The organism is Maribacter caenipelagi, from assembly GCF_004364175.1.
GTDB classification, from domain to species: Bacteria; Bacteroidota; Bacteroidia; order Flavobacteriales; family Flavobacteriaceae; genus Maribacter; species Maribacter caenipelagi.
Window position 1 is genome coordinate 1 of the sequence record NZ_SNZW01000020.1, and the last position, 115,343, is coordinate 115,343.

Consider the following 115,343-nt stretch of genomic DNA (forward strand, 5'->3'; position numbering starts at 1 on the left):
GTTTGCGCCGATGGTACTGCTATACCAAGTGGGAGAGTAGGTAGCCGCCTTTTTCGAAAGCCCTTTACAGAAATGTAAGGGGCTTTTTTTATACCATAAAGCCAACTAAACTATACCGAATGATCCCGTTATAAAAGGGTATGGCAACATTACTACTACTACTACTACTACTACTACTACTACTACTACTACTAGTTAATTTAAATAGCTAAGGCTGTTTTTAGGATAGTTGATATTCTGCCAATTTTTAGAACAACTTAATTATTGAGGTAGGACTTTCTACGTAAATGAAAATTGATAAGATTGAATACATTGCAAATCTGTTCATCCTCAAAACATTAATACATAATTAGTCTTGAATAAAAGTATATTATTTCATCTATTGAAATGGGTCAACAAAACTAAACTAGAACTAATAATTTGTAATTTTACTTGGTTCTTGTTAAATAAAAAAAGCCCGAACTACATAAGTAATTGGGCTTTATAATAATAACTAAAGAGTATTCTATACTCTCGGCAAATCACCTTCACCTTTAAGAGGTAATGCAGTTTCGCCCATTAAGTATTTATCTACATGATGAGCGGCTTGTCTACCTTCAGATATAGCCCAAACAATAAGAGATTGGCCTCTTCTTTGGTCGCCTGCAGCAAATACACCTGCTACATTAGTTTTATAGTCATTTTCAGATGCTTTAATATTTGTTCTAGCATCCATTTCTAAGCCTAATTGGCTAGCTACTGTATTTTCAGAACCTGTGAAGCCTAAGGCTAATAGCGCTAATTCACATTTCCATTCTTTTTCTGAGCCCGGAACTTCTTTAAGTTGGGGGCGTTGTCCAGGAGTTTTAATCCATTCTACTTCCGAAGTAATTAACCCTTTTAAATTCCCATCTGAATCACCTAGGAATTTCTTAGTAGATATACTAAAGAAACGTTCTGCTCCCTCTTTATGAGAAGAACTAGTTCTTAGTCTCATTGGCCAAAAAGGCCAAGGCTGACCTTCTGGTCTTTCAGTAGTTGACATTGGCATAATCTCAAAATTTGAAACTGATGTTGCGCCATGGCGAAAAGAAGTACCTATACAGTCTGAACCTGTATCACCACCACCAATTACCACTACATCTTTACCGGTAGCTTTAATTTCTTCGCCTAATTCTGTAATACCGTCTACACGTCTGTTATTTTGACTTAGAAAGTCCATTGCTTGAACCACACCTTTTAAATCAGAGCCTTCAATTGGTAAATTTCTTCTAATAGTTGCTCCGCCTGTTAATACGATTGCATCATATTCTTCTTTAAGAGTATCCGCTTTAATATCTACACCTATATGAACTCCGCATTTGAAAATTATTCCTTCTTCTTTTAGAACATCTAAACGCCTGTCGATTACGTTTTTCTCCATTTTAAAATCTGGAATACCATAACGCAATAATCCGCCAGGTTTTTCGTCACGTTCAAATACAGTAACATCATGTCCTGCTCTATTTAATTGCTGGGCAGTCGCAAGACCTGCAGGACCTGAGCCTACTACTGCAACTTTCTTACCTGTTTTATTTAAAGGTGGCTTTGCGGTAATCCATCCTTTCTTAAAAGCAGTTTCAACAATATTTTTCTCGATATTTTCAATTGTCACAGGGTCTTCATTGATACCAAGTACACAAGCTTCTTCGCATGGTGCTGGGCATAATCTACCTGTAAATTCAGGAAAATTGTTTGTTGAATGTAAAATCTCACTCGCTTTTTCCCATTTAGCACGGTAAACCGCATCGTTGAAATCAGGTATCAAATTACCTAATGGGCATCCACTATGGCAAAACGGTATACCGCAATCCATACAACGAGCGCCTTGCTCTTTCATTTCCTTTTCAGGCAATGGTATTGTAAATTCCTTATAATCTTTTAAACGTTCCTCAACCGGTTCGTATGCTTCAATTTTTCTATCGAATTCCAAAAATCCTGTAATCTTTCCCATATTCCGATCTTAAATAGTTTGTAAATTTTCTTCCTCTAATCTGATTAAAGCTTGTCTGTATTCTTCAGGTAAGACCTTAACGAATTTAGGTAAATACGATTCCCAGTTTTCTAAAATACGTTGTGCTAATGGACTTGATGTAGAGTTATAGTGGCTTTCAATTAAATCTTTTAATTGCTTAATATCATTGGTCTCTGTAACTTCTAACAAATTAAGACCTTCAGCGCTGCATCGCTTTTTAAATGTTTTGTTGTTATCTAAAACAAATGCAATACCGCCACTCATACCTGCGCCAAAGTTTCTTCCAACTTCACCTAGAATTACGGCAACACCACCAGTCATATATTCACAACCATGATCCCCAATGCCTTCAACAACTGCCTTAGCTCCTGAGTTACGAACACAAAAACGCTCACCTGCTTTTCCGTTAATATATGCTCTACCAGCGGTTGCTCCATATAGCGTTACATTTCCGGTAATTACATTGTCTTCAGGTATTATAGTAGATTTTTCTGGTACTTTAATAACTAGTTTGGCACCTGAAAGTCCTTTTCCTAGATAATCATTAGTGTTTCCATTAACAATCATAGTAAGTCCTCTTGTTGCAAATGCACCAAAACTTTGTCCTGCAGATCCCGTGAAATTAAGACGAAGTGTGTTTATCGGTAATCCTTCTGCACCATAAGTCTTTGAAATCTCATTACTAATAATTGCACCAACTGCACGATCAGTATTACAAATAGGATAATCTAAAGTTAATTTCTCTTTTCTGAATAAAGAAGGGTTAGCTTTTGCTATAATATCAAACTCTATAGACTTATCTATATCGTGTTTTTGTTTTTCTGTATTATAGAATTTAGTTCCTTTAGGTACATCTACTTGGTGTAGTATTGGGGTTAAATCTATACCAGCTGATTTATAATGGTCAATTGCTTTTTTACGATCTAGTTTTTGCACCTGACCTACCATGTCATTTATACTCTTAAAGCCTAATTGCGCCATAATTTCACGTAGCTCTTGCGCTACAAAATACATGTAGTTAACAACATGTTCTGGCTTACCTTTAAATTTCTTTCTTAATTCAGGATTTTGAGTTGCGATACCTACCGGGCAGGTATTCAAATGGCATACTCGCATCATTATACAACCAGATGCTACTAATGGTGCAGTAGCGAAACCGAATTCTTCGGCACCTAATAGGCAAGCTATGGCAACATCCCTACCAGTTTTTAACTGTCCGTCACATTCAAGAACAATTCTATTTCTTAAATCATTTAAAACAAGTGTTTGTTGTGCTTCGGCAATACCTAGCTCCCATGGTAAACCACAATGTTTTAAAGAAGTTAAAGGAGAAGCCCCGGTACCACCATCAAAACCAGATACCAATACAACATCAGCTTTTGCTTTGGCAACACCTGCTGCAACAGTACCTACACCAACTTCTGAAACTAATTTTACGTTAATTCTAGCTTTTCTATTCGCAGATTTTAAATCATAAATAAGTTGAGATAAATCTTCGATAGAATAGATATCGTGATGTGGTGGTGGCGAAATTAATCCTACATAAGGCGTAGAATTTCTTGTTTTGGCAATTTCAGGATTTACTTTCGGTCCTGGTAATTGACCACCTTCACCAGGCTTGGCACCTTGTGCCATTTTTATTTGAATTTCTTTAGCGTTGGTCAAGTAGTTCGAAGTAACACCAAACCTACCAGAGGCAACTTGTTTAATGGCACTGTTTCTCCAGTCGCCGGTAGAATTCTTATAGAATCTATTTACATCTTCTCCACCTTCGCCAGAGTTACTTTTACCACCAATACGGTTCATGGCAATTGCTAAATTTTCATGAGCTTCTTTACTGATGGACCCATAAGACATTGCACCGGTTTTAAACCTTTTTACAATTTCTGTCCATGGTTCAACATCTTCTAAAGGAATTGGGTCATAATTAGAGAATTCAAAAAGACCTCTAATGGTCATTAGGTTTTTAGATTGCTCATTAACCATACTCGAGTATTCCTTATAGGTATCTGGCTCATTATTACGAACAGACTTTTGAAGTTTTGCTATAGATAATGGATTGAACATGTGTTTCTCGCCATCTCTTCTCCATCTATATTCTCCGCCAATTTCTAATTCTAAATTAGCATCAATATGTTTTTTGCTGAATGTCTTATGATGACGTAAAGCAATCTCTTTTTCTATTTGGTAAAGACCAATACCTTGAATACGTGTTGGGGTGTTCGGGAAGTATTTTTCAACGACCTTAGTATTGATGCCGATACATTCAAATAGTTGTGAACCACGGTAAGAGTTCAATGTTGAAATACCGATTTTATTCATCACTTTTAAGATGCCTTTTCCGACAGCCTTATTGTAATTTTTAATTGCATCGTCAAATGATATTTCTGTAATATCATGTTCTTCTATTTGTTCTGCAATAATTTCGTTAACTAAGTATGGATTAATAGCACTTGCACCGAAGCCAAATAATAAAGCGAAATGATGTACTTCGCGGGGCTCTGCAGATTCTATTATAACACTAAGCTTAGAACGTTTGCCAAGCTTCTGTAAGCCGCTATTTACAAATGAACAGGCTAAAAGCGCTGGGATAGGAGCCATCTCTTCAGTAACATTTCTGTCTGAAAGTATAATGATGTTTGCTCCTTCATCTACTGATTTAGATGCTTGATTTAACAGTGATTGTAAAGCATCTTCCAATCCGTTATGCCCTTGTTTGATGGAGTATAACATTGGAATAGAAACTACTTTGTAATCTGGACTTACATCGTAATTTTTGATTTTATCCAAATCCTCTTTAGAAATCACGGGATTTTGAATTTTAAGTTTTCTACAGTGTAATTCTGAAAACTCAAATATATTGTGGTCACTACCTAAAGTTAAGCTGATATCTGTAATCAGCTCTTCACGAATACCATCTAAAGGTGGGTTCGTTACTTGGGCGAATAATTGTTTAAAATAATTATAAATTAACTGAGGGCGTTGAGATAAAACAGCGATTGGCGTATCTGAGCCCATAGAGCCAATTGGTTCTTTACCTGCTTTTGCCATAGGTAGTACTATGGTGTTAATGTCTTCTAAGGTATAGCCAAAAACAGATTTTCTTTTCTCTAAAGATTCTTCACCTAAAAATAAGGGACAATCATTATATGGAATATCTTTTAAATGAACTAGGTTGTCATTAAGCCATTTCTTGTATGGGAATTTTTGAGCGATGTTTTCTTTAATTTCTTCATCGTTTATAATTCTACCTTCTTCCATGTTCACCAAGAACATCTTACCTGGCTGTAATCTTCCATGAAAATCTACATTTTCTGGAGTGATGTCAACAACACCAGTTTCTGAAGACATAACCACATAGTCATCTTTTGTTACCGTATATCGTGAAGGTCTTAGTCCATTTCTATCTAAAACAGCACCAATAAAGTTACCATCTGTGAAAGGGATAGATGCTGGTCCGTCCCAAGGCTCCATCATACAAGAGTGATACTCGTAAAATGCTCGTTTAGCTTCAGACATTTCTGCATTTTTTTCCCATGCTTCAGGTACTAAGATCATCATTACCTCTGGTAAAGACCTACCTGTCATTAATAATAGTTCAACAACCATATCCATGGTAGCAGAATCAGATTTTCCTGGTAAAATTATTGGGAGAACATTTTTTATTTCATCACCGAACATATCGCTCTTCAATAATTCTTCTCTAGAGAACATGCGAGTAACATTACCTCTTAGGGTATTTATTTCACCATTATGACACATGTATCTAAAAGGTTGTGCCAGATCCCATGTAGGAAAAGTGTTTGTTGAGAAACGCTGGTGTACCAATGCTAACCTAGTTACCACTCTAGAATCCATCAGGTCTGAATAATACAAGCTAATATCTAAAGGCATTAGTAAACCTTTGAAAATAATTATTTTGGTAGATAAGCTAGGTACATAAAAGAACTTGCTTTCAGATAATTTAGAACGTATGATTGTATGTTCAGTTACTTTTCTTGCAATAAAAAGTTTCAGATTGAAATTGAAGAAATCTTGATCTTCATTCTCTTTTGCTACGAATATTTGCTTTACAAAAGGTTCGGTTTCAGCGGCGATTCTACCAGGTATTGATCTATTTACCGGTACATCTCTCCATCCTAATAATTTTAAACCTTGTTTTTTAATGTTTTCTTCAAAAACCGAGATGCAGAAATCGCGTTGATTTTCTTTACGAGGAAAAAAGATATTACCAACTGCATAGTCACCAACCTTTGGTAACTCAAAACTACAAGCAGCCTGAAAAAAATCATGAGGTATATCTATTAAGATACCGGCTCCATCTCCTGTTTTACCATCGGCACTTACGGCGCCCCTATGTTCTAAACGTTCAAGTATCTCTAACGCTTTATGTATAATATCGTTAGATTTTTTTCCTTTAAGACTGCATATAAAACCAGCCCCACAGTTATCATGTTCAAATTCCGGTAGATATAATCCTTGCTTCTTCAGTGTCATCCTTTGTGGTATTTCTTCAAAAATATCAATTTAATTGAATTATATTCAACGATTAGAACTAATTCAAGTAAAAAATTCAACGAAATAAATAAAAGCTTAAAAAATCGATAATTATGGATTTTTAAAACCTTGAATTTATCAGATTGATAAATTTAAGTTAATATTACGTAAATACAGGGATGCTTAAGGGGGTAAATTGTAGTTTTTGTAACTTTCTAACAATTGAGTCTAACTTTATTGAGAGGGTAACAATGTTAAAGTTGACTATAAATGAAAACACCCCTATAAATTACAGGGGTGTATTTTGGAAAAGATATATTTTTACTTTAAAATACTTCTAGAAATCACGATTTTTTGTATTTCAGAGGTGCCCTCGTATATCTGTGTTATTTTAGCATCTCGCATTAATCTTTCTACGTGGTAGTCTTTTACAAATCCGTTTCCACCATGAATTTGCACGGCTTCAACGGTAGTTTCCATAGCAACTTTAGACGCATATAATTTAGCCATTGCACCAGAAAGATCATAATCATTTCCATTATCTTTATCTATTGCAGATTGATATACCAGTAATCGTGCAGCTTGAATTTCGGTATGCATATCGGCAAGTTTAAATGCAATAGCCTGGTGGTTGCTAATTTCGGTGCCAAATGCCTTACGTTCTTTAGAATATTTCAAAGCTAGTTCGTAAGCACCTGCAGCAATACCTAATGCTTGCGCGGCAATACCTATGCGGCCACCTGCCAAGGTTTTCATAGCGAATTTAAAGCCGAAACCATCTTCGCCGATTCTATTTTCTTTAGGTACTTTTACATCGTTAAATATTAAAGAATGAGTGTCGCTACCTCTAATACCTAATTTATTTTCTTTAGGACCTATCTCAAATCCTGGAGCACCTTTCTCTATGATCAACGCATTTATGCCTCTGTGTTTTTTGTCTTTGTCGGTTTGTGCGATTACTATATAGGTACTTGCAGTACCGCCATTCGTAATCCAGTTTTTAGTACCATTAACAATATAGTGGTCGCCCATGTCGATAGCAGTAGTCTTTTGAGATGTAGCATCACTACCGGCTTCTGGTTCAGAAAGGCAAAATGCACCTATATGTTCTCCTGTTGTAAGCTTTGTAAGGTATTTTTCTTTTTGAGCTTCAGAGCCAAATTTCTCTAATCCCCAACATACTAAAGAATTGTTTACGGACATTACAACAGAAGTCGAAGCGTCTATTTTAGAAATTTCTTCCATGGCTATTACATAGGATAGTGTATCTAGACCGCTACCGCCATACTTTGGGTCTACCATCATTCCTAAAAAACCAAGTTCCCCTAGTTTTTTAATTTCCTCGGTAGGAAATCTTTGGGCATCATCACGTTCAATTACTTCGGCTAATAGTTCAGTTTGAGCAAAATCGCGTGCAGCTTCTTGTATAAGTTTTTGTTCTTCATTCAATGAAAAATCCATCTAATTGTATATAAAGGTTAACGTATCAAAGATAAAGATATCGCAGTTAAATATTACACTTCTACATCTCCTTTTGACCGATTTTGTAACAATAGTAAGGTCGTAATATAGGAACAGTTCATATTTAACATTATGTTATGCGTTAAAATGTAGTCACTAAAAACTTGTTAAATTTATAATAGTATCGATTTAAGTATTTGGAAGTCAAATAACTTCGGTATTATTGTCAATTCATTAGGAATTCACAGACAATTTTAAATATATTTGGAAGATATATTTTTTAGAATTAGAACCTATATTTACAACTAATTAACTAGTTACTTAAAAAAACCAACGAAAATGGAAACCATCATTGTTATTGTTTTTTTGGCCGGATACCTTGCCATTACTTTAGAACACAATCTTAAAATAGATAAATTAATTCCAGCATTAGCTATGATGGCTATACTTTGGGCGCTAATTGCTCTTGGAATAGATGGCTATGAAAACTGGTTTGATTCTGCTCATCAAAGTCTTGTGGAAGGATTTGATAAATTTGGGCATTTGGATAGAATGCACATGATGGAGGAATCTCTTTTGCATCATTTAGGAAAAACTGCGGAAATCTTATTTTTCTTATTAGGAGCAATGACCATTGTAGAAATAATTGATTATTTCGATGGTTTTGCAACTATAAAAGGCTTTATTAAAACAAAACAGAAGGGAAAATTACTTTGGCTATTTTCAATATTAGCATTCATATTATCAGCTATAATTGATAACCTAACTGCTACTATCGTTTTAATTACTATTCTACAGAAGGTTATTAAAGATAGAGAGACAAAATTGTGGTTTGCTGGTATGATAGTTATTACTGCAAACGCCGGTGGTGCTTGGTCTCCTATTGGTGATGTGACTACCACAATGTTATGGATTGCTAATAGAGTAAGTGCTGGCCAATTAGTTCTTCACGTGCTTTTACCTTCATTGGTTTGTATGATTGTACCAGTTGTCATTGCAAGTAGGTTTAAAGTGTTTAAAGGTTTAATTGATGGTGAATTAGATGAAGAAAAATCAAAGTCTAAGTATAGTGGAGTAATGTTGTATTTAGGTCTTGGTGCTATTTTGTTCGTTCCTATTTTTAAAACAGTTACACATTTACCACCATATGTAGGTATGATGTTATCATTGGCTGTTGTAGCGACTTTCGCTGAAATATATAGTAATAAGAAATTTAGTATTTCTTCTGTAGATCAAGAAGGTCAAGATAGTGAAGGTCACCACAGTCCTGTTCACCATTCTTTATCTAAAATAGAATTGCCAAGTATATTGTTCTTCTTAGGAATTTTATTGGCAGTTGCTGCTATGGAGTCATTAGGAATACTTTTTAATGCTGCAGGTGCACTTAATGAAGCAATACCTAATACTGATATTGTGGTTCTATTGTTTGGTTTAGGTTCTGCGGTTATTGATAACGTGCCATTGGTTGCTGCAAGTATGGGTATGTTTAGCGAACCTCTAGATAGTCCTTTATGGCATTTTATCGCTTATTCTGCAGGTACAGGGGGTAGTATGTTAATAATTGGTTCTGCTGCAGGTGTTGTAGCAATGGGTATGGAAAAAATTGATTTTTTCTGGTATCTTAAAAAAATTGCATGGTTGGCATTTGCAGGTTTTATTAGTGGAGCTATCGTTTTTATCTTGTTGAGAGATTTTGTCCTTCATGGATAATTTAATTCGCAATTCATCGTTATAAGAGCAAATTCAATACTTAAAGAATACTATGTTATTATTCCAGGATTTGGCTCAAGAAGCGAGCGAAGAATTATTGTCTGAAGAGAAAACTCTTTCGGTTATAGATTTAATATTTAATGGTGGTACGGGTAGTGTCATCATAATATCGGTATTATTCATAATGTTGGGCGTAGCTCTATACATCTATTTTGAACGTTTACTTGCTGTAAATGCGGCATCTAAAATAGATAAGAACTTTATGAATCAAATACGAGATTATGTTACTACCGGTAAATTAGATGCGGCAAAGCTTTTATGTGCCCAGACAGATTCACCAGTAGCTAGGTTGACCGAGAAAGGTGTTTCTCGTATAGGTAAGCCATTAGACGATATAAATACCGCAATAGAAAATGCTGGTACCCTTGAAGTTTATAAACTTGAAAAGAATGTAAGTATTCTTGCAACAGTAGCAGGTGCTGCCCCTATGATTGGTTTCTTGGGTACGGTTATCGGTATGATTCTTGCTTTTCATGAAATGGCCAGTAGTGGTGGTCAAGCAGAAATGGGTTCATTGGCATCTGGTATTTATACAGCAATGACAACTACGGTTGCAGGTCTAATCGTAGGTATTATTGCTTATGTTGGGTATAATCATTTAGTGAACAGAACTGATAAGGTGGTTCATAAAATGGAGGCTAACGCTGTAGAATTCTTAGATTTATTAAACGAACCTCTTTAATTTTATACTATGAAATTAAAAGGAAGAAATAAAGTCAGTCCAGACTTTAGCATGTCTTCAATGACAGATATTGTATTCTTGTTATTGGTGTTTTTCATGCTAACCGCAAATTCGCCGAACGCTTTAGATTTACTACTTCCAAAAGCGAAAGGGAAATCTACAAATACTCAAAATGTATCTGTAAGTATAGATAAGAATCTTCAATACTTCGTTAATGATGAACGCATTAATGGCGAGTATATAGAGATAGAGTTGAAAAAAGCTTTAGCAGGTCAAGATAGTCCTACTATCATACTTAGAGCAGAAGAAAGTGTTGCGATTAAAGAAGCTGTAAATGTTATGGATATCGCGAATAGAAATAATTACAAGGTTATTTTGGCAGTACGCCCCAACTAAATGGCATTTTTAGATACGAAACATAAAAAGAAATCATTGACACTTACCACATTGTTGTTAAGTGCACTGCTATTGGTTTTATTTTATATCGGTCTAAACTATATGGATCCCCCAGAAGAGAACGGAATCTCTGTCAATTTTGGGACGATGGAATTTGGTAGCGGAAAAGTACAGCCAAAAGAAAAAATACGATCAGAACCTTTAGATACTCCTCCTGTTGAGCCGACCATACAAGAAGTTGCTGAAACTGTTGAGAACCCAGTAGAACATGTCGAGGAAGCTGCAGCCGAGAAAGAATCGCCAGCTGAAAAGTTATTGACTCAAGATAACGAAGAGGCTATAAAGATTAATCAGGCAAAAGAAGCTAAAAGAAAGGTTGATGAAGCAGCTGCGGATGCAAAAAGAAAAGCAGAGGCTGCAGAGAATAAGAAAAAGGCCGAAGCAGCAAAAATTGCGAAGCAAAAGAAAGATGCCGAAGACAAAGCACGCCAAGAGCAAGAAGCAAAAAAGAAAGCTTTAGATGCTTTGATGGGTGGTCTAAACAAATCTGACGGCACAGCATCTGGTAGTGAGGGTGATGATAATAAAGCAGGAGATAAAGGTCAGCCAAACGGTGATCCTTATGCTACAAGTTATTATGGAGCTCCAGGTAGCGGAAGTGGAACTGGTGGCTATGGATTAAATGGTCGGTCATTAGTGAACAAAGGGCAGGTACAGCAAGAATGTAACGAGTCTGGTAGGGTAGTGGTCAAGATTATTGTAGATCGCAATGGTAAAGTAATTAGTGCAGAGCCAGGTGTAAGAGGTACGACCAACAATAATCCATGCTTGTTAGAGCCGGCCAAAAAAACCGCGTTTATGCATAAATGGAATTTAGATAGCAATGCCCCAAATCAACAAGTTGGTTTTGTAGTTGTTAACTTTAAGCTTGGCGAGTGACCTATAAAGAAACATTAGATTGGATGTTTGCGCAACTTCCAATGTATCAGAATAAAGGTAAAAGTGCCTTTAATTCAAAACTTGATGGCATTACGTTATTTGCCCATCATTTAAACAATCCTCACACACAGTTTAAGAGTATTCATGTAGCTGGTACTAATGGTAAAGGGTCAAGTAGTCATCTATTGGCTTCGATTCTTCAGGAAGCAGGCTATAAAGTGGGTTTGTATACTTCTCCTCATTTAAAAGATTTTAGAGAACGTATTCGCATTAATGGGAATAAGATAACCAAGCGTTGGGTAGTAGATTTTATTCATAAGAATCAATCGTATTTTTCTGAAAACAAGCTATCGTTTTTTGAAATGACTGTCGGTATGGCATTTTCATATTTTGCTCAAGAAGAAGTAGATATAGCTATTATAGAAGTTGGGTTGGGCGGTAGGCTCGATTCTACAAATATTATTAAACCAGAAGTAAGTTTGATAACCAACATTGGTTTGGATCATGTAGATATGCTAGGAGATACTCTTGCTAAAATTGCAAGAGAAAAAGCGGGAATTATAAAATCAGTAGTTCCTGTCGTTATAAGTGAGTATAATAAGGAAACAGCACCAGTTTTTAATTCCGTCGCAAAAGATAATAATGCTAAAATAATATTTGCGGAAAATGTGGATTATCCTGATTATGAAATAGGCTTGTTAGGTTCTTATCAGCAGAAAAATATAAAAGGGGTATTAGCAACTATAAATACCTTATCTGATTTTGTAGTGACCGAAAGCAATATAGTTGAAGGATTGATACATGTCGTTGAAAATACAAAACTAATGGGGCGGTGGCAGCAAATTGGTGTAGAACCTACTATAATTTGTGATACTGCTCATAATAAAGAAGGTATTTCGCTGGTGATGGAGCAAGTAAAAAAACAGAGCTATGAAGAATTACATATCGTAATCGGCTTTGTAAAAGATAAGGAGGTTAGTAAAATTTTGTCTTTTTTTCCAAAAAATGCTACATATTACTATTGTAAACCAAAAAATTTCAGGGGTCTTGATGAAAAAGATTTAGGAAGCCTATTTTCAGAAGCAGGTTTTCAAGGAGATGTTTATAAGTCTGTAAATAAGGCTTTTAAAGCTGCAAAAAAACGTGCTAAAAAGAATGATTTCATTTATGTTGGTGGCAGTAATTTTGTGGTTGCAGAAGTTCTTTAATTTTTTATTCATTTTTCTTTTGTGGAATGTAAAAGTATTATATATTTGCACTCCTTTTGGGGCTCTTAGCTCAGTTGGTTCAGAGCACCTGCCTTACAAGCAGGGGGTCACTGGTTCGAATCCAGTAGGGCCCACAGGTTAGAAGGCTTTCATGAAAATGGAAGCCTTTTTTTATTTTTATACCTTTCGTAACATAGAATTTCTTCGGTTTTTTTTTACACTTCATTGAACACTTCTACAATCTAAATTTCATTTTCCTGTATTCTCTATTTATTTATAATATTCAAAATTTTAGATTTCTTACTTAGTCTTTTATTGATATTAGTAACTGACTTAATTATATTATTATTGGTATTTACAGAAGGGTAATTATTGAGCCTTTTACGTTTAAAAGCTCAGATATCTTTATTGATGTGTAGGGGTATTTAAGGTGCCGAATGTTGCTTTAATATACAAAAGTGATAACAATCTCAAAATAAGCTATTCTTTTATCGTACTTCTTGATCATTTACCAATGGTGGTTGTTATTTAGTGCCTTCTAGTTGTTGGGTTCGCAATGAAAATGGGAGCTCGATCATGATTTGTAGAATTATGATATCAGGCACTAATTATTGCTGATTACGTAATATACACAAGATTAATTGTGTTAAATCACAATAAAATAGCCTTCAAATCATCAAAGTAATTTTTTTTAACAATATAATAACATATATTTGGTAAACCAGTTTGACCAACCAATTTGGTAAACCAGTTAAAAAAATAAAATTATCAAACAAGTAATAACTAAAAAATCTAAAATGAAACCTTAAGAGAATGGCATAAAAAAAAGGACGGGTGCTCGCCCATCCTTTAAATTAAAAATTACTTCATTTTGAAGGGAAGTAAAGAACAAACATGTAATTATTGCTAAATACACATTTTCCTGTAAAAATAGGAATTTTCATTGATTTAAGATGAAAATATGAGTATTGGTAAATTGAAGATCATGATGCGAAAAATGTAATCGCATTTTAAGTAGATCAAAAAGATGGCATAGGCCAATTCAATAGAACTAACTTAATTTAACACAGATGAATTTTAAATTGAAAATTTTTATGGTTGCAATGTTGCTTGTCAACATTCAATTATTTGCACAAGATACCTACGACCTGTCAGGTACTGTAGCAGATGCAAACAATGTGCCGATACCTGGTGCGAATATTGTTGTGGCAAATACAACAAGAGGTACTCAAAGTGATTTTGATGGAAATTTCATCATTCAAGTAACAAGTGGTGATATTTTACGCTTTTCATATATAGGGTATACTACCGAAACAGTTGCAATTGTATCGCAAAAAACTGTAAGCGTCATTTTAAAAGAAGATGCTAGTCAGCTTGATGAGGTTGTAGTAGTTGGTTATGGTACGCAAAAGAAGTCTACCATTACAGGTTCTATTTCAAAAGTAACGAATGAAACTTTAGATCAAATAGCCGTATCAAGAGTCGATGACGCTTTAATAGGTCAAGTATCTGGTGTGAACATTCAAGCAACAAACGCTGAAGCAGGTGGGGCGCCAACCATTACTATTAGAGGTATTGGTTCTGTAACTGCTGATTCTGGTCCTGCATTAGTAATTGATGGAGTCGTTGTAAGCTCAGAGTTCCTTGGTAATCTTGATATGAACGATGTAGAGTCTTTTGAAGTATTAAAAGATGCTGCTTCTGCTGCTATTTATGGTAGTGAAGGTTCTAACGGTGTAATTTTAATAACTACTAAAAGTGGTAAAGCAGGAAAAACAAAATTCAGTTATCAAACCTATACAGGTCTAAAAGGCGCACATGGAAGTGATGATTACAGAAAGAGTGTGTCTGAATGGGCTAAAATAGAACAAGCAGCTACAGGTACTCTTTCAAATGAAACACAATATGCGCAATTGTTAGTGCAGGCTACTGGTGTTGATAGAGATTGGCAAGATGTTTTCTTTGATGGCGGTGCCATTACTAGTCATTCTTTATCTGCAAGAGGTGGTTCTGAAGATACTAAGTTTAGTACCTCGTTAAGATACCTTCATGATGAAGGTGTTGTTATTACCGATGACTATAAATTGTTCTCTGCTAATATGAAGGTAGATTCTAAAATTGGTGAAAGAGCAAGATTTGGTATTAGAGCTACACCTTCTTATACAAAACAAAGAAGATTGCCTACATCTATACATAATCCTACACGTCAATCACCTTGGTTACCAATTTATCATACAGAAGAATCACTTCAGTTTATTGATAGAGAAACGGGTAATGGTCAATACGCAGATGTGGGTGTAGGAGATTATTTCTACGAAAACCATTTAGTAGAATTAGATGTTAATGGTGATGGAAACGATAGTAGACCTCGTACTTCAGGTGATTCAAATCCATACGCACAGTATGTTGAAAGAGAACATTATGAATTCAACACGAAATTATTCGGTTCTACATACTTGAGCTATGAGCTTTTAGACGGGCTTACTGCTAAAGCATCTTTAGGTGTTACATTAGAGCAACGAAAAAGAACAAGGTATGATGGTGTATTGCATCATGCAAGTGGTGCTGCGAGATCTGCATACTATTTATCGAATAGATTCAGAACTAGAATTATTTCTGATAATACTTTAAATTATAATAAAACATTTGGTGATGATCACGATTTAAACTTGTTAGTAGGTGCAACAATTCAGAAAAGAAAATCTGAGGAAAGCATAACAGAAGGTAGTGGATTTTCAAATGACTTATTAAAGAATTTTCAAGGAGCTACAGTAGTTGATCTTCCATCAGAAATCAATACAGAGCTGAAGAAGTTGGGTTACTTTGCAAGAGTTAATTATGCTTATAAAGGTAAATACTTAGTAAATGCCTCTATTAGACGAGATGGTAGTTCTGTATTCGGTATAGATTCTAAATGGGGTAACTTCCCTGCTGTATCTGTAGGTTGGAATGTTGCCAAAGAAAATTTCTTATTGAATAGTGACGCTGTAAATACTTTAAAATTTAGAGCTAGTTATGGTCTTACTGGGGCAGAGAATTTTAATGTGGGTGATGATATTGTAAATGCATGGCCTTATTTAGCATTATTACAGAATTCGAATGCAATTGATGACGGTAGTATTGCAGCTGGTGTTTCGCCACTTAATATTGCCAATACTTTATTACAATGGGAAGCTTCTAAAGAATTTACTGTTGGTTTAGATTATGGCTTTTTCAATAATAGAATATCTGGCTCTGTCGATTATTATCAAAGAACGAGTGATGAATTACTATTGAACAATCCTGTTTCATATATATCTGGATTTAATAGTGGTATTGTTAATTTAGGTGAAGTGCAAAACACAGGTGTTGAACTTGAGTTGAGAACTAGAAATGTTTCAAATGAAAATTTCTCTTGGAATTCAACTTTTATAGCTTCTACCAATAAAAATGAGTTATTAAGCTTTGGGGATTCTAACAACGCACTTATTGAGGATACGTACGGTAGAAATTCTCAATGGATCAATAGAATTGGTGAGCCAATATCTTCTTTCTGGGGTTATGTGGTTGATGAAGAGGCCTTTGATGAAACTTCTTTTAGAACAACATATGTTGACAGTCCTTGGAACAGAATCAATGGGCAATCTGATGATACCATCGTTAAAGATTTAAATGGTGATGGTTTAATAACTGAAGAAGACAAAACTATATTGGGTAGTCCTTATCCAGATTTAGTATACAGTTTTACCAATGAATTCAAATTTGGAAACGTTGATTTTTCATTTATGGTACAGGGTAGTTTAGGTGCTCAGGTAAATAATATCGGTGATCAATATTTCTACAATTGGTTTGGTAATAGAACAAGAAGTGGAGGAGAGTTAGAAGCAGTGGCTAATGGTCTTGTATCTGATGTTTCGTTCATTCAAGAAAAGGTATTGACAAGTGATGTAATTGCAAGTGCAGATTATTTCTCTTTACGTAATATAAATCTTGGTTATAATTTTTCAAATGATCTAACAGATCGTATTGGGGTAAGTGGATTAAGAGTTTATGCTACTGCACAGAATTTACTTTATATAACTGCAGATGATTACCATGGTTTTAATCCAGAACATATAGATGGTAGCAACCCAAGAGCTTACGGATCACAAAGAGCGGGTACGCCAATCTTTAGAACGGTAACATTTGGTCTTAACGTTGACTTTTAATCTTAAAAAAAACAAACGATGAAACATATAAAATATATAATTTTTGCCGTAACAGTGTCCGTTTTTGTTTCCTGTGATACTGAGGAATTTTTAAATCCATTGCCAGATACGGCAGTTGCGGTAGACGGGTTCTTTCAATCGGATGCAGACGTATTGTCTGGAGTGTACGGAATTTACGATGCCCTTCAAGGAGTTAATAGTAATACAGAATCTAATATTGGAGATTTCAATAGAGGTGTACAATTTGAGCATCTTTTAACAGAGCATAGAACAGATAATACAAGAAATGCTACGCTTGAGGGATCTAAAGCGGATTTTCACAGGTATGTTGTTAATGCTAATAATGTAGAATCAGAAGATTATTATGCTTCTATGTATGAAGTAATATTCAGAGCTAATAATATCTTAGATTTTGTTGATGTAGCAGATGAAGCTAATCAGGCAAAATATGCAGCTGAAGCTAAATTTTTAAGAGCATATGCTTACTTTAAGTTAGTAAGAATGTTTGGTGCAGTGCCATTAGTGACTTCTGTAGTAGGACCTACAGATAACGAAGCACTATTTACTAGAATACCAGAAGCACAGGTTTATGATCAAATAATAGCAGATTTACATGAGGCGGTAAGTGTTTTAGATAATTCATCTAAATCAAGAGCATCTAAAGCTGCGGCACAAGGTATTTTGGCAAAAGTATACTTGTCGTTGGCTTCTCCGAATTATGCTGCAGCACAGCAATTATGTGAATCTATCGTTAATAGTGGTGGATTTAGTTTGGAAAGTGACTTCCATGATGTTTTTTATGATGAATTGAACAACGAAATTATTTTTGCAATTCAATATATACCAGGTAATAGTGCAGAAAGTCAAAGTTTTTCATCTGAATTTACATCTTCGATACGTGCAGGGTCAGAAGACGGTCAAAATATTGTTAATGATAATTTAAGATTAGACTTCGTTGCCTTTGGAGGAAATAGAACGGAGACTTCCATTACCGATTTGAATGGTTCTCTTTTAGATGATAGAAATGAGGTAGCCAAGTTTTTTCCTGACGGATTTGATTCATCGGCGGAACCTGCTTACGGACCTAATGCCCGTAACGCCGGTAACGATTACATAGCTTTACGATATGCAGATGTACTTTTAATGCATGTTGAAGCAATAATGGCAGGTGGGGCGTCTACTACAAGTTCTGCTGCATTATCATCTTTTCAAGCGGTTAGAGATAGAGCTGGGTTAACAGCAACTGTTTCTACGATTACTAAAGAAGATCTTTTAGTGGAAAGAAGAGTAGAATTGGCATTTGAGAATCAACGTTGGTTTGATCTTCTTAGGTTCGGTGTAGCTGAGTCTGTGTTAACTGCTCATTCTGCCGAGATGGGATATGTGTTTGATGCTAGAAAATTATTATTGCCTATACCGGCAAGAGAAATAAATATAAGTGGCGGACTATTAACACAAAACCCGGGATACTAAATTTTAAAAACTTTTAAACTATGAAAATTAAACAAAATATTTTCCGAAAAACAACCTTGTTACTCTTTAGTGTAGTGGCTACAAGTTCTTTCGTTGGTTGTGTTGGTTCTGATACTTTTAGAGATGATTTACCAGGTTCTAACTCTAAGGTAGATACTATATTTCCAGAAGCTAATTTTGACTATACGGCAGATCAAGAAGATTTTACTATAATTAATTTTACAGATCTTTCTACTGAAGCTGCTTCATATTTATGGGATTTCGGTGGTGGAGAAACTTCTACAGATCGTGATCCTACATTTCAGTTTTCTGGTGAAGGTACATTTCCTGTGACATTAGTTTCTAGTGATGGCAATGGTGAAACTTCTACGATTACTATAGATGTTGTAGTGGTAGATGAATTGATTGCTGCATTTCAATGTCCTGATTTCCTATGTAGTCCAAGAACTCCTTGGGCTGGAGTAGACAGAGGAACTACAAGTTCTTATTCAGCAAGTTCTTCACCAACTCCACCAGAAGGTAATGGTGCTGCTAAGTTAAGTAGTAGTTCTAATTTTCTTGATCAAAGTATTCTTGTGGTTGCCGGAGCGACATATGAAGTAACGTTTTGGTATGTTAGTAAAACGACCGGTACTTCTGCGGGTACGCTTCTAATTGAAGATGCCGATACAGGAGATGATTTTCTTAATCAAGAAATTCCATTAACTGATCAAGCTTCGTCTTACGTGCAAACATCATTCTCATTTACAACCGGTGATGAGACGGAGAGCATGAGGTTTAATATTGAATATGCAGGTACTGAATGTAGATTTTCTAAAATTAGTATCGATAGGCTTAATTAATCAAAACTCTTGAAATAGTAATTTAAAAATGTAATTACACTTTTGATAGTTTCATTTTTAAATTACTCTTCAAGATAATCATGTATATGCTTTGAAGCTAAAGGTGTTATTACCATGCTCTTTAAGGCAGAAACTAACAAAAAATATAAAAACATAAATTATGAGTTTAATAAAAAAAGGAATAAGTGCCCTGTTGATTACGGGTCTTATCATGTCATGTGATGATGATGACTATACTCCAATTGAACCAGTCGCTTCTTCTGGTGGTTCTATAGAAAGTTTATTTTCAAGTTTCGAAGTATCATCAAGTGGAGATGGTACTATTGTTACCGTAACACCATTAACAGTAGGCGTAGATTCATATGTTATTGATTTCGGTGACGGGTCTACTCCTCTAACTGCACTGCAAGGAGAATCTGCTACGTATGATTATTCTAACGTTGAAGCATCTGCAGACTATACCATAACTGTTACCACAAAGGCAGTTGGTCAGACAGATTTAACAAAATCGGAAGATATTACAGTAGAGCATACAGTACCATCTATTGACAACGCTCCGTCTTCACCAGATTTTAAAAGATATAATTTGTTGAATATATTTACCGATGCAGGTTCTGTGGGTTCGGCAGGTACTGGTGGTAAAGCAGTTGTATTGGAATCAGGAAACAACTTAATTGAGTTTTCTAGATTGCATAGTAATATCGGAGAATTTGCCTTGAGCGGTGAAGTTGTTGCGGCAGATGCTTTCTATAGTGGTGTAGGTTCTAATGATATTCATTTTGATGTGTATTCTGAGTTTGCAACTGGTATTGATAAATTGAAAATAACTTTGGTAGATAGTACAAACTCTACAAGTCATGTTATGGATGATATAGAATTAATCGATGGTGAATGGACTAGCCTTGATTTTGATTTGGCTACTGATTTTTCATCGCCTGTTTCTCAATTCGAAACAATACTTTTTGAACTAGGTTCTAGCGGTACTGCAAATGATCATGCAACAATTACTGTTGATAATATATATATGACAAGAATGACTGGATCAACCATTTTGAATGGTGATTTTGAAAATGGGCAAGATTTCTGGAAATGGTCAACATTTACAGATGGAGAAACAAACCCATTTGGTTCAAGTTCTGATGGTTCTAATCAAGATTATGATGGTGTAGACACCGGTAGTAAGACAAGAGGAGCAAAATGGTCTTCAAGTCAATCTGGAGGAGACTTAAGAACTTCTAGTTCTAGATATGCGTACCAAGAACTTAATTTAGTACCTGGTGCTGATTATGTGTTAGAGTATCAATATGCAATTAAAGATGATAGTGGTACAGATCCCATAGGGGGAAGAAAAATAGTTGGTCTTATTTTAGATGGTCAATATGAAGATGGCGCAGATGCTGTTGACAACATTGGAGATAATTTAGGGTTTAATGAAGGCTATGTAGCAGAAGGTAAATTCTCAGATACAACAGACGGTGCTGGTACATTAGTACAAATTCCTTTTACTGCAAATGATAGTGGTGAGGTAGCTATAATGTTCTATGCTGTAACTCCTAAAGATGCGTATATAGATAATGTGAAGGTTCGTTCACTGAATCCATAATATATAATTCATGCAAAACAGCCGAAAAGGAATATTGGTATTTATAGTATTACTATTTCTGTCTGTAAACGCTACTTCTCAACATCAGAAAAGTGGCGTTTCAGAATCGGATGTAAAACTTAAAAAATCCAAGAAGAAAAAGAGAGTTAAGCTGCCAGAAATTGATTTAAGTAACTGGAAAGTGACTATACCGGAGGGAAGTGGAAAAGGAGGGGCGATTAGTGTAGAGCCACCTGAAATTTCGAATTATGCTACAAATAAGATTTTAAAACCTTATATGTATAATGATTCTGCAAAAGGGGCGCTAACATTTTACGCTTATCCTACATCGGCTACTACGGCCAATACCAAATATTCTAGGTCAGAACTTAGAGAACAAATGGAGCCTGGTGATGATAATGTCAATTGGACATTTAAGCAAGGTGGTATTTTAAAAGCAAAACTTTCAGTTGATGAGGTTTCTCGAGATAAGAATGGGAAATATCATAAAGTAATCATTTTACAAATACATGGAAGGTTGACCAATGATCAACGAGATTTAATAGGTCAAAGAGACAATAATGCACCGCCGGTATTAAAAATATATTGGCAGGATGGTAAAATTAGAGTCAAAACAAAAAAACTAAAATTTGCCGATGTAAATGCTTTAGGCATTTTACATGAAGAAGCTTGGACAGATGATGAAGGATATAATTTTAAAGAAGAGGTAGGCTTTGGTAAGTTTCAAATTGAAGTAAAAGTGACAGATGGTAAAATGGTGATTTCCTTGAATAAAGCTGAATTTGCCGTTTATGATGATTTTAATATGAAACGCTGGGGAGTTTTTGAAAATTACTTTAAGGCAGGTAATTATTTTCAAAGTAGAGATGAGGGTTCATTTTCCAAAGTCAGTTTTTATGAACTAGAAGTGGAGCATTAATATTAATTACATGATTTTAAGTAATATTTTACGGTTTTATAAATTAACCAAAGCAAATTATTTTTTTGCAATAGTTTTGGCAATGAACATTTCGAGCTGCAGTAATAATGCTGAAGCGGTCGAAGAAGAGATAGCAAAAGAAGAAGTATTAGAAGAGGAAAATGAAGAAGTTTCTGAGACAGAAGAGGAAGCAGAAGTTGTTGTTGAGGAGGAAATGGTAGAGGGAGTTGATTTCTTTTTACCAAATATAGATTTGAGTAATTGGAAAGTAACATTGCCCATCGGTAGTCCTGATGAGGTTGAGCCGCCAGAAATTATAGATTATGCTTCAGATGAAAGGTTGATACCTTATATGTACAATGATTCTACAGATGGCTCTTTGGTGTTCTATACATCTCCAGGTTCTTCAACGGCTAATTCATCTTACTCAAGAACAGAATTAAGAGAACAAATAGTTCCTGGTAGTAACAGTAATAACTGGACATTTGCCGAAGGTGGCCGAATGAAGGGTAAATTATCTGTTCCAGAAATTACGACTGATTCAGGTGGTGAATTTCACAGAACCTTAATTATGCAAATACATGGCAGATTAACAAATGAACAACGAGACCTAATCGGGGAAGATGATAATAATGCCCCTCCAATGTTAAAAATATATTGGCAGAAAGGTAAAGTAAGGGTGCTGACTAAAAAGCTTGTAAATCTTAGTGCTACAGACGAAGAAATTTTACATACCGACGCTTGGGAAGATAATGAAAGCCATACTTTTTCAGAAGATATTGAAACAAGCATATTTACTTTAGAAATTATTGTTTCTGATGGAAGAATGGAGATTGTTTTAAATGAAACCGAATCTGTTGTATATGAAGATATCCATATAGAGAAATGGGGAGTTTTTGAAAACTATTTCAAAGCGGGTAATTATTTGCAAACATTAGATGCTGGTGCATCTGCTAAAGTTAAATATTACGAATTAGAAGTTACGCATTAGAGATATGCCCATAATATAGTTAGTATAAATAAGAAAGTTGTTTGAGTTAAATTTGTTGAAAAGAATTTGCCGGCCTTTTTAAAGGCTGGTAAATTTTATAAACAGTTGCTGTAGTGCAGAGCGTAAATATTGTTGAAAATAAAACTTCTTACTTTAGTAGATTAGAATTATAGTTTTATGCGAACGATTTTTTAAACGATTTTCCTTTAAAGCAAGATATATATGAAATTAGAAATCCTCACAAGGACAGAAAATCAGGAAATACAAAATGAGATTATAGTTCAGCTTAGAGATTTAATGAATAATAAAAATCTTGAACCTGGTGATAAATTACCATCAGAAAGAATGCTGTCAGATAAATTCGGAGTTAGTCGAAGCAATGTTCGAGAAGCAATTCAAAAATTAGAATTTTACGGAATTTTAGTTTCAAAGCCTCAAAGTGGAACTTTTGTAGCAGATATAGGTCAGATTGCCATGAACGGAATGGTAAATGATATTCTTCGCCTAGAAGAACCTGATTTTAAATCTTTGGTAGAAACTAGAATTCTTTTAGAGCTCAAAACCGTAAGGCTCGCTGCAAGAAGAAGATCTGATGAAGATTTAAAACAATTGAAAAGTGCCTTAGATGCTTATAGAGCTAAAGTTGAAAAGGGAGAAGATGCTGTACAAGAAGATTTACTCTTTCATTTGGCAATAGCTAAAGCATGCGGAAATAGTACAATGAATACCTTTATGTTGATTATTACCCCAGAAATTCTAACAAATTTTGAGAAGTACCATGTATGCGATAAGAATATGGCGTTTAAGGGTATAGAAGAACATCAAGATATTTTTGATGCTATTAAGGAGCAGAATCCGCAATTGGCAAAAGAAAAAATGAAAGTACACTTTAAGAATCTATACCAATTTTGTTATAATATTTAATTTAAGTTCAGTTTAGAGATTGCTTTTTAATTCAATTAAAAAAATCATGTTTCATAACTATTAAGTACTAATACTTTGCTTTCCAATCATTTTATATGATTTTAATAATAAACCCGAAGAATCAATAAAATGGAGAATTCTACTAAATTATCAATTTGGAAAAAAATATTGGCTTTAGTACTGGCATTTGGTCCTGGTATTTTTGCTATTGGCTATACTATAGGTACTGGTAGTGTAACGTCAATGATTGTGGCAGGTAGCACATATGGTATGCAGCTTTTATGGGTGCTACTTTTAAGTTGTGTTTTTTCAGGTTTGTTAATGTATGCATATGGTAATTTCGCTTTAGTAACGGGCGAAACTGCACTTTATGCTTTTAAGAAACATTTGAAATGGGGAAAGCTTATAGCTATTCTTATTATTCTTGGTATTTCTTTTGGCCAGTGGAATTCATTAATGGGTATTTTAGGGATTTCAGCCAATATCATTTATGAGATATTTCTAATTTACTTCCCAAATTTGGAGGCTTTCAAATATGAGTCCGTTTTAGTAATAGCAATAACTGTTATTGTTGTGTTCTATGGATTGTTAATGGTAGGTAAATATGCTTTTTTTGAAAAAATATTAGTCATTTTTGTAACCATAATGGGGCTTTCCTTTATAATTTCCTTATTTATAGTGTATCCGTTGCCTGTGGAAGTTGTAAAAGGTTTGATACCGACAATACCGAAAGTTGAAGGCGGTCAGATGATGGTTGCTGCTTTTGTAGGTACTACAATGGCTGCAGCAACTTTTCTATCGCGTCCACTTTTTGTAAAGGGAAAAGGTTGGACAATAAAGAATCGTTCACAGCAAAAGAAAGATGCAATTATTGCAGCTACATTGGTGTTTTTTATTAGTGCATCTGTAATGGCGGTAGCATGTGGAGCTCTTTTTCATCAAGGGCAACCGGTAACCAAAGTCTTGGATATGGTGAATACATTAGAGCCTGTTGCAGGTAAATTTGCCCTTACACTTTTCTTTTTTGGTACGTTAAGTGCGGGCTTATCATCAATTTTTCCTTGTTTATTGATAGCGCCTATTCTGTTAGCAGATTTTCAATCTGGGGAGTTGGATACTAACTCAAAACAATTTAGAATAATTACGGCAATAGCTTCTTTATTCGCGCTGATTGTTCCTGTATACGGAGCCAATCCTATTCAAATGCAAATACTATCTCAAGTATTTAATGTATTCGTTTTGCCTTTGGTCATATTAGGTATTATTCTTCTAATAAATAACAAGAATTTAATGACCAAGTACAAGGCAGGAATTTGGCTTAATTTAGGACTCTTTGCGGCACTTTTCTTTTCTTGTGTAATTTCTTATAATGGGGTCGTAGCCTTATTGGATTATTTCTAGATTAAAACAATTTTCTAGTATCCCTCTTAATTGAAATAGGATAAGTAGTATCTTTGTCGCCTTGTTTAAAGTTTTAAAGGGATATTAGCTCAGTTGGTTTAGAGCGCTGCCTTGACAGGGCAGAGGTCACCGGTTCGAATCCAGTATATCCCACAAATAAATTTTTAAATTAAATCTAGTACACGTTCTAGAGCCATACCTCTTGATCCCTTTATAAGTATAGATGATTTTGATGGTAAGCTATTTTCTTTTAAATAAGCTTTTAAATCATGAAAGCTCCTCAGCTTAATAAAATGGTTATTAGTTAGGTAAAAATTCTCTCCAACCAATATTACTTGTTCAAAATTTAAGCTCTTTGCTAAATCTGAAATACTTTGATGTTCTTCTTTTGCAGACTCTCCTAATTCGAACATGTCGCCTAGAATCAAAATTTTTCTGTCTTTTTCTAACGAATTAAAATTTTCTAATGCAACCTTCATACTAGATGGGTTGGCGTTATAAGCATCGAGTATAATATAGTGTCCGTTTGTATTTATTATTTGAGATCTATTGTTGTCTGGAGTGTATTCTTCAAGTGCCTCTTTTATCTCATGCATCTCAACATTAAAGTATTTCGCCATGATAATTGCCGCGCAGCAATTCGAAAAATTATAGGCTCCAATTAAATTGGTTTCTATATTGATGTCTTCTACAAGTAGGTTTACAAATGGTTGGGCATCTAACAATTGAATAGTATAGTATTTGGGATCTTCAGAACTAAAGCCAAATCTTTTGGTATATGTATTTAGCTTATTTTTTTGAATAGGATCATCGGCATTTAGGAAAATCGATTTGTTGTTCGAGGTTAGGTAATCATATAATTCACTTTTTCCTTTTATAACTCCTTCAACTCCTCCAAAGCCTTCTAGGTGTGCTTTTCCAAAATTGGTGATATAACCAAAATCTGGCTCTGCAATTTTACATAAAAACTCAATTTCCTTTAAGTGGTTCGCACCCATTTCAACGATTGCAATTTCAGTGTCAGGTTGAATGGTTAATAAGGTTAGGGGCACACCTATATGATTGTTGAGATTACCTTTGGTGGCAATGGTTTTATAGGCTTTACTGAGTACGGCATTAATTAATTCCTTGGTTGTTGTTTTGCCGTTGCTGCCAGTAAGGCTTATAACTTGTGCTTTACATTGTTTTCTATGAAAATTTGCTAATAGCTGTAATGATTTTAAAACATCATTTACGAGTATTGTTCTGTCATCAACATAAAATTCTTCTTCATCAATAACTACCATACTAGCTCCTTTTTCCAAAGCTTTTTGAGCATAGGTGTTACCATTAAAGTTATCTCCTTTTAATGCAAAGAAAATATCGTTTTCTTTGATTTTTCTAGTATCGGTACTGATGGAAGGGTTTGCTAAGAAAGCAGAATGTAGATCTTGAATATTCATAAAATCGAAGATAAAAAAAAAGCCCCTTAAGAAAGGAGCTTTTTTTAGTTCGTAAAGAGAAAAATTATTTAGCTTTTTTTCCTCTAACTGTTTTGTTTTTTGTTTTTGATTTAGAACCAACTCTAGACATTGCACATCTAAAGCCAATATAATCTGTAGACATATATTGTGGTAAGTATCTTCTTTGAGCTGGATCTAACCAATATGCTCTATCTCTCCAAGAACCACCTTTATATACTCTTACTTCATCATTGATTAATGTAGTTCTGTTGTTTGAAACATCATAACCTTTAACAAGATTTCCTAATGAATCTCTTTCAACAGAATGCTTAGGAGAATTATACATTTTCTTGTTTGGGTCTTCTTCTTCGCCGTCATTAAATCTATCGTAAAATCTTGAAGAACCAGAATCACCATCTCTATAACCCCTGTTATCACTAGAAGAGAAATTTGTTCTTAAATATGTTTCTTCTTCATCAACAGGTACCATTTTAATTTCACCTGGTAAATTTACAGCAACAACTTTTCCGTTTGGTAAGGTGTCATAAACAATTGAATCTCTTAAGATGTTAACTTTTCCATCTTCACCTATAGCGCTTTTCATGTATATGTTACCTCTATAATAGTTGAAATCACTTACTTCATCATCAACTATTGGTCTGTAAACATCAGCTGTCCACTCGGCAACGTTACCGGCCATATCGTAAAGACCTAAATCATTCGGCTTGTAAGACATTACTTGAGCAGTAATATCGGCACCATCATCAGACCAACCTGCGATTCCACCATAATCACCTTTACCTTGCTTAAAGTTGGCTAATTGATCACCTCTACCTACACGTTGTCCGTTACGAGTATAATCACCTTCCCAAGGGTATTTTTTTCTACCTCTGTAATTATTGTATTCTCTTTGTCCAACTTGAGCCTGAGCAGCATATTCCCATTCAGTTTCAGTAGGTAATCTATATTCTGGCATAATAATACCGCTACTTCTCTTTGCGAAAGTAGATGTACTATCTTTTTTCATTTTTCCTTGTAGCGAATCAATTTGTCCGTTATAAACAGATTCTGGTCTGTTTAGGTAAGCTTCAGTACTAAAAGTACCTTGAACTTCTCCCGTTGCCGCTTGGTATTTTGCATCTTCAGATAAGTAACCTTCTCTTTCTAACATTACTTCGTTCACACGATCAGTTCTCCATTCTGCAAATTGTGTAGCCTGAATCCAGTTTACACCTACCACAGGGTATTCTGCGTATGCTGGGTGTCTCAGATAATTATTTGTCATTGTTTCATTGAAGCCTAATCTATTTCTCCATACCAAAGTATCTGGTAATGCACCTACATAAATGTTAGTGTATTTAGGATTTTCTGGCGGATAAACACTTTTTAGGTAATCAAGGTATTCTAGGTACATTACATTGGTTACCTCAGTTTCATCCATGTAAAAAGATTGTACATGTTGTGCTGTTGGAGTGTTATTCCAATCATGCATCACATCATCTTGTACTTTACCTTTCGTAAATGTACCACCTTCAACAAATACTAATCCAGGAGCGGTTTCTTGCTCTTTGAAATCGGTATTATACTGAAAACCGCCTTCCTTGGCATTTATCTTCCAACCTGTAGCTCTAGACGTATTTTTTCCAGATGAGGATTTAGAACAGCTACTTACTGTAAAACCTCCTACTAATACCGTGCATGAGAGTACAACTTTTATTAAATGTTTTTTCATAATTAGGACTTGAGTTCAATTTTCACATACTATAGTAGTTTGGTTCCTATAGATATATGATTCTGTAATTGCTTTTAATTTGTTTGTCACTTTCGCTCAATAGAACGGTGTTTTTATGAGATTATTTTACAATTGAAAATAATTTTAAAAATCTCATGACGAACTGTCAATAAAATTAGGCTCGCTTTAATAGGTAAACGCTTAAAACAACTAATTAGTATGGTTTTGAATATTTCTTTTTTAAAGAATATATGGTAGATAAAAATTGTACTTAACTATGATGTAATATGACTAGTGATGTATTCAAAAAATAAAATCTGCTAAAAAACTTAATATTCATGCAAGATAACGGGAAAATGTGCGTTTACATGTAAAATATTAGAGTGTGAAATAGGGTATTCACTATATTTCACCTTTAAAAATTTAAAGAACTATTCTAAGATGAGAAAAATTTCAATAATTTTCTTTGTATTGATTGTCGGTAAGGTTTTGGCTCAAGACAACCAACGCGTGATTACTACGGCAGTACCATTTTTGACTATAGCCGCAGATGCAAGATCTGCTGGTATGGGTGATATGGGTGTTGCAACTTCAACAGATGCTTTTTCTCAACAATGGAATCCTGCTAAGTTCGCTTTTGCAGAACGTAAAATGGGTATAGGGGTTAGTTATACTCCTTATTTAGAAAGTATTATTACTGATATTTCGTTATTGAACGCTAGTTTTTATAATAAACTAGATGACCAAAGTGCTTTTGCGGTTAGTTTAAGATATTTTACATTAGGTGAGATAGAGCTAAGGCAATTTGCAAATGATCCAGGTACAATTGCGAAACCAAACGAATTGGCGTTAGATGGTTCGTATTCTTTAAAGCTAAGTCCAACCTTCTCAATGGCAGTAGGAGGAAGATATATAAGGTCTAATTTAAAATTACCACAGAACGGAACTGAAGATTCTCAAGCTGCAGGTTCATTTGCAGTAGACGTTGCTGGTTATTATAGGTCTAGAGAAATAGCTTATAATAATTTTGATGGTAGATGGAGAGCTGGTTTCAATCTTTCTAATATTGGAGGTAAAATTCAATACGATGAAGGTGGACAAGAAAACTTTTTACCAAGTAAATTGAGTTTTGGTGGTGGCTTTGATTTTATTTTGGATCAAGACAATGTTATAGGTATTACGACTGAATTTACCAAATTACTAGTGCCAACACCTCAAGATTATGATGGCGATGGTGATGTTGATGCTGCAGATAACGATATTTACCAAAATGAAAGTGGTTTTAGCGGTATATTTAATTCGTTCTCTGATGCACCAGATGGTTTTAGTGAAGAGTTAAAAGAGTTTACATGGGCATTAGGTGCAGAGTATACATACCAAGATGCCTTTATGATTAGAACGGGTTATTTCAATGAAAGTGAAGAAAAAGGGTCTAGAAAGTTTTTTACGCTTGGTGCAGGTTTTAAATTTAAAGCGGCGCAAGTTGATTTGTCTTATTTATTCTCAACCTCGCAAGTCAGAAATCCATTAGAAAACACACTTCGTTTTTCTCTTACCTTCAATTTAGGTGAAGAGTTTTATAATGATTAATCCTTATTGGGATTTAAATAGGAAACCTGCTTTTTGCAGGTTTTTTTTATGCGTTAATTTTTATTCTTCTTTATTATTGGCGTCAAGTATATATTTGTAGATTGAAATTTAAAATTTAAAAATGATCAACCAAAAAAAGATAAGCTTTGAAGTAACGATTTACGATTCGTTCATCGAACTTAAAAATGATGATCAAAAGCTATTGTCGGTAGCTGTAAAAGCCAGGCAAAGGGCTTACGCTCCTTATTCAAGTTTTAATGTTGGAGCTTCTGTTTTATTGGAAAATGGCGAGATAATAGAAGGTAATAATCAAGAAAATGCGTCATATCCATCTGGGTTATGTGCAGAACGGGTGGCTGTTTTTTATGCTGGTGCAAAATATCCAGGTGTGAAAATAAAAGCAATTGCCATAACGGCGGCATCTTTAAATCATGAAGTAAATGAGCCAGCGGCTCCCTGCGGTAATTGTAGACAGGCGATTTCTGAATATGAATTTAGACAGAAAGAACCAATAAGAATTCTATTAATGGGTGAAACAGGTAGTGTTATAGAATGTAATTCTTTGGCAGATTTATTACCACTTGGCTTTAATAGTAGCTTTTTGAATTAAGAAAATTTGTAAAAAGTATTGTAAATAAACACGTTATAGACTTTATTTGTTAAGCATATAATTTCTGAATGGATTTGCTTCTATTATTTTTATCGATTCATTTATATGTGTATTTTTGCTCTTCTGAGATACCTAGGTCATTCTGCCTCTGTTATCAATAAAGAATTTTAAACCTTTTAGTTAAAATTGATGAAAAAAATCACCAAGGAAACGTATTTAAAGTGGTATGCGGACATGCTATTTTGGAGAAAATTTGAGGATAAATTAGCTGCTGTATACATTCAGCAAAAGGTAAGAGGGTTTTTACACTTGTATAATGGGCAAGAAGCTGTTTTGGCTGGTGCACTTCATGCAATGGATCTAACCAAAGACCGTATGATAACCGCTTACAGAAATCACGTTCAGCCAATTGGTATGGGTGTAGATCCTAAAATGGTTATGGCTGAGCTTTATGGTAAAGTAACAGGTACTTCTAAAGGTATGGGTGGTTCTATGCATATCTTTTCTAAAGAACATCGTTTTCATGGCGGTCATGGTATCGTTGGAGGTCAAATTCCATTAGGAGCAGGTATGGCTTTTGGCGATAAGTATGCAGGTAGAGATAACGTTACTTTATGTTATATGGGTGATGGTGCCGTAAGACAAGGTTCTTTGCATGAAACCTTCAACTTGGCTATGTTATGGCAGTTACCTGTTGTCTTTATTTGTGAAAATAATGGCTATGCTATGGGAACTTCTGTGGCAAGAACATCTTTTTCTACAGAAATATGGAAGTTAGGTTTAGGTTACGAAATGCCATGTGGACCAGTTGATGGTATGAATCCTGTAACTGTTGCTCAAGAAATGAGTAAGGCGATAGAAAGAGCACGTAGTGGTGGCGGACCAACTTTTCTTGAAATGAAGACCTACAGATATAGAGGTCATTCAATGTCAGATGCTCAGCATTACAGAACTAAAGATGAAGTCGAAGAATACAAAAAGATAGATCCAATTACTCAGGTGTTGGATATTATCAAAGAAAATAATTACGCAACTGACGCTGAAATCAAAGATATTGACAAGAATGTCAAGGTTATGGTTAAGGAATGTGAAAAGTTCGCAGAAGAATCAGATTATCCACCTATAAACCAATTGTATGATATGGTTTACGAACAAGAGGATTTTCCATTTGTTGAACATAAATTTTAATTAGATGGCTATAGTAGTAAATATGCCCCGTTTAAGCGATACCATGGAAGAGGGTACCGTAGCTAAATGGTTGAAAAGCGTTGGAGATAAAATTGAAGAAGGAGATATATTAGCCGAAATCGAAACAGATAAGGCAACGATGGAATTCGAATCATTTAATGAGGGAACTCTATTGCATATTGGTATTCAGGAAGGTGATACTGCGCCCGTAGATAGTTTATTAGCTATTATCGGTGATGATGGTGAAGATGTTTCTGCATTAATAAGTGGTGGCAGTGCGACAGCTTCAACAGAAGAGTCTTCTGAAGAGGAAACTACTGATGATGCTTCAAAAGATGAAGAAGCGCAAGGTGGTGGTGAAATTCCGGAGGGAGTTGAAATTGTAAAAATGCCTCGTTTAAGTGATACCATGGAAGAAGGTACTGTGGCAACATGGCTAAAGAAGGTTGGTGATGATGTTGAGGAAGGTGATATATTGGCAGAGATCGAAACCGATAAAGCTACTATGGAATTTGAGTCTTTCTATAATGGTAAGTTATTATATATAGGTATACAAGAAGGTGAATCTTCTCCTGTAGATGCTGTCTTAGCAGTTATTGGTCCAGAAGGCACCGATGTAGATGCTGTTTTAAGTAGCGGATCTGGTAGTAGTAAAAAAAGTGGGGCAACAGAGGAGAAAAAAGAAGCGCCAAAGTCTTCAGATTCATCTGATAAGAAAGAGGTTTCTAAGCCAGTTGCTGATGGAGCAAGAATTTTTGCATCTCCTCTAGCTAAGAAAATAGCTGCAGATAAGGGTGTAGATTTAGCTAATGTTTCTGGTTCTGGTGATAATGGTAGAATTATTAAAAAGGATATAGAGAATTATACGCCAAGTACAACTGCTACGCCAGTTGCTGCTTCAAGTGTAAATGTAGAAAACGCAATTGCATCTCCTCCGGTTTCTATGGCATTGCCATCTGGTGAAGAAGGTACTGAAGAAGTTAAGAATTCTAATATGCGTAAGGCAATTGCCAAAGCATTAGGTAATTCTAAATTCAACGCACCACATTTCTATTTGACTATTGAAGTTGATATGGATAATGCTAAAGCGTCTCGTGCTCAAATCAATAGTTTGCCAGATACTAAAGTGTCATTTAATGATATGGTTTTAAAGGCTTGTGCAATGGCACTTAGAAAGCATCCCCAAGTAAATACTTCATGGAGTGCAGAAGCTACAAAATATCATAAGCATATTCATATGGGTGTTGCTGTTGCTGTAGATGAAGGTTTAGTGGTGCCAGTTGTAAAACATGCAGATTTATTAGGTTTAACACAAATAGGTAGTGCTGTTAAAGATTTAGCAGGTAAGGCACGTAATAAGAAAATTGCCCCATCAGAGATGGAAGGCAGTACGTTTACGGTATCTAATTTAGGAATGTTCGGTATACTAGAGTTTACTAGTATAATCAATCAGCCAAATTCTGCTATACTTTCAGTTGGTGCTATTGTTGAAAAGCCAGTTGTTAAAAACGGAGAAATAGTTGTAGGTAATACAATGAAGTTAACACTTGCTTGTGATCACAGAACAGTTGATGGTGCTGTAGGGGCTCAGTTCCTTCAAACATTAAGATATTTTGTAGAGAATCCTGTTACTATGTTAGCATAATAAATAGATTTTAAAATAGAATTGCTAAAGCATCCTTTCATCGGGATGCTTTTTTTTATCTTTATATTTTAAATGTGATGAATTTATGAAACATATATGCATAGTGCTTTTTAGCTTTTTGATGTTAAGTTGCGGTAGTACAAAAGTTGATCAGTCAACGGTATTGAATCCAACGAATCCCAAAGGGCTTAAAGGTTCTGTTTTGTTAGAAACTAAAGCTACTACGACAAATGATAATTTAGAAGGAGTAGAATCAACAATTTTTACAAAAACAACATCCAAGGATATTGAAGCAACCATGGTTTTTTTGACATCAGACGAATTGCAAGGTAGAGATACTGGTGGTGAAGGAATTTCTAAAGCTGCAGATTTTATTCAAAAGATGTTCGAAGAGAACAACATTCAACCATATTTTACTTCGTATAGAGATACTTTACAAAACTATAGTGACGGAGTTGCATATAATGTAGTCGGTTTTTTACCGGGTACTGATGAAAAATTAAAAAATGAATTTGTTTTAATTGGAGCGCATTATGATCATATTGGGTTGATTAGTGGAAACACAGATGATTCAATAGCCAACGGAGCGAATGACAATGCATCAGGTACCACAACTGTTTTAGAGATTGCTAAACACTTTGGTAAGATGAAAGGGAACAAACGAAGTGTAATATTTGCCTTGTTCACTGCAGAGGAAAAAGGATTAGTGGGGTCTAAGCATTTAGCCAAAAAATTAAAGGCAGAAAATATTGATTTGTATGCTATGTTGAATTTTGAAATGGTTGGGGTGCCAATGGTCAATAAGGACCATAGTCTTTATCTAACAGGGTATGAACTCTCTAATTTAGCAGAAGTTAGTAATGGTTATGCACATAAAAATTTAGTAGGATTTCTGCCGAAGGCAAAAGAATTTAATTTATTTAGACGATCAGATAATGCTCCTTTTCATGATGAATTTAATGTGCCTTCGCAAACGTACAGTTCTTTTGATTTTACCAATTTTGGGGAATACCATAAAGTAGGAGATGAAGCATCATTGATGGATTATAATTTTATGGCAACAATTGTAAATGAATCAGTGCCGATGTTAGAGGGTATTATTAATACACCGGTAAAAGAAGTAAAGTATAATTAATGGAATACGTAATTGTAACAGGTACTAGTAGGGGAATAGGGTTTGAGCTAAGTAAATTATTGGCAGATGCCGGTTATAAGGTATTGGCGCTATCTAGAAATGAGCAACCGATTAAAAATCTTAATCATAAAAATATTGAAACATTTTCTTTTGATGTTTCGTCGGTAGAAGATAGAGATAGTTTGTCTAAATATTTAAGAGATAAAAAGGGTCAGGTTATAGCGCTTATAAATAATGCGGGCAAGTTAATTAATAAACCTTTTTTAGAATTGACTGAAGAAGAGTTTAAGGCGGTATATGAGGTGAATGTTTTTGGAGTTGCTGCTATGACTAGACTTATTATTCCATTTATGGATAAAGATGGTCATGTACTTACAATTAGCTCAATGGGCGGTATTCAGGGTAGTGCTAAATTCCCAGGTCTTTCGGCTTATAGTTCTAGTAAAGGTGCTGTTCTTACACTTACAGAATTATTGGCGGAGGAATTTAAGGAGACAGGTCCGGCATTTAATGCACTTGCTTTAGGTGCGGTGCAAACAGAAATGTTAGAAGAGGCATTTCCGGGTTATGAAGCACCTGTGAGTGCCAAAGAGATGGCAGAATATATAATGGACTTTGCTCTGAAGGGGCAAAAAATGTATAATGGTAAAATTTTACAGGTAAGTAGTAGTACACCATAAGAATGCAAGAAACATTAGCCAAATATCTTCCTGAATTAGCGGTTAGTCCATGCTATGCACTAATTAAAGATAGTCAGGTGCATTTAAAAATTGTGAATGAGCGTGTTACTAGGCATGGTGATTATAGAATGCGAAAAGATGGTAATCATCAGATTACGGTTAATGCGTCTTTAAATAAATATAGATTCTTAATTACTTTAATTCATGAAATTGCTCATTTAATAGCATTTGAGAAATATGGACGAAATATTAAACCTCATGGTTTAGAATGGAAAAAAACGTTTCAATACTTAATGCTGCCATTTATACGACCAGAAATTTTTCCTTCTCAACTTCTGCCGTTATTGGCAAGACATTTTAGAAATCCTAAGGCGAGTAGTAGTACTGATGCACAGCTATCTATTGCCTTAAAACAGTTCGATGAACAACAATCAGAAAAAACTTACGTTTACGAATTACCAATAGGGTGTGTTTTTCGCATCTATAATGGAAAACTATTTAAAAAAGGAAATAAACGAACCAAACGTTATGAATGCACAGAAATATCAACAGGAAGGATGTTTTTATTTCAACCAAATGCTGAAGTAGAATTAATAAAAAGCTGACATGAACAAAAATTATTATGCCGTTTTAATGGCCGGTGGAGTAGGATCTAGATTCTGGCCAATAAGTACAAGAGAAAATCCGAAGCAATTTCATGATATGTTGGGTACAGGTGATACCCTTATTCAAAAAACGTTTCAAAGATTAAACAAATTCGTGCCTACAGAGAATATTTTGATTCTTACGAATGAACGATATAATGATTTGGTATTAGAGCAATTGCCAATGGTGAAACAAGAACAGGTAGTTCTTGAACCTGCAATGAGAAATACAGCACCATGTATTTTATATGCTGCAATGAAAATTCAGAAGATGAATGAAAATGCGGTTATGATTGTTGCACCAAGCGATCATTGGATAGAAGATGAAGATGCTTTTGCAAAAGATGTTACGGCATGTTTTAAAAAGTGTGAAAGCGAAGATGTTTTATGTACGTTAGGTATAAAACCTTCTTTCCCTAATACAGGTTTTGGTTATATAGAATATAATAAGGCAGATAAAGCACCTATTAAAAAAGTAAATCAGTTTAGAGAGAAGCCAGACTATGAAACTGCTAAAGACTTTCTTGCACAAGGTAATTTTTTGTGGAATGCAGGTATATTTATGTGGAGCGCAAAAACAATTGTGAATGCATTTCAAAGTTTTCAGCCAAAACAATATGCTTTGTTTAGAGATGGCCTAGTTTGTTATAATACAGATGATGAAAAGAAATTTATTTCTGAAAACTATCCTAAAGCTGAAAATATATCTATCGATTACGCTATTTTAGAAAATTCTAAAGCAATTTATGTAAAAGAAGCTACTTTTGATTGGAATGATTTAGGTACTTGGGGGTCTTTGTACGACAAGCTAGATAAGGATGAAAATAAAAATGCCATAGTAAATGCTAAGGTATTGACTGAAGATGCCAATGGTAATATGATTAGGTCTAAAGCTGGTAAAATTGTAGTAGTTGACGGTCTTAATGATTATATTATTGTTGATAAAGATGAAGTACTTTTGATATATCCAAAGACCAAAGAACAAGATATTAAACAAGTTTTAAATAAGGTAAAGGATACCTTTGGTGATGAATTCGCTTAAATATGGAGAATAATCTTAATCAAGATAATATTACCCCTACGAGTAATGAGGGTGGTGGTAGTGAAGAAGTAAAAAAAGATTTTCAAGGTCTTTTAGGTAGCGTCAAAAAGTTTTTGTCTGAACTATTGGATATTAGAACCAATACAGATCAGCAGGCAACTAAAGAGGCTATAATTGCTGATATTCCTTTTAAAGGGCATACTTCTTGGATTTTGATTTGTTCCATTTTCATTGCGTCTATTGGTCTAAATGCCAATTCAACAGCGGTAGTTATTGGTGCCATGTTAATATCGCCGCTTATGGGACCTATTTTAGGTATAGGTATGTCTGTGGCAATAAATGATATTGATACCTTAAAAAGATCGTTGAAGAACTTTGCCGTCATGGTAGTTTTAAGTGTGATAACTGCGTACTTGTTCTATCGATTTTTTCCGCTTAGAGATGAATCATCAGAACTTTTGGCTAGAACTGAACCAGATATTAGAGATGTATTGATCGCTTTCTTTGGTGGTTTGGCTTTAGTTATTGCTCGTGCCAAAAAAGGGACGATAGCCAGTGTTATTTTTGGTGTTGCAATTGCAACTGCGTTAATGCCACCTTTGTGTACGGTAGGTTTTGGCTTAGCAATAGGTAATTGGAGTTATGCCTCAGGTGCGATGTACTTGTTTATTATCAATACTATATTCATTGCCCTCGCTACCTTTTTGGTTATTAAGTTATTAAAATTTCCTATGGTTCGCTATGTGAATTCGCAGCGAAGAAAATTGATAGGTAGACTGGCATCTTTATTAGCTATTCTTGTAATGATACCTGCGGGATTTACTTTTTACAGTGTTTTTAAAAAATCGTTATTCAATAGAGATGCCGAAACTTTTATTACAGAGAAAATAGTGCCTTACCAATTTGCGGGTGAAGGGAAGTTTTTGAAAGATTTTAGTGAGGTATATTATGATGATGACGGTAAGTCTAAAATAGAATTGGTTTTCATGGGTAATGACGGCATACCTGATAATGTGATTGCTACTTGGCGAGCCCAAATGGCGGAGTATAAACAGCTCAAAGGAACCGAGCTTGACGTTGTGCAGGGTTCTAAAAGTGACGAGGCAAATGAACTTAAGTATGTAAACGAGCTATATGAGTCGCAGAAAAGTATTTTAACTAGTAAAGATGAGAAAATTCAACTTCTGGAAAGTGAATTGATGCGTTTAAATCAAATTTCTTCAAATCAGATACCTTTTCAAGAAATTAGTCTTGAGGCAAAAACGAATTATGAAAATTTAGATAGAATAGGTTATGCTTATTTGATTTCAACAGATTTTGCTAAAACCGATAGTATTCCATTATTTGAGGTGACCTGGAAGAAGGAAGCAAAAAGGGCGGAAACTGTTAAAGATATGATTAAGCTACAAGATTGGTTGCGTCTAAGATTGAGTAATAAGGATATTCAGATTAAAGAAGTACCTAAAGAATAAGATTAATTTTGTTCTTGTATATACATTTGGCGTACTTTCTTGAAAAGGTCAGATGAGTAGACAAAATTGGTTACCGCTTCATTATCGGTTTTAAAGATTTCGTTTTTAGTACCTTCCCATTCTAGGAGTCCGTCTTTAAGAAAAATAATTTTTTCCCCAATTTGCATTACCGAGTTCATGTCATGAGTGTTTATTACGGTAGTAATATTATACTCTTCGGTAATTTCTTTAATAAGATCATCAATCAGAATAGCGGTTTTAGGATCTAAACCAGAATTCGGTTCGTCACAAAAAAGATATTTCGGATTCATAACTATTGCACGGGCAATAGCTACACGCTTTTGCATACCACCAGAAATTTCAGAAGGAAATTTATGATGCGCATCAATTAAGTTTACTCTTTTTAGAACCGCATCGACACGTTCTTTCATTTCAGATTTTGACTGTTTGGTAAACATTTCTAAAGGGAACATTACATTACCTTCGACCGTCATACTATCAAACAAGGCACTACCTTGAAAAACCATGCCCATCTCTTGTCTTAAGTCGCGTTTCTCTTCATCGGAAAGATCAGCATATAATTTTCCGTCATAAGCAATACCACCTTCTTCAGGTTCAAAAAGGCCTAATAAACATTTTAGAAAAACGGTTTTACCCGAGCCACTTTGTCCTATAATTAAATTGGTTTTGCCTTTCTCAAATGTGGTGGAAATACCTTTAAGGATATGAGCATCGCCAAAAGATTTATGTATGTCTCGTACGTCTATCATTATCCTAATAAAAGTTGGGTTAATATATAGTTGAGTATGATAATCACAACACTCGTCCAAACGAACGCTGTCGTGCTAGCCTTACCAACTTCTAAAGCTCCGCCACGCATATAAAATCCATGAAAAGAAGGTATTGTGGCAATTACAAATGCAAAAATCAATGTTTTTACAAATGCATATGCAATATGAAAAGGAACAAAATCTGTTTGTAATCCTGTAATAAAATCCTCACTAGTTAAAAATCCACCGAATACTCCGGCCATCCACCCACCGAATATTCCAACATACATTGAAATTGCAATTGCAAAAGGGTAAAAAAGCATTGCAATGATTTTAGGAAAAACTAAGTAATTTAATGAGTTTACCCCCATTACCTCTAAAGCATCTATTTGTTCGGTTACGCGCATAGTACCAATACTAGATGTAATATAAGATCCTACTTTGCCCGCCATTATAATAGATACGAAAGTTGGGGCGAATTCTAATATTACAGATTGGCGCGTAGCAAAACCAATTAGATTTCGCGGTATTAATGGATTGGTAAGATTAAGTGCTGTTTGAATTGCTACAACTGCACCGATAAAAAAGGAAATGAATATAATAATACCCAATGAGCTAAAAATTAACTCATCTATTTCCTTGAATATAAGTGACTTCATTATTCTCCATTTCGTTGGTTTTTTAAAAACCTCTCGGATCATAATTGCATAGCTTCCTACAGATGCTAAATAGTTCATTGATTGAAAATATATTTCTTACCGTAAAAATAACAATAAAGCACTTGATTTAACCTCCGTTTAATCTTTAAAGGTGTAAATTATTTACATTTGTGCTACAATCTTATTCTGTATGAAAATGAAAAAATATTTTGTGACTTCTTTATTTGTAAGCGCCTTGTTATTGGTTAACGGTTTAAACGCTCAAAAGAAAAATAAGGAAAATACAAATGACGACCTTTTACGGGTGAAGCCAAAATTAGTTGTTGGTATTGTAGTAGATCAAATGCGTTATGATTATATAACTCGTTTTTATGATCATTTTGGAAACGATGGATTTAAAAGGCTTGTAGAGCAAGGTTTCAATTGTAAGAATAATCATTTCAACTACGCTCCCACAAGTACAGGACCTGGGCATACCTCTGTATATACTGGTACAACGCCTGCAGTGCATGGTATAATCGGTAATAATTGGTACGATAAAGAAATTGATGCAAGCGTGTATTGTGCTAGTGATGATAGTTATACTTCTGTGGGTACTTCTTCAGATGCCGGTAAAATGTCTCCGCATCGAATGGGCGTTACCACGATAACCGACGAATTACGCTTGAATAGCCAAATGCAAGGCAAGACTATTGCCATTGCGTTAAAAGATAGAGGCGCGGTTTTACCTGGTGGGCATTCGGCTAACGCGGCTTATTGGTTTCATGGTGCAGATGAAGCTAAGTGGATAACAAGTTCTTATTACATGAATCAACTGCCAAAATGGGTTAATGATTTTAATTCATCAGGTACTGCACAATCTTATAAAAGAGAATGGAATACGCTAAAAGATATTAAGGAGTACAAAGAGAGTGGAACCGACAATAATCTGTTTGAAGGAAAGTTTGAAGGAGAAACAACAACATCTTTCCCTCATAATACTCCGGCACTATTAGATAAGATAAAAGAGTTTGATATTATTAAGGCGACACCATTTGGAAACTCGCTGACGGCAGATTTTGCTATTGAGGCTTTGAAACAAGAAAATTTAGGTAAGGATGATATAACAGATTTTTTGGCAGTTAGTTTTTCTAGTACAGATTATGTTGGCCATATGTACGGGGTTAATTCTAAAGAAGTTCAAGACACCTACTTAAGGTTGGATGCAGATTTAGAAAGATTTTTTAAAGCGTTAGATAAGAATGTTGGAGAAGGGCAATATACTTTGTTTTTAACTGCGGATCATGGAGCGGTTGAGGTGCCTACTTATTTAAAGAGTAAAAAAATACCATCAGGTTATGTAGATAGGGCTGCAAATGAAAAGAGACTGACCGAGTTTTTGCAGTATAAATATGGGACAGAAGATATCATTAAAAACTATTCTAATGATCAAATATTTCTTGATCATAAAATTGTAAAAAATCTGGATCTTAGTTTGGCAGAGGTGCAAGTTGAAATTGCTCAAGAAGTTTTGGGTTTTGATGCTATTGATAGAGTATACACCGCAAACCAAATGTGGAGTAATAATTACACATCGGGTATTCCTTATATTTTGCAGAATGGCTATAATCAAAAGAGATCCGGTGATGTATTGGTTGTGTTGAAACCAGGATTCATTTCTTATGGCACTACAGGTTCTACACATGGATCACCACAAATTTATGATACACATGCGCCATTATTGTTTTATGGGATGGGTATAAAGCCAGGATCAACAGTTAACAGAACAGAAATTCCTGATATTGCACCAACTATTTCTGCGTTGTTGGGTATATCTTATCCAAACGGAACAACTGGTAAACCTATAACAGAGGTTTTAAAATAATATGGATGATAGGCGTATAGGTATTTTTGATTCAGGTATTGGCGGTACATCTATTTGGGGCGAAATTCAAGAGCTTTTGCCTTTTGAAGATTGTATTTATTTGGCAGATAGTAAGAATGCACCTTATGGTGAAAAACCAAAAGAACAAATTCTAGAGCTGAGTATAAAAAACACCGAATTTTTATTAAACCAAGGTTGTAAAATAATAGTCGTTGCCTGTAATACGGCAACGACCAATGCAATAGATTATTTAAGGGCAAATTACAATGTTCCTTTTGTAGGTATTGAGCCGGCATTAAAACCTGCGGCTATAAATACCAAATCTAAAATTGTCGGTGTATTGGCGACTAAGGGTACTTTGTCGAGCAGTCTATTTCATAGTACCACAAAAAATCATGCTGCAGGTATTACAGTACTAGAACAGCGAGGTACCAGTTTGGTTGAAATGATTGAAAGTGGTAATCTAGAAAGCGAAGAATTATACCAATTACTTGAGGGTTATATAAAACCTATGCTTGAAAAAGGAATGGATTATCTTGTTTTAGGCTGTACCCATTACCCATATCTAATTCCGCTACTGAAAAAAATGCTACCAGAAAATGTAACTATAATTGACTCTGGTCAAGCGGTCGCTCGGCAGACAAAAACAGTTTTAGAGAAAAATGAGTTATTGAGCAGTTCCAACAATTCAGGTGTTCATCAATTTTATACAAATGGAGCTGTGGAAGTACTTGCTACGATTTTAGAATCGGCTAACGCAAAACATACAGTTTTTTTTAAAGACTTTTAAGTGTACTTTCCTTTTTAACGTAAGTTAAATAGGTGAACGATAATTTATGTTTTTCGTCAGTTGGGTGAAACTCTTGTTTTGTAAGCATCCAATAGTTCTCGTCAATTTCAGGGAAGTAGGTGTCGGCTTCTTTAAAAGTGCCATGCACTCTTGTAAGTTCAATTTTGTCAGATTTCTTTTCTCCTTGCTTGTAAATTTCTCCACCACCAATAATAAAAGCAATTTCATTTTCAACTAAATCTATAGCTTCATCAAGCGAATGAACAACTACACATTCATCATATGCTACCGAGTAGTTTTTATCTCTGGTAATGATAATATGAGTTCTGTTTGGTAACGGTTTTGGGAAACTTTCAAATGTTTTTCTTCCCATTATAATTTTATGTCCAGACGTTAATTTTTTAAATCTTTTAAAATCATCTGGCAAATGCCAAAGCAAATCGTTGTCTTTACCAAGTGCGTTATTTTCTGCCGCTGCAGCAATCAGTATAATTGTTCTCAAAGTAGTTTTTTTTTAGGTTCGGGTTCAATTGAGGCAGGTAATTCTACTTCCTGTTCAATTTCTTTTTCCATTTCGGCAATTCGTTTCTTTTGCTTCGCTACTAGTTTCTCTCTTTGAGCCCGTTCCCAATCGTTTCCCATGAATTTGTTGGTGATAAAGACATTGAAAATGTGTAGAACAAAAAGAAACCCCCAAAAGGTAATTGCCCATACGAACCAATTATATTCTTGTCCGTATTTTAATATTTTATTGATGAGTACCAAGAAAACACTGCCAACTAAAAACACTACAAAATGCGTATAAAGGCGTTTTTTTTGTTTCACTCTTTTTTGAGCATTCTCTAAAAGCTCATGCTGCTCTAAATCTAATTTGGAGGTATTTTTATTTCTAGAAAACATACTCTTCCTATCTTTGGTATAAAGATACAGGAAATGTGTTATACGCTATAATCAATGGATAAAATTAGAAAAGAGTTCCCGGTTTTAAGAAAAGGTATTTATGCAAACACGGCAGTTTACGGGTTGCTTTACGATTCGTTATTAGACTGGCGTCAAGAGCATGATTTAGATTTTTTGATAGATGGAAGTGAAATGCGAGAAAAGGCATTAAAAGTAATAGCTGATACTCGCTCTACAGTAGGTAGGTTCTTTAACTGTAAGCGAGAAAATGTTGCTTTAATTAGCAATTTTTCTTCTGGACTCAACGTATTGTTAGAGGGATTGGGTTTAAATAAAAAAGTACTTCTTATTGAAAATGATTACCCTTCACTTAACTGGAGTTTTGAGAATAGAGATTTTAAAATTGAATATCTAAAGATGTCTGTAAACCTAGAAGAGCAGATTCAAAAAATCGTATTAAATAAGAATATCGATGTGCTTGCATTAAGCCTTGTGCAATGGTTAGATGGTTTTTCTATTGATTTAGATTTCTTGAAAGATTTAAAGAATCAAAATCCGAATTTAATTATAATGGTAGATGGTACGCAATTTTGTGGTAGCACTAGCTTTGATTTTGAAAAATCGGGAATTGATGTTTTAGGCGCGAGTGCCTATAAGTGGTTATTGGCTGGGTATGGTAATGGATTTATGTTGTTTTCGGATCAAGTTAAAAATGAGTTTACCTTAAATAATATTGGCTTTAATGCTGCTGATGGTGATTTTGATAAAAAGAATACAATTAGGTTTGCTAAAAAATTCGAGCCTGGTCATTTATCATCATTGATTTTTGGAAGCTTGAAATTCTCAATTGAGTTTTTTGAGAGAATTGGTATAGATAAAATTACAGAGCACAACCGTAAGTTATCTGAGAAGGCTAAAACTGAATTTCAAAAACTAGGATTGTTATCTGATCAAGTTATAGGTAGAAAGAAGCATAGCACCATTTTTAATATCAAAGCGAACGAAGCTACTTTTCAAAAATTAAAAGACAACGATGTGTTTTGTGCGCAAAGAGGTGATGGAGTGCGTTTAAGTTTTCATTTCTATAATACCGAAGCAGAAATTGATTCCATTGTAAAAATCTTAAAAACAGTAAAGTAACCATTCACAATAAAGTAATTTTGTAGGATTTTATTTCGTTGTACATCTATAAAATCCATAAATAATAGGGATTTGATAAAAATCTCTTAAGTGTTGTAAATGAGTATTTTATTATACTAGTTTTGCTGTAAATATTAAATTAATAATCATGGCAATTGCAAAAAAATATTTAAAAACTAAACCAGTATGTAAGGTTACTTTTACAGTGCCAACAGACGACGCAAAAAAAGTAGCTGTTGTTGGCGATTTCAATAACTGGAACGCAAAAAAGAGCGCATTGAAGAAGCAAAAGAATGGTTCTTTCAAAGGTACTTTTGACCTTCCGAAAGAGAATTCATTTGAATTCAAATACATTGTTGATGGAGAATACGTAAACGATGGTGAGGCTGATCGTTACCAATGGAATGATTTCGCTGGTTCAGAGAATGCTGTTTTAGAGTTGTAAAAGTATGATAATGATATATCAGAAAGCCTGCTATTTTCAATAGTAGGCTTTTTGATATATTTAGAAGTGAAATCTAAGTTTTTTTAAAGACGCAGTTTTTATAAACATATGATGTTGATTCATATGAAGTAGTCATTATTAAGCCCGATTTTTTAGCAAGCCAAGTAATTATTTCATCATCATATTTTTGTGAAATTTCGGTATGTATAGTTTCCCATTGCTTAAAATGAACAGTTAACTCTAAATTTTCGATTTGAACAGTCTGTTCAATTTTTGAAACTAAGTAACTTTTGGCAGTACCGTTTTCTGGATTGTAGACCTCCCAATGTAAAAATTGATCTAAATCAAAATTCGCATTTAGTTCGGTATTAATTCTTGCGAGAACATTTTTATTAAATGCCGCGGTAACACCTTCTTTATCATTATAGGCATCTAAAATAGTCTGTGGATTTTTCTTTTGGTCAAATCCCATAAACAATAGATCTTCAGGCTGCATTAAGTCTTGAATTTTGCTCATGAAACCAACTGCCTGCTCATGCTCTAAGTTGCCAATGTTAGAACCTAAAAACAAGATTATTTTTCTGTTTTTGCGGTTGTTTATTTCTTTAAGAGCTTCAAAATAAGTTCCTTGAAAAGTTTGAACTTGAACCTTTGGCAGCTCTTTTTCAATAGAATTTTGTAGCTGATTTAATGCATTTTCGCTAATGTCAATAGGTACATACGTGAAGTCAATATTTTTATCGCTAAACTCTTTTAATAGTATTTTGGTTTTTTTACCATCGCCAGCGCCAAGTTCGATGAGGTCAAAAGCACCAAAACCGGTAAACAAATTGGTGATTTCCTCTTTATTGCTTTCCAGAATTTCATATTCAGAATCTGTAAGATAATAGGTAGGCATTGCCATAATATCTTGAAAAAGCCTATCGCCTTTTTTATCGTAAAAGTACATTGACGACAGGTGTTTAGGGCTATCGGTTAAACCTGTAATAACTTCTTTTTCAAATTCACTGATATCGGTGAGCGCTATTTTTGTGTATTGCATACGTAATGTGTCGTAATTACTTGGCTAACCTTATACCGGTAAACTGCCATTTTAAATCGGTTTGAAAAAAATTGCGATAAGTGTGTCTTGCATGTTTGTTAGGCGTTGCAATAGAACTGCCTCTAAGCACCTTTTGGTTCACCATGAATTTGCCGTTATATTCGCCTAAGGCACCATCAACCTTTTTATAATTGGGATAGGGTAGGTAGGCACTTTCTGTCCATTCCCAACGTTGTCCCCAGTTAAATTGGTTTTGTGCGGCTTCCCACTCAAATTCAGTAGGTAACCTGCAATCTTTAAACTGAGCAAAGGCAAATGCTTCAAAGTAAGAGATATGTGTAACAGGTGCGTCTAAATCAATTTCTGTTAATCCGTTAAGGCTATAATAATGCCACACACCGTCAATCTCATGCCAATATAATGGCGAGTTTGCTTGACTTTGCTTTACCCAATCCCAGCCAGCGGCATGCCAAAGGTCAAAACGTTTGTAACCGTCTGATTTTATAAAATCAAGATATTCGGCATTGGTAACTAGTTTATTCGATATTTGATAGTCATGCAGGTATACTTTATGTCTTTCTAATTCATTGTCAAAACAGAAGTCGGCAGAATTATGACCTATTTCATAAATTCCCTCGCTCATAGGTATCCAAACTTGGGCATCTTTATCAATGCTGTATTCTTTAAAAGAGTCTGAGTATTTTGGTAATAGCGGATTATTACCTAAAATATATTTTATGTCTGTTAGTAGTAACTCTTGATGCTGTTTTTCATGATGAATACCTATTTCAAGAACTTCTAATAATGTGCTATCATCATTAGATTCTAGTAAGTACTTCATTGCTTGAGTTACATAATGTCTGTATTCGAAAACCTTTTTTACTGAAGGTCTAGACAGATTACCGCGGTCGGCACGAACAACGCGTTTACCTACAGTTTCGTAATAGCTGTTAAAAACAAAAGAGAAATCCGCATTAAAAATTTGATAAGATTTGTCATAAGTTTTGAGGATAAATTCTTCAAAGAACCACGTTGTATGACCTAAATGCCATTTTGGAGGAGAGACATCAATGATAGGTTGTACCACATAATCTTCAATTTCTAGAGGTTTACAAATAACCTCAGTATGGGCTCTAGTTTCTAGGAAGAAATCTATGACCGTATCAGTACTGACCATGAAAACAATTTTTATTGTAAGTTAAATAAAAATGTTCAATTCGGTTTAATCCGATAAATTAAGAAATTGATACTATTAAAGCTTGAAGTTAATAGGAATGGAGTATGGAATTTTTTTTGGAGCACCATTTTGGCGACCGGGTTGAAGTTTTGGTAGCAAAGAAATAATTCTTCTAGCTTCATCTTCTAAAATAGGAGCAGGTCCCCTTGTTTTTATATTACCAACATTGCCCTCTTTATCAACATAGAACATAATACTTACTCTACCACTTATATTTTTTGCAACTGCTTCTTTTGGGTACATGAAGTGAGAGCCAATATGCTGTTGCATAAGTGAATTAAAGGTTCTCCTATCGGTTAAATCGTCTACTCTTGGTTGATTGGGAAATAAGGGCGTTTCTTCAATAATGCCACCTTTAAAGGTGCAATTGCTATCTAAAGGAATTTTGTTTAGTTGATTATTACTAGTTGAATAATCGTAATTCAAAAAGTATTTTGGTCTATAAGTAATGGGCTTTTTGTTATCGACTCTCAAAACATGCAATTCAGCAATTCTTTTATTGAGCTCTTTGGTGAATTTTTTATTCAGCTTTTTATCATTGATGAAAGTATAGATTCTTTCATCATTAATCTGATTTAAATCATTTAAATTAAAAGTGATACTTGTTTTTAATGTATCAATTTCTTGATTCCTTTTTTTGAATAAACTCTCAATAATATCAAGAACTTCATGTTCAATTTTAAGACTTAAGCAGTCATTCTTGTTAAGAGCATTCGCGCAGTCGTCAATAACTATTTCTTCTTGAGGTAAGTAAGTGGAATCGTCTTGAGAAAAACAATTCATTGAAATAAAAATAAAGATAATAAGTAAGGTGGATGCTTTTTTGGTCATAATTTATACAGCTACTATCCCTTTGATGTGAGGATGCGGATTATAATCCTCTAATGAAAAGTCTTCGAATTTAAAGTTGAAAATATCTTTTATATCAGGGTTTATTTTCATTTTTGGCAATGCTCTAGGTTCTCTACTTAATTGTAATTCAACCTGCTCCATATGGTTGTTGTAAATATGGGCATCACCGAAAGTATGAATAAAATCGCCAGCTTCGTAGCCACAAACTTGCGCCATCATCATTGTAAATAATGCGTAAGATGCGATATTGAACGGTACACCTAAGAATATATCTGCACTACGTTGGTATAACTGACAAGACAATTTACCGTCTGCAACATAAAATTGAAAGAATGCATGACAAGGTGGTAAAGCAGCTTTTCCATTTGCAACATTCTCAGAAAATGATTTAGAAGTATCTGGCAATACACTAGGGTTCCAAGCCGATACTAACATTCTTCTGCTATTAGGGTTGGTTTTTAATGAGTGTATTACTTCTATAATTTGATCAATTTCATCATCATTCCAATTACGCCATTGATGACCGTAAACGGGACCAAGATCTCCGTTTTCATCTGCCCACTCATTCCAAATACGAACACCGTTTTCTTGTAAATATTTAATATTGGTATCACCTTTTAAAAACCAAAGTAGTTCATAAACAATTGATTTTAAATGGAGTTTTTTTGTAGTAACCATAGGGAAACCTTCGCTGAGGTCAAATCTCATTTGATACCCAAAAACACTTTTAGTTCCCGTTCCTGTGCGGTCGCCTTTTTGGTTACCCTCTTTAAGAACATGTTTTAAAAGGTCGTGGTATTGTTTCATAGCAATAGAATTATATATAACGCCACAAAGATGTAAAGGCGGAATACAAAAATACTATTTAGATAAATTTTTGAGTAGAAATTAAAGTATGGGTTATAAAGATCTTATTAACTAAATTAAAGCTAAATTTCTGGCTTACCCTAAAATCATTCCAGCGATAGTTGCAGAAAGTAAGGAAGCTAATGAACCACCAAGAACTGCCTTCATTCCAAATTCAGATAACGTCTTTCTTTGTCCTGGAGCAAGTGATCCAATACCGCCAATTTGAATACCGATAGAGGCGAAATTTGCAAAACCACATAACATATAGGTAGCCATAATTACGGACTTGTTAAATTTTAAATGTGGTAATGTGCTCAGATCTTTAAGTTCTGCTAATTGTATATAACCTACAAATTCACTAGCTACTAATTTAATGCCAAGCAATTGCCCCATAAGCATAATATCTTCATTAGCTACGCCAATTAACCACATTAAAGGAGCGAATATAGTTCCTAAAATTGCTTCAAGGGAGAATTTAGAATACGAGGTATTTTCGGCTATCCAACCGTTTAAGTGGGTTAAATCGCCAGTCCACTCTAATATTCCATTGACCATCGCGATAATGGCTACGAAAACTAAAAGCATTGCACCGACATTTACAGCTAGTTTTAATCCTTCAGTGGTTCCGTTTGCTATGGCATCTAATACATTGGCACCAATTTTTTCAGAAGAGACGTGAACATCACTATTTACTTCTTCGGTCTGTGGATACAAAATTTTAGAAATTACAATTGCCCCAGGTGCAGCCATAACAGAGGCAGCCAATAAATGTTTGGCAAATACCAATTGTAGCAATTCATCTTCACCACCTAAAAACCCAATGTAGGCAGCTAAAACTGCACCTGCAACGGTAGCCATACCACCGATCATAACCAATAGAATCTCTGATTTGGTCATTTTTTCCAGATATGCTTTTATTAATAAGGGGGCTTCCGTCTGTCCAAGAAATATGTTTCCAGCAACAGAAAGACTTTCCGGGCCTGAAATACCTAGGGTTTTAGAAAGTGCCCAGGCAAGCCATTTTACTACTTTTTGTATTAATCCTAAATAAAATAATAAGGAGGTTAATGCAGAGAAAAATATGATAGTAGGTAGTACTTGAAAAGCAAAAATATATCCGAAAGTGCCGGTATCAACCACTAAACCTTCAAAAAGGAATTTACTACCCGCACGGGTAAACTCTAAAATACTGACAAAGATTTTTCCTATTTGTTCAAAAACTAATTGTACGAAAGGTATTTTGAGAACGCCAATGGCAATAATTAATTGAAGCGCCAGGCCTATACCAACAGTTTTCCAATTAATAGCTCTTCTGTTAGAACTGAATAAATAGGCTAAAAATATTAAGACCACCATTCCTAAAACTCCTCTTCCAAGACTGTTGAAAGAAAATCCTTCGTTGGTTTCCATACCCATAACACTAGCGGTGGCAACATCTTCAACCAAGATGGTGTCAGCTGTGCTTTGTAAGGGTTGAGTTACGTCTACGTCTTGAGCAATTGTAATTGAGGTAAGAATTAGTGCAAAAAATAGCAACCATTTGCCCTTTTTCATAAACTATAATTTAGTGTTTAGTTGCGTTTAGAGATTTCATCTCTCAATTTTGCCGCCTTTTCGTAGTCTTCGTTGGTGACTGCCTTTTTTAATTCTGCTTCCAATTCATCTATAGTAAGTTCGGTATACCCGTCGGATGCACCAGATTCTATTTCTATAGTTTCTCCTTCTTGCAAAATTTCATCGACCATAATGCTATCGTCATTATCTTTTTGATCTTTCTCTTTCGAAGAGAATTTCAAGAAAATACCAGCTTTGTCCAAAATAGTCTTATAGGTGAATATGGGAGCATTGAAACGCAATGCCAAGGCAATGGCATCACTAGTTCTTGCATCAATGATTTCTTCAATACCATCTCTTTCGCATATAATGCTAGAGTAAAATACACCATCAACCAATTTATGTATAATCACTTGTTTGATAACAATATCAAACCTGTCGGAAAAATTTTTAAAAAGGTCATGCGTAAGTGGTCTCGGTGGCTTTATTTCTTTCTCCAAGGCAATTGCTATGGATTGAGCTTCAAAAGCGCCAATGACTATAGGTAATTTTCTATCGCCTTCAACTTCATTCAAAATAAGAGCATATGCCCCGTTCTGAGTTTGGCTGTAAGAGATACCTTTTATTTTTAATCGTACTAGGCTCATAGGTTTTTAACTAAAAAAGGCTGTTCTAATACTTGGGGCTCCAACTATTCGAACAGCCCTTTAGGGGGCACAAAATAACAAAAATTTAGCCGTTTTGTGCTTTAAAATCCTTTAATTTTTCAATCAATTGAGGAACAACTTCAAAGGCGTCTCCAACAATACCATAATCTGCAGCTTTAAAGAAAGGCGCTTCAGGGTCATTATTGATAACAACTTTTGTTTTAGAAGCACTTACACCTGCTAAATGCTGTATTGCTCCAGAAATACCGATGGCAATGTATAGATTACTTGCTACAGGCTTTCCTGTTTGTCCAACATGTTCACCGTGAGGTCTCCAGCCAAGATCAGATACCGGTTTAGAACAAGCTGTTGCAGCACCTAAAATGTCTGCAAGTTCTTCGATCATTCCCCAGTTTTCTGGTCCTTTCATTCCTCTTCCGGCAGAAACAACAATATCAGCATCTGCTATGGTCGCCTTACCTACAACTTTATCGATTTCAACCGATTTAGTATCATTGGTAGCAGCATCCGCAGCGCCACTGATTTCTTCAACAGAAACTTCTGTTTTGTTTTCGTGAGCACCAAATGCGTTAATTGATACACCTACGATTTTAATATCTGTATCTATTTGAGTGTGTGCAAAACCTTTATTACTGAAAGCGGTTCTTTTCACCATAAAAGGCGAAGTGCTATCTGGCGCTTGAACTACATTAGGTGCGTAACCTGCAGATAATTTAGCAGATAATAACGGTGCTAAATACTTTGTATCTGTACTAGAGCTCAAAATAACAACTTTTGCATCTGTACTTTTAACAGCAGCAGCGATAGATGCTGCAAAACCACCAGCGTTAAATGTTTCTAATGAACTATCTTTAACGTTCAATACTTTAGAAACCCCATATTCGCCAAGAGAATCACCCTCGGTGGTATTGAAAGCTATTGCAGTAACGGTTGTGCCCATCATTTTGGCAACTGCAGAAGCATAAGAGGCAACCTCGAACGCATTCTTTTTAAATTTTCCTTGTTCTGATTCTGTATATACTAAAACTGACATCTTTTTTGTTTTTAATGATTACCTATTATATAGGTTATTAAATGACTTTGGCCTCATTATGTAAAAGATCAACTAATTGATCTACACTATCGGCAAGTTTAACTTGACCTTTTGGAGCCGGTTTGTCGAATTTTTTGTCTTCGGTAGCTTTAAGAGAATCAACCGGTTCGATAACAGAAAGACTTTTCTTTCTCGCCATCATAATACCACGCATATTAGGTATGCGAAGGTCGCTTTCTTCAACAAGACCTTTTTGACCACCTACTACTAAAGGTAGCGAGCTGCTTAATTTTTCTTTTCCACCATCGATTTCTCTAACAGCGGTAACATTGTTTCCGTCAATTTCAAGACTTATACAAGAATTGATGAAGTTCATATTGGTTAAAGAAGCCAATATACCTGGTACCATACCACCATTATAATCAATAGATTCTCTACCGCCGATTACTAAATCGTAACCTCCGTTCTTAACAACTCCTGCAAGTTGTTGAGCAACAGAAAAGCCGTCTGTAGGTTCTGCGTTGATTCTAAAAGCTTCATCTGCGCCAATGGCAAGTGCCTTTCGCATTGTAGGTTCAACAGTTGGGCCACCAACAGTAGCAATATGCACTGTGGCACCTTGTTTTTCTTTAAACCACATAGCTCTTGTTAAACCGAATTCATCATTCGGATTAATTACAAACTGTACACCGTTGGTGTCAAATTTGGTATCGCCATCTGTGAAATTTATCTTAGACGTAGTGTCTGGAACATTACTTATGCAAACTAATATCTTCATGTTTAAAAAACTTTATATCAATGGTGACGAAGATAGCTATTTAAATCCTAATTTACTATGCATGCATAGTAAATTTTATAACTTTTTTTAAATCTGGCATTCTATTTTTTGATATTATATTTCATATTTTTGCTTGCTTTCTAGCATATAACAAAGAATAATATTTACCATACATGAAAACACTACAATTTAGGCAAGCAATAGCCGAGGCCATGTCCGAAGAAATGAGGAAGGATGAATCTATCTATTTGATGGGTGAAGAGGTAGCGGAATATAATGGCGCATATAAAGCTTCCAAGGGTATGTTGGATGAGTTTGGTCCAAAGAGGGTTATTGATACTCCGATATCAGAACTTGGTTTTGCAGGTATAGGAGTTGGTTCTACTATGACCGGTAATAGACCTATTATAGAGTTCATGACTTTCAACTTTGCCTTGGTAGGTATAGATCAGATAATAAACAACGCAGCGAAGATCAGACAAATGTCCGGTGGGCAATTTCCTTGCCCAATAGTATTTAGAGGTCCTACTGCTTCAGCGGGTCAACTAGCGGCGACACACTCACAGGCTTTTGAGAGTTGGTACGCCAACTGTCCGGGGTTGAAAGTAGTTGTGCCATCTAACCCGGCAGATGCAAAGGGATTGTTGAAAGCTGCAATTCGTGATAATGACCCTGTTATTTTTATGGAGTCTGAACAAATGTATGGTGATAAGGGTGAAGTGCCGGAAGGCGACTACACTATTCCATTAGGTGTAGCAGATATTCGTAGAGAAGGTAAAGATGTAACTATTGTTTCTTTTGGTAAGATTATTAAAGAAGCTGATAAAGCTGCCGATGAATTAGAAAAAGAAGGTATTAGTTGTGAGATTATAGATCTGCGTACAGTAAAGCCTTTAGATTATGAAGCTATTTTAAAATCTGTTAAAAAGACAAACCGTTTGGTGGTTTTAGAAGAAGCTTGGCCGTTTGGTAACGTAGCAACAGAAATTACATATCATGTACAAGCGCATGCATTTGATTATTTAGATGCGCCGGTTGTAAAAATAAACACTGCAGATACACCAGCTCCTTATTCTCCAGTACTATTGGAAGAGTGGTTGCCTAATCATAAAGATGTTGTTGAAGCTGTTAAAAGAGTTTTATACAAATAAAAGATTTACTTTTGTAAAGTACTTTAGCTTCTCCGACCAAGTCTGGAGAAGCTTTTTTTATTCGTATGTTATTTGTGACAAAAAATTTTATTGAACGACGATTTTTAATGAAAGGGATAATTTTCACATTCTTTAGTCTATGTTTCTTCATAGCTCAAGGTCAAACCAAAATTGGTGGTATTGTCATTGATGAACAGGGTGAGCCTGTATCCTTTGCTAACGTATTCTTTAAAAATTCTACAGAAGGTACCATTACAAATGATGATGGGAGGTTTTACATAGAGTCTGAAAATGAATATTCTACCGTAATCATATCTTTTATTGGTTATACAGATTATGAACTTCAGTTAGATTCTAAAGTTGTCTATGATTTAACAATAACTATGGTTGAAGCTGCAGAGCAGTTGAACGAAGTGGTTTTGATAGCAGGCAAGCAATCTAAAAAGAATAATCCTGCTGTAGATATTCTTCGAAAAATTTGGTCTAAGAAACGCCAGAACGGTGTAAGGCAGTTTGATCAATATGCTTTTGATAAGTATGAAAAAGTAGAATTCGATTTAAATACTATTGATAGTGCGCTTATAAAAAGTAAGGTTTTTAAAGGGCTCGAATTTGTCTTTCAAGATCTAGATACTTCTCGTATTACTGGTAAAACATACTTGCCAATTTTCTTGAACGAAACTTTTTCTAAAGTGTATGGGGATAATAAAATCAAAGAAGAGAAAGAGGAAGTTTTAGGAAATAAAAATTCCGGATTCGAAAATAACCAAGCAATCATAGCATTTGTACAAGACTTGTATCAAGAATATGATGTTTATAATAATTACCTGAAATTTTTCGACAAAAGTTTCACTAGTCCGTTATCAAAAACTGGGGTAGATGTGTATAATTATGCACTTCGAGACAGTGCTTTTATCGATAATAAGTGGTGTTATAATATTGTATACTATCCGCGTCGTAAAAACGAATTGACCTTTAAAGGCGATTTCTGGGTAAATGATTCTACTTGGGCGGTAAAAAATATTAATCTTCAAGTTACCAAAAGTGCCAATATTAACTGGGTAAAAGAAATCTATATTGAGCAAGATTTTGAAGTAATGAACGATTCTGTATTTCTATTGAAACGAGATTATATGTTGAGTGATTTCAGTTTCAATAAAAAAGAAGAATCAAAAGGTTTGTATGGCAAGCGAACAAGTGTTTATGATAATTACGAGTTTAATAAGGTTAAACCGAGAGAGGTCTATAAAAAAGATAGAAATCCTTTAGATGTTACCCAAATTATTAAAGACGATGCGTTTTGGGAGCAGAATAGGCTAGAAAGTTTAAATAAAGATGAGCAAGGCATTTATAAGTTGCTCGATACGCTTAAAACAGTACCTAAATTTAAAACCTACTATAACTTTGTAAGTATATTGGGGTCGGGTTATGTAGAAGTAGATAAATGGAATTTAGATTTAGGCTCTGTTTATGATTTCTTCGGATATAATACTGCAGAAGGGGCGCGTGTTCGTATTGGGGCAAGAACCTACTATGGTCAAAATGACCTATGGCGAATAGAAGGATACACGGCGTACGGATTCAAAGATCATAAATTTAAGCACGGCTTGGCAGGTAAAATGCTGTTAGATAAAAATAGCAGATTAATCGTCTCTGGTGGTAATCGAAGAGATATTGAACAGCTCGGTGTTAGTCTAACGGCAACCAATGATGTTTTGGGTCGTAGTATTGCATCTTCTTCATTATTAACGGTAGGTGCAAATAATAGATTGACGAATATTAATCTTAGTGCGCTTAATTTTGAAATTGAACCGCTTACGAATTTAAAACTATCTGTCGGTGGTACTTTCAGAACCTTAAGTTCTGCTTTGCCTGGTGATTTTAGTTTAGATTATGTAAATCCAGAATCTCCAACAGGGGTTTCTTCAGAAATACGCCAATTTGATTTTAACGCGCTTGTACTATATACTCCTGGTAAAAAAACTATTGGTTTCGGGGTCGAGCGTAGAGATGTAAACGATACCTACAGTACTTTATTGTTAAACTACACCAAAGGAACAAAAGGAGTACTTAATAGTGATTTTGATTATAGTAAGCTTCAGTTTTCATATAGCCAGCCATGGCAGTTGGGTGGTTTTGGTAGGTTGTTGAGTACGGTAGAACTTGGTAAAACATTTGGTGAAGTTCCTTTAGGTCTTTTGAGTGTTGTGCCTGGTAACCAAACCTTTTTCTCTAATTATGGTACATTCCCAAATTTAGATTTTTACGAGTTTGTAACAGATACCTATGCAGCAGTACATTTGCAACATAATTTTAATGGTCGGTTTTTCTCTAGAATTCCGTTTCTAAGAAAATATAATTTAAGAGAAATAGTAGCTATTCGTGGAGTATGGGGAGATTTGTCTGATGAAAATATAGCCCTAAGTGCACCAGCGACACTTAATACACCATTACGTGCGCCATCAGAAAAAATATACTATGAGTATTCTTTCGGAATAGGTAATATCTTTAAGGTGTTCAGATTAGATTTCAATTTTAGAGGAAATTATTTAGAAAATCCCGATGCAAGAAAGTTCGGTGTAACCGGAACGTTTGGATTTGTCTTTTAATTCGATTAAATTTTACAATTATAACAAATAAGTTACGTTTCATAACAAACTATAAATTAAACAAATTTTAATATGGCAGCAGCAAAAGGCTTAACCTTTGATGTTTTAATAGAAATTCCGAAAGGAAGCAGAAACAAATACGAATACGATTTTGATTTACATAAAATTCGTTTTGATCGTATGTTGTTTTCTTCAATGATGTACCCTGGTGATTACGGATTCATACCTGAAACTTTAGCATTGGATAAAGATCCATTAGATGTTTTAGTAATGGGAACAGAACCAACATACCCAATGACGGTGATGGAAGTGAAGCCTATAGGCGTATTCCATATGACGGATGAGAAAGGACCGGATGAGAAAATTATTTGTGTACCAGTTTCAGATCCAATTTGGAGTAATAATAACGATATCAGCGACTTAAATCCGCATAGATTGAAAGAGATCGAGCATTTCTTTCAAGTATATAAAGATTTAGAAGAGAAAAAAGTAGATACAGGCGGGTGGAGTGATGCTGCTAAAGCAGTTGAAATTTACCACGAATGTGTTAAGAGGTATGATGAAAGTGAGCACAAAGCAAAGCGCACTTTTATGATATAAATAATATTTAATATCATTTAAGCCACTTTTTCTTAGAAAAAGTGGCTTTTTTTATTCTATTCTAATTTACTACATTAGTCGAACTAACAACTAACAATAGATTAAATGGAGTCAATGATGATTTACATGCCAATTTTTATGGCAGTATTAGGCCTAATTTACATGGGTATTAAAAGATCTTGGGTAATGAAACAACATGCCGGAGATGGAAAAATGAAAGAAATATCGGATCACATTTATGAAGGCGCCCTTGCCTTCTTAAGTGCAGAATATAGGCTTCTGTCTATATTCGTAGTCGTTGTAAGTATTCTGCTTGCAATAGTTTCTTTCGTAGTGCCAACAACACATTGGCTAATTGTAGTAGCATTCGTTTTTGGTGCGGTTTTTTCTGCCTACGCAGGTAATATAGGTATGAAAATCGCTACTAAAACCAATGTAAGAACTACTCAGGCAGCTCGTACCAGTTTACCTAATGCATTAAAAATCTCTTTTGGTGGTGGTACGGTAATGGGACTTGGTGTTGCTGGTTTAGCGGTTTTAGGGCTTACTATTTTCTTTATACTATTCTTTCAATTTTTTATGGGCGGTGTTTGGACATCGACTATGGATATGACTATAGTTTTAGAGACCCTTGCAGGTTTTTCTTTGGGTGCTGAGTCTATTGCATTATTTGCTCGTGTAGGTGGTGGTATTTATACTAAAGCTGCCGATGTAGGTGCTGACTTAGTAGGTAAGGTAGAAGCAGGTATACCTGAAGATGATCCTCGTAACCCAGCTACAATTGCTGATAATGTTGGTGACAACGTAGGTGATGTCGCAGGTATGGGTGCAGATTTATTTGGATCTTACGTAGCAACAGTGTTGGCGGCTATGGTTTTAGGTAACTACGTCATTAAAGATATGGGCGGTAATATTACTGATGCCTTCGGTGGTATCGGTCCTATACTATTGCCAATGGCAATTGCAGGTGCAGGTATTATTATATCTATTATCGGTACCATGCTGGTGAAAATAAAAAGTAACGATGCTAAAGAAGCTGAGGTAATGGGTGCTTTGAACATTGGAAACTGGACATCAATTGTTTTGGTTGCAATCTCATGTTTTGGACTAGTTACTTGGATGTTGCCTGAAACTATGAAAATGGAATTTTTCGGGGAAGGAATTTTGGAAATATCTTCTATGCGTGTATTCTATGCCACATTGGTTGGTTTAGTAGTAGGTGCGGTTATTTCTTCAGTTACAGAATATTATACAGGATTAGGGAAATCTCCGATCTTAAAAATTGTACAGCAATCTTCAACTGGCGCAGGAACAAATATTATTGCAGGTTTGGCTACGGGTATGATTTCTACATTCCCATCAGTATTATTGTTCGCAGGTGCTATTTGGGCATCTTATGCATTTGCAGGTTTCTACGGTGTTGCTTTGGCTGCCTCGGCAATGATGGCAACTACCGCTATGCAATTGGCGATTGATGCCTTCGGACCAATTTCTGATAATGCAGGTGGTATTGCCGAAATGAGTGAGCAAGAACCTATAGTAAGAGAAAGAACAGATATATTAGATTCAGTAGGTAATACTACAGCAGCTACAGGTAAAGGTTTTGCAATTGCGTCTGCAGCATTAACGTCTTTGGCATTGTTTGCTGCCTATGTAACTTTTACGGGTATTGACGGTATAAATATATTTAAAGCTCCGGTACTGGCAATGTTATTTGTTGGAGGTATGGTGCCGGTAGTATTCTCTGCATTGGCAATGAATGCTGTAGGTAAAGCAGCTATGGAAATGGTACAGGAAGTTAGACGTCAGTTTAAAGAGATACCTGGTATTATGGAAGGTACAGGCAAGCCAGAATATGATAAATGTGTTGCAATTTCTACAAAAGCTTCTTTGAAAGAAATGATGTTGCCTGGTTTATTGACTATCGGTTTTCCATTGGTAATTGCCTTCGTTCCTATGTTATTCGGAATGAACAAATTGGCAATCGCAGAAATGTTAGGTGGTTATATGGCCGGTGTTACTGTGTCTGGTGTTTTATGGGCAATATTTCAAAACAATGCTGGTGGCGCTTGGGATAATGCCAAGAAATCATTTGAAGCAGGAGTTGAAATTAATGGTGAAATGACGTATAAAGGTTCTGAAGCTCACAAGGCAGCTGTAACTGGTGATACTGTTGGTGATCCTTTTAAAGATACATCTGGACCTTCAATGAACATATTAATTAAACTGACGTGTTTGATCGGTTTGGTAATAGCCCCAATATTAGGTGGTCATGCAGAAGATGGTGTTGCGATAGTAAATGACACAAAAGAAGTTACTATAGAAATGAATGTTGAGAGTGCAGATTTAGCGGAAGCTATTGTTACCTATTCTACTACAGTGAATGGTGAATCTGTTACTGAAGAGAAGGTTTATAAAGGAACAAAAGCTGAGGTTGAGGCGCAGCTAAAAGAGTTTGAAAAAGCTACAGTTCAAAAGAACGGGACTGCATCCGAAATAACTATAGAAAAAGTAGAGATTAATAAATAAGCACAAAGTGTTTAACATATAAAAAACCATCAGCAAGTCTGATGGTTTTTTGTTTTTAGAACTATTGTAGTTTGAATGTAATCGGTATGGCAAACGAAACTTTTACGGCTGAACCTCTTTGTTTTCCAGGGGTTATTTTTGGTAATTTAGATAAAATTCTAACTGCTTCCTTTTCTAGTACATCATGTGGGCCTCTTTTTTGGATAGTTCCAATAGTACCATCGTTCTTGATGATGAATGTGGTATTCACTCTTCCTTGAATTCCCATTTCTTGAGCTAATTCTGGGTAACGAAAGTTTTTGCTAATATGCTTTTGCATCATGTCATTGAAGCAAGCTCTTTTATCTTTTTCATTCTCACAACCCGGGAAAACAGGAACTTATTCAATGGTAATCCAATTTACTTTTACCTCCTCGGGCTCTTCTACAACCTCAAATTCTGACGCGTCTACTATCTCAGTTTCAGTATTTGCTTCAATGGCAATAACTTCAGTTTCTTCGATAGGATTATCATTTTCTACTATTTCAATTTCTACTGGCAATGCAGGTGGTTTTGGTGGCGGTGTAACTTCCAATTCAAAAATAGGTGCATCTTCTTCAATGGTAGCATCAACTTTATTTAAACCTATGTCGTCATAATTAATTCTGTCAAATGATTTCCATTCTAAGGCGGTGTATACCATGCCTAATACTAATAGAAGTCCTACAACAAAGAACAATCCGCTCTTTTTGTTCAGGTCTTTCTGTGGATTCTTTTTTGGTCTCATAATTTTAAATTTTAGACTTGCATAAACAAGTAGGGTTATTAAATATTTTGCTTGTCTAAAACTATAGTAAACCTAAATGCTATGAAACGAGCAATGAGTTAACCCTACTTTCGGGTGAGTGAAAGAGACTTTTATTTGAAACAGACCTTTAGAATTATTACTTATAAGTAGTAAAATCAATAATTCTTAAATAAAAATTTTAAAGGTTGTTGAAAGATCGTAATTTTAACACCATGGGTATTTTTAAGAAAGATAAACTTCAAATCATCAACTTTCAGTCATATGGAAGCGCTACTCGCTTGTATGTAAGAGGTAGAGCTATTGAAGATGAAAATATCGATTTAGACCAAAAGGGTATTTTCAACTTAATGCAGAATACTTGGAAGCGATTTGAAACCGATGAAATTAAAAATGCCCCTATAAAAATCACCTTTTCCAATGGTGAAACAGTAGAAGGTGTTACTGATAATGACGGTTATTATTTAATAGACGAAAATATAGCCGGACTTCAGAAATTGGCAAATGATGAGGGTTGGGTTAAGTTTGAGTTGTCATTTACAAAAGCTAATTTAAAACGGGAGATAATTTTGCAGAACAGGTTTCCTGGAGAAATGTTGATACCTAGTGAGCATGCCAAATTCGGAGTTATTAGTGATATAGATGATACCATTTTACATACCGGTGTGGTGTCTTCCTTAAAATGGAAGGTGATAATAAACACCATGTTCAAAAGGGCAACAAAGCGTTCTCAATTAGAAGGTGCATCAGATTTTTATTCAAAACTTCATCAAGGAAAAACAGGTGACGAAGCAAATCCTATTTTCTATGTTAGTCATAGTCCGTGGAATTTATACAGATATCTTGAACTCTTTTTAAAGTCCAATAATTTTCCAAAAGGTCCGATATTGTTGCGTAGTATGGCGAGTTTTAAAATGAGAAAGAAGAGCGACGAAAAGCCACAGAAGCAAAAGGAAATCAGTAATTTATTAAAATCGTATCCAGATTTACCTTTTATTTTAATTGGTGATAGTGGTGAAAAAGATGGTGATATTTATCAAGAAATTTCTACACTTTTTCCGGGTAGAATAAAAGCTATTTATTTACGAAGTGTCAACCACTCAAAACGTATGGCTCGTATAGAAAATCTATTTGTAGATTTTAAAGATATCCCTTTCTTAATGGTTAATAAAACAGCCGAAGCTATTGATCACGCCAAAAAAAACGGATTCATTTAACCTTGGTGTTAATTGATGTTTTTAATAGCAATCCATCTGTTTTCATCAAAATCATTGAGTGCATTGACCAATTGAAAGCTTTCAAAATTTTGCAACTCATCTACCGAAATTGATTGCTCGATAGTACTATTTTTAGCCAAAAGCCTAGCTCTACATGTACCTGCTAGTAGTGGCGTAGAAGGTGTTACTATTTGCTTCCCATCAAATAAAAGTATATTTGAGTAAGATGCGTCAGTAACTAGTCCGTTCTTGATAATCAAAACATCATCGGCTTCTTCTCTTTGTTGAAACAGTGCGTTTAACTTTTTACGATTGTTCTTTTTTAAGGCGTAAGAGACGGTGTTGTCGGTTACTAATTTTAGAGATTTTGGTATACTACTTTCATATTCAGAAATAGAGTAGCGTGTGCCGTTTTGCTTGTAACCAATGCGCAACTTATATTTTAAGTTGTTGTCCAAATTGGTTAGATGAATGCCATCAAACAAGGTATAGGTTGGGTGGGTTTTATACTGTTGAATATAAGACCTATTGAATCTAGCTTCATGGAATTCTACATTCTTAATTTGGCTATTTTCAATACAAACAGATTCAAATAATGGGTACATATATTTTTTCTAAAAGTTCTTGATATTCTTCTTCCATCTCGCTAAGGTGGGTAATACCACCGCCACTTTTGTAAATAAGATTACCATCTATTTTTTCTATAAAACGAATGCTAACTGCACTGTCGATTTGTTGTCCGTCGAAAACTCCAAAAATTCCTGTATAAAAACCACGTGGCCCAATTTCAGCGGAAGAAATAATTTCTAAAGTCTTCTTTTTTGGTGCTCCGCTTATGGATCCTGCGGGTAATGTTTTTAATAGTAAAGAGGCGAATTCATTTTTCCAGTTCTCTGTTAATTCTCCTTGAATTTCGGTACTGGTCTGTAGTAGTTCTTGATCTCCTTTTTTTATTTTATCTACGAACCTAAATTTGTTGACCCTTACTTTTTTGGCAATCATAGAAAGGTCGTTTCGTATTAGATCTACGATAGTATTATGCTCATACAATTCCTTTTTATTCGATAATAATAATTCTTCGGCATTCGGCAAATTGCTATTGATAGTTCCCTTCATTGGGTACGAGAAAATTTTTCCGTTTTTGAGTTTAAGATAGCATTCTGGTGAAAAAACAACAAATTTATCCTTATATAGAAGCTTGTACGGCGCATGGGCTTTTTGATAAATCTCTTTTAAATTTACAGCTGTGTTAAGTGCAGTAGGGAAAGTGAGATTAAGCAAAAAGCTATTGCCATTATTCAATTCTTGCTTAACTGTGTTAAAGGCTTTTTTGTAAATTTCTTTAGAAACCAAGGTTGGTTTTAAATCAAAATCGAGACCTTCAAGATTAGTTTTAGCAAGATATTCATCATTACAGTTTCCGTTAATATTGAAGAAGATATTCTCGTTTGCAGCTTCTTCAAAAGTAAAAACCTGTTTTACCGATTTTTCAAAATCAATGATGAACAAAAACGGAATTCCATCTTGAAGAAAGCGAGTCGCTTTTTTTTCAAAATTCTCCATTGGTTTTGGGCTTTGCAAAAATGAACCTAAAATAAACCGTTAATTTGAGCGTCAATTTTATTGAGAATACTACCTAAATCTTCGGGGTTGTCAACAAAATCTAAATCGTCAACATCGATGATCAATAAGTTTCCTTTTTCGTACCCATGAACCCAAGCTTCGTATCGTTCGTTCAATCGGCTTAAATAATCAATTGAAATCGTGTTTTCATATTCCCTACCTCTCTTGTGAATTTGCTTCACCAAATTGGGGATCGAGCTTCGTAAGTAAATTAAAAGATCTGGTGGGTCAACTAAAGTCTCCATCAGTTCAAACAAACTAGAATAGTTTTGAAAATCTCTATTGGTCATAAGACCCATGGCGTGTAAGTTGGGCGCGAAAATATGTGCATCCTCATAAATGGTTCTATCCTGTATAATTTCCTTGCCACTTTCTTTTATTTGTAGAATTTGTCTGTATCTACTATTTAAAAAGTATATCTGAAGATTAAAACTCCAGCGTTCCATTTGATTGTAAAAATCATCTAAATATGGGTTCTCAACAACATCTTCATAATGAGCTTCCCATTTATAATGTTTTGAAAGTAATCTAGTTAGGGTTGTTTTTCCGGCACCGATATTTCCGGCAACTGCTATGTGCATAGAATTAAATTGATTAATGGTTGTGTTCTTGTTTTCAAGAGAAATACGATGGTACAAGATACGAGATAACTATAGGAAGTAAAAACATATTTGTTGTATGGCATAAAAAAAATAGATAGAAGTCAATTTATTAGCATTGTTCAATTAAACCTTTGGCAAAAAGCAATGTCAAACAATCATTCTAATACAACAAACATGATGAGATATAAGTGCTTGATAGGATTTGTAATTGTTTTTATAGGCTTGGGAGTACAAGCGCAAGATTATCAAGGTAAAGCGATATACCAAAGCAAGACACAGGTGAATTTCGATTTTGGTAATAGAAATATACCAGAGGATAGAAAGAAAGACATGATGGAACGTATAAAAAAGGCAAATGAAAAGACCTTTATACTCAACTTCAATCAAACAGCATCAATTTACAAAGAAGAAGAAAAGTTAGAACAACCAGGCGAAAGAGGTGGAGGTCGTGGTCCGCGTTTTGGGGGGATGGCAGGTACAGATGGCGATCTGTATAAAAATATAAAAGATCAACGGTATTTGATAAAGAATGAGCTGCTAGGTAAAATATTCTTAATTGTTGATGAGCTAGAAACATTAGAATGGAAAATGGGCAGTGAGTCTAAAACAATAGGCAATTATACTGCATTTAAGGCAACAGCTACAAAGACTATTAAGCGACCAAATATGAGTGCGATTTTCAGAAGACCGGGTAGGGAAGACGAAAATAAAGACGAGGAGAAAAAAGAAGAAGAATTTACGGTAAAAGAAGTAGAGATTGTAGCATGGTATACACCTGAAATTCCAATAAATCAAGGTCCTGGGCTTTACTGGGGATTACCTGGTTTAATATTAGCGATAAACGATGATATCACTACCATTGTATGTTCAGAGATTACCATGAATCCGTCAGATAAAATAGAAATAAAAGCACCAAGTAAAGGTAAAAAGGTAACGCAAGCTGAATATGATGAAATCTCTCAAGAGAAGATGAAAGAGATGCGTGAAAATTTTAGAAACAGAGGCGGTCGTGGTGGCGGTAGACCGAATTAAATATAGTACTTCATAATTTATTCTTTTTTATAGCTATCACATGAGAAATAAAGTACTTATTACCCTGCTTTTATTGGTGGTTTTCGTTGGCTCAGCTCAAGAAATAGCATTATCGGGTACTGTTAAAGACAGCCTAGGTGTTGGTGTCGATATGGCAAACGTAATTGCGATAAATACGGCAACACAAGGATTGGAATCTTATGGGATAACCAACCATGCTGGACTTTTTAAGTTAAAACTAAAGTCTGGTCAGCAATACACGGTAAAAATAAGTTATCTCGGTTTTAAACCAGAATCGTTCACAATGACGGCTGGTGAAAATGACGCTGTCAAAGATATTGTAATGCAAGAACAAGCGGCGCAATTAGATGAGGTTGATGTTACCTATGAAATGCCTGTTTCTGTAAAAGGAGATACTATAGTTTATGATACCGATTCGTTTGTATCGGGTACCGAAAAGAAACTAAAAGATGTGCTAGAAAACCTTCCTGGTATAGAAATAAACGATGATGGTCAAATAGAAGTAGAGGGTAAGACCGTGAGTAAGATCATGGTGGAAGGTAAAGATTTTTTCGATGGAGATACGAAGTTGGCGGTAGAGAATATTCCGGCGAATGCCTTAAGTAAAGTAGAAGTGTTGCGTAATTTCAATGAGGTTTCTCAAATGAAAGGTCTTACCAATGACGATGATAATGTGGCTTTGAACATAAAGCTAAAAGAAGGAAAAAAGAATTTTTGGTTCGGAGAGTTAACGGCAGGTTACGGACCTGATGATAGGTATTTGGCGCATCCAAAGTTATTTTACTACAGTCCTAAATACAGTATAAATATTATCACCGATTTAAATAATATTGGAGAAGTGCCCTTTACCCGTAATGATTATAGGAATTTTACAGGCGGATTCAGGAATATAAATTCTAGGGGAGGAAGCTCCATTTCTACAGGTACAGATGCATTAGGGCTTTCTTCGGCACAGAATAATAGGGCGAATGATATTGACACCAAATTTGCAGCAGCTAATTTTAGTTATGCGCCAATAGAAGGTTTAGACCTAAGCGGATTCGGAATTTACTCATACACAGGTACACTCATGAAATCTGAAGGAATTACTTCATATATAGCCAGTAACGATGTAGAAAGTACGACCACGAATACAGATCAGACCATACATTTAGGTTTGGCGAAATTAAGTGCGAAATACAAACCAAATGAAGATTTTCAGTTAGATTATGATGTGCTTTTAAAACAGTCTGATGATAATGAAGAGGTAGATGTACTTTCTATTTCATCGATTACCGATCAAATTGCTGAAGTAAAAAAGCAGAAACCGTTATCAGTTAATCAGAATTTAAATATTTACTATACTTTAAATGAGAAAAATATATTTGCTGTGGAAGCACAATATTTATATGCTGATGAAGACCCTTTTTATGAAGCGATACGTAACGAGTTTGCCTTTGTAGATATTTTTCCGGTAGATGAGAATCAAGATTTATATAATATCAATCAGTCAAAAACCGTAGTCACCAATAAGGTCGATGCCAAGGTAGATTATTACAGAGTTCTTGGAACAAAGAGTAACATTAATCTAACTTTAGGTACTACACAAAGCAATCAAAATTTCAATTCGAACATTTTTCAGATATTAGATAATGAAGGTGTTTTAAATATGAACGGCGATGAGTTTGGTAATGAAGTGGGTTTTCATATATCTGATATTTATGCGGGTTTACATTACAAAGTTATTTCAGGGATATTCACTTTTAATCCCGGTGTAACGCTTCATCAGTTTAATGTAAAGAATGAGCAATTAGGTACTGTTGTAGAAGATAATTTAACGTCTTTGCTGCCTGACCTATATATTAACGCACAACTGAAGAAATCTGAGAATCTTCGTTTTAATTATCGTGTAACTCGTTCGTTTACAGATGTTAGTAATTTTGCTCAAGGCTATGTGCTCAATAATTACAATTCGTTGTATAGCGGTAATCGCGATTTAGAAAGTGCGTTGAACCATAATGTGTCGCTAAATTTCTTCAGCTTCAATATGTTCAATTTTACCAATATTTTTGCTAACATAGCGTATACCAAAAGAATAGATGCCTTAAAAAGCGGTGTAAATATTATTGGTATTAATAGAGTAAGTAGTACTATCAACTCTAATTTTGATGACGAATCTTTAACCGCAAGTGGAAAATATGAGCGCACTTTTGGTAAAATAAAAGCATCTGTACAAGGTAATTTAGGTTGGTCTACGACAAATAACCTTGTTGATGATGAGCAACGCACATCAAATTCATTGACGCAGAATTATACGGGTGCGCTTTCTACTAATTTTAAAGATGCACCTAATTTAGAATTGGGGTATAGATATACGGTGAATAACTATGAAAATGGAGATTTAGAAACAACATTTTATACTAGCAGACCCTATGCACGTTTCGATGCCAGTTTTTTAAAGAACTTCGTTTTTACGGTAGATTATGATTATTATAATTATACCGATGATGCAGATACTATCTCTAATACTTATAGTTTTCTGGAATCTGACTTAACATACCAAAAGAAAGATAGCCGTTGGGAATACGGTATAAAAGGAACAAACTTATTAAACACTACGACGTTAAATAGAGATAGTACCAACGAATTATTCTTTAGTACTCAAGCCTATTTTGTACAACCTAGGTATTTATTATTATCTGTGAAGTATGATCTTTAATTCTAGCAGTTTTAGAGCAAGAATTATCAATTCATTTAATTGAGTCAATAAATAACATCATATTAAGATTTGAACAGAACATTTTTTCTATTTTTACATCTGAATTAAAAAAGTGAGGAGGGATTTGACTGATTGCAACCTCTGTTTTAGCCTTAGGGTATAAAGCGAAAAAAATGCTAAAGCAGTTGATGTTGATATCGCTTCGCATTACACTTCTTTTCGGCATTCATTCAAATCCTTTGAAAAAAAAAGATTGTTATGCCATATTTATTTACATCAGAATCTGTTAGTGAAGGACATCCGGATAAAGTTGCGGATCAAATCAGTGACGCGTTATTAGATAATTTTCTTGCCTTTGATCCAGAAAGTAAAGTTGCTTGCGAGACATTAGTAACCACTGGTCAAGTAGTATTAGCTGGGGAAGTGAAAAGTGATACCTATTTAGATGTACAGAACATTGCCCGTGAAGTCATCAATAAAATAGGATATACCAAAGGAGAATACCAGTTCAGCGGCGATTCTTGCGGCGTTATATCATTGATACACGAGCAGTCTCAAGATATTAACCAAGGTGTAGACCGTGGTTCAAAAGAAGAGCAAGGTGCAGGTGATCAAGGTATGATGTTCGGTTACGCAACTAGCGAGACCGAGAACTACATGCCGTTAGCATTAGATATCTCGCACAAAATTCTACACACTTTGGCAGAAATGCGTCGTGAGAACAAAGAGATTTCTTATTTAAGACCAGATGCGAAGGCACAGGTTACTATAGAATATTCAGATGCTAATGAGCCACAACGTATAGATACAATTGTAGTATCTACACAGCACGATGCTTTTGATGCTGATGATGAAAAAATGTTGGCGAAGATTAAGTCCGACATTATTTCAATATTGATACCAAGGGTAAAGTCACAATTGCCTGCAGATACTCAGAAGTTGTTCGATGATCAAATCAAGTATCATATCAACCCAACAGGAAAATTTGTAATTGGCGGACCTCATGGAGATACCGGTTTAACGGGTCGTAAAATTATTGTTGATACCTATGGTGGTAAAGGAGCCCACGGTGGTGGTGCTTTTAGTGGTAAAGACCCAAGTAAGGTCGATCGTAGTGCAGCTTACGCAGCACGTCATGCAGCAAAGAATTTAGTGGCTGCAGGTGTAGCAACGGAGATTTTGGTACAGGTAAGTTATGCGATTGGTGTTGTAGAGCCAACCTCTATTTATGTGGATACCTACGGAACATCTAAAGTAGGGTTGAGTGATGGTGAAATTGCAAGAAAAGTTGCTGAGCTGTTCGATATGAGACCTTTTGCTATAGAAGATAGGCTGAAGCTTAGAAACCCAATTTATTTGGAAACTGCTGCATATGGACACATGGGTAAACAACCAAGAACTATTACCAAAGTATTTGAATCGCCTTACAACGGTCGCATAGAAAAAGAGGTGGAATTGTTCACTTGGGAAAAGTTAGATAAAGTAGCAGAAATCAAGTCAGTGTTTAGTTTATAACGGCATTGCCAACTCACTGCACAATGAATAGTATATAAATGCTTCGTGTTTCACGGGGCATTTTTTTTTGCCTTAAAATCACCTCACAAGCCAATTAACACCCCTTCACAACAGGTAAGTGCACTTTGACCACAAAATCTATTTTGTAGGAAAAAGATTACGTATATTTAAAATGTAATAAATAGAGAATCCCAAATCTCGCCACCTACAAAAGATGAAATACATAGTAATAATACAAACAAAAACGGACAGCGTCAAGTACAAGTTGAAGCCCCAAAATTCAGCCTGTTCTTACACTGTTTAAAGTTACGGAGTCTTTGAAAAACCTATTAAAAATATAACTTAACCTACGAATGCCATGATTAAATTACCCCGATTTCTCTTAGCTATTGTGCTGAGTATTATAGTACAATCGTGCGCAAAAGACACTGATCTTATTTCTGGGTTTGTAGTTTTTGATACCGCGAAAACCGAATATCGTTCGGTAAAAGTAAGTCAGGATTTTGAAATTGAAAAATCTGAAAAAACAGTTGCATTAATTCCTTTTTCTGATTAAATTCCATCCCGCTAAACACTAACCGAATGAAAAAACAACTACTTCAAGAGACTACTGTTCAAGAATACAAAAGCGATTTTTTCTCTGGCATACTTATGTTAATGAGAAAGTTGTTCATGATATAAGTTCTTAGCTTCATTGCTATTCTGATGACTATCGGGAGAAGCAATCTTCTATTTTAGAATATACAGCCAACAGGTTACTTCCCCCATTAGGTATCGGTAGAAGCTATCTGTGTATTAGTAGTACCCAAAATATGTAATTTTTAGGTCATCTCATCTGTATTACATTGGCAATTATCGGCTAAACTTTCTTAGCTTTAAGAATTCAAATTCTTAAGACATGCCAAAGATTACCATCAAACACTTTTTCACCTTTTTCTTACTAGTTACAGTAATTGTTTCCTGTAGAAAAACAGCTCCGAAAGTAGCAAATGCAGAGGTCTCTGAAACCTATGTAGAAGACAACTACACTAAAAAAGAAGTTGATATCACCATGCGAGATGGCATCAATCTTCACACTACAATTTATTCTCCAAAAGATACTTCAAAAGAATACCCTATTATCATGCAGAGAACGCCGTATAGTTCACAACCGTACGGAGAAGGAAATTTTAAAACCAAAATAGCACCTAATATTCACATGATGCAAGATGGCTACATTGTCGTTTACCAAGACGTTCGTGGGCGTTGGTTAAGCGAAGGTCATTATGAGAACATGCGTGCTTTTAATCCAGATAAAAAATCAGAAAAAGATATCGACGAAAGTTCAGATACTTATGATACTATAGAATGGTTGGTAAACAATGTAGAAAACAATAATGGTAATGTGGGTATTTGGGGAATTTCCTATCCTGGTTTTTACTCTACATATGCTGTAGTCGATGCCCACCCGGCGTTAAAGGCTGCCTCACCACAGGCAAGTATTGCCGATTTCTTTTTTGATGATTTTCACCATAACGGAGCGTATTTGTTGAGCTATTTTAGGGCAACATCATTATTTGGTACGCCAAGACCGGACGGAGATAAACCTATAGATACGGCATGGTATACACTGCCTGATTTACCAACGGAAGATCAGTATCAATTCTTTTTAGATGAAGGTCCGCTAAAGAATTTAGACCGTTTTTTTGAATACGAAACTGCCGATACGCCGCGTATGGCAAAAGAAGGTGTTACCGATGATTATTTCTGGAACGAGCTTAAAGAACACCCTAATTATGATGAAATGTGGCAAAGTCGAGGGTTGATACAACATTTAAAGGATGTAAAACCAACAGTAGCAACCATGGTTGTTGCTGGCGAGTTCGATGCCGAAGATTTGTACGGACCTTTAGAAACCTATAAGAACATTGAAAAATACAATGCCGAAAATTACAACACTTTAGTTTTTGGACCATGGGATCACGGTGGCTGGGCGCGAAGAAAAGGGCAGAATACCGTGGGTAATTATTACTTTGGTGACGGTATTTCTGAGTTTTTTCAAGAGCATATAGAAACCAAATTTTTTGATCATTTCTTAAAAGGAGATGGGGATAAAAATAGTGGGCTGCCGGAAGCCTATGTGTTTGATACCGGTAGAAAAGATTGGAAGACCTATGACACATGGCCACCGGCGGGAGTAGTGAAAAAAGACATGTATTTGTCTCCCGGTCAAGAACTGACCGCTGAACCCAAAGGAGTAGAGGAAGTAAAATTTATTAGTGACATCAAAAAACCGGTACCCTATTCTGAAGATATTAAAACGGTGTTTACGCCAAGAAAATATATGACAGACGATCAGCGTTTTGCAGCTCGCCGTAGTGATGTTTTGGTATTTGAGACCGAGGTGATGGAAGAAGATATGACCTTGGCGGGTGATATTTTGGCTAAGCTGAAAGTAGCGACTACAGGTTCTGCCGCAGATTGGATCGTAAAAATAATAGATGTTCACCCTGCTGATGAACCAAACTACGATGGCATGCAAGATCATTTGAAAATGAGCAATTATCATTTAATGGTACGTAGCGAGGTGTTGAGAGGTCGTTTTAGAAATAGCTTTGCCAACCCAGAGCCGTTTGTACCCAATGAAAAGACCGATGTCACCATAAAATTACAAGACGTTTTCCACACCGTTAAAAAAGGGCATAAGTTACAGGTGCAAGTACAGAGTACGTGGTTTCCTTTAATAGATTTAAATCCGCAGACCTATGTGGACAATATCTTTGAAGCTGATGAGCAAGACTTTAAAACCCAAACGCATACCGTATTCACAGATTCTAGTATTGAGTTTTCTGTGTTGGAGTAGTGGAATGAAAATAGTTTATAAAAAAATAAAAAAATGGAATTTAAAGAATTGTCAATCGAAGAGGAATCGAAAAGATTTTTAAATCATTTAGAAATTGATGATAATTCAAGATTAATTTTTTCAGGAATTTTCGGTATCGGAAAAACGTATTTTTTAAATAAATTTTTCGCTAAAAAAAAAGATGAATATGAAACTATTAGAATTAACCCTGTTAATTATTCCGTATCACAAAATTCTGATATTTTTGAATTGGTAAAGTTTGATATTGGATATCAACTTTTTTCAAAAGATTTGAGCTTCGAGAAATTTGAAATTGATGCCAAAGTCGCCAGTGAATATTACTTACTCCACAATTACAAGGAGATAATTCACTTATTAATTTCTAATCTTTCAAAAATAGACCGTCGCATAGATGGAATTGTAAGTACGGTAACATTACTAAATAAAAAGATTGAGGAATATAAGGATGATATAGGGAAAAATGAGCAGAAAGAACTTATCGCATTTTTAAAAAATTTCACGGAAAATACTGGTACTCATAGAGAAGAAAATACAATTACAGAACTATTAAGTAAATTAATTGAATCTTTAAAGAAAAAAAGCCCCAAGAAAAAAACGGTTTTAATAATTGACGATTTAGACAGAATTGATCCGGAACATATCTTTAGAATTCTAAATGTTTTTTCTGCTCATATGGATTTTCAGGATAACTTAGATGAAAATAAATTTGGCTTTGATAAGATCATTCTAGTCTGCGATATAAACAATGTCAGAGGTATTTTTCATAGTAAATATGGCTCTGATATTGATTTTTCAGGTTATATAGATAAATTTTATACACATGAAGTTTTTGAATACAGTTATACTAAAGTCATATCTGAGAGTTTAGATAAGTTTTTCAAAAGTGTAAAAGTAAGTGGGGAGAATAAAAGTCAAATTACATTTGAAAACAGCAATGGTTATTTAGTAAGTGAATTGAAATTTATATTAATGCACTTAATTGAAGGACATTGTTTAAGTATGAGGAGTTTAATTAATTTTTTAAAATCTGAATTACATATAACCGATAGTTCGATTAAGGTTGATAAATTTGGATCACATATTATAAATTCCAATTACACCGATATATTTTTAATTTTCAAAATTTTATCGAAAATCATGAATGGTGGGCACAATTTATTGCTTGCTTTAGATAAATTAATTAAGTACAAGCCTCTTATTCAGTTTTTTGATAGGAGAACTTATTCAAATATAAGTTTAGGTAATTTGGTGATGATAGTGGATTTTAAAAATTCTAACTTATTTCCTACCAGTCAAAAGTATATTTATAAGAATGAAGCATTGGATATTTCTATCTCCTATAAAATAGATTATAATTCAGGTAAGTTAGGTGTACTTGGCGAAGTAATGAGGGTCACAGATTTCGAAGATGATATTGAAACAACAAATTTAGATTATAATGAAAGTTATACTGTTTCACAAATACCTTACTTTCAAATATTTAAAAATGCATTTGTCAATAGTCAATTTATTGGGGAAGAATTAAAGTAGCTTATTACATGGTATTAAAATCATTATAAGATTAAAAATTACTTTTAACTTCCTAGCCAACAACCAACAACCAACAACCAACAACCAACAACCAACAACCAACAACCAACAACCAACAACCAACAACCAACAACCAACAACTAACAACAACAACCAAAATGAAAAATCTAATTCTAGTCCTAGCAGGCATACTTTTCCTGCTACCTACTAATGTGAAAGCTCAAAAAAGCAAAAAGAAAAAACCTAATATCATTTTCATCATGTCAGATGACCATGCGTACCAAGCCATTAGTGCGTATGATGACAAATTGCTCCAGACTCCAAATATTGACCGTTTGGCAAAAGAAGGGATGCTGTTTACCAATGCCAGTGTTACCAACTCTATCTGTGCGCCATCAAGAGCTACTATTCTAACGGGTAAGCACACACATATTAATGGAAAAGTGGATAATTACTTTCCGTTCGATACTACACAGGTGACATTTCCGCAACTATTTAAAAAGAACGGATATAAGACAGCCATGTTTGGAAAGCTGCATTTTGGGAACAACCCAAAAGGGGTAGATAAGTTTATGATTCTGCCAGGGCAAGGGCATTATATTAATCCTGATTTTATAGTCACTAATGGCGATACCATTACCAAACAAGGGTATGTAACCGATATTATTACAGATGTTTCTTTAGCGTGGCTAAAAGAAGAAGCGTCAAATGACGAACCGTTTATGATGATGTACTTACATAAGGCACCACATAGACCATGGTGGCCACGTGCGGATAAGTTCAAGGAGTTTACACAAAAAACTTTCCCTGAACCGGAAACGCTATTTGATGATTACAGCAATAGGGGTACGGCAGCAAAAACGGCAGAGATGAATTTGTTAACGCACATGATGTATAGTCATGATAGTAAAATTAGACCAGAGACCTTGGCCAAAATGGAGGGTAAGGTTTTTCCTGTGGTAGAAGAATATCCGAACGGATTTTATGGTCCCTATAACCGTGCCACCGCAGAACAAAAAGCATTGTATGATCCGGTGTTAGATTCGATTAATGACTTCTTCTACAACAATTGGCCAAAGATGAACGATACCGAAAAAATGAAATGGAAGTACCAAAGGTATATGCAAGACTACCTAGGTAGTATTTCTTCGGTAGATGATAATGTAGGTCGATTATTGGATTACTTGGATGAAAGCGGATTGGCAGAAAATACCATTGTAATTTACACCTCTGACCAAGGGTTTTACTTAGGGGAACACGGTTGGTTCGATAAACGATTTATATATGACGAATCATTCAAGACTCCGTTATTGGTACGTTGGCCAAATGTAGTGGCACCTGGTTCTGTAGAAAATGAAATGGTGCAGAATTTAGACTTTGCACAAACCATGTTGGAAGCTGTAGGCATCACTCCGCCAAGTGATATGCAAGGGGAAAGTTTGATTCCGTTATTGAAAGGAGAAAAAGACAAGTGGACACGTGATGCGGTGTATTATCAGTATTACGAATATCCGTCGGTTCATATGGTAAAACGTCACTACGGTATCGTGAACAAAGAATTTAAATTGGTGCATTTCTACTATGATGTAGATGAATGGGAGTTGTATGATAGATTAAAAGACCCGAAGGAGATGAACAACGTTTATAATGACCCTGCATATGCAGATACCGTTAAAAAACTAAAGAAAAATTTGGTGGCACTTCGCAAAAAATACAAAGACTCCCCAGAGCAAGATCAGCAATATATTGAGAAGTACAAGAGTGCTGGGATGATTAAGTAAGATTGGTTGCTGGTTGCTGGTTGTCGGTTCTGGGTGCGCTCAGTAAGAATGTCAGTTCGAGTGCTTTCGACCTCATTTTTCATGAGGTCGAAAGTGTATCGAGAACCTCTTGTATTATTCAGGTTGTAAATATTGTACGTTAGAAAAATAACTTATAGCAAGCAAGCTTCTCGATACAATTTTTCCTCCCGAAGAGGTCGTAAAAACCACTCGAAATGACATTCGTTTTAAGTTGTAAAGGAGATGGTTAATGGAACTCTTTATCAGTTCGAGTGTTTTTGGGCACAGAGTATCGGAGTCCGAAAATGTATCGAGAGCAGGTTTGGAACACGTGTGCTTCTAGTTTTTTTAAATTAAAAAAATCATCTATAGTGAAATTGTAGAATATTTTGAACCACGCTTGTTTCTTTTTTAAAGATCTTCAAAAAACTAACAACATCGCCTAGAATTATATATTTTTCATAAAATACTAGGTTTTTAAGTTTTTCTGCCTTTATATTTGTAGCTCAAAGTTCACACACGTATTGAATAGTTATCAAGAAAGGTGGAGGGATTAGACCCTTTGAAACCTTAGCAACCCTTTGTTCCATACAAAGAAGGTGCTACATTCTACCCTTAGGGGAAGGATAACAGTAATCGATTTTTTTCGATATTACTTTCTTATAACTTTTTGGTTTTACCTAATTACATTTTAAGTGTGGTTAGGATGAGCTTTTTAATAATTTAAAAAATTTTAAAAACAACAAAATCATGAGTAATCACAAATTAGCAACAAACGCTTTACACGCAGGTCACGACACAACTACCAATGGTGGTACAAGGGCAGTGCCAATTTATCAAACATCATCTTACGTATTTAATGATACAGATCATGCGGCAAACTTATTTTCTCTTAAAGAACTAGGTTTTATATACACACGTTTAAATAACCCTACAAATCAAATATTACAAGACAGATTAGCTGCGGTAGAAGGTGGGGTCGGAGCAGTAGTTTTTGCATCAGGTACAGCGGCAATCTCTACAGGTTTGTTGACCTTGTTAAAAGCTGGTGATCACATTGTGGCATCAAGCAGTTTGTACGGTGGTACCTTTAATTTATTGAATGTTACCTTGCCAAGATTTGGTATTACAACAACATTTGTAGATGCATCTGATCCTGAAAATTTTGGAAAAGCCGTACAAGATAATACAAGGGCATTTTTCGTAGAATCCTTAGGGAATCCAAAGTTAGATGTATTGGACTTAAAAGCGATTTCAAAAGAATCTAAAGCGGCAGGTGTTCCATTTATAGTAGATAATACGGTAGCTACTCCATCATTGTTAAACCCAATTGAACATGGGGCAAACTTGGTGATACATTCATTGACAAAGTATATTGGCGGACAAGGAACCTCATTAGGTGGGGCAATTATCGATGCCGGTACCTTTGATTGGACCAACGGGAAATTCCCTGAATTTACGGAGCCTTCTGCAGGTTACCACGGTTTGGTGTATAGCGAAGCATTAGGCGCAGCAGCATTTACGTTTAAATTGATTTTGGAAGGCTTGCGTGATTTTGGTGGAGCTTTGAGTCCTTTTAACGCATTCCAGATTATACAAGGATTAGAGACACTACCTGTACGTATCAAGCAACATAGTGCAAATGCTTTGGAATTGGCAACGTGGTTAGAAGGTAAGGAAGAAGTGGCATGGGTAAATTACCCGGGACTTAAAAGTAATAAGTACAACGAATTAGCAAAAGAATACTTGCCAAAAGGGCAAAGCGGAATTGTTACTTTTGGATTAAAAGGCGGGTTTGAAGCTGCTAAGAAAGTAACCGATGCTACACAGATTTTTTCTTTGCTGGCTAATATTGGTGATACAAAATCATTGATCATTCACCCTGCAAGTACCACGCATCAACAATTGACAGCAGAGCAGCAAGAAGGAGCTGGTGTAGGTCAAGATTTAATTCGTTTATCCGTTGGTCTAGAAGATATTGAAGATTTAAAAGCTGATTTAGAGCAGGCATTTGCCAGCCTTTAATTTAGATACGGTAAAAAGTTGAAATCACCGGTCGCTGAGCGGAGTCCAAGTGATCGGTGGTTTAAAAAAAAAAAGAATATTGGTGGCGGTTGAAAGTAGCCGAAACCAAGCCATAAATTGATTTGAAATTAGATGCTACATCAACTACAGATTAAAAATTATAAGACCTTAAGTGGTATTACCCAAGATATACAGCTTTCTTATCAGGTATTTGGTAAAAAACTACATACCGCACCTATTATTTTGGTGAACCATGCCCTTACAGGAAACTCAAATGTCACAGGTGACGATGGCTGGTGGTCAGCACTTATTGGTGATGGAAAATGTATAGATACCCAGAAATACACTATTCTGGCATTCAATATTCCCGGTAACGGTCATGACAAGTTCGTGATTGAAAACTATAAAGATTTTGTAGCTGGTGATGTAGCAAGAATGTTCTTGTTAGGTTTGCAGCAGTTAAAAGTAGAACGTTTATTTGCTTTGATCGGTGGGTCTTTAGGCGGAGGTATTGCTTGGGAAATGGCGGCATTGCAACCAGAATTGACAGAGCATTTGATTCCTGTAGCATCTGATTGGAAATCGACCGACTGGTTAATTGCCAATTGCCAGATTCAAGAGCAGTTCTTGGTAAACTCAAAGCAGCCTGTACATGATGCACGTATGCATGCAATGTTATGTTATAGAACTCCGGCTTCCTTCAAAGAACGCTTTAAAAGAAGTACCAATGAGGAGCTAAAAGTTTTTAACGTAGAGAGCTGGTTAATGCATCATGGCGATAAGCTACAAGAACGTTTTCAATTATCTGCTTACAAACTGATGAATCAGTTGTTAAAGACCATTGATGTTACTAGAGATGGAGATGAGAATTTTATCAAACTTCAAAATAGCGATACCAATATTCATATTGTTGGTGTGGATTCTGATATGTTCTTTACCGCACAAGAAAATAAGGATACGTTTAAGCAATTGGCGCAAGCGAAGAGCAACGTAACCTATGGTGAAGTACAGTCGTTACACGGTCATGATGCTTTTTTAATAGAGTTTGGTCAGATGGAGAAATTGCTAGGCGGAATTTTTAATACCAATGGCAATATCAAGAAAATCAAAATATTGAAGTTTGGTGGTAAATCCTTGAGTAATGGTGAAGGTTTGGAGCGTGTTTTGGATATTGTTGCCAATAAGGTAAAGAATGATGAGAATATAGCCATTGTTTTATCGGCTCGGGAAAAAGCTACGGATCAGTTAGAAGAAATGTTGGAACAAGCTGCAAAGGGAAAGGACTATAAGTCGGACTTTGAAGCTTTAGAGAAATATCAAAAGCATACCTATAAGAATATCAATCTGTCTGAAGAATTTAAAGGTTTAGCAAAGTTGTATGAAGGTGTTTCTTTATTAGGTGATTACAGTGCTAAAATTAAAGATGAGGTACTTGCCTATGGTGAATTAATTTCTGCCAAATTGGTTACCAAATTATTGATAGGTAAAGGCATCAATGCCCAATTAGTAGATACTCGTGATGTAATTAAAACTGATAATACATTTGGTGATGCCAAGGTATTGGAGGCAGAGTCAAAGGAGCAGGTTTTGCTGAAATTTGCCGAAATTCCAAAAGATACGGTTGCGGTTGTAACCGGTTTTATAGCATCGACCCTGGAAGGTGAAACTACAACGTTAGGTAGAAACGGCAGTAATTATTCCGCAGCACTTTTAGCGAACTTTTTAGATGCTGAGGAATTGCAGAACTATACACATGTGGATGGAATATATACTGCAAATCCTGATTATGTTCCAGAAGCTAAAAAGTTAGAAAATTTGTCTTACGAAGAGGCAAATGAATTAGCAAATTTTGGGGCAACCATATTACATGCAAAAACGATTATTCCGCTTATAGAAAAGAATATTCCATTACGAATTTTAAATACGTTTAATGATGATAATGAAGGTACTTTAATAAGCGCTAAGTCTAGTGAAGATGGTATAAAATCACTTTCTGTAATTGAAGATGTAGCGATGATCAATATTGAAGGTCGCGGCTTGTTAGGTAAAGTAGGTGTAGATGCCAGAATATTTAAGGCATTGCAGTCAAGCAATATTAGTGTGAGTATTATTTCTCAAGGTTCATCGGAAAGAGGTATCGGATTAGTAGTAAAGAAAGACAAGGCTAAAAGAGCGAAACTGGCATTAGAGAATGAATTCAGTAATGATTTTGAATCTAAAGATGTCAATATGATTACGGTAATTGATGATGTTTCTATTATCTCAATTGTAGGTCAAGATTTAAGTACGTTCCATAATCCGTTTAATGCTTTAATCAAAAACCAAATTGTACCATTGTTGTTCAACAACACGGTATCAGGTAAGAATGTGAGTTTGGTGGTGAAGAAATCTGATTTACACAAGGCGGTAAACGTCATGCACGGTCAAGTATTTGGAATCAGCAAAAAAATCAATATTCTGATTTTCGGACATGGTAATGTAGGAGGAACACTGATTGATCAAATTCTAAAATCGGCTAAAACAATTAAGGATCGCAAGAAATTAGACCTTAGAGTATTTGGTATAGCTAACTCCAAAAAGATTTTGTTGAATGAAAAGGGAATTACCAAAAACTGGAAAACGAATTTAAAGCAAAAAGGAAAATCCTATAAAGTGGATGATGTATTTGATTTTGCAAAGCGTCATCATTTAGAGAATCTAATAGTTATTGATAATACAGCGAGTAAAGATTTTGTAGCAAATTATTTTGAATTTGTGGAACGCGGATTTGATATTGTTTCTTCAAATAAAATTGCGAATACATTACGATACGATTTTTATCAGTTATTGCGTGAAGAGTTGCAGAAAAATCAAAAGCAGTATTTATACGAAACCAATGTAGGCGCAGGTTTACCCTTGATAGATACTATTAAGTTATTACATTTATCTGGAGAAAATATTACCAGGATAAAAGGAGTGTTCTCAGGTTCGTTAAGTTATATATTCAATACCTTTTCGGAAGTAGATGTGCCGTTTTCATCCATTTTAAAAGATGCGATGCAGCAAGGATTTACAGAACCAGATCCTCGTGAAGATTTATCGGGCAATGATGTAGGTAGAAAGTTATTGATTTTAGCAAGAGAGTTAGATTTGCATAATGAGTTTGCAGATATAAATATTGATAATCTTATTCCAGAAAAATTACAAGACGGAGAAGTAGCCTACTTTTTAGAGAATTTAGATGTATTAGATGCTAAATTCAGTGAAATCAAAAAGAAACAGAAACCGAATCATGTACTACGTTATGTTGGTGATTTACATGGAAACCTTCAAAAAGAAAAAGGGGTATTAGATGTGAAATTGATATCAGTACCAAAAGAAAGTGCCTTGGGGCAGGTAAAAGGATCAGATTCCATTATAGAAATTTATACGGAATCTTACGGTGAAAATCCGTTAGTAATTCAAGGAGCCGGTGCCGGAGCAGCCGTTACCGCAAGAGGGGTATTTGGAGATATATTGAGGATTGCGGAGAAAGGGTAGTGAAAAGTACAAAGTACAAAGTATTAAGTGCGAAGTACATGAAAGAAGAAACTCGAATAGAAAAGAATTAGTACAATGAACAAGAGCAACAATAAATTTGAAACGAACGCCATACGTACGCAATTGAAGCGTACAGAAAATTTGGAGCATTCAGTACCGTTATACTTAACGTCTAGTTTTGTATTTGAAGATGCCGAAGATATGCGTGCGTCGTTTGCAGAAGAGAAAGAACGTAATATATACTCAAGATATTCTAATCCGAATTCATCTGAGTTTATAGAAAAAGTTTGCCAGATGGAAGGTGCAGAAAGCGGATTCGCATTTGCATCGGGTATGGCGGCAGTGTTTTCTACATTGGCGGCTTTGTTAGATAGTGGGGACCATGTGCTATCGGCTAGAAGTATATTTGGTTCAACGCATTCGTTGTTCACCAATTTCTTCCCGAAATGGAATATTGACCATACCTATTTCAAGATAGATGCATTAGAGGAAATAGAAAGTCTAATCACACCGAAAACCAAAATCATCTATGCAGAGACTCCGACGAATCCTGGTGTAGATGTATTAGATTTAGAAGAGTTGGGTAAGATTGCAAAGAAGAATAATTTGATCTTGGTAATCGATAATTGTTTTGCATCACCTTATTTGCAGCAGCCTATTAAGTTTGGTGCGGATTTGGTTATTCATTCAGGTACAAAATTGATGGATGGTCAAGGCAGGGTTTTGGCAGGCATTACTGTAGGTAGTGCAGCGTTGATGGATAAAGTATACCGTTTTTCTCGAATTACGGGTCCTGCGTTATCACCATTCAATGCCTGGGTACTTTCTAAAAGTTTAGAGACACTGGCTATACGTGTAGACAGACATTGTGATAATGCCTTGAAATTAGCGGAATTCTTAGAGGGGAATGATAAAGTGAATTGGGTAAAATATCCATTCTTAAAATCACATCCTAAATACGAGATTGCTAAAAAGCAAATGAAAGCTGGTGGTTGTGTAGTTGCCTTTGAGGTTAAAGGCGGTTTAGAAGCAGGTAGGGAATTTTTCGACTCCATTAAATTATTGTCCCTTTCTGCTAATTTAGGAGATTCAAGAACTATAGTAACGCATCCTGCATCAACAACACATAGTAAATTAAGCGTAGAGGAACGTGCTGCCGTGGGTATCTCAGATGGTACGGTAAGAATTTCTGTAGGACTGGAACATATTGATGATATTGTCGCAGATATTTCTCAGGCTTTGGGGTAATGTCAAAATAGAAGAAACAAAAAATGCCCGGTATATACCGGGCATTTTTTGTTTTAAGTGGGTTGATTTATTTTGTCAATGTCATATTGTAGGTTGCGCTAACACTAGTAGTAGCACCAAAAAAATCAACTGTTTCATCAATTTCATAACGTAGGGAAATTTTGGAATCTGTTAGTTCCGTAATGGTGAATCCCACTTCTTCTTCACCAGAACCAAAGTATAATGTACTACCATCTAGTCTCCATTCATCACTTTCAAAAAAATCTTCACCGGTTTCCTCTTCTGTAGAAGTTTCTCCCATAACCGTAGTCGTAACCACTGTGGTGTAAGAACCTTCACTGGTTACTATGTTAGGGTTTTCGGAAAAGGTGACAACGGTATTAAAATCTTTACCAACGGCTGTAAATGTGGTTAGTATAGAAGTGCCATCGAAATTGGTGTCCGATCTACCGTCCTTTGTTTCAAGGGCGGTAAGATTCCACGTTCCGGTAATTTCTGATTCACTAGCATTTGAAACGGCATCTTCGTCATTTGAACAAGAAGTGAAGACTAAACTAAATACTGTAATAAGTGATAAAAAAAATACTTTTTTCATAAATAGGTAGAATTGATTTGGATGCCTATAACGTAAAAAAGGCTTGTTCAAGTATTTAATACATATTTTATTATTTGGCTATCTTAGCGTTATGCTCTCGAAAAAGACAAAATACGGTTTAAAAGCGCTTGCCTACTTGGCAACACAACCCGATAAGAAACCTGTTCAAATTTCAGAAATTGCGGAGAAGGAGAATATATCCCAAAAATTCTTGGAGAGTATTCTTCTAAGTTTAAGAAAGACAGGATTTTTAGGCTCTAAAAAAGGCAAAGGAGGTGGCTATTATTTATTAAAGTCTCCAGAAGAAATATCTATGACCGATGTTATGAGAGTTCTTGAGGGACCTATTGCTATGGTACCTTGTGTAAGTCTTAATTTCTATGAAACCTGTGATGATTGTCCCGATGAGAACACCTGTTCAGTTCATAAGTTAATGCTACAAGTTAGGGATAGTGCTTTAGATGTATACCGAAATAATACATTAAAGGATATCATCTCGTAAATTCAGAATATTAGTTCATTCTTTAAGTTGCGGTGGTTTAGTTCATTGCGAAATATTTATTTTTCATGCTCATTTGTTAATAATCTACTAAATCTATAGGGTAATAGAAATTTACCTTGATTTTTAGCGACTACATTGGAAAATAATACTATTTTTGAAAACTCTATTAAATTAGTAGGGTAATAAAAATTAAGTAAAAGATGATTGCAGATCAACTTATATTAAATAAAAAGGAAAACAAAACTACGTATCAAGATGATAAAACATCTGAAAAGCCAATTCGTAGTATAGCCAAAGCTTTTAGTTGGAGAGTAATAGGTACGGTAGATACATTGATTATATCTTATGTGCTTACAGGTGAGTTTTCTGTCGCAGCATCAATAGCCTCTATAGATTTTGTAACAAAAATGATATTGTATTTCTTTCACGAGCGTTTTTGGAATTTAGTAAAGTGGGGTAAATAATAAAGAAAAGGATTATGGCATTGACAGAAGCACAAGTTCAGAAATTGAACATTCAGTTTAAAGGAATACCGCCGGAAGAAATTATTTCTTGGGCAGTAAAGCACGCAACCACTCCGGTAGTAACAACTAATTTTAGACCATATGAAGTGGCTATATTACATGCGGTGTCTGGTGTAAAAAAAGATATTCCTGTAGTGTGGTGCGATACGGGTTACAACACTCCGAAAACGTATAAACATGCAGATGAGATAATTAGCAAGCTAAATTTGAATGTAAAATTATTTGTACCAAAACAAACTACTGCTCATAGAGATGCTGTTATGGGTATTCCACAAATTAATGACCCTAGGCATGCCGAGTTTACCGAACAAGTAAAGTTGGAGCCTTTTAAAAGGGCAATGGCAGAATTTAAGCCAGATGTTTGGTTTACGAACCTAAGAAAAGGGCAGACTGCGCACCGCGATAGTTTAGATATTTTAAGTCTAAGCAAAGACGGGGTTTTAAAGGTGAGTCCGTTTTACCACTGGAACGATACCCAGTTAGATGCCTATTTAAAGAAATATAATCTTCCGAACGAGCATAACTATTTTGACCCAACTAAGGTGTTGGAGAACAGAGAATGCGGATTGCATAGTTAATCTAAGGTCGTAGAAAAGAATAAGATAATTTATCTAAGAAAATATAGAATGATTAATACAAGTACGGAATTGGAAGTAACGCCTTCCCAAGATCTTTTAAAAGATACAGCCCATATAAATGCACTTGAGAATGAGGCAATTTATATCATTAGGGAGGTTGCCGCTCAGTTTGAGAAGCCGGTTCTTTTATTCTCAGGAGGAAAAGATTCTATTACACTGGTTCGTTTGGCTCAAAAAGCATTTTGGCCATCGAAAATTCCTTTCCCATTAATGCATATAGATACGGGTCATAATTTTCCTGAAACTATCGAATTTAGAGATAGATTGGTTAAGGAGTTAGGGTTAGAGTTAATTGTACGTAATGTTCAGGATTCAATCGATCAAGGTAAGGTTAAAGAAGAGTCAGGTAGATATTCAAGTAGAAATAGCTTGCAGACGACGACATTATTAGATGCAATCGAAGAATTTAAGTTCGATGCTTGTATCGGCGGCGCGCGTAGAGATGAAGAAAAGGCTCGTGCTAAAGAACGTATTTTCTCCGTTCGTGATGATTTCGGACAATGGGATGAACGTAATCAGCGTCCGGAATTGTTCGATATGTTGAACGGACAAATAGAATTAGGTCAGAACGTACGAGTTTTTCCAATATCTAACTGGACAGAGCTAGACGTTTGGTCTTATATCAAAGAAGAGCAAATCGAAATTCCTTCCATCTACTTCGCACACAAACGTAAAACGTTCTTAAGAGATGGTATGATCTGGTCAGCAGAAGATGGTATCGTGTTTAGAGAAGAAGATGAGGTTGTGGAAGAAAGATTAGTACGTTTTCGCACGGTGGGTGATATGTCATGTACCGCTGCAGTACTTTCAGATGCGGAATCTATAGATAAGGTAGTAGAAGAAATTAGAGATTCATCTATTTCAGAGCGAGGAGCACGTATAGACGACAAGCGTTCAGAAGCAGCGATGGAGAAAAGAAAACAACAAGGGTACTTCTAGAAAACAGTATTCAGTCGCAGTAGGCAGTTAAATGATTAGCTGCTAGCAATAACAATAATATTAAAAAGCCAATAGCGAATAGCGAAAGGCGAACAGCTTTAGAATGGAAGTACTAAAAATAGCAACGGCAGGTAGTGTAGATGATGGTAAAAGCACCTTGATTGGGAGAATGCTTTATGATACAAAATCTTTGACCAGCGATAAGTTAGAAGCAATAGAAAAAACCAGTAAGCAAAAGGGATACGATTATTTAGATTTCTCTTTGGCAACAGATGGTCTGGTAGCAGAGCGGGAGCAAGGTATTACCATTGATGTGGCTCATATCTATTTTTCTACGGCAAAGAAAAGTTACATTATTGCAGATACTCCTGGGCACGTAGAATATACACGTAACATGGTTACGGGAGCTTCAACATCTCAAGCAGCAATTATATTGATTGATGCACGTAAAGGGGTGATTGAGCAGACCAATAGACACTTTTTTATCAATAACCTATTACGTATTAAAGATGTAGTAGTAGCTATTAATAAGATGGATTTGGTAGACTATTCTGAAGAAACGTACAATGCGATAAAAGCCGATTTTGAGGCATTGATGGCAAAGAGGGATTATCAGGATCAGAAAATAACTTTTATTCCTGTTAGTGCTTTAAAAGGTGATAACGTAGTAAATAAAACTGATAAGACACCTTGGTATACCGGTCCTACTTTGTTAGAACATTTTGAGGCCTTGGATAGAAAGGATATTTTCAATGCAGGTACACCACGTTTCCCTGTACAATATGTTATCCGCCCGAAGACAGATGAGCATCACGATTTTAGAGGATTCGCTGGAAAAGTATATGGTGGTGAACTTAGCGTAGGAGATGAGGTCGTAGCGCTTCCATCGCAAACACGTTCTAAAATAAAGGATATTTATTTCCACGATAAAAAGTATAGAACCGCATCTAGGCGTTCATCAGTGACGATTACTTTAGAAGATGAAATCAATTTAAGTCGTGGAGATATGTTAGTGAAAGCTGGAGATTTACCTACGGTAGATAAACAATTTACGGCAACCATCTCTTGGATGGATTCATTGCCGTTAGCTGCTGGAAATAAATATATAGTACAACACGGTGTCAATAAAGTATTGGCGAAAGTAGAGCAGGTACATCATAAAATTGCTCCTGATTATTCAGGTATCGATACAGAAACAGATGCATTGGGTATGAATGATATTGCCCAGGTAAGTTTCCGTTTAAACAAACCAATTTTCTATGATCAATTTAAAGACCATAGAACTAACGGGTCATTTATCTTAATAGATACAAAATCCAATAGTACCGTAGGTGCGGGTTTCATTAGTTAAATAAAAAAGGTCAATATTAATATTGGCTGTTTTCATTAAGTCTATAAAATCTATAGGCAAAATATAGTAATAAATCATCTCAGTACTTTGTACTGAATACTTAATACCGAAGCATGCAGAGTTTTAGAACAGAAATAGAGAATCAAGTAGTTGCTAAAGATATTTTAGAACTGGAACGCAAGATTCATGAGTTCCACGGCGGCAAATTAGATGAAGAGAAATTTAGAAGTCTACGTTTGGCTCGTGGTGTTTACGGTCAGCGTCAAGAAGGGGTTCAGATGATTCGTATTAAATTGCCATATGGTAAGGTGACTTCTCAGCAATTGCTACGTATTTGTGATGTATCAGATGAATATTCTACAGGTAGATTGCATATAACTACGCGTCAAGATATTCAGATTCACTATGTGGATTTAAACAGGACTCCGCAGTTATGGTCAGAACTTGAAAAAGACGATATTACGTTAAGAGAAGCTTGTGGTAACACGGTACGTAATGTAACGGCAAGTGAAACGGCTGGTGTTGATGTAGATGAGCCTTTTGATGTTTCGCCATATGCAAATGCATTGTTTCAGTACTTTTTAAGAAACCCTGTGAGTCAAGAAATGGGGCGTAAGTTCAAAGTTTCTTTCTCTGCGAGTGATGCCGATACTGGTTTATCATACATGCACGATTTAGGTTTTATCGCCAAAATCGAAAATGGAGAAGTCGGTTTTAAAGTAATGTTGGGTGGTGGGTTAGGTTCTCAGCCAAGACATGCAGATGAGTTGTATAGCTTTTTGCCGGCAGACCAGATTATTCCGCTAATGGAAACTGTGGTGCGTGTTTTTGACCGCTACGGTGAACGTAAGAGTAGGGCAAAGGCAAGAATGAAATTCTTATTGAAAGATTTGGGTCTTGAAGGATTCAAAGAATTGCTGGCAGCAGAAAAAACAGCGGTTCCTTTTGATACGTTTCCTATTGATCCAGAAGAATATCCAAAAACAAAAGTATCGGATCTAAAAGTTCCTACTGTTGAAATAGAAGATTCAAAAGAATTTGAACAATGGAAATCTACAAATGTAGTTTCGCAGAAACAACCAGGTTATGTTGCTTTGGGGATTAAAGTATTATTAGGGGATTTCTATACAGATAAGGCGCGTTTGTTAGCGAACTTGGTACAGAAATATGCAGCAGGAGAGCTTCGTTTATCGCTGCGTCAAAACATATTAATTCCCTTTGTAAAAGAAGAAAATGTTGAATTTTTCTATACGGAATTAAAGAAATTAGGTTTTGCTGAAGCGGGTTATAATAAGGCTTTGGATATTACAGCTTGCCCAGGTACAGATACCTGTAACTTAGGTATTGCAAGTAGTACGGGTATAGCTGAGGAACTGGAAAGGGTTATAAAAACCGAATATCCTGATTACATCAATAATGAAGATGTTGTAATAAAAATCAGTGGTTGTATGAACGCATGTGGTCAACACAATATGGCAAATATTGGTTTTCAAGGGATGTCCGTTCGTACAAAAGATAAATTAGTTGCCCCGGCACTGCAAGTATTGTTAGGTGGTAGTACAGATGGTAACGGTCAAGGTCGTTTTGCAGATAAAGTAGTAAAAGTACCAAGTAAAAGAGGACCTGAAGCATTACGTTTAATCTTAAATGATTATGATGCCAATGGTGGCGATTTATCGTTCCCAGATTATTATGCGGAAAAAGGTCAAATGTATTTCTATGATTTTCTAACGCCACTATCATCTGTAGATGATTTAACTCCAGAAGACTTCATTGACTGGGGTAATACAGAACGTTATGAAAAGGCAATTGGTGTAGGTGAGTGTGCTGGTGTGGTTATCGATTTGATCGCTACTTTACTTTTTGAGAGTGAAGAAAAAATACAGAATGCACAAGATATGTTCGATGCAGAAAAATGGTCCGCTAGTATATATCACGCATATTCTTCTATGGTAAATTCAGCGAAAGCAATGTTAACATCTGAGAATACTAAAGTGAATACGCATGTAAGTATCATTAAAGATTTTGATGAGAAGTTTGTAGCCGATGGTAGAATTGCCATTGCAGGCGGATTCGAGAAATTAGTACTTCAATTGAATCAGAATGAGCCAACAAAAGAATTTGCCGAGTCTTATATCAAGGATGCCAAAGTATTCTTAGAGACGGTAGCAAAATTTAGAGAACAAGAATTAGCAGAAGCATAACATGCATACCAATAATCTATCCAATCAAAAAACAATCAATTCAATAGTTGATACTCCCTCGCAAAGTCAAGGGAGGTTGACTGTTGTTGGTGCAGGACCTGGAGATATAGAGCTCATCACTTTAAAAGCGATCAAGACTTTAGAAAATGCAGATGTGGTTTTGTACGATGCATTGGTAAACGAGGAGTTGTTGGACTATGCAAAGAATGCCGAATTGATTTTTGTAGGTAAGCGCAAAGGTTGCTACGCATATCAACAAAAGCAGATCAACGAGCTTATTGTCAGCAGGGCAAAATCTGCGGGACATGTGGTACGGTTAAAAGGCGGAGATCCTTTTGTTTTCGGTCGCGGTTCGGAAGAAATGGAATATGCCGCATCTCACGGATTAGAAGTTGGGATGGTACCCGGTATTTCATCAAGCTTAAGTGTGCCGGCATATCAAAATATACCGGTAACCAAAAGAGGTTCATCAGAAAGTTTTTGGGTAATTACGGGGACGACCAAGGAACATAAATTATCTGTCGATGTTGCTTTAGCAGCAAAAAGCAGTGCTACGGTGGTCATTTTAATGGGTATGTCAAAACTCCCGCAAATAGTAGAATTGTTTAAAGGAGAAGGAAAAGCAGATATGCCTATCGCCATTATTCAAAATGGAACACGTGACAACGAAAAAGTAGGTGTTGCTACCATTGCTACCATTGTTGATGTGGTAGAAAAAGAAAAACTATCTAACCCGGCAATTATCATTATCGGTGAGGTTGTAAAACATCGAGAAGCATTAGTAGAAGCAAAGAATCAGTATTCTCAACAGAATTCTAAGTTGAGCGAAGTAGAATAAGTAAAGAGTAATAAGTACAAAGTTCATATAAAAGTAGAATATAGAAGTGGTTCGGTGAGTGTAAGGGAAATCTAAATACTCATTGTAACTACCTCATTACTAATAGAAAATTATGATTAAAACAGATATGCTCATCATAGGAGCGGGACCAACCGGATTATTTACGGTGTTTGAAGCAGGATTATTAAAATTAAAAACGCATTTAATAGATGCATTACCACAACCAGGTGGTCAGTGTTCAGAGATATATCCTAAGAAACCTATTTACGATATTCCGGCATTTCCAGAAATCTTAGCAGGTACTTTGGTAGATAATTTAATGGAGCAGATCAAACCTTTTGAACCAGGATTTACCTTGGGCGAAAGAGCTGAAACTTTAGATAAGCTAGAAGATGGTTCATTTGTGGTAACAACCAATAAAGGAACTAAGCATAATGCTCCTGTTGTAGTTATTGCTGGTGGATTGGGGTCTTTTGAACCAAGAAAACCGCCTATCTCGAATATTGTAAACTTTGAGGATACGGGTGTTTCTTACATGATCAAAGATCCAGAAGTATACCGCGATAAAAAAGTGGTGATTGCAGGTGGTGGTGATTCAGCTTTAGACTGGGCAATATTCTTAACTGATGTAGCGTCTGAAGTGACATTGGTACACAGAAGAGATGAATTTAGAGGTGCTTTAGATTCTGTTGAAAAAGCTGCTGAATTGGCTAAGCTTGGTAAAATTAAATTGATTACAAAAGCAGAGGTAAAAGAATTGCACGGTAAAGACAATCTTGAAGCTGTTGTGATTAAGCATACGGATAAGGAGAAAGAAGATACGTATTTAGAGGTAGATAATTTTATTCCGTTGTTCGGTCTGTCACCAAAATTAGGTCCGATAGGCGATTGGGGATTAGATATTCATAAAAATGCGATTAAGGTAAACAATGCAAAAGATTACCAAACAAACATACCAGGAGTATATGCTATTGGTGATGTAAATACATACGAAGGTAAATTGAAATTGATATTATCAGGTTTTCATGAAGCTGCGGTAATGTGCCAGTATGCATACCAACAAATAAATCCGGGTAAGCGATATGTAATGAAATATACTACCGTTGGCGGAGTCGAAGGATTTGATGGTTCTAAAAAAGAAGCTAAAAAAGAAGTAGTACAGAGTATAGCATAAAGTAATTATTTGATTAGCACAACCTTCGGGTGCTTTATGCATGCGAAGGTTTTTTTATGACAATTTTCTAAAAATTCGTGGGTTAAAAAACCTGTTGAAGTTTTGGATTAAAGCATACTGTACCGTTACTTTGCAAATAGTTCATAAATATATTGAAACGTTATCAAGAAAGGTGGAGGGACTAGACCCATTGAAACCTTGGCAACCCTTTTCCAAACGAATAAGAAGGTGCTACATTCTATCTTTAGCCTGCTGACTTTAGCAGAATTTGTAAAAACAAATAAAAGACAGATAACTTAAGAAAAGGCATCTAGCCTAACTTTCCTTACTTGATTCCGAATTAGTTTTTTATTGAACATAGAATCTTTTACAATGTAAAATGAAGGATATAAAAGAAATTTTAAAAGAGCGAATTCTCATATTAGACGGTGCCATGGGTACCATGCTTCAACGCTACAAATTTACTGAAGAAGATTTTAGGGGAGAGCGCTTTAAAGACTGGGAACACCCTTTACAAGGCAATAATGATTTATTATCGTTAACACAGCCAGAGGCAATTGCCGAAATACACCGTAAGTACTTCGCTGCAGGTGCCGATATCGTAGAGACCAATACATTCTCAGGTACTACTATAGCAATGGCAGATTATTATATGGAAGACTTGGTGTATGAGTTGAATTATGAATCTGCGCGTATTGCAAAAATGGTAGCTGATGAATTCACGGCTAAAGAACCGAATAAGCCACGATTTGTAGCCGGTAGCATAGGTCCTACGAATAAAACGGCAAGTATGTCTCCAGATGTAAATGATCCAGGGTATAGAGCTGTTTCTTTTGATGAGTTACGTATAGCATATAAACAACAGGTGGAAGCTTTGTTAGATGGTGGTTCAGATATTTTATTGGTAGAAACCATTTTTGATACTTTAAATGCAAAGGCGGCATTATTCGCTATTGAAGAAGTAAAGGAAGAGCGAAATATCGATGTGCCTATCATGGTAAGTGGTACAATAACAGATGCATCAGGTAGAACATTATCAGGACAAACGGCTGAAGCATTTTTAATATCGATTTCTCATATTCCTATTTTATCTGTAGGGTTTAATTGTGCATTAGGTGCGAATCAATTGGTGCCACATTTAGAGGTATTGTCGACCAAAAGTGAGCATGCGGTTTCGGCACATCCTAATGCTGGATTACCGAATGCCTTTGGAGAGTACGATGAGACTCCCGATCAAATGGCAGAACAAATTAAAGAATACGCAGAAAAAGGATTAGTAAATATAGTAGGTGGTTGTTGTGGAACAACCCCTGAGCATATTACGGCGATTGCAGAAGTCGTGGCTAAATATGAACCTAGAAAGTTGACCGTTGTCGGTTGATGGTTGATAAATCGTTTTTAGTTTCTCGTTAATGGTTTATCGTAGTTTTTAAATAATAAATGGATTATAAAGAATTAGATATTTGGGTGCAGGCTAGAATGCTAGTGAAAACGGTTTATGTTTTGACTAAGTCCTTTCCTCGGGATGAACAATTTTCATTAACCGCACAGGTTAGACGATGTGTTATTTCTGTGCCATCAAATATTGCTGAAGGTTGTGGAAGGCAATCAAATAAAGAAACAATCCATTTTTTACATATAGCAAGAGGCTCCTTATTTGAGTTGGAGACTCAGTTAATTTTAGCAGGAGATTTAAATTATATTTCAGATATAGATAACGTTTTGAAAGAAATAGAAAGAGTGAAAAAGTTGTTGAACGGATTCATAAATTATCACAAGAAATTATGAGTAAAGAAAACGAACAACGAATAACGAACAACGAACAACGCTTTCTAAAGCTTAGCGGATTAGAACCCCTAATTGTCACTCCCGAAACCAACTTTATAAACGTTGGTGAACGGACAAACGTTGCAGGCTCTAAAAAGTTTCTTCGTCTTGTAAAAGAAGAGAAGTTTGAGGAAGCATTGGCAGTTGCCAGGGAGCAAGTGGAGAACGGAGCTCAGATTATCGACATAAATATGGATGATGGTCTGATTGATGGAAAGCAGGCTATGGTTAAATTTTTGAACCTTGTTATTGCAGAGCCAGATATTTCTCGTGTGCCTATTATGATAGACAGCTCTAAATGGGAAATCATTGAAGCGGGTCTACAGGTAGTTCAGGGTAAATGTGTGGTAAATTCCATTAGCTTAAAAGAAGGTGAAGAGCAATTTATACATCATGCCAAGCTGATAAAACGATACGGAGCAGCGGTAATTGTAATGGCTTTTGACGAAGTTGGGCAGGCAGATAATTATGATCGTAGAATAGAGATTGCAAAACGTTCGTATGACGTTTTGGTGAATAAAGTCAACTTTGCGCCGGAAGATATTATATTCGATTTAAACATTTTCCCAGTTGCTACGGGTATGGACGAGCATAAGCTAAATGCCTTAGATTTTATAAGAGCAACAAAATGGGTGCGTGAAAACCTGCCACATGCAAGTGTTAGTGGCGGAGTCAGTAATGTTTCTTTCTCCTTTAGGGGGAATAATCCGGTACGTGAGGCAATGCATTCAGTATTCTTATATCATGCAATAAAGGCAGGTATGAATATGGGAATTGTGAACCCTAGTATGTTAGAGGTTTATGACGATATACCCAAAGATTTATTAGAACGTGTTGAAGATGTTATTCTAAATAGAAGAGACGATGCAACCGAACGTTTGCTTGATTTTGCAGAATCTGTAGTTGAGAAAACTAAAGAAAGTAAGATAGATCTTTCATGGCGAGAAGAGCCGTTACAAGATAGAATTACACGTGCCTTGGTAAAAGGTATTGACCAATATATTGTTGAAGATGTAGAAGAAGCTAGAGTTGCTGCAGATAAACCTATTGAAGTTATTGAAGGTAATTTGATGACCGGTATGAACGTGGTTGGCGATTTATTCGGAAGTGGAAAAATGTTCTTGCCACAAGTAGTAAAATCTGCCCGAGTAATGAAAAAAGCAGTAGCTTATTTATTGCCATATATTGAAGAAGAGAAATTGTTGAATCCGCAAGTAGGAGATTCGGACAATGCAGGAAAGATATTAATGGCAACGGTAAAAGGCGATGTTCATGATATCGGTAAAAATATTGTGGGTGTAGTTTTAGCTTGTAATAACTATGAGATTGTTGATCTAGGGGTCATGGTGCCATCTGAGAAAATTATCGCTGCCGCAATTGAGCACAATGTCGATATTATAGGACTTAGCGGATTGATAACGCCCTCATTGGATGAAATGGTGCATTTGGCAAAGGAAATGGATCGTAAAGATTTCAAGATTCCTTTATTAATTGGTGGTGCTACAACCAGTAAGGCACATACGGCGGTTAAGATTGATCCACAGTACAAAGAAGCAGTAGTTCATGTCAACGATGCATCTAGAGCAGTGACCGTAGTTGGCGATTTGTTACAGAAAGAAACATCAAAAGGGTATAAGAAAAGTATTAAAGATGATTATGACGTCTTTAGGGAAAAGTTTTTAAATCGTTCATCAAGTAAAACCTATAAACCGATTTCTGCTGCCCGTAGAAATAAGTTTAAAATAGATTGGAAAACATCTGAAATCGTAAAACCGAACAAATTGGGTATTCAGGTTATTGAGGATTTAGATTTGGACCTTCTTGTGCCATATATTGATTGGACTCCTTTCTTTAGAAGTTGGGAATTGCACGGTAAATACCCGGCAATATTGACCGATGAGGTTGTTGGAGAACAAGCAACCGATTTATTCGCAGACGCTCAAGAGATGCTGAGCAAGATAATTTCTGAGAAGAAATTAAAGGCAAAAGGTATTTTTGGCTTATTTCCTGCAAATTCCATTAACGATGACGATATTTATGTCACCCTGAGCGCAGTCGAAGGGCGAGATAACGAGCAGTATACTTTTAGAACCCTGCGTCAACAATTGGAGCGTAGAGAAGGTGTTGCAGATTATGCCTTGGCAGACTTTATTGCTCCTAAAGAGACCGGTAAGCAAGATTATATTGGCTGTTTTTGTGTGTCAACAGGTTTTGGTACTGCAGAATTGGCGGCACAGTATGAGAAAGATCTTGATGATTACAATTCCATAATGGTAAAAGCATTGGCGGATCGTTTAGCTGAAGCATTTGCAGAATATTTGCATAAAGAGGTTAGAACGGAACATTGGGGTTATGCCTCAAATGAGGACTTAAGTAATGAAGATTTAATAAAGGAATCGTATAAAGGAATTCGTCCGGCACCGGGGTATCCTGCTTGTCCAGACCATTTAGAGAAATTGACCATTTGGGAAATTCTTAAGGTTAAAGAGACTATTGGAGTAGAATTAACGGATAGTTTGGCCATGTGGCCAGCGGCATCGGTAAGTGGCTATTATTTTGGAAATCCTGAAGCTCGTTATTTCGGACTTGGTAAAATAAAGGAAGATCAAGTAAAAGATTTTGCAGAACGCAAAGACATGTCGTTTGAAGAAGCCGAAAAATGGCTTGCACCGAACATAGTTGAAGCCCCCTAGCCCCAAAAGGGGGTATTGTTTTCTTATTATAAAAAGCATATGCAGTTGATTAATAATGAAAATTGGAGGCAAAATTGTAAATTGAGTTATACTCAAATAGTTAGATAAATTATTAGATAATTAAAAATACCCGAGTAAAAGTTCCCCCTTGGGGGGCTAGGGGGCTTATGAAAGTAACAGACCATATCACCAATGCCAAAGGAAAGACGCTTTTTTCATTTGAAATAGTACCACCGGTTAAAGGACGCAATATTCAAGAATTATATAATAATATTGATCCGTTAATGGAATTTAATCCGCCTTTTATTGATGTGACCACATCACGTGAGGAAACTATTTATATTGCAAAAGAGGGGCTCTTAGACAGGAGGACTACGCGTATGAGACCTGGTACGGTTGGTATTTGTGCTTCTATTCAACATAAATATAATGTAGATACCGTACCACATGTTCTTTGTGGAGGTTTTACAAAAGAAGAAACGGAATATATGTTGGTAGACTGCCATTATCTAGGAATACAAAATGTTATGGCTTTACGTGGTGATGCGCGTAGTGAACAGAAATATTTTGAACCTACGGATGGCGGACACCCATTCGCAATTAACTTGGTGAAGCAGATTCAAGATTTAAACTGTGGTAAGTATTTACATGAAACCATAGAATCTGAATATTCAAGTGAATTTTGTATTGGCGTTGCCGGTTATCCTGAGAAGCATTTAGAATCTCCGTCATTACAATCAGATTTAAAGCGATTAAAAGAAAAAGTAGATGCTGGTGCCGATTACGTGGTAACCCAAATGTTCTTTGACAATAAAAAGTACTTTGAGTTTGTAGAGGCAGCAAAGAATATTGGCATAACTGTGCCAATAATACCAGGTATTAAACCAATTGCAGTAAAAAGACATATGCAATTGTTGCCACAAGTATTTAGAATTGATCTTCCTCAAGACCTAATTGAAGCTATTGATGGTTGTGCAACAAATAAAGATATACGCAAAGTAGGTATTGAGTGGGCTATTCAGCAGTCTAAAGAGTTAAAAGATGCCGGTGTGCCTGTATTGCACTATTACTCTATGGGTAAATCAGATAATATTAAGGCTATAGCGGAAGCGTTGTTCTAGATTTGGATAACTAAATTGTTAGTTATAGTGTTTTTATATAGTAGAGTAACGGAGATGTGAAAATGTAACAAGAACCTTTGGAACATGACAGCTTCTCGATAAAAATTTCTTCGTACCTCATAAATTCACTCGAAGTGACATTGTTGCTTTTGAAATTACATAATTTGTAAGAAAGAACTTTGTACTTTGTACATGGTACTTCGTACTTATAACTATTTTTGCCCCCAATGAATTTTAAGTTTCTTTCAATTATACTGATTTCAGTAAGCTTTTGCTTCGCACAAGAACCTAGTGAGCAAAAAAGATATACCCTAGATGCTAGTCAGTTTTATGGGTCTATAATTCTTCATAACCCAGATATATCTCATTTAATTACATCGCACCCCGATGGAGTAATTTTGAGCTATAACCGTAAGACGTACGGTAAAGAAGAATGGGAGGAGTTATATAATTATCCTGATTTGGGTTATTCTTTTATTTATCAGAATACAAATAGTAGCACGCTAGGTGATAGTTACGGACTGTATGCTCATTATAATTTTTATTTCTTTAGACGTAACATGCAGTTGCGTGTTGGTCAGGGTGTGGCTTATGCGACGAATCCGTATGACAAGGCAATCAATTTTAGAAATAACGCTTATGGATCAGATGTATTAAGTTCAACGTATTTAATGTTGAATTACCACAAAGAAAATATTTTCAAGGGATTAGGTTTTAAAGCAGGTATTTCTGTAATTCATTATTCCAATGCTAATTTTAGAGCACCAAATACATCAACCAACACCTTGGCTTTCAATGCCGGTTTTATTTATGATTTAGATGGGGGCAAAGATATAGCGTATGTACATCGTGAAAAGGAAAAAGTAACTGAACCTTTGCGTTATAATTTTGCTTTAAGAACAGGCATAAACGAAAGTGATGTTATTGATTCTGGTCAGTATGGGTTTGTAGTTCTTTCTACCTATGCAGATAAAAGAGTGGGAAGAAAAAGCGCTATTCAATTGGGTGCAGATGTCTATTTTTCTAATTTTTTAAAGGAATTGATTCGCTATCAAAGTATTGCTTTTCCGGAGAATGACGTTGAAGCTGATGACGATTACAAAAGAGTTGGGGTATTCGTAGGACATGAATTGTTTATCAACAAAATGTCTATAATATCTCAATTGGGCTATTATGTTTATTACCCTTTTGATTTTGAGGGGCGTATGTATAATAGAATGGGTTTAAAACGTTATTTCGGAGATAAAATATATGGTTCGGTTTCATTAAAGTCACATGGTGCAAAAGCAGAAGCCGTAGAATTCGGAATAGGAATAAGATTGTAAGATGATAAAAATGATACATAATTCACTTAGTTGTCTGGTCGAGAGCAGTCGAGACCTTTTTGGTTTGTCCACATTTTTCGTATTACTTTTTATTTCTTGTGACTCTGAAAATGCTTCCGATTGTTTTCAAGATACTGGTGAAATTACTAGGCAAGAAGTGTCTGTAGAAGAATTTACGACCATTACAGCTTTTGAAAATATAACCTTAGTTGTTAAACAAGCAGATACACAAAAAGTAGAAATTGAAACAGGCGAGAATTTACGAAATGAAGTAGCCGCAGTTGTTGAAGATGGTCGACTGTTACTTACAGATACTAATGATTGTAATTATATTCGCGATTATGGTATTACAGTAGTCTATGTCACTACACCAAATTTAACAAGTATTCGCAGCAGTACGGGATTCCCGATACAAAGTGACGGAGTTTTGGCTTTTGAGAGCTTAAGCCTGTTATCAGAAAGTTTTACAGATTCCGAAGCAGAAACGACAGATGGTGAATTCAATTTAGAATTAGACGTTAACAGTTTAAGTATCACCAGTAATGGAATTTCTTATTTCAAATTAAAAGGTAGCGCAGAAAGCTTCAATATAAGCATTGCAGCAGGTGACTCTAGGGTAGAGGCAGATAAATTGATAGCCAAGCGGGTAAATGTGAACCATAGGGGGTCTAATGATATTTTGGTGAATCCGCAAGAAAGTTTAACTGGTGTTTTGAGAGGAACTGGCGATTTGCAAAGTTATAACCGACCTGTAACAGTTGAGGTAGAAGAATTGTATAATGGTCGCTTGATCTTTGTGGAATGAACCCGATACTAAAATATTTGAAGAACGTATTTGCTGCTAAACGCATTTTGGCAGGTGATACCGACTTGACTGGATTGTTAAAAGCAGATTTTCTACTTCAACAACTTATAAAAGAAGATAAAGTACCCGGAATTGCAATAACTGTATTAAAAAGAGGAAACTCAATTTTTCAAAAAGGATATGGTTATGCTGATTTGGAGCGTAAACAATTGATACATCCTAAAAAATCCATTTTTAGAATCGCTAGTGTATCAAAGCCCATAGCAGCAACCTCTTTAGTAAACATGGTACAAGAAGGATTAATTGATTTAGATGAATCTTTCTATACCTATTTGCCAGATTATCCAAAAAAAGAATGGGATTTTACTATAAGACAATTGGCAAGTCACACCGCAGGTATTCGAGTTTATAAAGGAAAGGAATATGGGCTTAATAAACCTTTGTCCATCACTGAAGGATTAGGGCTGTTTAAGAATGACCCTTTAGTATACAAACCAGGTACCGAATATTTATATAATAGTTTTGACTGGGCAATGATCTCTGCGGCAATGCAAGTAGCAAGCGGAATTCCGTTTGAAGAATATGTGCAAGAAAGGGTTTTGAATCCGTTAGGGATGAAAAATACATACATTCCAGAATGTCATTCTAACTACAATCGAAAACAGATAAGTGAAGATGTAAATTGTATTTCTTCATTGCCAAAAAATAATACGATAACTACATTTTATACAAAGAGTATATCGGGGTTTAAAAAAGCGATACCTGTTGACAATTTCTACAAATTAGCAGGAGGCGGATATTTGTCTACCTCTGAAGATATTGCAAAATTCGGACAAGCTTTTTTAGATAAGAAAATTGAGTTCAAAGAAGAGATTTTGAATCAATTTTTAACTGCGCAAGAAGTAGATGGTAATTCTACCTACTACGGTTTAGGTTGGCAGGTAAGTGAAGATGCAAAAGGCAGAAAGTTCTTTGGGCATGTTGGTAACGGAGTAGGAGGGTATGCTAATTTCTTTGTTTACCCAAAAGAGCAACTTGTTTTTTCAATTCTTATTAATTGTACCGACCCTAAAATACAGGAGGATTTAGATGCTGTAATCAATTGCTTTTTTGATGAGTTTGATTCTTAATGATTTAATGTTTCCTAAGTTTTAAAGAAACGGTATATTAGTCTTACCAACCATTAAGATTTTACGCACAGAATGAGTTTACCACCAGAAACTACCCCATTTGTAGAAAATAAAAAGAACATAAAATGGCTTCAGCGACTTAAAGAAGAAAGTTGGGAAGCAGAATTATTGGTTTCCGCCATTGCTATATTTGGTACGTTCCAGTTGTTTGGCTTTATAGAGTGGGTTACTAATAAATTAATAGACCTACTGCCTATTGAACAGCATATCTATGGCTATACTATAACAATCATAGGGTTGCTGGCGATTAGTGTTCTAGTGTCCATGTTTGTAATACATTTTATTTTACGGGCTTATTGGATAGGACTGGTCGGATTAAACTCCGTGTTCCCTGATTATAGTGTTGAAGACAGCGCTTACTCTAAAGTTTATACAGAGTTGTTTTTAGCAATACTTCCAAAACAAGAGGAAACTATTCAAAAAGTAGATGAATTATGTAGTGTTATTTTCTCCGTTGCATTTACCATTCTCTTGATTTATTCCTATATGTCTTTGTTTCTAAGTGTGTACATGCTGATTTACAATTTGTTATTGGACTATGTACCTAGTTACATACTCTTAATTCCGCTTTTTCTCATCTTGGGTCTGATTGTACTTCAAACGATTTTTGGGATAGTAGGAAATTTAAAAAAGTTCAAAAGCAATGTTGGTATCCAAACATGGATGTTCAAAACTGTAAGATTGGCTTCGATGGTAACTTATGGTCCGCTATACAGAAATTTACTTCAAGTAACCATGGTATTTGGAACGAATTTTAAAAAGAAAAAATCCTTAGTATATCTCGTTCTGATGTTTTTTGTTTCTGGTATGTTTTTAACCTTTGTTAAAGTAACTGATACAAATATTTTTCATTTGATTTTTCCAAAAGATCATGATGTTAGTCTTATGTATTTAAGTTACTATAGTGATCAAAATTCTGATGAATCATTTTTATTGACTCCACAAATACAATCAGATATTATTGAAGGCAATACTGTTAAATTATTTATTCCTGTTTTTCACCATGAACGTAATTATCAAAAAGATACATGTGGTGAATTTATTGAAGATGAGAGTTTGAGTAATGAGAAGAACAGACTGAATAGTCGTAAATATTTTCTTGACTGCTATGAAAAATATCATAAGGTTATGCTCAATGGCACACCATTAGTTATTGATTTTCTTAAGAAAGATAATGCTGTTTCAGAGCAATTTGGTATTGTAGCCTTTATAGATAGAGAGTTCTTGCAGAAAGGTAAGAATACCTTGGTGGTAACTAAAACTCTGGGTGATGTAAAAGAGTTTACGTGGACTATTCCCTTTTATTATCAGCCCAATACAGTTTCTAATTGATTTATGGTATCGTGGTGTTAATTGATGATTAATTCAATTTTTAACACAAAAGCTTCGCTTTTTGAGATAGAAATTGAATTTTTAAAAAAAATAAAACGGAAAATGACCATTTTTAAATATAATTACTACATTAGCCAAAGTTTACAATCACAATGACAAAACAATATTTCTGGAACGGTTTTTATTTTTACTTCTTTTTTAAGAGAGGTACGGGACTGTTGTAGTATATTTTAAATATAAAATAGAATCTAAGTTCCGATGTACATCGGAACTTTTTTTTTGTCTAAAAATTGAAATCACTCCAAACATAATTAAAGGGTAAAGCAGTAAGTTGAAATGTGAATTATGAGTTTAAAAATAGCCATACAGGGAATTAAAGGAAGTAACCATCATCAGGTAGCTATAGATTATTTTGGTAATGATATTGAACTTGTAGAATGTCTTTCTTTCGATGCTTTGGTAGATAAGTTATTGTCAAAAGAAGCAGATCAAGGTGTCATGGCGATAGAAAATTCTATTGCGGGTTCGATTATTCCTAATTATGCTTTGGTAAACCATAATGATCTACACATAATTGGGGAATATTATTTAAATATCCATCACAATTTAATGGTATTAAAAGGTCAGAAAATTGAAGATATAACTGAGGTCAGTTCTCACCCGATGGCTTTGTTGCAGTGTAAGGACTATTTTAGACAATATCCGAACATTAAATTGGTAGAAGATGTAGATACTGCCGAGACTGCAAAACGCATACAAGAGCAAAAGTTAAAGCATGTTGCGGCTATCGCGCCAAAAGTTGCAGCTGAATTATATGGGTTGGACATCGTAGCGAACGACATACAGACGATACAAAATAACGCTACTCGTTTTATCATTGTAAAGACAAAAAACAATGTGCTACCAGAGGCTGAAATTACAAAGGCTTCGTTAAGGTTTATAACCGACCATAAAAGGGGAAGTTTAGCGGCTGTGCTTAATGTTATGAGCGATTGTAGATTGAATTTGACAAAAATACAGTCGTTACCGGTAATAGAAACACCATGGAAGTATTCATTTTTTGTGGATGTCACTTTTACTGATTATGCAGATTTTACCAAAGCAAAAAGTCTATTGAACATCATGGCAGAAGACTTTAAGGTTTTGGGTGAATATAAAAATGTAAGACAATGATACGTACTGCCGAAAGGTTAAATACTATACAGGAATACTACTTCTCAAAAAAATTGAGAGAGGTACGCGGCTTAATGGCGCAAGGTAAACCGATCATAAATATGGGAATCGGTAGTCCGGATCTGGCTCCGTCTCAAGAAGTATTGAATGCAATACAGAGTGCGGTTTTAGAAAGTGGTGCGCATCAATATCAAAGTTACCAAGGGTTACCTCAGTTAAGAGTTGCAATTGCTGATTTTTATAAGAAGAGGTTAAATGTTGACGCCAATCCTGATACTGAGATTTTACCCCTAATGGGTTCAAAAGAAGGTATAATGCATATTAGCCTTTCTTTTTTAAATGCAGGTGATGAGGTGCTCATCCCTAATCCGGGGTATCCAACGTACACATCTGTAACTAATTTGGTAGGTGCAGTGCCTAAATACTATGATTTAACCGAAGACAATGGTTGGTTTCCAGATTTAGAAGTATTGGCGAAGCAAGATTTATCTAAGGTAAAGATTATGTGGTTAAGTTACCCACATATGCCAACAGGTGCTTCGGCTACCAAAGAGCAGTTTGTAAAAATAGTCGACTTTGCTAAACATCATCAAATTCTATTGGTAAACGATAATCCTTACAGTTTTGTTTTAAATGACGAACCTGCGAGTATTTTAAGTATACCGAATGCAAAAGAGGTTTGTTTAGAATTAAATTCATTAAGCAAAACGTTTAATATGGCCGGTTGGCGTGTAGGTTTTGTATTAGGAAGCGAAGAGCATATTAATGCTATTTTAAAGGTGAAGAGTAATATGGATTCTGGTATGTTCTATGGTATTCAGAAAGGCGCCATTGCAGCATTAGAAAGTGCCGATGGATGGTTCGAAAACTTAAATGCGGTATATAGCGAACGTAGAGAGTTGGTATTTAAATTGGCAGACAAGCTTGGTTGTGCATATGATAAAAATGCCGTGGGCTTGTTCGTGTGGGCAAAATTACCAGAAGGCAGTGTATCATCAGAAGCTTTTATAGATAATGTATTGTACACAAAAGATTTGTTCATTACCCCGGGTACCATATTTGGTAGTAATGGCGAAGGCTATATTCGCTTTTCGCTTTGTATAGCAAAAGAAAAAATAAAAGAAGCAATTAAAAGATTTGATTAGTTGATAACAACGGCGATCAACTAAAGTGAAGCAAAAAAATATCCCCAATTTTTAGAGGGGTTATCGGATGATTATGAATGTATTTGTAATAGGTATCGGTTTAATAGGAGGTTCTTTGGCAAAAGATATAAAGTCTGCTTTTGACAATGTTACCGTTTATGGCGTAGAATCTAATGAAGCAAATTTAGCCGAGGCATTGACTTTGGGTATTATTGATAAGAAAGCGATCTATCAAGATTTGCAATTGGCAGATATGGTCATTGTAAGTATACCTGTTGATGTTATGGTAACAGAGCTTCCTGCCATATTAGATGCCGTTAATGAAGATTGTGTAGTTTTTGATGTTGGATCGACCAAATCTCAAATATGTAAGGTGTTGGAGAATCATCCGAAGAGAAGAAACTTTTTAGCGTGTCACCCTATTGCAGGAACAGAATTCTCTGGTCCGTCTGCAGCGATAAACAATTTGTTCAAAGACAAAACGAATATTATTTGCGAGGTTGAACTAACGGCTTTTAAATTGCAAGAAAGGGCTTTGAAAGTTTTTCAAGCAGTGGGTATGCGAATTCGATATATGAACCCTGTAGCTCATGATAAGCACATTGCTTATGTATCGCATTTATCGCACATTAGTGCATTTATGTTGGGTAAAACGGTGATTGAAAAAGAAAAGAACGAGCGCGATATTTTTGATATGGCGGGCAGTGGATTTGAAAGTACGGTGCGTTTGGCAAAAAGTTCGCCAGCCATGTGGACACCCATTTTTAAACAGAATAAAGAAAATGTAGTCGAAACATTAGAAGAGTATATTCAAAATTTAACGGCATTTAAAGAAATGTTGTTAAACGATGATTACGAGGGCATTTATAATGAAATGAACAATACGAATAAGATTAAAGGAATATTAAATAGGAATACCGTTAAACAAGAAATAGAATAATTAAAATGGAAAATTCAAAACAAATGAGAACATGGTTGGATGACTTAAACCTAGACCATCCACTAGTAATAGCAGGGCCATGTAGTGCGGAAACAGAGGAACAAGTGTTAGGTATAGCGCACTCCTTAAAAGATACCGATGTAAACTATTACAGAGCCGGTATTTGGAAACCACGTACTCGCCCAGGAAATTTTGAAGGTGTAGGTGCTTTGGGTCTTAAATGGCTTCAAAAAGTTAAAGCAGAAACGGGCATGAAAACAGCTACAGAAGTAGCAAACCGTGCACACGTTGAATTAGCATTAGAGCACGATATCGATTTATTATGGATCGGCGCAAGATCAACGGTGAGTCCGTTTATCGTTCAAGAAATAGCCGATGCATTAAAAGGAACTGATAAAGTTGTATTGGTAAAGAATCCTGTAAATCCAGATTTAGCTTTATGGTTAGGAGCTGTTGAGCGTTTGGCTACTGCAGATATTAAAAATTTGGGAGTAATACATAGAGGTTTCTCTACATATGAGAAAACTAAATATAGAAATATTCCAGAATGGCAAATGGCGATTGATCTGCAAACTAAATTTCCAGATTTACCTATTATCAATGACCCATCGCACATTACAGGAAATAGAGAAATGATCTTTGATGTATCACAAACTGCTCTTGATCTTAATTTTGACGGATTGATGATAGAAACACATCATGATCCAGATAACGCATGGAGTGATGCTGCACAGCAAGTGACACCAAGCAAATTGGTACAGATCATGAGAGATCTCAAAATTCGTAAAGAGGATAATACCGAGGCTGAGTATAATGCAAAGCTAAATAACCTTAGAGCCAATATTGATATTATTGATAATCAATTAATTGAAACTTTAGGTAAGCGTATGAAAACCTCAGATGCTATCGGTGAGCTTAAAAAAGAGAAAAACGTAGCAGTATTGCAAAGTACACGTTGGAATGAAATCTTAGGAGCAATGATTCTAGAAGGAGAAAGTAAGGGCTTAAGTGAAGAGTTTGTTCTTCGTATGTTCAAAGCAATTCACCAAGAGTCTATTCGTCATCAAGAAAAGATAGTAAACGCTTAAGGTTAACTTAACTTTATACCTAAAAAACATCCGTATTATGCGGATGTTTTTTTTTGGCCTAATTTTTAAATAGTAAGAAAAGTAGTACGTATTGACAATATCCCCCAATATGTATCGTTTAGGGGACTAAAGAACCATTTTAACCAAACCCAAAGTATGAAAAAAGTAGTATTAGTTGCCATCATGTTGGTAGCATCACTATCAGCAAAAGCACAATCTTATATTGGCTATTTAACCGATAATTATAGTGGGGTAAACGGAGTCATTTCTAACCCGGCAAATATCGCAGACTCGCGCTTTAAAACAGACATCAATTTAGTTGGTGTAAGTGGTTTTCTTGCCAATGATTATGTAGGTGTCGGTTATTCAGATTTAGTGTCAAGTGATTTTGATTTTGATAGAGATGCGAACCTAATGTTGACAAGCAACAATAATTTTTCTGGTAACGTAGATATATTAGGTCCGTCATTTATGTTTAACGTAGGTAGAAAATCATCGATAGCGGTATTCACTAGGGCAAGAAGTTTTGTTACCGGTAATGAATTTAACGGCGAAAGTATTGATGATTTAGATGACAGCATTGATGAAAGTCAAGACTTTTTGGTAGATGAAGGAGATTTCTTTGCCGCTGGGCATGGCTGGGCAGAAGTAGGTATTACATACGCTCAAGAATTAATGAATAAAGAGGAGCATTTTTTAAAAGGGGGACTTTCGTTAAAATATTTAAAAGGTTTTGGTAATGCATATGTTACAGGTAGAAATGTTACTATTAATTATGATGCCGACGGTGCAACATTACCAAATAGTACTACAATTGGAACATTAGAATCTACGGGCGATTTAATTTATGGTCGTGCAGATGATTATGATGATGACAACTATGATTACGAAGTGCCAGATGCAAACGGATTCGGATTCGATTTAGGTTTTGTTTATGAGTGGAGACCTAATTACGAAGATTATGTGGTTACGGGCGCAGACGGTGAAAAAACTGTAATGAAAGACAAGAACAAGTACAAGCTTAAACTAGGCTTGTCTCTTACTGATATTGGGTCCGTTAAATATAGGGGTAGTTTAATTGATAATTACAATATCAACAACACCATTACCCAAGATGATTATGACAACATTGAAGATTCTGATGATTTACAGAATCTATATACGTTTACACAAGCTACAGAAGATATGAAAGCTGGTTTACCGACAGCACTTCATTTTAATGCAGATTGGAACATTAAGAACAATTTTTATTTGAATTTCAATACAGATGTATCTATGCGTTCTGCCGGTGAGAATAACCTTAGAACTGCAAATGTATTTTCTTTGACCCCTCGTTTTGAAAGCAAGTGGTTTAGCTTCTATTTACCGGTAAGTAGCTATCAATATAGCGGCTTGCAAGTAGGTGCTGGTTTACGTGCCGGACCATTATATATTGGTTCAGGATCATTGCTATCTACATTCACGAAAAATGAAATACAAGGTGCAGATATATATGCAGGTTTAAAAGTGCCGGTATATTACGGTCAGCCTAAAGATTCTGACGGCGATGGTATAACAAACAAAGAGGATGGTTGCCCAAAAAAAGCAGGTCCAATAGAAAATAATGGTTGCCCTTGGGGAGATACAGACGGAGATTCTGTTTTAGATAATGAAGATCAATGCAAAGATGAAGCAGGACCAGTAGAAAACAACGGTTGCCCATGGGTAGATACCGATGGTGATACTATAATGGATAACGAAGATCAGTGTATCGATGAAGCAGGACCAGTAGAGAATAATGGCTGCCCTTGGGCAGATTCTGATGGCGATTCTGTTTTGGACAAAGATGATGAGTGTCCGAATGAAATGGGAACTGTGGCAAACAAAGGTTGTCCAGAGCCTGTAGTTACCGCTGAGGTTCAAAAATCTTTGAACGAATATGCTAAAACTATTTTGTTCAATACAGGTAAATCAACACTAAAAGATGAGTCTACCCCAGTATTGGTAGATATTATCGGTATTTTGAACGAGTATCCTAATGCTAATTTTACCATAGAAGGTCATACCGATAGTATTGGTTCTGTAGCAACTAATCAGAAATTATCTGAATCTAGAGCGCAAGCGGTTTTACAATTTTTAATAGACGGTGGTATTTCGCCGGCAAGAATAACCGCAATAGGTTATGGAGAAAGTAAGCCAATTGCTACGAATATGTATAAGGACGGAAGACAGAAAAACAGACGCGTTGAGATTAACTTAGCGCAATAGTTTTAAGTTGTGTATAAAAAAAAGCCCGGTAAATACCGGGCTTTTTTTTGTTATAGCTTGTGTTACTTTTTGAATATATATCGTGTTATAAAAATACCTGAAGAGTCTCCTTTTCCGCCATCACTTTCTACAGCGCTTGTTACAAATGCAAGTTCCCAGCCTTCTGCTACCATCGCATTTATTTTAGAAGTTATTACGGCATCATTGGCTGCTATATTTTGAAAACGGATTCCACCGATATTAAAAAAGTTTAATAATTTAGTTTCATCAAAGTCTTTGACCCTGATTTCATCTCTTTTTGATTTATTTCGAGTTTTATCATCTTCGGTTTGTGTCGAAGTAAACTCTTCATAATTTTTGTCTTCATTACCGTCGATGATTCTTGATCTTCCTAAACCGCTCGATACAATTGATTCTACACTAGTAATAACTTTATACTGCTGAGCGCTTAAACTTACAGTCGTACAAACAAATAATAGGGTAAATAAGATACTTTTCATCATAATTTTGATTTTTAAAATTTTGGTTAATTTCATTGATAATGAACTATTAACAGTATAGTAGTTGTAAAATTGTATAAAATGTAACTAAACTTTAAAAAAATCACTTTTAGTAAAGTAGTATGATAGAATGAAGCATAAAAAAACCGATGCTTTTCACATCGGTTTTTTTATTTAATATGCTTTTGTTTCTATTGAATAGAGAAATCAAAAACAGATTGGTTCTCTCTACCTTGAGGTACTTGACCTTGGTAGATAAAGCAATACTCACCAGGCTCTAAAGAATCAGGAGTCACTTTGAATTTGTTACCTTCAATTTCCTCAATAGCAAAGTTAAGTGCATATTTAGGGTCAATACCACTACTACTAGTGATCCAGCTACTTTTTCCGGTAATAACCTCTCTAAGGTTCTTTTTTTCTTTAACTGTAAGTTTTACTAACACAAACTCGTTAGGGTTACTTGCCATTCTAAACCACCAGTTAAAGATGCCCGTATCGCCGCCTTGGTTGTTTTGCATGTTATCAACTTGTGTTACGCTAGGATCAAAAATGAAAGTGAATTCAGGTTGACTTTGACGAATAACGTTGTTAGATTGTGTTTTTGGTAATTGAGCTTTTTGCTTAGCGTTTATCAATCCAGAAACTAATTTCTGTGCAACTTGATTAGAGTTTGCTCCAGAAAATACACTTGGTTGAACTAATTTATCTTCACCACTAGCATCAGTATAATAAATTCCAGTTTTAGACATGGTATTTTGCTTAGACTTGTCCATGATTAAAGACAGCACTTCAGAAGAAACACCTGCATTTTTCATTTGCCCAAGCGCTGAAATAGAAGCATCGAACTTAACATCAGACGTATTTATTTTATCAATAATCATATAATCGTCAAAACCAAGTTCAACCATTTGCACAACTGATTCGTTCGTAATTGTTTCTTGGGCAGCCCCAAAAGTAAAAACTGATAAGGTTAGTATCAGTAATGATTTTTTAATGAATTTCATTTTCTAGAGTTTGGTTATTATTTACAATTATAGTTCTAATTCCAAATTTATATTAATTTTTATATTTAAAGCAGTTACTTTGTATAAAAGGAAGGTATTTTATATAGATGGTAGGAATTGTTTATAAATCTACGGGGAGTTGGTACACTGTTAAGGCAGAAAATGGTGATTTCTATGAATGTAGAATTAAAGGAAAGTTTAGAATAAAGGGAATAAAAAGTACTAACCCAGTTGCTGTTGGTGATAGCGTTCGCTTTGAGGTTGAGACAATTGGAGATGATACCATTGGTATTATCAATGAAATTGAAACCCGCAAAAACTATATTATACGTAAGTCTGTAAACCTTTCTAAACAGACACATATCATCGCTGCAAATTTAGATCAGGTTTTTTTATTGGTTACCTTAAATAATCCGCCGACCTATCCAGTTTTTATAGATCGTTTTTTAATAACTGCTGAAGCATACGAAATACCTGCAGTTTTACTTTTTAATAAAGTAGACACTTACGCTCCAGAAGAGTTAGATGAAATTAAATTCTTGGCAGCATTGTATCGTAATATCGGTTATACCTGTTTAGGTATTTCTGCAGTAACAGGTAAGAATGTAGATAAGGTCAAAGAAATGATGGTAGGTAAGACCTCTATGTTTTCTGGTCATTCTGGCGTAGGTAAATCGACACTGGTAAATGCCATAGAGCCTAATTTAGATATTAAGACAAAACAAATTTCCCAGCAGCATGCTCAAGGTCAGCATACCACCACGTTTGCAGAAATGTTCGATTTAAGTTTTAATGCTCGAATAATAGATACACCCGGTATAAAAGGATTCGGTATCGTAGATATGGAAAAGGAAGAGATTGGTAATTATTTTCCAGAGTTTTTTGAACTGAAACAGCACTGTAAGTTTAATAATTGTATTCATGTAGACGAGCCAAAATGTGCCGTAAAAGATGCCTTAGAAGCCGGCGATATTGCATGGAGTAGGTATAATAGCTATTTGCAGATGATAAAAGGCGAAGATGAGCATTATAGGGTAGATATACATGACGAGAAAAAATGAGAGCAGTACTACAGCGAGTTTCCAAAGCTAGTGTAACGGTCGAAGGAAAAAAGATAAGTGCCATTGAACAAGGAATTTTAATACTCATTGGCATTGAGAATGAAGATATGCAAGACGATATAGATTGGCTTACGAATAAAATAGTCAATCTACGTATTTTTAATGATGACGGCGGAGTAATGAATATGTCGCTTCTAGCTACAAAAGGCGATGCAATTGTGGTCAGTCAATTTACATTACATGCCAGTACAAAAAAAGGCAATCGCCCGTCATATATTAAAGCTGCAAGACCAGATGTAGCCATTCCTTTATATGAAGCTTTTATTGCCACTTTGGAATCTAAAATGGGTAAAAAAGTAGGTACAGGAGAATTTGGCGCAGATATGAAGGTAGAATTATTGAATGATGGTCCGGTTACAATATTAATTGATACTAAAAATAAAGATTGATGAACATCGAAAACGCACAGTTAGCAGTAGATAATTGGATCAAAGAACACGGCGTTCGTTATTTCAACGAGCTGACCAATATGGCGCAGTTAACAGAAGAAGTAGGCGAGGTCGCTAGAATTATTGCTAGACGCTATGGTGAGCAAAGCGAAAAAGAATCTGATAAGAACAAAGATTTAGGCGAAGAATTGGCAGATGTAATGTTTGTAGTATTGTGTTTGGCGAATCAGACAGGTATCGATTTACAACAAGCTTTTGATAAAAAGTTAGATTTAAAAACAAAGCGTGATCATGACCGTCATCACAGCAATAAAAAGTTGAAATAGGCGTATATTTGGCGTTCTATTTTTAAAACCATACGCTTTGAAAATTCACCTAACTGGTCCGTCAAATCATCAATTAAAAGATACCATAACTATAACAGGTTCTAAAAGTGAATCTAACCGTAGTTTATTATTAGCTGCATTATTCCCGGATATTAAAATAGAAAATATTTCAAACTCTGATGATGCCCAGGTTATGGCTGAAGGTTTGAAAATTTCAGATGGAACAGTAGATATACATCATGCCGGTACTGCAATGCGATTTTTGACTGGTTATTTCTCTTCTCAAGAAGGTAAAGATGTAATTCTTACCGGTTCTAAAAGAATGACTGAGAGACCAATTAAAATTCTTGTCGAAGCTTTGAGAACTTTAGGGGCAGAAATCTCGTATGTGCAAGACGAAGGCTATCCGCCTATAAAAATCAAAGGTCAACGTATCGTAAAAGATAAAGTTAGTCTGCCTGCAAATGTAAGTAGCCAATATATTTCTTCTTTATTATTAATTGCACCAAGTCTAGAAAACGGACTGGAATTAGAGTTAGTGGGCAAGATTACTTCGGTGCCATATATAAAAATGACCTTAGCGCTACTTGAAGAAATCGGGGTGGAAACTTCTTTTGAAGGTAATATGATTAAAGTGTCGTCGAAAGCAAAAGTAGCACCTACGACATTGGTTGTGGAGTCTGACTGGAGTTCAGCTTCTTATTTCTATGGTATTTGTGCACTTGCAGCCCCGGGTACAGAAATTACTTTATCTGCATATAAAAAGAAGAGCCTTCAGGGAGATAGTGTACTTGCTGATATTTATACCGCCTTCGGAGTTGAAACTAGCTTTGGTGAAAATAAAATCACCTTAAAAAAGACCGATAAAAAAGTATTGGCAGCCAATGAATTCGATTTAGCCAATGCGCCAGATATTGCACAAACTATTGCAGTTACTTGTTTCGGATTAGGCGTTGGTTGTCATTTAATAGGTTTACACACCTTAAAAATTAAAGAAACAGATCGTTTAGAAGCTTTACATACAGAGCTTTCTAAATTGGGGGCAAATATTTCTGTTACCGATAAGACACTTACTATTCTACCAACATCTGAAATTAACGCGGATATAGCTATAGATACGTATAACGATCATAGAATGGCAATGGCTTTTGCACCGTTGGCAATGAAAACTACCCTTTTTGTGAATGATGCAGAGGTGGTTTCGAAGTCATATCCAGATTTTTGGAACGACCTAAAACAACTAGATTTCAGCATAAAAGAATTATAATTAACGTTTTACTTGACAAGGCCTATCTGCAGATTGTATATTTGCAGCCGCAATTTGCTACAATAAATATAATAGCTACATGAAATTATCAAATTTTAGTTTTGAGCTTCCAGACGAATTATTGGCGGAGCATCCATCTGAAAATAGAGATGAGTCTAAATTAATGGTTATCCACAGAGAGACCGGAAAGATTGAGCACAAGATGTTCAAAGACATGATCGACTATTTTGATGAAGGTGATGTTATGGTTCTTAATAACACTAAAGTTTTTCCTGCCCGTTTATATGGTAACAAGGAAAAAACAGGTGCTCGTATCGAGGTTTTTCTTTTACGTGAGTTGAACGAAGAGCAACGTCTATGGGATGTTCTTGTAGATCCAGCCCGTAAAATACGTATTGGTAACAAGCTATACTTTGGTGATGATGAAACGTTGGTAGCTGAGGTTATCGATAACACTACTTCTAGAGGTAGAACATTACGTTTCTTATATGATGGTGCTTACTTAGATTTTAGAAGAAAATTAAGAGAGTTAGGTGAAACTCCTTTACCTAAGTACATTAAAAGAGATGTTGAGCCAGAAGATGAAGGTCGTTACCAGACTATTTATGCAAAGCACGAAGGTGCAGTTGCTGCTCCAACAGCTGGTCTTCACTTCTCTAAACACTTATTAAAGCGTTTAGAAATTAAAGGTGTTGATTTTGCCGAATTAACTTTACATGTTGGTTTGGGTACATTCAACCCAGTAGAGGTTGAGGATCTTTCTAAGCATAAAATGGATAGCGAAGAGCTATTTATTGATGAAAAAGCTACAGATATTGTGAACAATGCCAAGTTACAAAAACGTCGTATTTGTGCTGTAGGTACCACTGCAATGAGAGGTTTGGAAAGTGCGGTTTCATCTAAGCATACGTTGAATACATATGAAGGTTGGACGAATAAGTTCATTTTCCCTCCATATGACTTCAGTATCGCAAATGCAATGATTACCAATTTCCACTTACCAAAATCTACATTATTGATGATGGTATCTGCATTTATGGGTCATGATTTAATGAACAAAGCATATAAAGAAGCAATACTGGAAAACTATAAGTTCTATTCTTATGGAGATGCCATGTTGATTATATAAGTTCAAAAATATATCCTTTGTAAAAAGGACAAAATAATAAAATCCCGCTTTATCACATATTGAGAAAGCGGGATTTTTATCACCAGTAATACCTACCTTTAAAAAGATGGAAGAAATAAAGAAAAAAGATATTCGGGCACTAACGCGAGAGCAGCTTAGAGAATTCTTTGTTTCTAACGGTGACAAAGCTTTTCGTGGTAACCAAGTCTATGAGTGGTTATGGCAGAAAGCGGCTTATTCTTTTGATGTGATGACGAATCTATCAAAAGAAACTAGAGAAATGCTAGAGGCAAACTTTGTTATCAACCATATTAAGGTGGATCAAATGCAGCGTAGTAGCGATGGTACGATTAAAAATGCGGTTCGCTTGCATGACGATTTAATTGTGGAGTCGGTATTGATTCCGACAAAATCTAGAACCACTGCCTGTGTATCTAGTCAAGTTGGTTGCAGTTTAGACTGTAGGTTCTGTGCAACGTCTCGTTTGAAGCGTATGCGAAACTTGAATCCTGATGAAATTTATGATCAAGTAGTTGCTATAGACAACGAAAGCCGATTGTATTTCGAAAGACCATTGAGTAATATTGTTTTTATGGGGATGGGTGAGCCTTTAATGAACTACAACAATGTCTTAAAGGCAATTGATAAGATTACTTCTCCTGACGGATTGGGGATGTCTCCAAAGCGAATTACCGTGTCAACTTCCGGAGTGCCAAAATTAATTCGAAAAATGGCAGACGATGAGGTGAAATTTAAATTGGCAGTTTCTCTGCATTCCGCAGTTGATGAAATCAGAACTTCAATTATGCCTTTTAATGCCAAGTTTACTTTGAGCGATTTGCGTGAGTCTTTAGTGTATTGGTACGAGAAAACAAGAAGTAGAATTACCTATGAATATGTTGTTTGGGACGGAATCAATGATACCCAGAAAGATGTAGATGCCTTAGTAGAATTCTGTCGTTTTGCACCATCTAAAGTAAATTTAATAGAATATAACCCTATTGATGATGGCGAGTTCAAACAAGCCTCTAACGCAGCGATAGATCGCTACGTTAATACATTAGAGAAGAATAATATAGTAGTAACCGTTCGTCGTTCTAGAGGAAAGGATATTGATGCCGCATGCGGACAGTTGGCGAATAAATCGTGATTTTTGTATTAAGTAAAGAGTACAAAGTAATAAGTACGAGGTACGAAGTCTAAAGTTAGAAGAGAGAAAATAGAGTTTAGAAATTAGACTTGTTATGAAGTGTTGTATTTAGCAAAGCTAAGCTTAAGAAATACAAAGTATTAAGTAATACGAATTACTAGAGCAATTGCTAACATAATATCTTAGTATTTTATACTTATTACTAAAAAACGCGAAGCGTTAAAGCCAAAAGCCAAAAGCCAAAAGCCAAAAGCCAAAAGCCAAAAGCCAAAAGCCAAAAGCCAAAAGCCAAAAGCCAAAAGCCAAAAGCCAAAAGCCAAAAGTCAAAAGCATTTTTGAACTTGAGCTTGAGTTTTGAACTTGAACTTATTTTTTTCCAACAATCAATCCTTAAATACCATTATATCCTCTC

Annotated in this window: 93 protein-coding genes, 2 tRNA genes and 2 riboswitches; of the genes, 70 read left to right on the forward strand and 25 right to left on the reverse strand. The window is 35.4% G+C overall.

Features of this window, described 5'->3' with window-relative positions:
- Positions 1 to 505 precede the first annotated feature (505 nt).
- The 3 genes from DFQ03_RS18000 to DFQ03_RS18010 all read right to left on the reverse strand — a co-directional run bounded on the left by DFQ03_RS18000 (position 506) and on the right by DFQ03_RS18010 (position 7,951).
- Positions 506 to 1,972: a glutamate synthase subunit beta gene (locus DFQ03_RS18000; protein ID WP_133674626.1), complete on the reverse strand. Its 1,467-nt coding sequence runs from the start codon at positions 1,970 to 1,972 to the stop codon at positions 506 to 508.
- A 9-nt stretch (positions 1,973 to 1,981) separates the two neighbouring features.
- Complete coding sequence (gene gltB / locus DFQ03_RS18005) at positions 1,982 to 6,490, reverse strand: glutamate synthase large subunit (protein WP_133674627.1); 4,509 nt, start codon at positions 6,488 to 6,490, stop codon at positions 1,982 to 1,984.
- A gap of 321 nt (positions 6,491 to 6,811) precedes the next feature.
- The gene (locus tag DFQ03_RS18010; protein WP_133674628.1) at positions 6,812 to 7,951 is read right to left on the reverse strand and encodes an acyl-CoA dehydrogenase; all 1,140 of its coding nucleotides are present in this window, start codon (positions 7,949 to 7,951) and stop codon (positions 6,812 to 6,814) included.
- A 339-nt stretch (positions 7,952 to 8,290) separates the two neighbouring features.
- On the opposite strand from DFQ03_RS18010, the gene nhaD reads away from it, so the two are divergent.
- The 15 genes from nhaD (at position 8,291) to DFQ03_RS18085 (ending at position 25,439) form a co-directional block, all read left to right on the forward strand.
- On the forward strand, positions 8,291 to 9,661 hold the full coding sequence (gene nhaD / locus DFQ03_RS18015; RefSeq protein ID WP_133674629.1) for a sodium:proton antiporter NhaD: 1,371 nt from the start codon (positions 8,291 to 8,293) through the stop codon (positions 9,659 to 9,661).
- A 52-nt stretch (positions 9,662 to 9,713) separates the two neighbouring features.
- Complete coding sequence (locus DFQ03_RS18020) at positions 9,714 to 10,403, forward strand: MotA/TolQ/ExbB proton channel family protein (protein WP_133674630.1); 690 nt, start codon at positions 9,714 to 9,716, stop codon at positions 10,401 to 10,403.
- A gap of 9 nt (positions 10,404 to 10,412) precedes the next feature.
- Positions 10,413 to 10,799 carry an ExbD/TolR family protein gene (locus DFQ03_RS18025; RefSeq protein ID WP_027068115.1) on the forward strand — a complete coding sequence of 129 codons (387 nt, stop codon included), beginning with the start codon at positions 10,413 to 10,415 and terminating at the stop codon, positions 10,797 to 10,799.
- Positions 10,800 to 11,738, forward strand: a complete 939-nt coding sequence (locus DFQ03_RS18030; protein WP_133674631.1) for an energy transducer TonB — start codon at positions 10,800 to 10,802, stop codon at positions 11,736 to 11,738.
- Positions 11,735 to 12,946 carry a bifunctional folylpolyglutamate synthase/dihydrofolate synthase gene (locus DFQ03_RS18035; RefSeq protein ID WP_133674632.1) on the forward strand — a complete coding sequence of 404 codons (1,212 nt, stop codon included), beginning with the start codon at positions 11,735 to 11,737 and terminating at the stop codon, positions 12,944 to 12,946. The genes DFQ03_RS18030 and DFQ03_RS18035 overlap by 4 nt, the downstream gene beginning before the upstream one ends.
- Before the next feature lie 59 nt (positions 12,947 to 13,005).
- Positions 13,006 to 13,080: transfer RNA gene (locus DFQ03_RS18040), tRNA-Val, on the forward strand.
- A 936-nt stretch (positions 13,081 to 14,016) separates the two neighbouring features.
- Positions 14,017 to 17,133, forward strand: a complete 3,117-nt coding sequence (locus DFQ03_RS18045; protein ID WP_133674633.1) for a SusC/RagA family TonB-linked outer membrane protein — start codon at positions 14,017 to 14,019, stop codon at positions 17,131 to 17,133.
- An 18-nt stretch (positions 17,134 to 17,151) separates the two neighbouring features.
- Positions 17,152 to 18,606, forward strand: coding sequence for a RagB/SusD family nutrient uptake outer membrane protein (locus tag DFQ03_RS18050; RefSeq protein ID WP_133674634.1), 1,455 nt, complete (start codon positions 17,152 to 17,154; stop codon positions 18,604 to 18,606).
- Positions 18,607 to 18,626: 20 nt separating this feature from the next.
- Entirely contained in the window at positions 18,627 to 19,448 is an 822-nt protein-coding gene (locus DFQ03_RS18055; RefSeq protein ID WP_133674635.1) for a PKD domain-containing protein, read from the forward strand.
- A gap of 160 nt (positions 19,449 to 19,608) precedes the next feature.
- Positions 19,609 to 21,051, forward strand: a complete 1,443-nt coding sequence (locus DFQ03_RS18060; protein ID WP_133674636.1) for a hypothetical protein — start codon at positions 19,609 to 19,611, stop codon at positions 21,049 to 21,051.
- A gap of 10 nt (positions 21,052 to 21,061) precedes the next feature.
- Positions 21,062 to 21,970 carry a polysaccharide lyase family 7 protein gene (locus DFQ03_RS18065; RefSeq protein WP_133674637.1) on the forward strand — a complete coding sequence of 303 codons (909 nt, stop codon included), beginning with the start codon at positions 21,062 to 21,064 and terminating at the stop codon, positions 21,968 to 21,970.
- A 10-nt stretch (positions 21,971 to 21,980) separates the two neighbouring features.
- Positions 21,981 to 22,961 (forward strand): polysaccharide lyase family 7 protein, encoded by a 981-nt coding sequence (locus DFQ03_RS18070; RefSeq protein WP_243834540.1) that lies wholly within the window; start codon positions 21,981 to 21,983, stop codon positions 22,959 to 22,961.
- Positions 22,962 to 23,183: 222 nt separating this feature from the next.
- Positions 23,184 to 23,885: a FadR/GntR family transcriptional regulator gene (locus DFQ03_RS18075; RefSeq protein ID WP_133674639.1), complete on the forward strand. Its 702-nt coding sequence runs from the start codon at positions 23,184 to 23,186 to the stop codon at positions 23,883 to 23,885.
- 129 nt (positions 23,886 to 24,014) lie between these two features.
- A complete protein-coding gene (locus tag DFQ03_RS18080) occupies positions 24,015 to 25,286 on the forward strand; it encodes an Nramp family divalent metal transporter (protein WP_133674640.1) in 1,272 nt (423 codons plus the stop codon).
- 78 nt (positions 25,287 to 25,364) lie between these two features.
- Positions 25,365 to 25,439 (forward strand) — tRNA-Val (locus DFQ03_RS18085).
- A gap of 11 nt (positions 25,440 to 25,450) precedes the next feature.
- Here DFQ03_RS18085 and DFQ03_RS18090 read toward each other — a convergent pair.
- Together DFQ03_RS18090 and gldJ are read right to left on the reverse strand one after the other, a co-directional pair.
- A complete protein-coding gene (locus tag DFQ03_RS18090) occupies positions 25,451 to 26,728 on the reverse strand; it encodes a UDP-N-acetylmuramoyl-tripeptide--D-alanyl-D-alanine ligase (RefSeq protein ID WP_133674641.1) in 1,278 nt (425 codons plus the stop codon).
- A 64-nt stretch (positions 26,729 to 26,792) separates the two neighbouring features.
- On the reverse strand, positions 26,793 to 28,460 hold the full coding sequence (gldJ, locus tag DFQ03_RS18095) for a gliding motility lipoprotein GldJ (protein WP_133674642.1): 1,668 nt from the start codon (positions 28,458 to 28,460) through the stop codon (positions 26,793 to 26,795).
- 441 nt (positions 28,461 to 28,901) lie between these two features.
- On the opposite strand from gldJ, the gene porV reads away from it, so the two are divergent.
- The 9 genes from porV to DFQ03_RS18140 all read left to right on the forward strand — a co-directional run bounded on the left by porV (position 28,902) and on the right by DFQ03_RS18140 (position 38,466).
- The gene (gene porV / locus DFQ03_RS18100) at positions 28,902 to 30,050 is read left to right on the forward strand and encodes a type IX secretion system outer membrane channel protein PorV (protein ID WP_133674643.1); all 1,149 of its coding nucleotides are present in this window, start codon (positions 28,902 to 28,904) and stop codon (positions 30,048 to 30,050) included.
- Positions 30,051 to 30,174: 124 nt separating this feature from the next.
- Positions 30,175 to 30,660: a cytidine deaminase gene (gene cdd / locus DFQ03_RS18105; RefSeq protein ID WP_133674755.1), complete on the forward strand. Its 486-nt coding sequence runs from the start codon at positions 30,175 to 30,177 to the stop codon at positions 30,658 to 30,660.
- A gap of 189 nt (positions 30,661 to 30,849) precedes the next feature.
- Positions 30,850 to 31,848, forward strand: a complete 999-nt coding sequence (pdhA, locus tag DFQ03_RS18110; protein WP_133674644.1) for a pyruvate dehydrogenase (acetyl-transferring) E1 component subunit alpha — start codon at positions 30,850 to 30,852, stop codon at positions 31,846 to 31,848.
- 4 nt (positions 31,849 to 31,852) lie between these two features.
- On the forward strand, positions 31,853 to 33,493 hold the full coding sequence (locus tag DFQ03_RS18115) for a pyruvate dehydrogenase complex dihydrolipoamide acetyltransferase (protein ID WP_133674645.1): 1,641 nt from the start codon (positions 31,853 to 31,855) through the stop codon (positions 33,491 to 33,493).
- A gap of 85 nt (positions 33,494 to 33,578) precedes the next feature.
- Complete coding sequence (locus tag DFQ03_RS18120; protein WP_133674646.1) at positions 33,579 to 34,628, forward strand: M28 family metallopeptidase; 1,050 nt, start codon at positions 33,579 to 33,581, stop codon at positions 34,626 to 34,628.
- Positions 34,628 to 35,308, forward strand: coding sequence for an SDR family NAD(P)-dependent oxidoreductase (locus DFQ03_RS18125; protein ID WP_133674647.1), 681 nt, complete (start codon positions 34,628 to 34,630; stop codon positions 35,306 to 35,308). Before DFQ03_RS18120 ends, DFQ03_RS18125 begins: the two co-directional genes overlap by 1 nt.
- A 2-nt stretch (positions 35,309 to 35,310) precedes the next feature.
- A complete protein-coding gene (locus tag DFQ03_RS18130) occupies positions 35,311 to 35,913 on the forward strand; it encodes a SprT-like domain-containing protein (RefSeq protein WP_133674648.1) in 603 nt (200 codons plus the stop codon).
- Position 35,914: 1 nt separating this feature from the next.
- Positions 35,915 to 36,994: a mannose-1-phosphate guanylyltransferase gene (locus DFQ03_RS18135; protein ID WP_133674649.1), complete on the forward strand. Its 1,080-nt coding sequence runs from the start codon at positions 35,915 to 35,917 to the stop codon at positions 36,992 to 36,994.
- Positions 36,995 to 36,996: 2 nt separating this feature from the next.
- Positions 36,997 to 38,466, forward strand: a complete 1,470-nt coding sequence (locus DFQ03_RS18140) for a DUF389 domain-containing protein (RefSeq protein ID WP_133674650.1) — start codon at positions 36,997 to 36,999, stop codon at positions 38,464 to 38,466.
- Positions 38,467 to 38,468: 2 nt separating this feature from the next.
- Here the strand turns inward: DFQ03_RS18140 and DFQ03_RS18145 are convergent, their stop codons facing one another.
- A complete protein-coding gene (locus DFQ03_RS18145; protein WP_133674651.1) occupies positions 38,469 to 39,236 on the reverse strand; it encodes an ABC transporter ATP-binding protein in 768 nt (255 codons plus the stop codon).
- Positions 39,236 to 39,973, reverse strand: a complete 738-nt coding sequence (locus tag DFQ03_RS18150; protein WP_133674652.1) for an MlaE family ABC transporter permease — start codon at positions 39,971 to 39,973, stop codon at positions 39,236 to 39,238. Before DFQ03_RS18150 ends, DFQ03_RS18145 begins: the two co-directional genes overlap by 1 nt.
- A 118-nt stretch (positions 39,974 to 40,091) precedes the next feature.
- Between DFQ03_RS18150 and pafA the strand changes: the two genes are divergently transcribed.
- Entirely contained in the window at positions 40,092 to 41,759 is a 1,668-nt protein-coding gene (gene pafA, locus DFQ03_RS18155; RefSeq protein ID WP_133674653.1) for an alkaline phosphatase PafA, read from the forward strand.
- 1 nt (position 41,760) lies between these two features.
- Entirely contained in the window at positions 41,761 to 42,549 is a 789-nt protein-coding gene (gene murI / locus DFQ03_RS18160) for a glutamate racemase (RefSeq protein WP_133674654.1), read from the forward strand.
- Here the strand turns inward: murI and DFQ03_RS18165 are convergent.
- Together DFQ03_RS18165 and DFQ03_RS18170 are read right to left on the reverse strand one after the other, a co-directional pair.
- On the reverse strand, positions 42,536 to 43,051 hold the full coding sequence (locus DFQ03_RS18165) for a dihydrofolate reductase (RefSeq protein ID WP_133674655.1): 516 nt from the start codon (positions 43,049 to 43,051) through the stop codon (positions 42,536 to 42,538). The two genes, murI and DFQ03_RS18165, sit on opposite strands and share 14 nt — an antisense overlap.
- Entirely contained in the window at positions 43,048 to 43,449 is a 402-nt protein-coding gene (locus DFQ03_RS18170; RefSeq protein ID WP_133674656.1) for a 2TM domain-containing protein, read from the reverse strand. The genes DFQ03_RS18165 and DFQ03_RS18170 overlap by 4 nt, the downstream gene beginning before the upstream one ends.
- A 54-nt stretch (positions 43,450 to 43,503) precedes the next feature.
- Here DFQ03_RS18170 and DFQ03_RS18175 point away from each other — a divergent pair, with 54 nt between their 5' ends.
- On the forward strand, positions 43,504 to 44,589 hold the full coding sequence (locus tag DFQ03_RS18175; protein ID WP_133674657.1) for an aminotransferase class V-fold PLP-dependent enzyme: 1,086 nt from the start codon (positions 43,504 to 43,506) through the stop codon (positions 44,587 to 44,589).
- 148 nt (positions 44,590 to 44,737) lie between these two features.
- Positions 44,738 to 45,034 carry an isoamylase early set domain-containing protein gene (locus DFQ03_RS18180; protein WP_133674658.1) on the forward strand — a complete coding sequence of 99 codons (297 nt, stop codon included), beginning with the start codon at positions 44,738 to 44,740 and terminating at the stop codon, positions 45,032 to 45,034.
- Between the two features lie 73 nt (positions 45,035 to 45,107).
- Here the strand turns inward: DFQ03_RS18180 and egtD are convergent, their stop codons facing one another.
- From egtD to DFQ03_RS18220, 8 genes are all read right to left on the reverse strand, one after another.
- Positions 45,108 to 46,076 carry an L-histidine N(alpha)-methyltransferase gene (gene egtD / locus DFQ03_RS18185; RefSeq protein WP_133674659.1) on the reverse strand — a complete coding sequence of 323 codons (969 nt, stop codon included), beginning with the start codon at positions 46,074 to 46,076 and terminating at the stop codon, positions 45,108 to 45,110.
- 16 nt (positions 46,077 to 46,092) lie between these two features.
- The gene (gene egtB, locus DFQ03_RS18190; RefSeq protein ID WP_133674660.1) at positions 46,093 to 47,253 is read right to left on the reverse strand and encodes an ergothioneine biosynthesis protein EgtB; all 1,161 of its coding nucleotides are present in this window, start codon (positions 47,251 to 47,253) and stop codon (positions 46,093 to 46,095) included.
- 75 nt (positions 47,254 to 47,328) lie between these two features.
- Positions 47,329 to 48,144 carry an energy transducer TonB gene (locus tag DFQ03_RS18195; RefSeq protein WP_133674661.1) on the reverse strand — a complete coding sequence of 272 codons (816 nt, stop codon included), beginning with the start codon at positions 48,142 to 48,144 and terminating at the stop codon, positions 47,329 to 47,331.
- Between the two features lie 3 nt (positions 48,145 to 48,147).
- On the reverse strand, positions 48,148 to 48,972 hold the full coding sequence (locus tag DFQ03_RS18200; RefSeq protein ID WP_133674662.1) for a thymidylate synthase: 825 nt from the start codon (positions 48,970 to 48,972) through the stop codon (positions 48,148 to 48,150).
- 135 nt (positions 48,973 to 49,107) lie between these two features.
- Positions 49,108 to 50,568: a NupC/NupG family nucleoside CNT transporter gene (locus tag DFQ03_RS18205; RefSeq protein ID WP_133674663.1), complete on the reverse strand. Its 1,461-nt coding sequence runs from the start codon at positions 50,566 to 50,568 to the stop codon at positions 49,108 to 49,110.
- Between the two features lie 17 nt (positions 50,569 to 50,585).
- Positions 50,586 to 51,215, reverse strand: a complete 630-nt coding sequence (locus DFQ03_RS18210) for a bifunctional nuclease family protein (protein ID WP_073247103.1) — start codon at positions 51,213 to 51,215, stop codon at positions 50,586 to 50,588.
- An 85-nt stretch (positions 51,216 to 51,300) separates the two neighbouring features.
- On the reverse strand, positions 51,301 to 52,269 hold the full coding sequence (locus DFQ03_RS18215) for an electron transfer flavoprotein subunit alpha/FixB family protein (RefSeq protein ID WP_133674664.1): 969 nt from the start codon (positions 52,267 to 52,269) through the stop codon (positions 51,301 to 51,303).
- A 37-nt stretch (positions 52,270 to 52,306) separates the two neighbouring features.
- Positions 52,307 to 53,047, reverse strand: coding sequence for an electron transfer flavoprotein subunit beta/FixA family protein (locus DFQ03_RS18220; RefSeq protein WP_133674665.1), 741 nt, complete (start codon positions 53,045 to 53,047; stop codon positions 52,307 to 52,309).
- 173 nt (positions 53,048 to 53,220) lie between these two features.
- Here DFQ03_RS18220 and DFQ03_RS18225 point away from each other — a divergent pair, with 173 nt between their 5' ends.
- The 4 genes from DFQ03_RS18225 to DFQ03_RS18240 all read left to right on the forward strand — a co-directional run bounded on the left by DFQ03_RS18225 (position 53,221) and on the right by DFQ03_RS18240 (position 59,936).
- The gene (locus tag DFQ03_RS18225) at positions 53,221 to 54,198 is read left to right on the forward strand and encodes a pyruvate dehydrogenase complex E1 component subunit beta (protein ID WP_133674666.1); all 978 of its coding nucleotides are present in this window, start codon (positions 53,221 to 53,223) and stop codon (positions 54,196 to 54,198) included.
- Between the two features lie 107 nt (positions 54,199 to 54,305).
- Complete coding sequence (locus DFQ03_RS18230) at positions 54,306 to 56,807, forward strand: DUF5686 family protein (RefSeq protein ID WP_133674667.1); 2,502 nt, start codon at positions 54,306 to 54,308, stop codon at positions 56,805 to 56,807.
- A 72-nt stretch (positions 56,808 to 56,879) separates the two neighbouring features.
- Positions 56,880 to 57,407, forward strand: coding sequence for an inorganic diphosphatase (locus DFQ03_RS18235; RefSeq protein WP_133674668.1), 528 nt, complete (start codon positions 56,880 to 56,882; stop codon positions 57,405 to 57,407).
- A gap of 105 nt (positions 57,408 to 57,512) precedes the next feature.
- Positions 57,513 to 59,936, forward strand: coding sequence for a sodium-translocating pyrophosphatase (locus tag DFQ03_RS18240; RefSeq protein WP_133674669.1), 2,424 nt, complete (start codon positions 57,513 to 57,515; stop codon positions 59,934 to 59,936).
- Positions 59,937 to 59,997: 61 nt separating this feature from the next.
- Here DFQ03_RS18240 and DFQ03_RS19210 read toward each other — a convergent pair whose 3' ends face one another.
- Positions 59,998 to 60,258 carry an energy transducer TonB gene (locus DFQ03_RS19210; protein ID WP_317128196.1) on the reverse strand — a complete coding sequence of 87 codons (261 nt, stop codon included), beginning with the start codon at positions 60,256 to 60,258 and terminating at the stop codon, positions 59,998 to 60,000.
- Positions 60,259 to 60,315: 57 nt separating this feature from the next.
- Positions 60,316 to 60,702 carry a hypothetical protein gene (locus DFQ03_RS19215; RefSeq protein ID WP_317128197.1) on the reverse strand — a complete coding sequence of 129 codons (387 nt, stop codon included), beginning with the start codon at positions 60,700 to 60,702 and terminating at the stop codon, positions 60,316 to 60,318.
- A 209-nt stretch (positions 60,703 to 60,911) separates the two neighbouring features.
- On the opposite strand from DFQ03_RS19215, the gene DFQ03_RS18250 reads away from it, so the two are divergent.
- On the forward strand, positions 60,912 to 61,937 hold the full coding sequence (locus tag DFQ03_RS18250; RefSeq protein WP_317128198.1) for an App1 family protein: 1,026 nt from the start codon (positions 60,912 to 60,914) through the stop codon (positions 61,935 to 61,937).
- An 8-nt stretch (positions 61,938 to 61,945) separates the two neighbouring features.
- Here DFQ03_RS18250 and DFQ03_RS18255 read toward each other — a convergent pair whose 3' ends face one another.
- From DFQ03_RS18255 to DFQ03_RS18265, 3 genes are read right to left on the reverse strand one after another with little or no spacing between them, the layout of a single operon-like run.
- A complete protein-coding gene (locus DFQ03_RS18255; RefSeq protein ID WP_133674670.1) occupies positions 61,946 to 62,542 on the reverse strand; it encodes an aminotransferase class IV in 597 nt (198 codons plus the stop codon).
- Positions 62,526 to 63,500, reverse strand: a complete 975-nt coding sequence (locus DFQ03_RS18260) for an aminodeoxychorismate synthase component I (RefSeq protein ID WP_133674671.1) — start codon at positions 63,498 to 63,500, stop codon at positions 62,526 to 62,528. The genes DFQ03_RS18255 and DFQ03_RS18260 overlap by 17 nt, the downstream gene beginning before the upstream one ends.
- A 26-nt stretch (positions 63,501 to 63,526) precedes the next feature.
- The gene (locus tag DFQ03_RS18265; RefSeq protein WP_133674672.1) at positions 63,527 to 64,141 is read right to left on the reverse strand and encodes a deoxynucleoside kinase; all 615 of its coding nucleotides are present in this window, start codon (positions 64,139 to 64,141) and stop codon (positions 63,527 to 63,529) included.
- Positions 64,142 to 64,336: 195 nt separating this feature from the next.
- Here DFQ03_RS18265 and DFQ03_RS18270 point away from each other — a divergent pair, with 195 nt between their 5' ends.
- The 10 genes from DFQ03_RS18270 (at position 64,337) to DFQ03_RS18315 (ending at position 82,394) form a co-directional block, all read left to right on the forward strand.
- On the forward strand, positions 64,337 to 65,194 hold the full coding sequence (locus DFQ03_RS18270) for a GLPGLI family protein (RefSeq protein WP_317128199.1): 858 nt from the start codon (positions 64,337 to 64,339) through the stop codon (positions 65,192 to 65,194).
- Between the two features lie 40 nt (positions 65,195 to 65,234).
- Entirely contained in the window at positions 65,235 to 67,913 is a 2,679-nt protein-coding gene (locus DFQ03_RS18275; protein ID WP_133674673.1) for a TonB-dependent receptor, read from the forward strand.
- 258 nt (positions 67,914 to 68,171) lie between these two features.
- The gene (gene metK, locus DFQ03_RS18280; protein ID WP_133674674.1) at positions 68,172 to 69,428 is read left to right on the forward strand and encodes a methionine adenosyltransferase; all 1,257 of its coding nucleotides are present in this window, start codon (positions 68,172 to 68,174) and stop codon (positions 69,426 to 69,428) included.
- Positions 69,429 to 69,786: 358 nt separating this feature from the next.
- Entirely contained in the window at positions 69,787 to 69,984 is a 198-nt protein-coding gene (locus tag DFQ03_RS18285) for a hypothetical protein (protein ID WP_133674675.1), read from the forward strand.
- Positions 69,985 to 70,326: 342 nt separating this feature from the next.
- On the forward strand, positions 70,327 to 72,270 hold the full coding sequence (locus DFQ03_RS18290; RefSeq protein WP_133674676.1) for a CocE/NonD family hydrolase: 1,944 nt from the start codon (positions 70,327 to 70,329) through the stop codon (positions 72,268 to 72,270).
- A 33-nt stretch (positions 72,271 to 72,303) separates the two neighbouring features.
- Positions 72,304 to 73,821 carry a P-loop NTPase fold protein gene (locus DFQ03_RS18295; protein WP_133674677.1) on the forward strand — a complete coding sequence of 506 codons (1,518 nt, stop codon included), beginning with the start codon at positions 72,304 to 72,306 and terminating at the stop codon, positions 73,819 to 73,821.
- 158 nt (positions 73,822 to 73,979) lie between these two features.
- Positions 73,980 to 75,602 (forward strand): sulfatase family protein, encoded by a 1,623-nt coding sequence (locus DFQ03_RS18300; protein WP_133674678.1) that lies wholly within the window; start codon positions 73,980 to 73,982, stop codon positions 75,600 to 75,602.
- Positions 75,603 to 76,131: 529 nt separating this feature from the next.
- A riboswitch (SAM riboswitch) is annotated at positions 76,132 to 76,235 on the forward strand.
- A 117-nt stretch (positions 76,236 to 76,352) separates the two neighbouring features.
- Positions 76,353 to 77,627: an O-acetylhomoserine aminocarboxypropyltransferase/cysteine synthase family protein gene (locus tag DFQ03_RS18305; protein WP_133674679.1), complete on the forward strand. Its 1,275-nt coding sequence runs from the start codon at positions 76,353 to 76,355 to the stop codon at positions 77,625 to 77,627.
- Between the two features lie 132 nt (positions 77,628 to 77,759).
- Positions 77,760 to 81,146, forward strand: coding sequence for a bifunctional aspartate kinase/homoserine dehydrogenase I (thrA, locus tag DFQ03_RS18310; RefSeq protein WP_133674680.1), 3,387 nt, complete (start codon positions 77,760 to 77,762; stop codon positions 81,144 to 81,146).
- A gap of 75 nt (positions 81,147 to 81,221) precedes the next feature.
- Positions 81,222 to 82,394, forward strand: a complete 1,173-nt coding sequence (locus DFQ03_RS18315; protein WP_133674681.1) for a trans-sulfuration enzyme family protein — start codon at positions 81,222 to 81,224, stop codon at positions 82,392 to 82,394.
- Between the two features lie 67 nt (positions 82,395 to 82,461).
- On the opposite strand, the gene DFQ03_RS18320 is transcribed toward DFQ03_RS18315, so the two are convergent.
- Positions 82,462 to 82,989, reverse strand: coding sequence for a hypothetical protein (locus tag DFQ03_RS18320; protein ID WP_133674682.1), 528 nt, complete (start codon positions 82,987 to 82,989; stop codon positions 82,462 to 82,464).
- Positions 82,990 to 83,080: 91 nt separating this feature from the next.
- On the opposite strand from DFQ03_RS18320, the gene DFQ03_RS18325 reads away from it, so the two are divergent.
- From DFQ03_RS18325 to DFQ03_RS18425, 21 genes are all read left to right on the forward strand, one after another.
- Positions 83,081 to 83,491, forward strand: a complete 411-nt coding sequence (locus DFQ03_RS18325; protein ID WP_133674683.1) for an RrF2 family transcriptional regulator — start codon at positions 83,081 to 83,083, stop codon at positions 83,489 to 83,491.
- A gap of 200 nt (positions 83,492 to 83,691) precedes the next feature.
- The gene (locus DFQ03_RS18330; RefSeq protein ID WP_133674684.1) at positions 83,692 to 83,955 is read left to right on the forward strand and encodes a DUF2061 domain-containing protein; all 264 of its coding nucleotides are present in this window, start codon (positions 83,692 to 83,694) and stop codon (positions 83,953 to 83,955) included.
- A gap of 14 nt (positions 83,956 to 83,969) precedes the next feature.
- On the forward strand, positions 83,970 to 84,593 hold the full coding sequence (locus tag DFQ03_RS18335; protein ID WP_133674685.1) for a phosphoadenosine phosphosulfate reductase domain-containing protein: 624 nt from the start codon (positions 83,970 to 83,972) through the stop codon (positions 84,591 to 84,593).
- A 48-nt stretch (positions 84,594 to 84,641) separates the two neighbouring features.
- Positions 84,642 to 85,592, forward strand: a complete 951-nt coding sequence (gene cysD / locus DFQ03_RS18340; protein ID WP_243834541.1) for a sulfate adenylyltransferase subunit CysD — start codon at positions 84,642 to 84,644, stop codon at positions 85,590 to 85,592.
- Between the two features lie 103 nt (positions 85,593 to 85,695).
- On the forward strand, positions 85,696 to 86,943 hold the full coding sequence (locus DFQ03_RS18345; protein WP_133674686.1) for a sulfate adenylyltransferase subunit 1: 1,248 nt from the start codon (positions 85,696 to 85,698) through the stop codon (positions 86,941 to 86,943).
- 113 nt (positions 86,944 to 87,056) lie between these two features.
- Positions 87,057 to 89,147: a HEPN domain-containing protein gene (locus DFQ03_RS18350; RefSeq protein ID WP_133674687.1), complete on the forward strand. Its 2,091-nt coding sequence runs from the start codon at positions 87,057 to 87,059 to the stop codon at positions 89,145 to 89,147.
- Position 89,148: 1 nt separating this feature from the next.
- Positions 89,149 to 89,985, forward strand: coding sequence for a uroporphyrinogen-III C-methyltransferase (gene cobA, locus DFQ03_RS18355; RefSeq protein WP_133674688.1), 837 nt, complete (start codon positions 89,149 to 89,151; stop codon positions 89,983 to 89,985).
- 112 nt (positions 89,986 to 90,097) lie between these two features.
- A complete protein-coding gene (locus DFQ03_RS18360) occupies positions 90,098 to 91,159 on the forward strand; it encodes an NAD(P)/FAD-dependent oxidoreductase (protein ID WP_133674689.1) in 1,062 nt (353 codons plus the stop codon).
- Between the two features lie 157 nt (positions 91,160 to 91,316).
- Positions 91,317 to 91,418: riboswitch (SAM riboswitch) on the forward strand.
- A 120-nt stretch (positions 91,419 to 91,538) separates the two neighbouring features.
- Complete coding sequence (locus tag DFQ03_RS18365) at positions 91,539 to 92,540, forward strand: homocysteine S-methyltransferase family protein (RefSeq protein WP_133674690.1); 1,002 nt, start codon at positions 91,539 to 91,541, stop codon at positions 92,538 to 92,540.
- A 59-nt stretch (positions 92,541 to 92,599) separates the two neighbouring features.
- Positions 92,600 to 92,947, forward strand: coding sequence for a four helix bundle protein (locus tag DFQ03_RS18370; RefSeq protein WP_133674691.1), 348 nt, complete (start codon positions 92,600 to 92,602; stop codon positions 92,945 to 92,947).
- Positions 92,944 to 95,679, forward strand: coding sequence for a methionine synthase (gene metH / locus DFQ03_RS18375; RefSeq protein ID WP_133674692.1), 2,736 nt, complete (start codon positions 92,944 to 92,946; stop codon positions 95,677 to 95,679). The genes DFQ03_RS18370 and metH overlap by 4 nt, the downstream gene beginning before the upstream one ends.
- 167 nt (positions 95,680 to 95,846) lie before the next feature.
- On the forward strand, positions 95,847 to 96,800 hold the full coding sequence (metF, locus tag DFQ03_RS18380) for a methylenetetrahydrofolate reductase [NAD(P)H] (protein ID WP_133674693.1): 954 nt from the start codon (positions 95,847 to 95,849) through the stop codon (positions 96,798 to 96,800).
- A gap of 227 nt (positions 96,801 to 97,027) precedes the next feature.
- Complete coding sequence (locus DFQ03_RS18385; protein ID WP_133674694.1) at positions 97,028 to 98,125, forward strand: acyloxyacyl hydrolase; 1,098 nt, start codon at positions 97,028 to 97,030, stop codon at positions 98,123 to 98,125.
- A 10-nt stretch (positions 98,126 to 98,135) separates the two neighbouring features.
- Positions 98,136 to 98,930 (forward strand): head GIN domain-containing protein, encoded by a 795-nt coding sequence (locus DFQ03_RS18390; RefSeq protein ID WP_133674695.1) that lies wholly within the window; start codon positions 98,136 to 98,138, stop codon positions 98,928 to 98,930.
- Complete coding sequence (locus DFQ03_RS18395; RefSeq protein ID WP_133674696.1) at positions 98,927 to 100,060, forward strand: serine hydrolase domain-containing protein; 1,134 nt, start codon at positions 98,927 to 98,929, stop codon at positions 100,058 to 100,060. The genes DFQ03_RS18390 and DFQ03_RS18395 overlap by 4 nt, the downstream gene beginning before the upstream one ends.
- A gap of 72 nt (positions 100,061 to 100,132) precedes the next feature.
- Positions 100,133 to 101,452 carry a hypothetical protein gene (locus tag DFQ03_RS18400; RefSeq protein ID WP_133674697.1) on the forward strand — a complete coding sequence of 440 codons (1,320 nt, stop codon included), beginning with the start codon at positions 100,133 to 100,135 and terminating at the stop codon, positions 101,450 to 101,452.
- 345 nt (positions 101,453 to 101,797) lie between these two features.
- Positions 101,798 to 102,625 carry a prephenate dehydratase gene (locus DFQ03_RS18405; protein ID WP_133674698.1) on the forward strand — a complete coding sequence of 276 codons (828 nt, stop codon included), beginning with the start codon at positions 101,798 to 101,800 and terminating at the stop codon, positions 102,623 to 102,625.
- On the forward strand, positions 102,622 to 103,770 hold the full coding sequence (locus tag DFQ03_RS18410; RefSeq protein ID WP_133674699.1) for a pyridoxal phosphate-dependent aminotransferase: 1,149 nt from the start codon (positions 102,622 to 102,624) through the stop codon (positions 103,768 to 103,770). The genes DFQ03_RS18405 and DFQ03_RS18410 overlap by 4 nt, the downstream gene beginning before the upstream one ends.
- Before the next feature lie 73 nt (positions 103,771 to 103,843).
- Positions 103,844 to 104,710: a prephenate dehydrogenase gene (locus DFQ03_RS18415; protein ID WP_133674700.1), complete on the forward strand. Its 867-nt coding sequence runs from the start codon at positions 103,844 to 103,846 to the stop codon at positions 104,708 to 104,710.
- Positions 104,711 to 104,715: 5 nt separating this feature from the next.
- Positions 104,716 to 105,798 (forward strand): bifunctional 3-deoxy-7-phosphoheptulonate synthase/chorismate mutase type II, encoded by a 1,083-nt coding sequence (locus tag DFQ03_RS18420; protein WP_133674701.1) that lies wholly within the window; start codon positions 104,716 to 104,718, stop codon positions 105,796 to 105,798.
- Positions 105,799 to 105,954: 156 nt separating this feature from the next.
- A complete protein-coding gene (locus DFQ03_RS18425; protein WP_133674702.1) occupies positions 105,955 to 108,045 on the forward strand; it encodes a DUF5723 family protein in 2,091 nt (696 codons plus the stop codon).
- Positions 108,046 to 108,107: 62 nt separating this feature from the next.
- Here the strand turns inward: DFQ03_RS18425 and DFQ03_RS18430 are convergent, their stop codons facing one another.
- Entirely contained in the window at positions 108,108 to 108,548 is a 441-nt protein-coding gene (locus tag DFQ03_RS18430; RefSeq protein WP_133674703.1) for a hypothetical protein, read from the reverse strand.
- Between the two features lie 188 nt (positions 108,549 to 108,736).
- On the reverse strand, positions 108,737 to 109,549 hold the full coding sequence (locus DFQ03_RS18435) for a hypothetical protein (RefSeq protein WP_133674704.1): 813 nt from the start codon (positions 109,547 to 109,549) through the stop codon (positions 108,737 to 108,739).
- A 107-nt stretch (positions 109,550 to 109,656) separates the two neighbouring features.
- Here DFQ03_RS18435 and rsgA point away from each other — a divergent pair, with 107 nt between their 5' ends.
- The 6 genes from rsgA (at position 109,657) to rlmN (ending at position 114,931) form a co-directional block, all read left to right on the forward strand.
- Complete coding sequence (gene rsgA, locus DFQ03_RS18440) at positions 109,657 to 110,610, forward strand: ribosome small subunit-dependent GTPase A (protein WP_133674705.1); 954 nt, start codon at positions 109,657 to 109,659, stop codon at positions 110,608 to 110,610.
- A complete protein-coding gene (dtd, locus tag DFQ03_RS18445) occupies positions 110,607 to 111,059 on the forward strand; it encodes a D-aminoacyl-tRNA deacylase (protein ID WP_133674706.1) in 453 nt (150 codons plus the stop codon). Before rsgA ends, dtd begins: the two co-directional genes overlap by 4 nt.
- Positions 111,059 to 111,385 (forward strand): nucleotide pyrophosphohydrolase, encoded by a 327-nt coding sequence (locus DFQ03_RS18450; RefSeq protein ID WP_133674707.1) that lies wholly within the window; start codon positions 111,059 to 111,061, stop codon positions 111,383 to 111,385. Before dtd ends, DFQ03_RS18450 begins: the two co-directional genes overlap by 1 nt.
- Before the next feature lie 37 nt (positions 111,386 to 111,422).
- Entirely contained in the window at positions 111,423 to 112,652 is a 1,230-nt protein-coding gene (locus DFQ03_RS18455) for a 3-phosphoshikimate 1-carboxyvinyltransferase (RefSeq protein ID WP_133674708.1), read from the forward strand.
- 79 nt (positions 112,653 to 112,731) lie between these two features.
- Positions 112,732 to 113,781 (forward strand): tRNA preQ1(34) S-adenosylmethionine ribosyltransferase-isomerase QueA, encoded by a 1,050-nt coding sequence (gene queA / locus DFQ03_RS18460; RefSeq protein WP_133674709.1) that lies wholly within the window; start codon positions 112,732 to 112,734, stop codon positions 113,779 to 113,781.
- Positions 113,782 to 113,887: 106 nt separating this feature from the next.
- A complete protein-coding gene (gene rlmN, locus DFQ03_RS18465) occupies positions 113,888 to 114,931 on the forward strand; it encodes a 23S rRNA (adenine(2503)-C(2))-methyltransferase RlmN (protein ID WP_133674710.1) in 1,044 nt (347 codons plus the stop codon).
- Positions 114,932 to 115,343: the final 412 nt, after the last annotated feature.

What these genes read in the sequence shown, in the direction of transcription:
- metF (WP_133674693.1), top strand. Translation starts at nt 95,847, where the DNA reads ATGAAAGTAACAGACCATATCACCAATGCCAAAGGAAAGACGCTTTTT.
- DFQ03_RS18180 (WP_133674658.1), top strand. Translation starts at nt 44,738, where the DNA reads ATGGCAATTGCAAAAAAATATTTAAAAACTAAACCAGTATGTAAGGTT.
- DFQ03_RS18210 (WP_073247103.1), bottom strand. Translation starts at nt 51,215, where the DNA reads ATGAGCCTAGTACGATTAAAAATAAAAGGTATCTCTTACAGCCAAACT.
- DFQ03_RS18225 (WP_133674666.1), top strand. Translation starts at nt 53,221, where the DNA reads ATGAAAACACTACAATTTAGGCAAGCAATAGCCGAGGCCATGTCCGAA.
- DFQ03_RS18050 (WP_133674634.1), top strand. Translation starts at nt 17,152, where the DNA reads ATGAAACATATAAAATATATAATTTTTGCCGTAACAGTGTCCGTTTTT.
- DFQ03_RS18145 (WP_133674651.1), bottom strand. Translation starts at nt 39,236, where the DNA reads ATGATAGACGTACGAGACATACATAAATCTTTTGGCGATGCTCATATC.
- DFQ03_RS18065 (WP_133674637.1), top strand. Translation starts at nt 21,062, where the DNA reads ATGCAAAACAGCCGAAAAGGAATATTGGTATTTATAGTATTACTATTT.
- DFQ03_RS19215 (WP_317128197.1), bottom strand. Translation starts at nt 60,702, where the DNA reads ATGAGACCAAAAAAGAATCCACAGAAAGACCTGAACAAAAAGAGCGGA.
- DFQ03_RS18430 (WP_133674703.1), bottom strand. Translation starts at nt 108,548, where the DNA reads ATGATGAAAAGTATCTTATTTACCCTATTATTTGTTTGTACGACTGTA.
- DFQ03_RS18360 (WP_133674689.1), top strand. Translation starts at nt 90,098, where the DNA reads ATGATTAAAACAGATATGCTCATCATAGGAGCGGGACCAACCGGATTA.
- DFQ03_RS18010 (WP_133674628.1), bottom strand. Translation starts at nt 7,951, where the DNA reads ATGGATTTTTCATTGAATGAAGAACAAAAACTTATACAAGAAGCTGCA.
- DFQ03_RS18120 (WP_133674646.1), top strand. Translation starts at nt 33,579, where the DNA reads ATGAAACATATATGCATAGTGCTTTTTAGCTTTTTGATGTTAAGTTGC.
- DFQ03_RS18285 (WP_133674675.1), top strand. Translation starts at nt 69,787, where the DNA reads ATGATTAAATTACCCCGATTTCTCTTAGCTATTGTGCTGAGTATTATA.
- DFQ03_RS18215 (WP_133674664.1), bottom strand. Translation starts at nt 52,269, where the DNA reads ATGTCAGTTTTAGTATATACAGAATCAGAACAAGGAAAATTTAAAAAG.
- DFQ03_RS18230 (WP_133674667.1), top strand. Translation starts at nt 54,306, where the DNA reads ATGAAAGGGATAATTTTCACATTCTTTAGTCTATGTTTCTTCATAGCT.
- DFQ03_RS18075 (WP_133674639.1), top strand. Translation starts at nt 23,184, where the DNA reads ATGAAATTAGAAATCCTCACAAGGACAGAAAATCAGGAAATACAAAAT.
- DFQ03_RS18235 (WP_133674668.1), top strand. Translation starts at nt 56,880, where the DNA reads ATGGCAGCAGCAAAAGGCTTAACCTTTGATGTTTTAATAGAAATTCCG.
- DFQ03_RS18175 (WP_133674657.1), top strand. Translation starts at nt 43,504, where the DNA reads ATGGATAAAATTAGAAAAGAGTTCCCGGTTTTAAGAAAAGGTATTTAT.
- DFQ03_RS18070 (WP_243834540.1), top strand. Translation starts at nt 21,981, where the DNA reads ATGATTTTAAGTAATATTTTACGGTTTTATAAATTAACCAAAGCAAAT.
- gltB (WP_133674627.1), bottom strand. Translation starts at nt 6,490, where the DNA reads ATGACACTGAAGAAGCAAGGATTATATCTACCGGAATTTGAACATGAT.
- DFQ03_RS18205 (WP_133674663.1), bottom strand. Translation starts at nt 50,568, where the DNA reads ATGAAAAAGGGCAAATGGTTGCTATTTTTTGCACTAATTCTTACCTCA.
- DFQ03_RS18170 (WP_133674656.1), bottom strand. Translation starts at nt 43,449, where the DNA reads ATGTTTTCTAGAAATAAAAATACCTCCAAATTAGATTTAGAGCAGCAT.
- DFQ03_RS18200 (WP_133674662.1), bottom strand. Translation starts at nt 48,972, where the DNA reads ATGAAACAATACCACGACCTTTTAAAACATGTTCTTAAAGAGGGTAAC.
- DFQ03_RS18330 (WP_133674684.1), top strand. Translation starts at nt 83,692, where the DNA reads ATGATTGCAGATCAACTTATATTAAATAAAAAGGAAAACAAAACTACG.
- DFQ03_RS18125 (WP_133674647.1), top strand. Translation starts at nt 34,628, where the DNA reads ATGGAATACGTAATTGTAACAGGTACTAGTAGGGGAATAGGGTTTGAG.
- metH (WP_133674692.1), top strand. Translation starts at nt 92,944, where the DNA reads ATGAGTAAAGAAAACGAACAACGAATAACGAACAACGAACAACGCTTT.
- DFQ03_RS18320 (WP_133674682.1), bottom strand. Translation starts at nt 82,989, where the DNA reads ATGAAAAAAGTATTTTTTTTATCACTTATTACAGTATTTAGTTTAGTC.
- nhaD (WP_133674629.1), top strand. Translation starts at nt 8,291, where the DNA reads ATGGAAACCATCATTGTTATTGTTTTTTTGGCCGGATACCTTGCCATT.
- DFQ03_RS18425 (WP_133674702.1), top strand. Translation starts at nt 105,955, where the DNA reads ATGAAAAAAGTAGTATTAGTTGCCATCATGTTGGTAGCATCACTATCA.
- DFQ03_RS18450 (WP_133674707.1), top strand. Translation starts at nt 111,059, where the DNA reads ATGAACATCGAAAACGCACAGTTAGCAGTAGATAATTGGATCAAAGAA.
- DFQ03_RS18275 (WP_133674673.1), top strand. Translation starts at nt 65,235, where the DNA reads ATGAGAAATAAAGTACTTATTACCCTGCTTTTATTGGTGGTTTTCGTT.
- DFQ03_RS18395 (WP_133674696.1), top strand. Translation starts at nt 98,927, where the DNA reads ATGAACCCGATACTAAAATATTTGAAGAACGTATTTGCTGCTAAACGC.
- cysD (WP_243834541.1), top strand. Translation starts at nt 84,642, where the DNA reads ATGATTAATACAAGTACGGAATTGGAAGTAACGCCTTCCCAAGATCTT.
- DFQ03_RS18260 (WP_133674671.1), bottom strand. Translation starts at nt 63,500, where the DNA reads ATGGAGAATTTTGAAAAAAAAGCGACTCGCTTTCTTCAAGATGGAATT.
- DFQ03_RS18240 (WP_133674669.1), top strand. Translation starts at nt 57,513, where the DNA reads ATGGAGTCAATGATGATTTACATGCCAATTTTTATGGCAGTATTAGGC.
- queA (WP_133674709.1), top strand. Translation starts at nt 112,732, where the DNA reads ATGAAATTATCAAATTTTAGTTTTGAGCTTCCAGACGAATTATTGGCG.
- DFQ03_RS18220 (WP_133674665.1), bottom strand. Translation starts at nt 53,047, where the DNA reads ATGAAGATATTAGTTTGCATAAGTAATGTTCCAGACACTACGTCTAAG.
- DFQ03_RS18410 (WP_133674699.1), top strand. Translation starts at nt 102,622, where the DNA reads ATGATACGTACTGCCGAAAGGTTAAATACTATACAGGAATACTACTTC.
- DFQ03_RS18400 (WP_133674697.1), top strand. Translation starts at nt 100,133, where the DNA reads ATGAGTTTACCACCAGAAACTACCCCATTTGTAGAAAATAAAAAGAAC.
- DFQ03_RS18370 (WP_133674691.1), top strand. Translation starts at nt 92,600, where the DNA reads ATGGATTATAAAGAATTAGATATTTGGGTGCAGGCTAGAATGCTAGTG.
- DFQ03_RS19210 (WP_317128196.1), bottom strand. Translation starts at nt 60,258, where the DNA reads ATGATGCAAAAGCATATTAGCAAAAACTTTCGTTACCCAGAATTAGCT.
- gldJ (WP_133674642.1), bottom strand. Translation starts at nt 28,460, where the DNA reads ATGAAAAAACATTTAATAAAAGTTGTACTCTCATGCACGGTATTAGTA.
- DFQ03_RS18345 (WP_133674686.1), top strand. Translation starts at nt 85,696, where the DNA reads ATGGAAGTACTAAAAATAGCAACGGCAGGTAGTGTAGATGATGGTAAA.
- DFQ03_RS18090 (WP_133674641.1), bottom strand. Translation starts at nt 26,728, where the DNA reads ATGAATATTCAAGATCTACATTCTGCTTTCTTAGCAAACCCTTCCATC.
- egtD (WP_133674659.1), bottom strand. Translation starts at nt 46,076, where the DNA reads ATGCAATACACAAAAATAGCGCTCACCGATATCAGTGAATTTGAAAAA.
- DFQ03_RS18315 (WP_133674681.1), top strand. Translation starts at nt 81,222, where the DNA reads ATGAACAAGAGCAACAATAAATTTGAAACGAACGCCATACGTACGCAA.
- DFQ03_RS18020 (WP_133674630.1), top strand. Translation starts at nt 9,714, where the DNA reads ATGTTATTATTCCAGGATTTGGCTCAAGAAGCGAGCGAAGAATTATTG.
- DFQ03_RS18420 (WP_133674701.1), top strand. Translation starts at nt 104,716, where the DNA reads ATGGAAAATTCAAAACAAATGAGAACATGGTTGGATGACTTAAACCTA.
- DFQ03_RS18030 (WP_133674631.1), top strand. Translation starts at nt 10,800, where the DNA reads ATGGCATTTTTAGATACGAAACATAAAAAGAAATCATTGACACTTACC.
- DFQ03_RS18150 (WP_133674652.1), bottom strand. Translation starts at nt 39,973, where the DNA reads ATGAACTATTTAGCATCTGTAGGAAGCTATGCAATTATGATCCGAGAG.
- DFQ03_RS18365 (WP_133674690.1), top strand. Translation starts at nt 91,539, where the DNA reads ATGAAGGATATAAAAGAAATTTTAAAAGAGCGAATTCTCATATTAGAC.
- DFQ03_RS18025 (WP_027068115.1), top strand. Translation starts at nt 10,413, where the DNA reads ATGAAATTAAAAGGAAGAAATAAAGTCAGTCCAGACTTTAGCATGTCT.
- thrA (WP_133674680.1), top strand. Translation starts at nt 77,760, where the DNA reads ATGCTACATCAACTACAGATTAAAAATTATAAGACCTTAAGTGGTATT.
- dtd (WP_133674706.1), top strand. Translation starts at nt 110,607, where the DNA reads ATGAGAGCAGTACTACAGCGAGTTTCCAAAGCTAGTGTAACGGTCGAA.
- DFQ03_RS18055 (WP_133674635.1), top strand. Translation starts at nt 18,627, where the DNA reads ATGAAAATTAAACAAAATATTTTCCGAAAAACAACCTTGTTACTCTTT.
- murI (WP_133674654.1), top strand. Translation starts at nt 41,761, where the DNA reads ATGGATGATAGGCGTATAGGTATTTTTGATTCAGGTATTGGCGGTACA.
- egtB (WP_133674660.1), bottom strand. Translation starts at nt 47,253, where the DNA reads ATGGTCAGTACTGATACGGTCATAGATTTCTTCCTAGAAACTAGAGCC.
- DFQ03_RS18270 (WP_317128199.1), top strand. Translation starts at nt 64,337, where the DNA reads ATGATGAGATATAAGTGCTTGATAGGATTTGTAATTGTTTTTATAGGC.
- DFQ03_RS18060 (WP_133674636.1), top strand. Translation starts at nt 19,609, where the DNA reads ATGAGTTTAATAAAAAAAGGAATAAGTGCCCTGTTGATTACGGGTCTT.
- pafA (WP_133674653.1), top strand. Translation starts at nt 40,092, where the DNA reads ATGAAAAAATATTTTGTGACTTCTTTATTTGTAAGCGCCTTGTTATTG.
- DFQ03_RS18080 (WP_133674640.1), top strand. Translation starts at nt 24,015, where the DNA reads ATGGAGAATTCTACTAAATTATCAATTTGGAAAAAAATATTGGCTTTA.
- DFQ03_RS18385 (WP_133674694.1), top strand. Translation starts at nt 97,028, where the DNA reads ATGAATTTTAAGTTTCTTTCAATTATACTGATTTCAGTAAGCTTTTGC.
- DFQ03_RS18140 (WP_133674650.1), top strand. Translation starts at nt 36,997, where the DNA reads ATGGAGAATAATCTTAATCAAGATAATATTACCCCTACGAGTAATGAG.
- DFQ03_RS18265 (WP_133674672.1), bottom strand. Translation starts at nt 64,141, where the DNA reads ATGCACATAGCAGTTGCCGGAAATATCGGTGCCGGAAAAACAACCCTA.
- DFQ03_RS18350 (WP_133674687.1), top strand. Translation starts at nt 87,057, where the DNA reads ATGCAGAGTTTTAGAACAGAAATAGAGAATCAAGTAGTTGCTAAAGAT.
- DFQ03_RS18335 (WP_133674685.1), top strand. Translation starts at nt 83,970, where the DNA reads ATGGCATTGACAGAAGCACAAGTTCAGAAATTGAACATTCAGTTTAAA.
- DFQ03_RS18325 (WP_133674683.1), top strand. Translation starts at nt 83,081, where the DNA reads ATGCTCTCGAAAAAGACAAAATACGGTTTAAAAGCGCTTGCCTACTTG.
- DFQ03_RS18300 (WP_133674678.1), top strand. Translation starts at nt 73,980, where the DNA reads ATGAAAAATCTAATTCTAGTCCTAGCAGGCATACTTTTCCTGCTACCT.
- DFQ03_RS18435 (WP_133674704.1), bottom strand. Translation starts at nt 109,549, where the DNA reads ATGAAATTCATTAAAAAATCATTACTGATACTAACCTTATCAGTTTTT.
- rsgA (WP_133674705.1), top strand. Translation starts at nt 109,657, where the DNA reads ATGGTAGGAATTGTTTATAAATCTACGGGGAGTTGGTACACTGTTAAG.
- DFQ03_RS18045 (WP_133674633.1), top strand. Translation starts at nt 14,017, where the DNA reads ATGAATTTTAAATTGAAAATTTTTATGGTTGCAATGTTGCTTGTCAAC.
- DFQ03_RS18135 (WP_133674649.1), top strand. Translation starts at nt 35,915, where the DNA reads ATGAACAAAAATTATTATGCCGTTTTAATGGCCGGTGGAGTAGGATCT.
- DFQ03_RS18390 (WP_133674695.1), top strand. Translation starts at nt 98,136, where the DNA reads ATGATACATAATTCACTTAGTTGTCTGGTCGAGAGCAGTCGAGACCTT.
- DFQ03_RS18295 (WP_133674677.1), top strand. Translation starts at nt 72,304, where the DNA reads ATGGAATTTAAAGAATTGTCAATCGAAGAGGAATCGAAAAGATTTTTA.
- cobA (WP_133674688.1), top strand. Translation starts at nt 89,149, where the DNA reads ATGCATACCAATAATCTATCCAATCAAAAAACAATCAATTCAATAGTT.
- DFQ03_RS18115 (WP_133674645.1), top strand. Translation starts at nt 31,853, where the DNA reads ATGGCTATAGTAGTAAATATGCCCCGTTTAAGCGATACCATGGAAGAG.
- DFQ03_RS18130 (WP_133674648.1), top strand. Translation starts at nt 35,311, where the DNA reads ATGCAAGAAACATTAGCCAAATATCTTCCTGAATTAGCGGTTAGTCCA.
- porV (WP_133674643.1), top strand. Translation starts at nt 28,902, where the DNA reads ATGAGAAAAATTTCAATAATTTTCTTTGTATTGATTGTCGGTAAGGTT.
- rlmN (WP_133674710.1), top strand. Translation starts at nt 113,888, where the DNA reads ATGGAAGAAATAAAGAAAAAAGATATTCGGGCACTAACGCGAGAGCAG.
- metK (WP_133674674.1), top strand. Translation starts at nt 68,172, where the DNA reads ATGCCATATTTATTTACATCAGAATCTGTTAGTGAAGGACATCCGGAT.
- DFQ03_RS18305 (WP_133674679.1), top strand. Translation starts at nt 76,353, where the DNA reads ATGAGTAATCACAAATTAGCAACAAACGCTTTACACGCAGGTCACGAC.
- DFQ03_RS18415 (WP_133674700.1), top strand. Translation starts at nt 103,844, where the DNA reads ATGAATGTATTTGTAATAGGTATCGGTTTAATAGGAGGTTCTTTGGCA.
- DFQ03_RS18405 (WP_133674698.1), top strand. Translation starts at nt 101,798, where the DNA reads ATGAGTTTAAAAATAGCCATACAGGGAATTAAAGGAAGTAACCATCAT.
- DFQ03_RS18195 (WP_133674661.1), bottom strand. Translation starts at nt 48,144, where the DNA reads ATGACCAAAAAAGCATCCACCTTACTTATTATCTTTATTTTTATTTCA.
- pdhA (WP_133674644.1), top strand. Translation starts at nt 30,850, where the DNA reads ATGAAAAAAATCACCAAGGAAACGTATTTAAAGTGGTATGCGGACATG.
- DFQ03_RS18000 (WP_133674626.1), bottom strand. Translation starts at nt 1,972, where the DNA reads ATGGGAAAGATTACAGGATTTTTGGAATTCGATAGAAAAATTGAAGCA.
- DFQ03_RS18255 (WP_133674670.1), bottom strand. Translation starts at nt 62,542, where the DNA reads ATGTACCCATTATTTGAATCTGTTTGTATTGAAAATAGCCAAATTAAG.
- DFQ03_RS18290 (WP_133674676.1), top strand. Translation starts at nt 70,327, where the DNA reads ATGCCAAAGATTACCATCAAACACTTTTTCACCTTTTTCTTACTAGTT.